This is a genomic window from Endozoicomonas sp. (assembly GCF_965196975.1).
GTDB lineage: Bacteria > Pseudomonadota > Gammaproteobacteria > Pseudomonadales > Endozoicomonadaceae > Endozoicomonas.
Genome location: NZ_OZ239981.1, coordinates 2617501 through 2732218, shown reverse-complemented (window position 1 = coordinate 2732218; position 114718 = coordinate 2617501). Strand labels below are relative to the sequence as shown.

The window sequence follows — 114718 nt, the reverse complement described above, 5'->3', positions numbered from 1 at the left end:
GCGGAACATTATTGCTGAGCGGGCACTGGAAATGCCCAAAGAGCCTAGGGCCTGTTGACGTTTCGCTGCGAGCTCAGCGGATCAGGGCGCGCTTATGACGAGGCGCGGCGTTGCAGTAAGGCTGGCTGCCTTTCAAAATGCCGCAACGAAGTCATAGGGGCACCCTGATCCGCCCGAAGGGTGACCCAGGAAAGCGCCATCTGCTTTGTCAGTCTTGCTGGATGTAGAATAACTACACGCTGCGCAAGCCTTCCGCGCATATGACGCTTTTCTGGGTCACTGAGCACGCAACGAAACGTCAACATGCCCTAGGGCCAAGTAGTTTTTTGAACCACAAAGAGCACGAAGAGCACAAAGGAAGAAAACGACAAGCTTTCCTTTGTGAGCTTTGCGATCTCTGTGGTTAACATTATTTGATAATAAGAATTAACGGGAGAAAGGCGATGTTGAACCCGGAATATGTACAGGGTCATAACCTGTTGGATGGTAAGTCAGTTCTGATTACCGCAGCGGCCGGTGCTGGTATTGGCTTTTCTGCTGCTGTGCGGGCGGCGGAAGAGGGCTGTCGTGCATTGATGATCAGCGATATTCACGAAGGTCGTCTGGTTGAAGCAGCAGAAAAAATCAAAGCGGAAACCGGGCTGAAGGCCATTTATACCCAGGTGTGTAATGTCACCAATGAAGAGCAGGTCCAGACTCTGGTGGCTGCTGCTGAGGAAAAACTCGGTGGTGTTGATGTATTGATCAACAATGCTGGACTGGGTGGCTCCAAACTGCTGGTAGAGATGGAGGACGCTGAGTGGAATCGGGTACTGGATGTGACCCTTACCGGCACCATGCGGATGACTCGAGCGATTCTGCCGAAAATGATGGAGCGCAAGTCCGGAGTGATTGTTAATAACGCCTCTGTACTGGGCTGGCGTGCACAAAAAGAGCAGGCACATTATGCTGCTGCCAAGGCGGGAGTGATGGCGCTGACCCGTTGCTCAGCTCTGGAAGCCGCTGAGCATGGTGTTCGTATCAATGCGGTGAGCCCGAGCATTGCCCTCCATGATTTCCTGCGTAAATCAGCGCCTCAGGAGCTGCTGCAACAGCTGGCTTCCAGAGAAGCCTTTGGCCGTGCAGCTGAGGTCTGGGAGATTGCCAATATCATGATGTTCCTGGCCAGTGGCTACAGTTCGTACATGACCGGTGAAATAATTTCTGCCAGCAGCCAGAGGGCCTGATGATGACTACGGTATTTAAAACACCCCATGAACTCCAGGATAAGGTTGGCTCTGTGCTGGGAGAAAGTCAGTGGCTGACCATTGACCAGGAAAGGATCAACCTGTTTGCTGAAGCGACCGGTGACCACCAGTGGATTCATGTTGACCCAGAACGTGCCAAGGACGGCCCTTTTGGTGCCTGTATCGCTCATGGTTACCTCACACTCTCTCTGGTCAGTCTGTTTCTGCCGGAGATTATGGACGTTCAGGGAATCAGTATGGGCGTCAATTATGGCACGGATAAAATACGCTTTCCGAACTCGGTGAAAGTCGGTGCCCGTATCCGTGGTGTGGGTGAGCTGATTAACGTTGAAGAAGTCAAAGGCGGGGTTCAGTCCACCGTTCGAGTGACTGTAGAAATTGAAGGTGAAGACCGGCCTGCCTGTGTGGTGGATACGATTTCCCGTTACTACCCAGAATAATCCGTTAACCCGGCAGGAAAGCCGGGTTGAAGCTTTCCAGCAAGCTCGAACAAGGAATAAGAACAATGAAAGACGCTGTTATTGTTTCAACCGCCCGTACGGCCATTGGTAAAGCGTTTCGCGGCGCATTTAATGATACTGAAGCACCGGCAATGGGTGGTCATGTAGTACGTGAAGCGGTTAAGCGTGCAGGCATCGAAGCGGGTGAAGTTGATGATGTGCTGATTGGTGCAGCGGCCCAGCAGGGTACTCAGTCGTACAATCTTGGTCGTTTATGTGCCATTGCCGGTGGTCTGCCGGAAACCGTTTCCGGTATGGCGATGGAACGCCAGTGTTCTTCTGGCCTGATGACCATTGCGACGGCTGCCAAAAGCATCATGTGCGATGAGATTGATATTGCTGTGGCGGGGGGGCTTGAGTCGATTTCTCTGGTGCAGAACAAGCACAAGAATACCTATCGCAACCTTTCCAAGGCGGCAATGGCCATGGATCCTGCGGCTTATATTCCCATGATTGAAACGGCTGAAATTGTTTCTGAGCGTTACGGGATCTCCCGTGAAGCGCAGGATGCCTATAGTCTGCAAAGTCAGCTGAGAACCACTGAAGCCCAGAAGGCTGGACTGTTTGCCGATGAAATTGTCCCAATGACGACAACCAAGAGCATCTTCAATAAGGAGACCAAAGAGGTGACTTATGAAGAGGTGACCCTGGCGCAGGATGAATGTAATCGTGCCAGCACCACACTGGAAAGTCTGGCAGGCCTGCAGCCGGTCTGGAACGACGGTCACTGGGTGAAAGAAGGCAACTTTATTACTGCAGGTAATGCTTCACAGTTGTCTGATGGTGCATCGGCTTCCGTTTTGATGAGCAGTAAGCTGGCTGAACAAAAAGGGCTTGAGCCTCTGGGGATTTATCGTGGTCTTGCTGTTGCTGGCTGTGCATCCGATGAAATGGGTATTGGTCCGGTGTTTGCCATTCCTAAACTGTTGAAGCGCCATGGGCTGAAAATGGACGACATTGGCCTGTGGGAGCTGAATGAAGCCTTTGCCTGTCAGGTTATTTACTGCCGTGATCAGCTGGGTATTCCCAATGAAAACCTGAACGTTAATGGTGGCGCTATTGCGATTGGTCACCCGTTTGGCATGTCCGGTGCCCGCATGGTGGGACATTCTCTGATTGAAGGTAAGCGCCGTGGAGCCAAATACGTGGTAGTGACCATGTGCATTGGTGGTGGTATGGGTGCTGCTGGTTTGTTCGAAGTGGCCTGATTTTTTTGTTGAACCACTAAGATCACAAAGCACACAAAGAAAAAGAAGGATTTAATATATTCTCATCTCAGCCATGAGAACGATGTAATATCTTCTCCTTGGTGGGCTTTGTGATCTTCGTGGTTAAAAAAACAGAGGATAATAATAACAATGGTCTCTACATCCACTATTCGTGAAAAGATGGAGCTCTATGTCCAACTGGTGAATCAGCGGGATATCGACGCCATTCTCGAACTCTATGACGACAATGCCACCGTTGAAGACCCTGTTGGTTCAGAGCCATTGGCGGGCATTGAAGCAATTTCCCGTTTCTATCGTGAAGGCCTGGGGCAGAGTGAAGCGTCTGCCGAGCAGACTGGTGAGGTAAGAACCACCACCAGTGGTGAAGGCGCTATTCCCTTTCAGGTAAAAGTAACTTTTGAAGGTCGACCCTGCGTGATTACTGTTATTGATGTTATGCAGTTTAACGATGCGGGCAAGATTACCTCCATGAAGGCCTACTGGAGTCAGGATAATCTGGAGGTGTTGGCATGACACTGGAAGAGCGCCTACAAAGGCTGGAAGCTCTGGAGGATATCCGTCAGCTGAAGCACCGTTACCTGAATGCCTGTGACTTAAAGGACGTTGAGAGTATCAGAGACTGCTTTGCTGAAGGTGAAATTCTGATTGATTATGGCCCTGTTGGTCTTTTTAACGACCGTGACAGTTTTGTCGGGTTATTTCAGGAGATGGCCTGCCATGATCATGTGATCGACCTTCATCACGGCGCCAACCCTGAAATCGAAGTGGAGGGCGACAAGGCTTTTGCAAGATGGGCGCTCTATTACTTCAATATTAATGGTGATACGGGGGCAACCCGGCAGCTTGGTGGCTTTTATCAGGATGAGTATCGTCGTACTGATGGCTCGTGGAAAATCGTTAAAACAACGTTTAAAGTTCACTCGGTTAAGGAGTGAATCATGTTCTGCCTGTTTAAGCTTTTTAAACAGGCAGCTGTCATTAATTATGTAAAATTATCTGTCCTTCTGGCTGTTCTCCTTCTTTGTTAATTGTAATAACCTTCTCGTTATACTTTATTTTTTAGGAAAGGCTATTCTATCCTGATAGGGTGCTCTCTCAATTTGATAACTGACTCATAGGTTAGCTTCAACCTTTCCAGTCATGAACTCAGACCAAAGTTGTTCCCAGCGCCCCTTACTCTGGATCAGTGCTCTTGTTGTCAAAAGCACTTCCGCTCCTGTTGCTTTCCACCTCATTCCAGAACCACATAATCGTTGCTTTACCAGAGTCTTACAAGCCGCTTCAGTAACTCCTGAACCTATTGGCCAATGGCGTTTAAGCGCCTGATGATAATTCATTAACTGGTGATTGTTTGTAAAATAGCTCACAGCTTTGTAGCGCTTCTCTGTCAGTGCGATTGTCTTTTTCGGGAGCTCGGCTGATTCAATTTCCTGAAGGATTTTTTTGGCTGCTCCACGCTTGTTTTTCAAACTATGTAGCCTGTCTTCAAGCCACTGGTGTCGCTTCGCCTTACTGGTTGGAAACAGTGCTTCCGCTGCTCCAGCTAAATATTCAGATGCATGATAAAAATCGAGTATCTGCCCAGAGGTATGTTGTTTCAAATAACTCCAGTTTTCTCTAGCCCCGTCAGCTACCCCGATGTATGTGGCATTTGGGTAGAGTCGTTTTAGATCTGCAATCTCCTCGTCGAGCTTGCTCATAAAGCTTTGTTTACCATACTCTGGCGAACTGGCTGTATATATCGTGTGGAGCCTGTCTCCATCTGCAGAATATAGGCTCAATGTCCCACACATGGCTTCCCTCCAGCCTTCTTCACAAAGCAGCATGCAGGTTCCATCCAGACCAATGGCTATTGTTTCAACAGGCTCTTTTAGTGGAGGAAGGTGGTAGTGAGTGTCTTGCTGGTCTTCAATTAATGCACCTACTCTGTCCGATAAATGCTTGATATAAGAATTTGAAAGCGTCCTTTGATGGTTGGTCTCAAAATCTTCTTTTACCGCAGGCGCTGGCATCTGGCTGTATTTCCAGGCGATAGACTTGGCAAATTTGGGGGTAGCTGAACCAATAATACCGGCACGAAGATCAAGTGCTGCCAGAGTACTGCCACCTCTGACACCCTGATATACGGAGCGCTCCAAAGGTATACGACCGTATAAGGTTTCATAGTGCTTAAGAACCTTTCCTTTGTAGTTCCACTTCTGCTGATTAACGACGATAGGTTCTTTATTGGGTGATTCAAATAGCCCCAATAACTCTTTTGTTCCAAGCTGCCCGGCTTCATTGAGTGCACGCTGTAAACTATCTTCAAGATTCAGCATGTTGCCTGAATCTATAGAAACTTCAATTTGCAAAACGATGCTTTTGGTAGAGCTGGAAATAACAGAAGCGGGCATGACAGTTAACTATTATGAGTGGTGTTCCCATAGTAGCTGTGAAAATAGAGCACTATTGTTTCAATCATTCAGAGAGAGCACCCTCCTGATAATTATAATTTTCTGGTAATGCAGAATGTATTTTTAATATTTCATTGCTGGATTATTTTGTGAGGTTATTAAATGGATATAATGTCAGGAATACAATCGGGAAATTTTGGAGGGATGTCAGAATCTAAAATTCAAACTGGAATTCCTCGATTCAAACACTATTTAGCCAGTTTGAGTGCCCCAAGAAAATGTCATGAAGTCAAGTGGCAGTGTGATAATTTGAGGCATCATCTAGTCCATGCAAACGCTGCTCTTGATACTTATCAAGTATCTGTGGCGGGTGTGGATGAAGTATTAATGGGTATTAGGTCAAAGTCTTCTGGAACATCTCATTGTGGTCTTCAACAGAATGACCTTGTTGAGCTAGAGAGAGTGAAATGCTGGTTACAGCAAAGTTTTGACTCAATAAACACCATTGAGAATGAACAGGGTGAATATCTTAATTATTTTGGTCAGGAGTGTGATCAATCAGAACCTTATCATTGTCATTAATCAAAAATAGCATCAAGTCAAATCATCTTAGAAAACAGGCTGAGCAAAAATCACAATAACTTTCAATCACTTTACGATACTAATGGAGAGCAGCAGGTTTTTTATGATGGTGGGAAAACCCAGTCTCCATCTGGCTATAAGCTGAGTGACTCAAATCAGCCTGAATTTGTCTATAGTCTCACCCATCCACAAGAGCGATGGAAAAATAAAAATAATTGCTTGCTGCAATCAATACTTCAGTCAATCTATGGGAGGTGCAATTCTTCATCTGAAATCGAGCAGATGGTTGCAAAACTAAGAGATGTATTGGTAAAAAATCGTATTGCTAAATATGGTGAACCATTGGATGCAACGAACCCTGAGACTGTAGAATGTATTTGTAATGCCATTGAAAAAGAGACTGGAGTTAAAATAGCGGTACTACAAATTCAACAATATTCAGAAGGCTTTATTTGTATGTTAAGCCATAACAATTACGACAAAGAAGGTCGCTATCTGATTGCTGTCTAATTATCTGTGCGTGATCGCTATGCACACTACAGTGCATTAATTTCAGCGTCAGAATAATTGTATATGGCTCAATAAAAGGTATCGGGTACTTTCATTTGGTATAGAGAGCCCATTTTTACTTGTTTATAGAAAGGTGTCTATAAATTGCTTAACCTTGGTGGACCTCAAGAATATATGCGGCGACGATGGAAACAAGCTTGGTCTACGTCTTCTGAAAAGGTCACGGGTTGCGTAATTGTCCAAAAATACTTTTGGAATAATTTCTCTATAGTTAATTAGCATCTTTACTATCGCAGCATGACCATTCATCAGTGCTGCCCCATACGAGCTAAATATAATGTCATTGCTTATATCTTTCTCAAGTAACTCCCGGACTGTGTATGAATGCCCAGCACATGAAGCTAGATGAAGTGCTGTCATGCCTTCCTTTGAAGTCCTGGCATTTGCATTTGCTCCAGCGCTAAGTAACTCCCTTACGATATCTGTTTGTCCATCAGCAGCAGCATAATGAAGGGCTGTTATGCCATTATTTTTAGGGCTGTTTACATCTGCTCCGGATTCAACAATACATCTGACCACTTTGATGTTTCTGGATTGGACAGCAGTATGTAATACTGATCTTCCGTCAGAAGATTTTGTATTAACATTAGCTCCTGCGCTAATCAGTTTGTTTATTAGATCAGTATTTTTCATTAAAGTGGCTCTATGTAATATCGATATACCAGTTTTTCCGTACTGTGAATTAATATCAGCTCCAGCATCAATCAGCGTATTTATTAGAGGGATATTTGTCATTGCAATGGCTAGATCTAATGGTGTCAGCATTGCTGTGTTTCGTACATTTATTTCAGCTCCAGCTTCAATCAGCGTATTTACTAAAGCGATATTTCCCTGTACAACGGCCATATGTAATGGTCTTATGCCACTTGTACTGAACTGGAAATTAATATCAGCTCCGGCTTCAGTCAGCTTATTTATCATAGGGATATTTCCTATTACAATAGCCATACCTAACGCGGTTGCACCATCTTCTTCGTACTGTGAATTAATATCAGCTCCAGCATCAACTAACATCATGGCAGCTACGAGGCTTTTATTTGCAATGGCAACGATGAGAGGAGAGGTAAGTTCGCCTCTTTTTAAGTCGTAAATTGGACCCTTTGCTAATAATGGTTCTTCATTCAGTATTTTCTGTATTTTGCTGATATCTTCATCTCGGCAGGCTTGTAAAAGTACATCACTCTCTTGCAGATTAGCTCCATCCTCTCGTGTTAAAGGAAGTGCGTCTCCTTGACAAATGCAGCATTTTCGCTGAGTGATGAGGGGAAGTCGACTAAACCACTTTGAAATACACTCAAGATGGAACTGATGCTTTGGCTTGCAGGCAGACACAGCTACAGAATGTCGACCGAAATTCTCCCTGCAAATAGGGCATGGCTCATCTTCTGAAATAGAGTGGGCAAGGTTTGTAAAAGAATTAGATAGGGGGGAGATTGATGAGCCAGTCATTATTAATTCCTTGTTGTTTCGAGAGAAGTGAGCTCTCTTATTATTGCTAGGTCGGTCAAGCTAATTTCTCGTTGATATGAGGCTAAGTAGCTGAACTATCTAGCTTAAAATATGGTTCTTTAGTGCCAGTTTTGATAATTAGACCTTAGTGCTTTAAAAAGGTTCATTGTGGTTCATTTAATTAGCTGGTGCTGACTCTATGCCTCTTTAGGTCACATCTTCCGCGCTGGAATGGTGTGTTGGGGCGGAACGTTTTCTATTGTATTGGGTGGGGGACTGGCGAGGGGTGGAGATAGTGAATGAGCCTTGCTAGTTGGGGAGTCTAGCAAGACTTAAGTTTCATTGAGAAGTTTTTCTATTACTGGGAACACCAGTCTCATAATAACTCTTCATATTCCGGGCAATTTTGTTGACGGCGCCATCCAGCGCTTTTTTGACAAACAGTTTGTCCAGCAATTTTCCCAGGAAGCCAAAGCGAACGGTGTAGCTCATGGTAGTGGTCAGTTGAGTCTTTTCACCTTTTGGCTGGATTTTGTAGATAAAACAGGCTTCCCGGAAAGGCGCTGGCGCTGGACCATCGCCTTCATGAAGCCGAATCACAAAGCCCTGCTTCTCTTGCCAGTGAGTAACGGTTTCATCCAGGAACTTGCCATTTTTCTGGAAGACCCGACGACTGGCGCCTTTTCCTTCAACAGGCCCGGGATGCAGTTCACAACCGGTGAGGTTTGGGACGTAATTGACCGCCTGGGTAAAGTCGCGAAGAATCTCCCAGGATTTCTCCAGCGGGAGATCAATATCGATGGTGCTGGTTGCTTCGGTAGTCATTGTTATTATCCTCCATCACCAAAAGCGTACATGGATTATACGAAAATACCGTCTGGTTTTCCTAAGGTTGTCCCTGCGAAACTAATGTGACGGAATTTTCATTGATCTGGCTTAGCTTAACTCACAGTATTTTCTGCTGCATCGAGAAATGCAGGCTTTTCACCGCCGCCATGAACGGTGACATCAGCACCACTGACATAGGAAGACAATGGTGATGCCAGATACAGACAAGTGTCACCAATATCCGATGGGTTGGCAAAACGCTGTAACGGTACGGTTTTGGCGACACTGGCGATGCCTTCTTCATCCCCATAATGCAGATGTGCCTGTTCGGTAAGAATTAACCCAGCGGTCACTGCATTGACTCTTACCTTGGGAGCCCACTCGACCGCCAGGGACTGGGTGAGGTTCAACAGACCTGCCTTGGCAGCGCCATAGGCAGCTGTACCTGGAGAAGGGCGTTTGGCGCTGACACTGCAGATATTAATAATCACACCGCCTTCAGTCTGCTCCTGCATAACCGCATTGGCTTTCTGGCAAAGGTTCAGTGGTGCTATCAGATTCAGACGGATAATGGACTCGGAGAATCGGGGGGAAACCGTAGCGGCATCGGCATTTGGGGCACCACCGGCATTGTTAACCAGAACATCAAGGCGGCCAAATTCTTTAATGGTGCTGCCGATTAACTGGTCAATCTGTTCCAGGTCACGAACATCGCAGGGGAAAAAGACGGCAGTGTTCTGATTGCCCTGTGCGCTGATGGCAGAAGGTAGCTGCTCAGGCTCCTGACGTCCACAGATCACCACATGAGCACCCTGTTGCAGAAAACGCTCACTGATGCCTTTGCCGGCACCTTTACCTCCACCGGTGACAAGTACCACTTTACCGGTAAAATCCAGAGGATTACTCATCGCTGCCTTCCCGTCTTCGTTTTTATTCGATTCGTTGAATTGTCTGTTCCTGATGTTACCGGCTGTGTCAGGGGCTGTATTAGTCTTGTTGGACGATGTTGCTCTTGCCCGCCATTGAAAAAATGCCTGACAGTGAAAAACCTTGAGCGAAGAGAAACACCCACCGCTGCTCAGCTGTCTGACAGCACCGGCTACATAGCGTGTTCACAATGGGTGTTGGGTGGAAATGCCGAGCGATCAGCGGCGCCCCTTTCGTATTGAGAAAAGGCATAATAACAAGAAGGAGAGCGGGTAATGAGTGCAATTCCAGAGGGACATTTTGTTCAATTGGAAGATGGTCTGTCACTTCACTACCACGAAGCCGGTCAGGGAGAGGCGGTACTTTTCCTGCATGGCAGTGGACCCGGTGCCAGTGGTTACAGCAATTTCAAGGGCAACTATCCGATTTTTGCCGAAGCGGGCGTGCGAGCGATTGTTCCTGACCTTCCGGGATACGGGTTGAGTGATAAACCGGAAACAGAATATACCCTCGATTTTTTTGTTGGCGCAGTGAAAGGCCTGATTGACCAGCTGGCAATTGATTCCGTTACCCTGGTGGGTAATTCGCTGGGCGGTGCCATTGCTATCAAGTTGACTCTGGATTATCCCGAGCTGGTCAGGAAGTTGATTCTTATGGCGCCAGGCGGCCTGATGGAAAAAGAGCAGTACTTTCAGGAGATGGAAGGTATCCAGAAGATGGCAGCAGCCTTTGCCTCCGGTGAGTTGAAAGACGCTTCTGGTATGCGCCGTCTGTTAGGGCTTCAACTGTTTGATGCCTCGCAGGTGACGGATGAAACCGTCAATGAGCGGGTAGCTGTTGTTCATGAACAGCCAGCCTGCGTATTGTCCACCATGCAGGTGCCGAATATGGCATCCCGCCTTCATGAGTTGAAATGCCCCATCTTTGGTATCTGGGGTGTCAACGACAAGTTCTGTCCTTCCCGCGGTGCGGACACCATGATGAATGCCTGCAGCAATATCCGCTTCACATTGTTAAGTGAATGCGGTCACTGGGTGATGGTTGAGCATGAAGCCTGGTTCAATCGCCAGTGCATTGATTTTATTCGGCATAACTAAGAAAACCTTTGTTACAGCATTTTCCAAATTAAAGAATAAATACAATGAATAACGAAAAAAGAGCGCAGTACGGTGATGAGCTTTATGAAGCTCTGAAATCAGGAAAAACCATCGAGCCGCTGACCAATCGTGAAAGTGATATCACCATTGAAGATGCCTACCACATCTCCCTGCATATGGTAGAACGCCGTGTGGCAGCTGGTGACCGCATTGTGGGCAAGAAAATTGGGGTTACCTCCAAAGCGGTTCAGGACATGCTGAATGTTCACCAGCCGGATTTTGGTTTCATCACTGACGAGATGTGGTTCAAAAATGGCGACACCATCTCCTGTTCAGAGAATAAATTGATTCAGCCTCGAGCAGAAGGTGAGATTGCTTTCAAGCTCAAGAAAGATCTGGTGGGGCCTGGTGTGACAGAGAAGGATGTTCTGGAAGCCACGGAGTGCGTCATGCCGTGTTTTGAAATTGTCGATTCCAGAATTCATAACTGGCAGATCAAAATTCAGGATACGGTTTCAGATAATGCTTCCTGCGGGGTTTTTGTGTTGGGCGAAGAACAGATTGATCCCAACACTATCGACCTGCCTTCAGCACAGATGAAAGTGTATAAAAATGGCCAGCTGATCAGTGAAGGGCTGGGTTCAGCGGTTCAGGGTGATCCACTGACCGCTGTCGCCTGGCTGGCAAACACGCTGGGAGAATTTGGTATTCCATTCAAGGCTGGAGAGATCATCCTGTCCGGCTCCCTGGTGCCATTGGAGCCGGTACAGCCCGGTGATGTGATGGAACTGGAGATTGAAGGTTTGGGCAAGGCCGCTGTGACATTTGGAGAATAACAAGATGAGTCAGAAACTGAAGGCAGTCATCATTGGGCCGGGTAATATCGGTACCGACCTGTTGATGAAAATGAAACGCTCCGAATGGATTGAGCCAGTCTGGATGGTGGGTATTGACCCGGAATCCGAGGGCTTGAAGCGTGCCCGTGAGATGGGCATCAAAACCTCTGCAGAAGGTGTGGATGGTGTTCTTCCTCATGTAATCAAGGACGATATCCGAGTCGCCTTTGATGCCACCTCCGCTTATGTACATGTAGAAAACAGCCGCAAACTGAATGAACTCGGCGTCATTATGATTGATTTGACGCCCGCGGCCATCGGCCCGTTCTGCGTTCCTCCGGTTAACCTGAGAGAACATACCGAACAGCTGAAGCTCAATGTCAACATGGTGACCTGTGGTGGACAGGCTACTATCCCCATGGTGGCTGCTGTCTCTCGAGTTCAGGAAGTTGAATACGGTGAGATTGTTGCCACCGTATCTTCACGCTCTGTAGGGCCTGGTACACGACAGAATATTGATGAGTTTACCCGCACAACTTCTGGTGCTGTTGAAAAGGTAGGTGGAGCGAAGAAGGGTAAGGCGATCATTATCATCAACCCTGCCGAGCCACCACTGATTATGCGGGACACCATTCATTGTCTGACCGCTGGAGAGCCGGATCAGGCGGCCATAACCCGGTCTGTTCACGATATGGTGGCTGAGGTTCAGAAATACGTTCCGGGCTATCGTCTGGTGAATGGGCCGATCTTTGACGGCAACCGGGTTTCTGTTTTTATGGAGGTTGAAGGCCTTGGCGACTTCCTGCCCAAGTATGCGGGTAACCTCGATATCATGACCGCTGCAGGCCTGAGAACGGCTGAGATGTTTGCTGAAGAAGCGGCAAAAGGCGCAATCACCTTACCGGCACGTGGAGAATAAACAATGAATCTGAAAGGTAAGAAAGTCACTCTCCATGACATGTGTCTGCGTGATGGTATGCATGCCAAGCGTCACCAGATCTCTCTGGACGAAATGGTGAACATTGCGACTGCCATGGACGAGGCAGGCATTCCTCTGATCGAAGTTACCCACGGTGATGGCCTGGGTGGTGCTTCCGTTAACTATGGTTTTCCGGCTCACACGGATGAAGAATACCTGGATGCCGTTATTCCCAAGATGAAAAATGCCAAGGTGTCTGCCTTGCAGTTACCCGGCATTGGCACCCTGGATCACCTGAGAATGGCGAAAGACCTGGGCGTTTCCACCATTCGTGTCGCAACTCACTGTACCGAAGCCGATGTATCGGAACAGCATATTGGCATGTCTGCCAAGATGGGGATGGATACGGTTGGCTTCTTGATGATGGCCCATATGGTCAGTGCCGAGAAAGTTCTGGAACAGGCCAAATTGATGGAGAGCTACGGAGCAAATTGTATTTACTGCACCGACTCTGCCGGTTATATGCTGCCGGATGAAGTGACAGAAAAGCTGGGTCTGTTACGTGCTGAGCTGAATCCTGAAACCGAAATCGGCTTCCACGGTCACCATAACCTGGCCATGGGAATTGCTAACTCTCTGTCTGCCATTGAGGCGGGTGCCACCCGTATTGATGGTTCCGTGGCAGGACTTGGTGCCGGTGCCGGTAATACGCCTCTGGAAGTCTTTGTTGCGGTGCTTAATCGCATGGGGGTTGAAACCGGCGTTGACCTTTACAAGATCAGCGATGTGGCAGAAGACCTTGTAGTGCCGCTGATGGATCAGCCGATTCGGATCGACCGTGATGCACTGACACTGGGTTATGCGGGTGTTTACTCTTCCTTCCTGCTGTTTGCCAAGCGCGCTGAAGCCAAGTATGGCGTTCAGGCCCGGGATATTCTGGCAGAGTTGGGTCGTCGTGGAACAGTGGGTGGCCAGGAAGACATGATCGAAGATCTGGCCCTGACCATGGCTAAAGAGCAGGGGCTCATCTAACTATCGTTCCTCAGGAGCCTGTCGGGCTTAACCGGCCGTAGCGAGAAAAAGCCCGGTTTGAGCCAGTTTTTATGCTGATTTGAGGCGAATAGTGGTTCTATTCAACGAAAAGCAGCATAAAAAATGGCCAAATCCGGTTTTTTCGCAGTAGGCCAGCGTTAAGTCCGACAGGCTCCTAGACCACAAAGGCCTGGTGCGCTTTGTGGTCTTCGTGGTTAAAAAACTTTTGAACAGCAGACTTCAGCCTATGAACAATTTTAATAATAAAGTGGCTGTTATCACCGGTGCAGGTGGTGGCATTGGACGGGAGATGGCGCTTCAGCTGGCGAAAGAAGGCTGTCATTTGGCCCTGGGTGATATCAGTCAGCAGGGGCTGGATGAAACGGCCAAGCTGCTTGAATCCTATGGCGTAAGAGTCAGCCGCCATATTGTTGATGTTACTGACCGCAAAAGGATGGAAGCTCTGCCTGCAGAAGTGATTGACGTGCATGGTGCTGTCAATCTGCTGGTCAATAATGCGGGGATTACCCTGCAGAGCAGTTTTGAAGACCTGAGTATTGAGCATTGGGAGCTGGTGATTGGCATCAATCTGTGGGGGGTGATCTATGGCACCAAAGCGTTTCTGCCTTACCTGAAAGAGCAGGGCAGGAAAGGCCCTGAGAATGCGCATATTATCAATATGTCCAGTCTGGCGGGCTTTATTGGTATGCCTAATCAGTCTTCTTACTGCGCAACAAAGTCAGCAGTGCGGGCGATCAGTGAAACACTGTGGGCTGAGCTGCATATGGATAATATTGGAGTGACCAGTGTTCATCCTGGGGCGATTAAAACCAATATACTTAAAGCGCATCTGGACAAGGCAGGCAATCCGGCAAATGCAGCAGCTATAAATAGAAAAGTCGATAAGTTTGCTATGGATACCGATAAGGCGGTTGCAAAAATGCTGAATGCGGTCAGGAAGAATAAACAGCGAGTGGTTATTGGTACTGATTCACATATGGTAGAAAAATTTAAAAGACTGCTTCCTTCAGCGATTCACAAGCCCTTTGCGAAGATGTTTGCGAAAGAGCAGCTGGCTCGGACGGGTTGATATTTCATTCAGCATCACCATTTTTATGAAATGGTGATGCTATTACTCGTCACCAGGTGATTCACTATCTTTCTCCTGCTCTTTAATTTCCTGCACCCAGCGGAAGACTTCTGCAACAGGTTCAATCAGTTCACCAGGGATGAAATCGGCAATGTTTAAATGAAACAGGGCATGAGCCAGTGGAACGTTTTCAAGGACAGGAATGCCTTCTTTTTCTGCAATTTTGATAATAAACCGGGCATGACCACCACGTCCTTTAACAGTAACAATAGGAAGGGGTGTTTTACCTTGACGGTACTGCAAGCCAATCGCCAGATGAGTTGGGTTTTTGATCACAACGTCTGACTTGCCAGTGTTTTCAGCCTGATTCAGTATTTCCTGATGGATTTCCTTACGTTTACCTTTGATTTCCGGGCTACCCTCACTTTCTTTATGCTCCCGCTTGACTTCGTCCTTACTCATTCGGTTCTGTTTCATAAAGTTATAGCGTTCAAACATATAGTCGAGAACTGCAATAATCACAAAAGCGACCATTGAGTAGAGCAGCAATTTTTTTATCAGATGGGCGGCGACTGGTAATATGCATGAACTACCGCAATATGGCATGTCAACCATATCACCAATACTTGAGTAGATAACGTAGTAAACAACAAAGGTCAGAAATAGTATTTTGATAATTGACTTGAAAAACTCCATCAAGTTTTTCATAGCAAAGATTTTCTTTAACCCTCCAACCGGACTGATCTTTTCGATATCAGGTTTGATTCCCTCTGGCGCAAACAGCAGACCAAACTGCATTATGTTTCCTGCAATAGCTGAAAGCATGGATACGGCAACCAGTGGAATCAATAAGTCCATGGTCATATTAAGAATACCCATGGTCACAACTTTAAATGAGACTTCAAACGGTTCGTTATAAACCTGGGCAGGAAATACAACCATTGCCTTAAAGGTCTCAATATAGGTTTCACTCATGAACCAGAGTGTTGCTAATACAGCGATGAGGTTAAAGGTACCTGACACCTCTTTGCTTTTGGCAACCTGCCCTTTTTCACGGGCGTCCCGGAGTTTTTTGGGGGTGGGTTCTTCGGTTTTTTCTGCACTCATTTCCAGATCACTCCCAATGATTCAAACAGATCGGGGATTCCCATCATGTATTTGCGGGACAGTTCCAGAATGGTTGCCATGTAAACCACAAGAATGGCACAGGCAACGGCAGACTTAATTGGCATGGCCAGAATAAACACATTCAACTGGGGAGCTGCCCGGCTGATCAGGGCAATGCCAAATTCGGTAATAAACATACAGATAATGACTGGCGCAGAGAGCCACATGGACAGTTGGATAATCAGGTCAAACTGTCCCAGGAAAAATGTCACTGCTTCCTGGTTGATGTTTGGAAAATAGCTGAATACTGGCCAGACTTTATAGGTGAGCATCAGGCTTTCTAATATCAATAGAAATAACCCACTGGTCATGACCAGAGCAATAAGTGCCTGGCTGAACAGGATACCCATAGGGGAGGTTTCCGCCCCCGAAAATGGATTCAGGGTGCTTGCCATTGAAGCCCCCCGCTGGTTATCAATAAAAAAACCGGCCGCTTCCAATGCCCAGAATGGTATGGCCAGAACAAAACCCATAATCGCGCCGATGAAGGCCTCCTTAATGACAATGCCACTAGTGTCATAGATTGACAGTGCCTCATCTGGTTTGGCTTCAGAGAGCATCGGATGCATGAAAAGCACCAGGCACATGCAAATGCCGTTACGTATCATGGCTCCACCCAGGTTGCGCTTATGCAGCATGGGAAGAACAGTAAACATGGCAACAATTCGGGGCATGCCCATTGAAAGTATGTAAAACCACTCTTTCAGATCATCAACGGGCAGGATCATTATCAGAGCCTTTCAAGCATATCCATGATTGCAATCGAGAAGTTATAGATCTCGATGCCCATCCAGCGGGATGTCAGGAAGATACTGATAATGACCGCTACCAGCTTAAATGCAAAAGGCAGGGTTTGTTCCTGAATTTGTGTCAGTGCCTGAATCAAACTGATTAACAGACCTACAACGGATGCAGCGATAATTGGAGGCATTGAAAGTAACAGTGTCAGCCACAGTGACTGAGCTGTGAGTGTCAGTATATGCGGGTCATGCATAACTCAGCACCAGTCCGTGGATCAAACGGGTCCAGCCATCCAGCAAAACAAACAGTAACAGTTTGAATGGCAATGATATGGTCATTGGTGACACCATCATCATACCCATGGCAAGAAGTATGTTAGAGACAATCAAATCGATAACAATGAACGGCAGGTATAAAAGGAAGCCTATTTCAAAGGCTTTGGTCAGTTCACTGATACAGTATGATGGCATCAGGATCACCAGGTCGTCAGCGGTCAATTGGGCCTGATATGCCTTTGGCCACAGTATTCTTGCGCTTTTCAGGAAGAAATTTCGTTCTCGTTCTGTTGTATTCTTTTTCAGGAAGTCTCTGTAGGGGGTTATTAACAGCTCGATATTATTCATCAGGACTTCGCTGTCGTCGGTCTGAAAGCTGATATTTTCCTCTTCAATAATATCCCATGCCTCAAAACCTACCGGTGCCATAATATACAGGGTCAGGATAATGGCCAGAGCATTCATGGCAATATTGGGAGGAATCTGCTGAAGACCGGTGGCATTTCGCAGGATGGAAAAAACGACAACCAGCTTAAGGAATGATGTCCCCATGACGGCCAGAAAAGGCACCAGCGCCATTAGCGCCAGTGGGATCATCAAATAAAATGGACTGGTTAGAGTAATAGCACCGCTTTCCATAGTCGCCCTTTATAAGTCTCACTGTTTGATCAGGAGGCTTCTTATTTAAGATGGCCCTAAAAGACATCAGTCGACAATTCTGGTAATGCGTGCACCCAGTCGATTATTGATCTGTACAAGTTGGCATTCGGCAATCAACTTACCACCGGCTCGAACACGAACCGGTTGCTCGATAGGACGATCCAGTTCAAACACATGCCCTGCCTGAAGACTCTGAACTTCCTGTGCGCTGAACTGTTGTCGTCCCACTTCAAATAAAAGGTCAATTTCAATATTGGACAGGTCTATGGAGCCCTGTTCATGATCGATTTGTTCCTCTTCCATTGTATCCATCCTGTGCTTGATGGTGATTTGCGAACCTTCAGCTTCACCGATGAAAGCAATTTCCTGACTGACTCTGATAATCAGTTGTTGCCCGGTGACGTGGTAATGGAAAAAAACAATGTCTCCAACACCCAGTTCACTGATTTCATCTTTGGACAGTTTTGCCCGTCCAAGTTCCAGACCCGTCCAGATAGGTATATCGGTGGTTTGATTCTGGATATGAGTGGGGAGTAGTTTGAGCAGCTCAAATACAATGGGGTTGCTTTCCAGATAAATAGGGTATTGTGTTCCCGCTATCCGGATGTTCATGGCCAGCTCTGCTCGTTTTGACTGATCAGCATTGGGCATCATGTCAGAAAACTTGATTGAAATTCCAAGGCCTTGCATCAGATACTCAAGAAGAACCTGCAGTCTGTTTTCCAAGGCAGCCAGCATCAACTCTCTGGGAAGCTTTAGTAGCACCTGACTACTGAGGTTGTCCGGCATGATACGGTCAATGAATGCACTGCCCGTATAGAACGAGACAGGTTGATGGTTTATTTCAAGTTGCATGCAGATGGCTGGCATGTTTTCTGCCGCAATACTGCTCAATGAAATATCCCACCTGTCCTCATTTACCGGCAGAGCAAGCTCTGTATGTCGACCACTGAGAATTTGGCTGAGCAGCAGCTGCGAGGGTGAGACAGAGGGTAGATCAAGAGTTTCTGCTGCCATGGTTCAGCCTATGCCCGATCGTTGCTGGAAGAGTTCTGGTCGTTATCTTCAGCGACATACTGGTTGCGGGAACGGCCATCAGTATCCTGATTGTCGCCACCTGACATGTTGATATTCACCTGAACCTTGTCATTTGAGAATCGCTCTGCCAGCATTTTCTGAAGGTTGGCTTCATGCTGTGCAAGAAAATTACCCGCTTCAGCGGATGACGTGTTCATGGTTACCGTCAGTTCACCACCCTGCCTTTGAATTCTTATCTCAGTGCCAGGAAGTACACTGTCTTTCAAGGAGATGCGGACTTCAGCTCCATTCACTGCATCTTTGGCAGAGACTTGAATCTGGTCGGCCAGTTTCTGCAGTACAGCATCTATCTCCTTAACACTACTGATTTGTTGGATTTCACGAAGCTGAGCATCCGCTTTTATCTGATTCTGGTGATTGTTGAGCATGGTATGCTCAGAACCATCCCGCATATGTTGAAACATATTTTCACCGCCCTGATCCTTTTCCTGACGGCCTTTGATCGCATCTTTAGAGCTTTTATTACGCTCCGCAAGCAGGCTTTCGAGGCTTTGTTCCTTATCCCCTCCTGCTTTTTTTTCTTTTTCCCGTTTCTCTTTTGCCATCCGATCAGCAAAGTCGCTGGCCTGTCTTTCAGACACTTTTCGACTTTGCTGATTGTAATCCTGCTGCTGAGGAGGCTGGGTTGACTGGGTATTGCCGTTTTGATTCACACCTTGTGTTGACATGATCTCTGATCCTATTCCTTGGATTTAACGGTAAACTCTTCCATTTCCAGGTCTTCAAGACGCTTGGCTTCTTTTTCAGCCTCTTCATCCTGCACTTTGCAGAATTCTTCAAACTTCTCTACTGCCAACTTTGCTTTGTAATGTTTCTGTTTTGCGGCTTCAAGAATCTGTTCAGCTTCGACAACCTTTTGTTCCGCTTCAACTACACGCTGTTCTGCTTCAGAAATTGCCTGCTCCATTGAGGCATCTTTTTCACGCAGCATGGCTACTTTCTGTTTTAGTCTGTCCAGGTCTTGCTGCTGAATACTGGTGTTCATAATATTATCGTATAGACGCTGTTCTTCTTGACTACGCCATGCAATATAATCCTGCAGTTCTTGTTTGCGTTGCTCGACTTCCTGTTGACGTCGCTCAACCTCTTGTTTAGCAAGTTCCACTTCCTGCTCGCGCTGTTTTACTTCACGCTCCGCTGCTTGCTCGCGAATATTCTTAACCTTCAGCAGCTCCTTAAGCATTTTCTCAGTAACCTACAATATGCTGAAGTTGCTGAATAGCGTGTTCAAGTGGAACGAGCTCATCCGTTCTCTGTTTTAAAAATGATCGGATGGTTTCAATTTTTTGCAGGGCTTCATCAGCGACAGGGTCTGCACCCTGTTTGTACTCACCAACTTTAACCAGAAGTTCAATTTCTTCGTATTTAGACATTAGCTCCCTGGCTTTGGCTGCTGCAGCCTGATGTTCAGGAGTCGTGATGGCATTCATAACACGGCTAGCACTGGCTAATACATCAATAGCAGGGAAGTGGCTTGCAGCTGCCAGCTTTCTGGAAAGAATGATATGACCATCGAGAATTGAGCGGGTTTCATCTGCTACCGGCTCCGTCATGTCGTCACCTTCTACCAGAACGGTATAGAGTGCAGTGATTGAGCCAACATCTGACATGCCTGTCCGTTCCATCAATTTAGGCAGTGTTGCAAAGACTGAAGGAGGGAAGCCTCGGCGAGTGGGAGGTTCTCCAGCAGCTAGTCCGATTTCACGCTGGGCACGAGCAAAACGGGTGACTGAGTCCATCAGTAAGAGAACTCGCTTGCCTTTGTCGCGGAAATACTCGGCAACGGCTGTTGCTGTATACGCGGCTTTGGATCGTTCCATCGAGGACTTGTCGGATGTTGCCACAATAATAACGGACTTTTTAACCCCTTCTGGCCCCAGGTCGTGCTCAATAAACTCCCGAAGTTCACGCCCCCGTTCACCGATTAGGGCGAGAACCGTAACATCAACTTCTGCCCCTTTTACCAGCATGGACAGCAGGGTACTCTTACCACCACCCGCTGCAGCAAAAATACCCATCCTCTGGCCTTCCCCACAGGTCAGAACGCCATCAATAGCCTTGACACCCAGCGGAATCGGGTGGTCAATAATTCGTCGAGTCATTGGGTCTGGTGCATCTGCGTAGACCGGATAGTGTGCTTCGGGTTCAATGCCGTTAAACGCTTCCGGATTTAAGGGGTTGCCCATACCATCCAGTACATGCCCTAGAAGGTGTGGTCCAACAGCGACATGATGCACTTTTCCTGTTGGGATCACTTCAGTAGTTGATGATATCCCCATGATTTCTCCCAGCGGGGATAAGACCGTTTCATGCCCCTGAAAACCAACAACTTCAGCATAGGAGTTACGGTCATTGTCATTAGGGTTATTTGGAGAGACCAGCTGACAGAGCTCGCCGATTTTAACACCGGGCACAGCCGCCTTAATGATCATGCCCTGTACTTCGGTGACCCGGCCACGAATATCAACCAGTCTGCTACTTTCAACCGTTCCCTGAAGTGCAGTGGTCAGGTAGTTAAACGCTTGAGCCAACTTGATGCCTCCATTATTTTTCTGATACTCAAAGTGCGGTTATGTAAGATCCTTCCCATTTCTATGGTTGGAGAGATTTGCACTTTGTATTCTTCACTGTTTGGAGTTATTACCAGACGCGACGGAGTATAGTTTGTCTGCTCGACGCTGAGCTGGAAATATGATTCTTGCTCACGGCATTAAGCCTTATAGGCTTCTATTTATATTCTCGGCTCAATAATTTAGAGCTGAAATGACCGTGATGAATTATGTGTAGATTGAGGGTGTGGGGAAGGGCGGAAAAGGAGGGGATAACCCTCCTTTAATATCTAACTCAAATAATTAAACCATCATTCCCATGTCACCAGGACCACCAGGGCCTCCAGGTCCACCTTGTTGTGGACGCGAAGGCGCTTTTGGAGAAGCAGGTTGATCCTGTTTGGACTTATCCAGCTCACTTACACACCATTCCAACGTGTTAACGAATTTTTCCAGTGTTGACTCAAACAAGCCGTAGTCACAGGAAGCCTGAAGAGAACGTATTAACAAAACTTCTGTTTTGTCATGGTTCAGTGCCAGAAATGCCCCCTGCATACTGTGATGCTGAAGGTTCAGAGAGAGCATTTTTTCAAAAAGTTCGGTTTTGGCTGAATCATGAGCATCCATTGGTCGAACAGAAGCAACAAACACCAGAGCTTCATCGTCTTCCAGGTATTCCATGTTAACGATTAAGGTATCGTCAAAACACAGACCACAGGCATCATGTTCATTTAATTTGAGTTCTCCCAGACCGATGCTCTGGGCAAAGTGTTGTAGATGTTGTTCTACATTCTGCTTGAAAGACATCAGGCCCTTCCCTCCACTGATTTATTTTTCATAATTGAGCAGTTTATTTTGATAATCTATTTATAGCTTAGACACTATATATAGCTCAGACATTCCGCATGGGAAAAAAATCCATAGATTTAATCGGCTGATTGACACATTTCATAAAAAGCTGGAAAAAATGACAGAATCAATGGATGAAAAGCCCGCTACTTTCCTTCATGATACGAAATCATTAAAAGCTATTAGTGTTATTTGGTAGATAGTTTGTGATTGATGACGCCATTTGGATGAAAGAAGCCCTGTTAGAAGCGGATAAAGGCCGTATCATAGGGGAGGTACCCGTGGGAGCAGTGGTCGTTAAGGATGGTCGCGTCATCGCTCGGGCCTGTAATCAACCCATTTCGTCCTGCAATCCGGTTGCTCATGCCGAAATTCTGGCACTTCAGTCAGCAGCTACCGCCATTGGGAACTACCGCCTGCTGGATTGTGACCTCTATGTCACGCTGGAGCCCTGCACCATGTGTGCAGGTGCCATTGTCCACAGCCGGATTCGTCGCCTGATATATGGAGCAATAGAACCCAAGGCAGGAGCCATTGTCAGTGCAGCAAGAGTTCTTGAGCAGCCTCAGATGAACCACCGGGTAGAGGTTACTGGTGGTGTTCTTCAGGCTGAATGCAGTGAGATGATCAGTGATTTTTTCCGTTTTCGGCGCCAGCAGATTCGTGAAGAGCGAAGAAAGCAGCCTTTTGTTGATAAATAGCATAAGAAATGGCCTATGATTGCTGGTTTCCGAAGGCTGGTTTCGATTATTATAGGCAGCCTTTGATCATCCCCCTGAGTTGAGAGGCTGTAGCATAAGGACTGGCTTGTAATCCAATCAGGAAGTGGCCATTCATGCGAGCTTCCTGATGCTCATTATTATTAGCTCATCCAGGCTGTAGCTCCTCATAGCTGTTAATTGGCCCGAGGACAGACCAGAACATGCTGATACTGCGTGGCGCCCCTGCACTTTCCCAGTTCCGCAGTCAAAAGCTGCTTGCTCAGTTGCAGAGCAAAGTGCCAGAGATCTCCTGTGTTGTTGCTGAATTCCAGCATTACGTCAAAATCCAGTCGTCCTGTGAAACAGGGCTAAGTGAAAGGCAGGCTGATATTCTGGCCAGGCTTTTGACCTATGGCCCAAAAATTCAACAGACAGAGCCAGAAAACTTTGCCTCTCAGGCAGAATTTCTGGTGGTTCCCCGTCCGGGCACGATTTCCCCCTGGTCCAGTAAGGCATCCGACATTGCTCACAATTGTGCCTTGGCATGGTTCAGCGAATCGAGCGAGGCGTTCGTTTTGTGGTGTTTGCAGATACCACCTTGTCTGGAGACCAGGAAGCACTGATTGCTGATCTACTGCATGACCGGATGACCCAGGCAGTCTTCCGTGATGAGCATGAGATTCCAACATTATTTGCTGTGTCCGGACCCTCCCCTATGACGACTGTACCCGTTCTGGAAGGCGGCAGAGAGGCATTGGCTGGGGCAAATCAGTCCCTCGGTCTGGCACTGGCAGATGATGAAATCGACTATCTGGTGGAAAGTTATCAGAAGCTCGAACGGGATCCTACTGATGTTGAGCTGATGATGTTTGCCCAGGCAAACTCAGAACACTGTCGACATAAAATTTTTAATGCTTCCTGGAGTATTGATGGTGAAGAGCAGGATCTTTCCCTGTTCAAGATGATCCGGAATACCCACGCCATGCACAGTGACGGGGTGTTATCGGCCTACAAAGATAATGCCTCTGTCATTGAAGGTTTCCACTCAAAGCGGTTTTACCCTGAAGCTGAGAGCCGTGAATATGGCTTCAATGAGGAAGACATTCATATCCTCATGAAGGTAGAAACCCACAACCACCCGACCGCCATCGCGCCATGGGCGGGTGCTGCAACCGGTTCTGGTGGTGAAATTCGCGATGAAGGAGCCACAGGCAAGGGATCCAAGCCCAAGGCAGGCCTGACGGGATTCACCGTGTCTAACCTGAACATTCCGGGATATGAGCAGCCCTGGGAACAGAATTATGGCAAGCCTGAGCGAATTGTCTCACCACTGGAAATCATGATTGATGGACCATTGGGTGGTGCCGGCTTTAATAATGAGTTTGGTCGTCCGAACCTCTGTGGCTATTTCCGTACCTTTGAAGCCAGTGTAAAGGGCGCTGCCGGTTATGAGGTGCGTGGGTATCACAAACCAATCATGCTGGCCGGTGGTCTTGGCAATATAAAAGCTGAACATGTTGAAAAAGGGGAGATTCCGGTCGGTGCCAAACTGATTGTTCTGGGTGGTCCTGCCATGCAGATTGGTCTGGGTGGTGGTGCGGCCTCTTCCATGACTTCGGGTGAAGGCCAGGAAGATCTGGACTTTGCCAGTGTGCAGCGAGACAACCCGGAAATGGAGCGTCGCTGTCAGGAAGTGATTGACCGTTGCTGGCAACAGGGCGACAGGAACCCCATTGCATTCATTCACGATGTAGGGGCTGGAGGGCTCTCCAACGCACTTCCTGAGCTGGTGAGTGATGGTGGCCGGGGAGGTCACTTCCAGTTGCGTGCCATTAATAATGATGAACCCGGCATGTCGCCGCTGGCGCTCTGGTGTAATGAGTCCCAGGAACGCTATGTCATGGCGGTGGCTGCAGAAGACCTTCCTCGATTCGAGGCGATCTGTCAGCAGGAGCGCTGTCCTTATGCGGTGGTCGGTGAAGCGACAGAAGAACCACGACTGTTGCTGGATGACAGCCACTTCAAGAACCACCCGGTGGATATGCCTCTGGATGTACTGCTGGGCAAACCGCCCAAGATGCATCGAGAGGTTCAGCGTCAATCATTTGAGCGTGATCCCCTCGACCTGACCGATGTCAAACTGCTTGAAGCGATGGAGCGGGTATTAAAACTGCCATCCGTCGCCAGCAAGAATTTCCTGATCACCATTGGTGACAGAACCATTACCGGCCTGGTTAATCGTGATCAGATGGTGGGGCCCTGGCAGGTCCCAGTGGCTGACTGCGCGGTAACCGCCTCGGCGTTTGAAGGGTATACCGGAGAAGCCATGTCGATGGGCGAACGTACACCACTCGCCCTGATCAACGCTCCGGCTTCCGGTCGTATGGCGATTGGTGAAGCGATCACCAATATTGCCGCTGCCCGTATTGGTAACATCGGAGATATCAAACTGTCCGCCAACTGGATGGCAGCAGCCGGTCATCCGGGTGAAGATGAAAACCTGTACGATACCGTTAAAACCGTGGGTATGGACCTTTGTCCGGCGCTGGGTATTGCTATTCCGGTGGGTAAAGACTCAATGTCCATGAGAACCCAGTGGCAGGAAAATGGTGAAGAGAAAAGTGTTACCTCACCACTGTCGCTGGTTATCTCGGCATTTGCTCCTGTCCAGGATATTCGCAAGACGGTGACGCCACAGCTGAGGACGGATCAGGGTGATACTGACCTGCTGTTGATTGACCTTGGCCGTGATCATAACCGGCTGGGTGGTTCAGCACTGGCTCAGGTGTATGGCCAGGTCGGTGACTCTGCGCCGGATGTTAACTCTTCGGAAGACCTGAAAGGGTTCTTTAATGCCATTCAGGAACTGATGGATAAGGATCTGTTACTAGCCTATCACGACCGCTCCGATGGTGGCCTGTTTACCACCCTGATTGAGATGGCGTTTGCCGGTCATACGGGTGTTTCCATTGATCTGGACAAGCTGGCGGGCAACAAATCGATGGTCCTGCCAGCACTGTTCAATGAAGAGCTGGGTGCTGTAATCCAGGTGCGCCACCGTGAGAAAGGAGTTGCCAAGGATATACTGGCTCAGCATGGTCTGGCTGCCTGCTCCCACACCATTGGTACCCTGGCTGCTGGTCAGCGGGTATCTTTCCGGTTCAATGGTTCTGAACTGGTGAGTGAAAGCCGGATCAAGTTCCAGCGCTGGTGGGCAGAAACCAGCTATCGCATTCAGGCGCTGCGGGACAACGCAGAGTGCGCACGACAGGAATACGATAACCTCCTGGATGATCGTGATGGCGGGCTGCACGCTTCATTGCCATACGATATCTCTCTGGATGTGGCAGCTCCCTATATCAACACCGGTGTTCGTCCCGCCATGGCAATTTTGCGGGAGCAGGGCGTCAATGGTCAGGTAGAGATGGCCGCTGCGTTTGACCGGGCTGGCTTCAAGACCGTTGATGTCCACATGAGCGATATCCTGTCGGGGCGTCGCACTCTGGAGGAGTTCAAAGGCCTGGTGGCCTGTGGTGGCTTCTCTTATGGGGATGTTCTGGGGGCCGGTGAAGGCTGGGCCAAATCCATCCTCTTTAATGAGCAGGCCCGTGATCAGTTTGCCCGTTTCTTTGATCGTCGGGATAGTTTTGCCCTGGGTGTGTGCAACGGCTGTCAGATGCTCTCCAATCTGCACGACCTGATTCCCGGTGCTGACTATTGGCCTCACTTTGTCCGCAACCAGTCTGAGCAGTTTGAGGCTCGGGTGGCGATGGTTGAGGTTCAGAAGAGCCGCTCAATCTTCTTCCAGGGGATGGACGGTGCCCGTATGCCAATTGCTGTCGCCCATGGAGAAGGTCATGCCGAGTTTGCCGACCCGGCTCATCTGGATCGACTGTCCATCAGTGGTCAGGTGTCTTTGAAGTTTGTGGATAATCAGGGTAAGCCAACCATTCGTTATCCATACAACCCCAACGGCTCGATTCAGGGAGTGACGGGCCTGACCTCTGCCGATGGCCGGGTGACCATTATGATGCCCCATCCTGAGCGGGTATTCCGTACAGTTCAAAACAGCTGGCATCCTGATCATTGGGATGAAGATGCTCCGTTGATGAGAATGTTCCGGAACGCAAGGGTCTGGGTAGGCTAACAGGAAGTACTCTCTTTGATTAGCAAAAAGCTGGCCTCTTATGTGAGAAGCCAGCTTTTTTTTGCTTTTCAATCAGGGTGAGAAGAAGTTCAGGTACATGGAAGTGAACTGTTTTGTAAGGAGATTGTCTATAAAGTATATGTGACTGGAGAGCTTGTATTATGGCATTCAATATTATTAGCGAAATAATTTCAGTCTGGAACTCAGGTAAGCAGGGAGGGTTCGGATACGAAGGGCGTGATGAATGGGAGGGAGTACCAGGTAAATGGGACCTAAGAAAATCAGCTCATCATCAACCCTCACAAAATGCTCTTATTTCCAGTGATGTTGATCCAGCTACTGAGGCAAAAAGCTTGATGGAAAGGCAGATCTGTCTGGCTTGCAAGAAAGAGCGCGAAGAGACTATGTCTCTAGTGAACATGTGGCGACCTTCGGGAGAGGGTTGTTGTAGCAGTATCTTAAGATGCTTTTACGATTGCATGGCTGTTGTTGGTGAAGAGCCGCAAATAATCCGATGGCCAGAATGTACTCACAATCAGATTGATGGCGAGATGTCATCTGTTATAACAGAGCCGGGAATGAGAGTAGATATTTCTGGCCGAGCTCCATTAAGTAGACATAACAGTGAAACGTTATCCTATGGAACGCCTGATATACCAGAGGAAAGTGTTCCGAGTGTCGAGAATCAACGTGCTGATATTCTTGTTCACCGTGAGATGCCGGATGGATTGCCATTATCTGGCTCTCAGGAGAGCTTGTATAAAAGTGCTTTAAACTTGCAGGATTCCAAAAGCCCAACCAGAGTTTCAGTATTTACAAGTCAATTTACCCCTAGTTCAGAGGAAACTATCGAACTTCAGAGGGGTGCTCTCTCTGAATGATTGAAACAATAGTGCTCTATTTTCACAGCTACTATGGGAACACCACTCATAATAGTTAACTGTCATGCCCGCTTCTGTTATTTCCAGCTCTACCAAAAGCATCGTTTTGCAAATTGAAGTTTCTATAGATTCAGGCAACATGCTGAATCTTGAAGATAGTTTACAGCGTGCACTCAATGAAGCCGGGCAGCTTGGAACAAAAGAGTTATTGGGGCTATTTGAATCACCCAATAAAGAACCTATCGTCGTTAATCAGCAGAAGTGGAACTACAAAGGAAAGGTTCTTAAGCACTATGAAACCTTATACGGTCGTATACCTTTGGAGCGCTCCGTATATCAGGGTGTCAGAGGTGGCAGTACTCTGGCAGCACTTGATCTTCGTGCCGGTATTATTGGTTCAGCTACCCCCAAATTTGCCAAGTCTATCGCCTGGAAATACAGCCAGATGCCAGCGCCTGCGGTAAAAGAAGATTTTGAGACCAACCATCAAAGGACGCTTTCAAATTCTTATATCAAGCATTTATCGGACAGAGTAGGTGCATTAATTGAAGACCAGCAAGACACTCACTACCACCTTCCTCCACTAAAAGAGCCTGTTGAAACAATAGCCATTGGTCTGGATGGAACCTGCATGCTGCTTTGTGAAGAAGGCTGGAGGGAAGCCATGTGTGGGACATTGAGCCTATATTCTGCAGATGGAGACAGGCTCCACACGATATATACAGCCAGTTCGCCAGAGTATGGTAAACAAAGCTTTATGAGCAAGCTCGACGAGGAGATTGCAGATCTAAAACGACTCTACCCAAATGCCACATACATCGGGGTAGCTGACGGGGCTAGAGAAAACTGGAGTTATTTGAAACAACATACCTCTGGGCAGATACTCGATTTTTATCATGCATCTGAATATTTAGCTGGAGCAGCGGAAGCACTGTTTCCAACCAGTAAGGCGAAGCGACACCAGTGGCTTGAAGACAGGCTACATAGTTTGAAAAACAAGCGTGGAGCAGCCAAAAAAATCCTTCAGGAAATTGAATCAGCCGAGCTCCCGAAAAAGACAATCGCACTGACAGAGAAGCGCTACAAAGCTGTGAGCTATTTTACAAACAATCACCAGTTAATGAATTATCATCAGGCGCTTAAACGCCATTGGCCAATAGGTTCAGGAGTTACTGAAGCGGCTTGTAAGACTCTGGTAAAGCAACGATTATGTGGTTCTGGAATGAGGTGGAAAGCAACAGGAGCGGAAGTGCTTTTGACAACAAGAGCACTGATCCAGAGTAAGGGGCGCTGGGAACAACTTTGGTCTGAGTTCATGACTGGAAAGGTTGAAGCTAACCTATGAGTCAGTTATCAAATTGAGAGAGCACCCCTTCAGAGTGTTGTGAAAAGTCGATGATAGTAGAAAAAATCTTCCGAAACCTACAGACCAACCAATAATCCGAAGTATAGGTTTTACATTCCATAAATATTTCTCGCATCACAAGTGTCTCTTCGATCATGTACTATAGTTTCTTAGATTTAAGGAGTTGAAGTCATGAATATGAGGCGCTTCTGGTACCTGTTACCTATTGTTTTTGCCGTATTGTTATCAGGCTGTATGACCGACAGCACAGGCACAACGTATTCAAGCAGTGAGGCTCGCCGAATTCAACAGGTCAGCTTTGGAACTATTTCCGAACTACAGCATGTAAAGCTGGAAGGTACTGAAGGTGCTGTGGGCACTGTTGCGGGTGCGGCAATCGGTGGTATTGCAGGCTCAAGCGTTGGCGGAGGTAAAGGAAGTGACATTGCCGCCATTCTTGGTGGTGTTGCTGGTGGTGTACTGGGTAACATGGCCGAGAAAGAGCTGACCACGCAACAGGGCATTGAAATGACCATCCGGCTCGACAGTGGCAAATATATATCCGTCGTTCAGGAAGCCGATCCAAAAGCCCCTTTGCAGGTCGGTGATACGGTTAAGATTCTGACCCAGAGTGGCACGACTCGTGTTGTAAGAATGCAATAATCCACTCAGACGGGGCTCAGGCCCCATCCTGATACCGTGGATTAGTTGAAATTACGTCTGGCCAAGCTATTCCTCCTACAATAACTAAACAATCACAAAAATCAGGACTCTAACCCTGTGAACATTGACTGTTTAGCGCCCACCTCGAAAGAACTGGCAGAATTATACCAACAGGCAGGTTGGACGAATCACGCCAGTTTAGAAGCTTTGCAGCATTCTATTTATGCCAGCAGTTGCTGGTTTCAGGTAAGCATTGAAGAAACGCTGGCTGGTGTTGTCAGGCTGCAGAGTGACTATGTTCGCTATTGCTGTATCTATGACCTGCTGGTGGATAAAAAACACCGCAGTAAAGGGGTCGGTTCAGCTTTAATGGAAGCTGCCGTTCAGTGGTGTGATCAGCGGCAGATCCAGATTGTCCATCTCTGGCCAGCAACGGGTCGGGTCCCTTTCTTTGAGCGCTTTGGCTTTCAGCCTCTCAGTGATAAACACCCGATGATGATCCGAAGTGCCAGCTACCCGGTCGATTAGTGTGTTAAGCCAGTCCCTCCTGATCAAGGCTATGTGTTAACGGAACACCCAGTATCTACTCAGAATGAAAATCACCAGTGTGACGATAGCCAACACAGCCCCGCTGGCCCATAAGTAGTCAAGGCTCGTGCGAGTGATGGCCATATAAAACAGCCACTGGTTCAGCATCCCTGCGACAATTTGAACAGCGACGAACCGGCTAAGGCTGCGCTGAAAGCTGTGCTTTTTGTGATTAAACGTCCAGAAGGTGTGGCCATAGTAGTTAACGACCATGGCCAATAGGAAGGCCGCAACATTGGCTCTGATAGGAAGAAAGACATCGTTTGTGACCAGAAGGTATAGAATATCTAGATGTATGGCACTTGCCAGAATGCTGACCAGGAAAAATTTAATAAGCAGTCCCACAGGTTTATTCCTTCTTTTGGGTTCTTTTATTCATATCGGTAGGTAGTGTCTTCGGGTAAAGACTTGAGCAATGTTCTGCAACTTTGTACATTGGCGGTCTGAACAGCTTTTGGTATTGTCCAGTGGGCTTTTATATGGCCTGGGGGCATGGTTGAGGATGGGTATGAGTAACAAGACAATTGCAATAGTAGTGGCGGTTCTTCTGATCCTCGGTGTGGCTGGTTGGTTTTTTCTGGCAAAAAATGATGGGCCTGAAGAAGTGCCCGTGACGGATGTGATTTCAATACAACAAGATGTAGTAGAAATGCCCGTAGAAGAAAACGCTTACTCTCCAGATATGGAGTTTGACGAATCCTCTGAGGAAACCCGAATTATCCTTGTTGAACCGGATAATGGGGAGTTAAGTGACCTTCTTTCAGAAAAAGTGATCCGTGATGGCAAGATTGTTGATAAGGCTCAGGTCGGCCAATAATTGCAGTGTGAGACATGTCTCACACTTTTCCGCGCGATTGCTGCTATTGCCGTAACAAGTGTGTTGATAACGTAAATCTTGCATGGATTGCACTTATCACATGGATGTGAGCCCACCAGCTCTGCTGGTGGGTTTTAAAACTCTTCTCAGTCTTTTCCTCTTGCCTTGATTAGCAGAACGTCTTGCAAAGCCCCCCTCATTTTTTTACTGTTTGAAAACAACGTAAAACCGTCACAAATCTTTCATGCTGGTGTGTTAGCTGCTGCAATACTTCCCCTTCGCCACTTTTGTATTGGATGAAGGGTGACAAAGGGGAGTTGGGAAGCTGCTAAACAGGGGTAAGTAGATGCCTTTATTAATTGAGCCGGAGATGCTGGCAACTCTGTTAAAGGATGAGCGCCTGGTTGTGCTGGATGCTCGATTCAGTCTTGCTGATGCTAAACAGGGGCGGGGGATGTATAACCAGGGACATATAGCTGGTGCGCTCTACGCTGACCTCGAAGAAGACCTTTCCGGATCGATTGTACCGGGCGTAACCGGCAGGCATCCGCTGCCAGGGCAGAAAGACTGGCAGGCAACGCTTCGTCGCTGGGGGATTGATAAGGACTCTCAGGTGGTTGTCTATGATGATGGTGGTCATGCCATGGCGGCAAGGGCCTGGTGGCTGATGCGCTGGGCCGGAATCTCTCAGTGCATGATTCTGCATGGAGGCATGAAGGCCTGGCAGGCTGGGCGTTACCCAGTGACTACCGATATTTCTGACGTTGTAGAAAGCCAAAGCGATTTCTCTACAGGTCATATGCCGACGGTATCCGCAGTGGATCTGCTGAAGGAAATGAAACCGGAAGGAAAGGGACTGTCACGAAAACTGATCGATGCCAGGGCTTATGAACGATTCCGTGGAGAAGAGGAAACCATGGATTCATTGGCTGGACATATACCTGGAGCGGTATGTCATCCATTCGCTGAAAACTTGGATGAAGATGGCCGCTTTCTTTCAGCGGATCACTTGCGAGAAATATTTACTTCACTGGTAGGTGAAGATTTCCGGCCAGTCTTCTACTGTGGTTCCGGTGTTACCGCCTGCCACAATATTTTTGCCATGGAACTCGCGGGTCTGTCTGGTGCAACACTATACCCCGGCTCATGGAGCGAATGGATAACAGACCCCCGGCATCCTGTTGCCAGAGGTCAATAGCCTTGCATCATTCATAGTAACCCACGGGATTTCATTGGGCTCAGTTCACGGATGTATTTCTGCTGAGCCAGTCTGCCAACAATCTGATGCTGACTGGCAAAGCCGGATACACACATCTTAATTTCGTACTGATCTTTCTGGGTGTTCAGTTCAGCTGCGAAACTTTTCAGATGGAGTCCGTTCTCGCTGCTGCACTGGAGAATCTGTTCAAGGCTACTCGGATCACTGGTGGTGATCAGTCGAAGGTTCAACTCGTTCACGCTCTCATTTCCTGTCAGTTGCAATGCTCATAAAAAAGCCCCCGGACCGGTTAGGGTGCGGGGGCTCGTTTCTGCTTTTCAGCTATCCACGATAACCCCCTCGGCGCATCATAATTTTGCCGAGTTTCATGGTAATCATGGAAAGCAGTAAAAAATTCATAGTGATGAGTATAGTTACGTATTCTTGTTAGGTCGAAACTTATAACAAACCAAATATACTATGTAAAGCCTTAACGTCGGCTAATGAGTGATAATTCTTAATATCTCTTACGTAATTATTCATGGGAAAACGTCAGAGCCTTGATGATTTTATTCAGGTAGAATGGCTGTTTTTAGCGAGTGTGAAAGAGCTGGTGACTTAATGAATTCATGGAATGTTGATAGCTGGAGACATATGCCGTTGCTCCAGCTGCCAGAATACCCCGACCAGGAAATGTTGAGCCGGGTTGAGCAAAAGCTTGCTGCGATGCCTCCGCTGGTTTTTGCGGGTGAAGTGAATGATTTGAGAAACCGTCTGGCTGAAGCGACTGAAGGCAAGGCATTTCTGTTGCAGGGTGGTGACTGTGCGGAGAGCTTCCTGGAATTCTCTGCCAATAACATCCGTGACACGTTTAAAGTCATGATGCAGATGGCGGTGGTACTCACCTTTGGTGCTGCCTGTCCGGTGATTAAAGTAGGGCGTTTAGCCGGACAATTTGCCAAGCCAAGAACTTCCGGTACCGAAACCATCAATGGCGTTGAGTTGCCCATTTATCGTGGTGATATCATTAATGGTACCGAGTTTACTCAAGCGGCTCGTAATCCAGACCCCCAGAGAATGCTGCAGGCCTATCATCAGGCTGCATCCACTCTGAATCTATTGCGTGCTTTTGCCCAGGGCGGTTTAGCCTCTCTGGAGCAGGTGCACGCATGGAACCTGGACTTTGTTTCAAACAGTCCGCAGTCTGACCAGTACAGCCACATGGCTGACCGAATAGATGAAACTCTGGACTTTATGAAAGCCTGCGGCATTTCTGCAGAGCATTCATCCACCATTCGTGAAACTGCGTTTTATACTTCTCATGAAGCCCTGCTATTGCCTTATGAACAGGCACTGACTCGTCGTGACAGCCTTTCCGGTGATTGGTATGACTGCTCAGCGCATATGTTGTGGGTGGGTGACCGTACTCGCCAAGTGGATGGTGGTCATGTTGAATTTGTTCGTGGTATTCAAAATCCCATTGGTCTGAAAGCGGGTCCAACCCTGCCACCGGATGACCTGATTCGATTGATCGACCTGATCAACCCGGACAACATTCCTGGCAAGCTGAACGTTATTGTTCGTATGGGAGCTGACAATGTTGAGAAAGGCCTTCCGCCATTGCTGAAAGCCGTTCAGCGTGAAGGGCGCAATGTGCTCTGGAGCTGTGACCCAATGCATGGGAATACCTACAAGGCTGGCAATGGCTATAAAACCCGTGAAGTGTCAAAAATCCTCTCGGAAGTAGAACAGTTCTTCGCAGTCCACCGTGGCGAGGGGACGTACGCCGGCGGTGTTCACTTTGAAATGACCGGACAGAATGTGACAGAGTGTGTTGGTGGTGCCCATGCTGTGACTGAAGATCATCTGGGCAATCGTTATCATACCCACTGTGATCCACGTCTGAACGCCGATCAGGCGCTGGAACTGGCATTTCTGATTGCTGAAACGTTGAAGAAGTGTCGTAAGTTGAGAGACGCAAGGTAGTCGAGGCTCAACCATGAACGATCGCATTGACATTATTCAGGATGATATTACGACATTATCTGTGGATGCCATTGTGAATGCGGCTAACAGTGGGCTCCTTGGTGGTGGCGGAGTTGATGGTGCCATCCATCGGGCTGCGGGGCCTGAGCTCCTTGCAGCCTGCCGGGAGATTGGAGGCTGTCCTACCGGTGAAGTGCGGGTAACACCTGCATTTCATCTCCCTGCACACTATGTTTTTCATGCGGTTGGCCCGATCTGGCAGGGAGGGGATGCTGGTGAGCCTGGCCTGCTACGTGCCTGTTATCGCAATGCTCTTACGGAAGCTTCAAACCGGCAGTTATCATCGGTAGCCTTTCCTGCCATTAGCTGCGGTGTTTATGGTTATCCTCATCAGGCCGCCTCAGAAATTGCTTTTAATGAGGTGCATGAGTGGCTGGCCGGGCATGAGTTCCCCCACAAGGTTATATTTGTCCTGTATAACCAGCTCATGGCAGATTTGTATGAGCAACTTCTAGCTGGCCAGTTTAAATAATAGACATTTTTTACAGATAGCTGTTGACTTATCGTTCAAAAACAATATGATATGCGTCGTCTAACGGGGTATAGCGCAGTCTGGTAGCGCGCCTGCTTTGGGAGCAGGATGTCGGGAGTTCGAATCTCTCTACCCCGACCATTTTTCTTTTCTTTTTCTCTTCGTAAAACTTCACTGAATTATTTCTACTGTCGTTGACAGGTTCGTCTGCATGTCTAGAATAGCAATGGCTTCGGCGTGTAGCGCAGCCTGGTAGCGCATTTCGTTCGGGACGAAAGGGTCGGAGGTTCAAATCCTCTCACGCCGACCAGAAGCTCCTCCAAGTATTTTCACACTCTTTTTTCATTATTCATCACACACTGTATTAAAGATCATTCTATTCGGTGTTTGATTCCGCCGGCATATAAGATCACTGTTCAAACGTGTTATTGTTTTCTATTGGATTTATAAAGATAAAGCGCTGGAAATCAGTAAGCCGTACTTTATGAAACAGCCTGCTAGTTTGGAACATTAAAAATAATAACAAACCGGAAGCCCTATCTAAGGCTACTCCGGATGAAGTGACAGGGGTATTGGTGATGGAAAGTCCCGAATGGACATGGGCATGGAGCTGGTGGAGCACATTGGTTCTGATTAATTCGATAAACGTTGTTTTAGCCGTATTATTTTTTCGACGTAGAAATACCGAAAACGATTCCTATCTGCGCTGGATGAAGTTGATGGGAATGGTTTTTGTATCCGTGGCTTTGTATCGATCCATTTTTGTTTCCAGTTATCTTGAGCAGTTGGCGTGGTTTGACAGTCTGGCTAACAGCTCATTGTTGATTCGCAATCTGGCATTTTTTGCAGAGTTGTCTTTTGCCGGTCTGTTTATGCTTGCCATGTTGCGCACAAGCCAGGATTTAGAACTCTATCCGTCAGGACAAGAACATGTCTTTGATGTACTTGTCAGTCGGGCACCCAAATTTCTCTTCCTTTGCATTTTCATCGCCCAGTTTTTTGCCACCACGGCATTAATTACCAAGTTCGAGGTTTTGTTTGCTATCGAAGAGACGCTCTGGGGAATGGCTTTTCTATCGATCTTCCCGTTAGCCATTAAGCAATTACGGGCCGTCATGAAAAGTGAGCACAGTACTACTGAGCTAAGGCTGTTGAAACCGTTTGTCTGGTTGAATGTTATCTGGCTGGTTGGTTATTGCAGTTATTCCGTATTTTACCATTTGCCGATCGAATACTGGCCGCATGTACTGGAAGACCTGCGACAGGGGAGTTATCAATTTAATGCCAGTCTTCAGGCTGTTAAAGATGCGTTGTTTGTGGTCAATGAAACGAAGAGTTTAAGCGAGTGGGGCGGTATTGGTTTTCTGATCTGGCATTCGGGGTATTTCAGTATCTGTGTCTGGATTGTGCTGTTCTTAATGAGAGGTCCAAGATTGCTGAGATCAAAGGATGCCCTTGATATCAATGATCAGCAGACAGGAGAGGCTGTCGGGGTTTAGGTTCTTGAACGGTTGATAGGCTGCATTCCCTGGTTGGGCACAGCCTTTTTTGTCGCTTTAGAACTCCGCCGGACTGTGTATTGGCTTCGCCTCAGAAACAGTCCTGCGAGTTCGCTGAAGTTTTGATTTTCTCAGCTCAATTTCCTGCTGTTCGATCTGCTGAGCCGTTAATCCTGCTTTACGACCTTTCAAATAACGCAGGTAAGCCGGGATATGGGTTTTGCCCAGGTATTCATCCAGGTAAGGCAGGAAACCAGCATAGTTGCCTTTGAACTTTGCATGGTGGAAATCGTGGTAAACGGGGCCTTTGTATACAGGGAAAAGGTGTGCGGGATTCCACGGTACATCATAGCCGATATGGCCATCAGCGCCTTCCATTTGACGGATAACAACCCAGATCCAGACAACATAAATATGAGCGCCTAACAGAATAGGGCCCACCAGGGTCAGGCCAGCGGTTAAAACATACTCCAGCCAGTTCATATAATTCCCGTTAATCCCACAGGTATTGCGAATACGGTGATGAACGCTGTGTACATGCTTTAACAGCCATTTGTTTTCATGCATGTAACGATGCATCCAGTAGTATAAAAAGTCATCAAGAAAAACAAAAAACAACAGCTGAGCGATGATGATATACCAGGCAGGCAGCTCACCATTATGCACCGCAGTCAGTTTTAACAGGGGCCAGGTTGCTACCAATAAACAGGCCAGAATGATATTATTGATGACGATACGGGCAATGGAGGGCCAGAAGTATTTTTTAAACTCAAAAGGTTTTTGCTGGATTTTATATTTTCGCATTGACTCTGGATCAAGCCAGGCGACGATGGTCCATGGAGTCGCGACGGTTAAAAATGATGCCATGCTGATGGCCAGTGTCGCCATGGGAAACTGCCAGAACCATGGATCGTTATAGAATCCCTGCCAGGGTGAGAGCACATCCATAAAGAAACCTTTTCTTATTGTTGTATGGTGAATGGATGATTACTTCTTAGTCAGTGCCCCAAAATGGAGATCGCCATAAGTCACGGTTGGCTTATAGCCAGGAAAACCCCAGTAGCCAGTGAGTTCGGATGAATTCGCCATATTGGGAAAATCTTGATAGACAGGGTGATTGCCGGCAATGGTTTTTTCGACAACCATGGATATGTATTGATCTATCCCTCCTTCCAGCGTATTGCCATTTAAAATCACTTCCATCCCGGTTTGCTGTGCGTACTTCTTCAAGCCTGGAATACGGGATTTCTCTGGGGCATAACAGTCAGGGCCAACACCGTTTTCACTGGTTACCTTTAACCCTTGTGGTGTATGAGCAACAAAGGAGTGGTTTCCTGCTGTATGTCCGGGCGTGCGAATTAGTGCAAGTCCATCGCCAATCATGACGTCACCGTCCAGCTGAATCACTTTGTCTTCAGGAACACCCGCGAGACCATTGGGGCAATACCAGTCGATTTGTGGTGGCAGCAGTGCTTTTGCCGACTGCCACTCGTCCTTCATGACTAACAGGCGGGCATTGGGAAACAGTCCGGGGCTATCGGCATTCCCAAGCCATTGACGTAAATCCTGCGTATGAAGATGGTCGTAGCTGATGAAGTCAATATCTTCGGGTGCCAGGCCTAACTGATCCAGACACCCATTTACGGTATTGCTTTGCGGGGCGATGAATTTTTTCAGAAGATCTTTCGCAGGTCCTGCTTTGTTGGTGATTCGCTTGAAATAGGGGGTTTCTGCATTGGCTTCAACATCTGAAGGGGACAGCAGAATGGTTTTCAATCCTTCCGCAGTATCAACCTGAACCACAAACAGACGGTTCAAAATATGAATAAACGGAGTGGGAATGATATTGCAGTTTAAAAAGGCGTATTTGGTGGGGTAGGGGACCCGGATCAGCTCCATACTGCGGTAAAACTTCACCCGAGGTTTACTGAGCATATCCATGCGAAATCGTTCTGCAGCCATTCGCATGGCTTCAAGTCGGGTGTGAGTCGCTCGATACCGGCGAGCTTCCTCAAAGTGCTCAATGGGACGGATAATACTGCTCAACCACTCTCTAGTTATTGAGGAATGGTGAGCCGCTGCTGGCTCCAGTGTGTCCGTTGTCATGCTAAGTTCCCTTTATTGTTATTTTTCTAGGCATTTATACGCTCAAAGCCTGCAGTGCCGGTAGAATGAGCCTCTGCAGAAGGCCATGGTTAGCCTACTTAATGTTTCGGGTAACCGGTAATCTCCCGAATCGATTTATAAAGCGGCTGCATGCGTTTGTAGATCTTTTTATAAACCTCGTTGTACAAACGATCATACAGCTGCATGGTTGGTAGATCCGGTTCAAACACATCGCCCACTCGGGTCATTTTATCAATGGCTTCGCTGTAGTCTTTATGAATGCCAAGTCCGACACAGCAGTTAATGGCTGCACCAAGGCCGGAAGCTTCAAAAGTGTGTGGTCGCTCTGCCTCCATACCAAAAATGTTCGCCGTCAGCTGCATGGCGGCATCACTTTGGGAACCACCACCAGAGACCCGCAACCGGGTGATGGGCGTACCACTGCGCTTTTCGATCTGCTCTTTACCGGAACGCAGTTCGTAAGCGAGTCCTTCCAGGATCGCGCGGTAAATATGTGCCCGTTTATGAACATCACCAAAGCCGATAAAGGCGCCTTTGCCTTCCGGGCCTGGCTGACGTACGCCAGGTGACCAGTACGGTTGCATCATCAAACCCATTGAGCCTGGAGGAACCTGGGTCAACAGGGCATCGAACAGCTGCTCGGGTTCTACACCCAGCTCTCTCGCCTTACGCTGCTCAGCCTGTGCCAGTTCATTTTTGAACCAGCTGACCATCCAGAAACCTCGATAAATCATCACTTCGGTGTTGTAGCGTTTTGGCATCGCCGCAGTGTAGGGAGGGATAAAGGGAATGGTTTCAACGTACCGGGGTGTTGTTGTACTGATGGTGGCTGTCGTACCAAAACTCAAACAGCCGATATGAGGATCAATGCCACCAGCGCCCAGTACCTCACAGGCCTTGTCGGATGAAGCTGCTATCATCGGCAACCCTGCGGGCAAACCGGTATGCTCTGCAGCCTTGGTTGTAATATGACCTAACAATTCTCCAGGCTGTAACAGTTCCGGCAACATATGTCGTCTGGTGGCCAGCAGTTTCCATTTCAAATCGTGTTTGCCAGCCCATTTCTGGCGGCGATAGTCATAAGGGAGGTAGCCGGCCACTGAACCACAGGCGTCTTTTATTTCGCCAGTCAGTTGATAGGTCAGGTAGCCGGATAAATTCACGTAGTAACGGGTCTTCTGCCATATATCGGGTTGATGCTGCATGATCCAGTTATCACGGGCTTTGGCCCGCAGATCTTCGATCAGACTGGTCAGTCCGATGGTCTTGATCAACAGTCCCCAGAGGCCGCCAACGGGCTTTTCCGGTTCGGCTTTGCGCTGGTCCATCCAGATAATGGCCGGTCTCAAGGGCTTTTTATGTTCATCCAGGTTAATCATGGTGTAGCGCTGTGTGGTCAGTGCCATCCCTTTGATCTGATCGGGAGATACAATGCCCTGGGCCCATAACGCTTTGCACGCTTCGCCAAGATGCTGCCAATAGTATTCGGGGTGCTGTTCTGCCCAGCCGGGGTGCTGTGAAAAATAGGCCTCCAGCTCAACTTTGCTTTTGGCGATCTCATTACCGGCACTGTCAAACACCAGAGCGCGAATGCTCTGTGTGCCATTATCGATAGCCAGTACGTATTCTGAATCACTCACTACACACTCACTTCTTGTTTCTTATTATCGAGTATCAGCGTTATTGAACGAGTTCGGAATACTGTAATAGGTATTCCAGATGGATTGATAACGGGTGACTTCCTGTTGCCATTTCTGCTCGCTCCAACCCAGTTCTTCCTGGCATATGGCCTTGATTCTGTCTTCAAACATCAGGCCTCCCTGCTCCAGCAGCAAGCCAAGGCGGGTACGTCGGAGCAGGAGATCATCCAGATGGACAATGGCTTCATTTCCAGCTGACCAGCGCAACTCGGCCCAGAGGGCACGGGCACCGGGAATAACATCCTGCTCGTCGGGCCGTGCCTGCGCCAGCAAGTGATCGGCATCCATACCGTAATGCCCCCGGATACGTTTCTTTAAATAGTCCGGCAGCTTTTTCAACAGTGGGCTGGCAGGCTCATATTGAGTAAACATATCTGCGCCAGTATCACTGCAATCAACACCGGGGAGGTACTCTTCAGCGGTTTTTAATACATCCAGGGCAATTAACCGGAAGGTGGTCAGCTTGCCACCACTGATGGTCACCAGGCCGTTATCGTTCCAGATACTGTGGTCACGTTTTTCTTTCGATGGGTTCATTGCACCTGAGCTGACCAGCGGGCGTACCCCCGCCCATGAAGAAATAATATCCTGCTCGGTTAACCCAGCTTTTGGGAACTGGGAACAGACGGCTTTCATCAGGTAGTCCAGCTCATCACGAGTCATGGCCACTTCATGATTGCCAATATCGCCGTTGTCCAGGTCGGTTGTCCCGACAACGGTTCTGCCTTCCCAGGGGAAAATAAATACAGGCCGTTTATCATCCGGGTGCATCGCGGTGTATGCCTGGGCTACTGGCAATCGCCAGCCGGGCACTACAATATGACTGCCACGGGCAGGGCGAATATGTTGTTCTGATGTCACCTCTCCCCGTAGTTCATCTCCCCAGGCTCCTGTGGCATTGATGACCACTTTTGCCTGAACTGGAATTAACTGGCCAGTCTCTGCATCCTTCAGTTGAGCGCCCGTTACTCGATCACGGTGTTTAATCAAAGCATCGACACCGAGATAATTTATGACCGTAGCGCCATCTTTCTGGGCTTCCCGCAGAACCCGGATAACCAGGCGTGAGTCATCGGTAATGGCATCCGCAAACTGGGTAGCACCGAGCAGGTTGTGCTCATTAATAAGCGGGCTCAGGTTTTCAATGTCGTGTAATTGATGAAACTTACGGTAACGCTTACCCGCAAAAAAATCATAAATACGCAGTAGAATATTAAAGACAAACGGTCCCGGAAACCCTCCCTTGTAATGGGCCATCAGATAACCCATCTGATCAACCAGCCCAGGGGCTTCTCTCATCAGGCGTTCCCGCTCGGAAACCGAGTGCATCGTGGTTTTGATATCGCCGGAAGCGATGTAACGAAGGCCACCATGAACCATTTTGGATGAACGGCTGGAGGTTCCCCAGGCGAAATCCTGACGATCGACCAGCAATACCTTCAAGCCCCGGCGTGCGGCTTCGCGTGCTATGCCTGCACCGGTGATGCCACCGCCGGCCACAACGATATCCCATTCAATATTATTTTTTAATGCGTCCAGTAACTGGTTCCGGTTACCTGCCTGCCAGGATTTCTGCCACATATATTGGATGCCTGATTGGTTCAATGAAGTGGCCAGTTATTCACTGTCCTCAAGTAATACACCCGGGTTCAGGCGTTTCTCCGGATCAAACTCATGCACCAGAGTTTTAATCATCCGCATCCCAAGCTCACCTTTTTCCGCTGGCATGTAAGGCGCATGGTCACGACCCGTGCCATGCTGGTGGGAAATGGTGGCATAGCCCTGGGCAATCACTTCAGAGGTTTTTGCCTTCAGTTTCTTCCAGCGCTCCAGAGTGGCTTCGTAGCTGTCAGCACACCGGAAAAAGTAGGTGGTATAGATGCTCGATCCCTGGCCATAGATATGCGAAAGGTGGGTAAACGCCATGACTTTTTCACCGTCGTCTTTTAAGGCGTTTTCCAGGCTCGCTTCCATCTGATGCATCAATTCATCCACATTGCCCCAGTCGGTAGAGGTTTCCAGCGTATCAACCGCTATGCCCTGAGCCCAGGTGGTTTCACGAAGATAGGGAAACTTGAACCGGCCATGGGCCCAGATGGTGCCCATAATGTTGGCCAGTGCACCACCAACGCCGCCATGCTTGTTCAGAATTTTTTTCAGTTGTTTCAGCGCTGCTTTATTCTGGTATTTTGAGCCGGTAACACCGAAGGTCAGCATGCATCGATTGTCGTCCAGTCCGCGAAAGCGCAGATAGCCATCCAGCAGTTTGAACTGGGTGAGTGAGGTTCCAAGATGAGCGTGGGCACGAGCCTCTTTGGCATTGCTGACACGCATCATGGACAGAGGGATCTTCTGCTGGGCAACCTCCCGGGCAACGGCTTTGCCTGCCTGCCAGTCAGGCATAAAGCAGACCATAAACTTCTCTTCTTCTGCGGCACGTTGTACGCGTACCTTCACTTCCGTAAAAATCCCCATACGGCCTTCGGTACCCATGGTGAGCTCCCGAATATCCGGTCCTGCCGAAGAGGCGGGAATCGAAGGAATATCCAGTGTGCCCTCTAGCGTTTCCATACGGCCACCGGCAAACATCTGCTCAATGCGGCCGTAGCGGAGTGACTGTTGGCCTGAAGAGCGGGAAGCGATCCAGCCACCAATGGTGGACAGCTCCCAGGACTGGGGGTAGTGCCCAAGGGTATAACCCCGAGCCTGTAACTGTGCTTCAATCTGTGGCCCGGGAGTCCCTGCACCAAAGGTGGCAATCTGGCTCTCTTCATTCAGGTCCATCAACTGGTTCATGTGGCCCATATCGATGGTTAAAATGGCTTTTGTACTTTCCTGGGGCGTGATGTGGCCAGCAACGGATGTTCCGCCGCCATAGGGAATTACAATAAAATCGTGCTCTACCGCAAGCACCAGAAGTTCGCGAACCTGTGCACTGGTTTCCGGGTAAGCAACACCGTCGGGGAAAACACCAAAGTCACCACTGCGCATGGCCAGCCAGTCGGGGAAACTCTGGCCGCGGGCGTGTCTTACCCGGTCTTCTGCAGCAGTCACAATGAGTGGATGTTCAGGCAGGCGTGATGCTGGCACCTTCGCCATCACGCTTTCAAGGGTGGCATCGTTTAACGGGGTCGGTTCACCGATAATGCTGCGAATCAACGCTCCCCCATGGTCGGATACTTCTTTAACGTAACTATCATCACCCCAGCCATTCCAACGACGCATGATCTACCTCTGTTCTTTTTATTCTTTTGGTACGCATAACTGCCATGGAGAGCCAGAAAGCAGTTAGTGCTTATAAACTGACGACAGTTTCTGTTTTTAGAGTTAAACGGTCGTTTGATTGGCTAATGTAGCAAGTAGAGTCATAGTATTTCAATGACCAGAGAAATCGAGCAAGCCATAAAGTAGCTTTACCACAAAGACACGAAGGCACAGAGAGAAGCTCTTTTCTGTGTTTTTGAGCCTTTGTGGTGAATATCACTGAGTATTCAGAGGTTTATCTTTTCCACCGTAAAACGCCCGCTATCCAGGGGAAGTTTGGTTTCCGTCTTTTGTTTGAAATTCACTGCATCAAGATCCAGCTCCTTGATACGGCTATCGTTCATGGTGGTGAAATACAGAATTCTTTTCTGCTGGTCGATCACGGATGTCCACTGGGTGGCACTGGGCAGGTGCGGTATATGCTGTCTGTGGTGAGGGCCAAACTCTGAGCCCAGGGGAATGTCGAAGTTATTCAGAATATGAAATGCCTGAGAAACTGCCTCTTTGCTGGTTTTCATGGGGGGGGCGGTGTGCAGGTAAAAAGACGCCCGAACAAAGCGGGAAGGTGGACTGATATCGCCGGGTAATCCGGCAAAGGCGGTGCCAACACCAAAGGATTTCGCCAGGTAGTTACCAATCTTTTTGGGAGCAGCGCTGCCGGGTTCCAGATGGATGTAATTGCTCAGATTGGTAACCTGCCAGGGGAAGTCTGGTGAATTGGTCAGTACACCCACTTCATTGTCATAGATATGAACCTCCCCATGGTTAACGATCTCAATCACAATGCTGGCACCGGTGCTATCGGTCACACGCCAGTGAGCAGTGGGGGATGGGTTGCCTTTGGCATCCATAAACACGGGCACAATTTTAATAGCGGTCATGGCTGACCTGACGTCTTTTACCGTTTTGAACTGGCTGAGCATCCAGCGGACGAAATCCATATCGGTGATATTATTTCGTGCTTTCCTGGGATCAAACTTTGCTAGTGAGCCATACCCTTTAAAGTAAAATAAGCCGGCGGTCAGGCCTTCCTCGTTAATCCCTTCGGCAATAAACCGGTCATCACTCACCGAAATACCCGCAAACCCGTATTTGCTTTTCCAGCTCAGGCCGTTTTTGCCATTGGGCAGGGTGGAGGTGTACTGATAATTCCGAGGTGCAAGAATCAGCTTGCTGTTCAGATTGCTCTCACCCCACTCAATGGTTCTGGCATGGACACTGGCATTGGATTCTGCCGTGATGGTGATGCCGGTACAGGCCTGCACTGATTGAATTAACGCTACGAAGAGCAGAGCCAGCAATAAAGGGTGTGATAAACATCTCACGAGCATTGAATGTCACCTCGTTTCTCGATTCCTGAATGTGGAACGAATTTGCTAGTGACAAGTATTGGCGGGATTGAAAACTCTGCCAGTTTTCTATGAGTGATGCTTTACTGGTGAGGGCAATGTAATGATCATTTCGCTTTTATAAGAACAATGACGGGTTCGACAATGCAGAGAGTATATGACTACATCATTATTGGTGGCGGTATTGTCGGTATCTCAACGGCCTGGCAGTTGCAGCAGCGTGAGCCGGGCAAATCTGTTCTGGTGCTGGAAAAGGAATCCGGTTTGGCCATGCATCAGACGGGTCACAACAGTGGAGTAATTCATGCCGGAGTCTATTATGCACCGGGTAGCCTGAAGGCTAGGCTCTGTAAGGCGGGAATTAAGGCTACGATTGGCTTCTGCTCCGAGCACAACATTCCGGTAGAGAACTGCGGCAAACTGCTGGTGGCGACCAGCCCGCTGGAAGTGGAGCGAATGCAGGCGCTATACCAGCGCTGTATCACCAACGGTATTAAGGTTGAGCTGCTGACAGCAGAGCAACTTAAAGCGGTGGAACCGAATATCAGTGGTCTGGGAGCGATACACGTCAGTGCCACCAGTATTGTTGATTATAAACGGGTCACCGAAAAAATGGCCGAGCTGTTTATCGCGACAGGTGGCGAGCTGCTCCTGAATACGGAAGTCACCGGACTGAAGGAGTCGGCAACTGGAATTACAGTTAACGCCTTGGAAAATGGTTGCGAGGTATTGGTTAAGGGGAATTTCCTGATCAGCTGTTCCGGGCTTATGGCAGATCGGGTCACCCGAATGCTGGGCATCAACACCGATTTTCAGATTATTCCCTATCGTGGTGAATATTACCGTTTGACTACCAGGCATAACCGGGGGGTGAATCACCTGATTTACCCCATCCCTGATCCGGAGCTGCCCTTTCTGGGCGTACATCTCACCCGCATGATTGATGGAACGGTCACGGTAGGCCCCAATGCGGTTCAGGGGTGGAAACGGGAAGGGTATGGTCGGGTCAATCTCAGCTGGAGAGACAGCTGGGAGATAATCCGCTTTCCAGGCTTCTGGAAGGTGACACTGGCCAATTTGAAAACCGGGCTGCAGGAGGTCAGAAACTCCTGGTGGAAGCCCGGCTATTTAAAGCAGGTGCAGAAATACTGCCCACAGATCCAGCTGGAGGATTTGGAGCCTTACCCCGCCGGTATTCGTGCCCAGGCTGTTATGAACGATGGCTCACTGGTGCATGACTTTCTGTTTGCTGAAAGCCCCCGAAGTCTTCATGTCTGTAATGCCCCTTCACCAGCGGCCACTTCGGCTATTCCTATTGGGAAGTTTATTTGTGAAAAAGTTCAAGAGAAACAGCAGGTAGTTTGATGAAACAAGTTTGTACAGCATCAACCCCCTGACCCATTGGCCGATGATTGTTTAGAACCAAAAACTCAGGGCCACCCAATGAATGAGCTGATAACAACACTTCAGGAAATCCCCCCAGCAACCTGGCGAATTCTGTTTTTCTGTGCCTTGGCCTTTGCTCTGTTTATGTCGCTGATACCGGGCAAATGGGATCCTACTCGCTTCATGAATGATAAGGTTAAACATGTGCTCACCTTTATGGTGTTGTTTCTGTTGATTGACCTGGCGTTCCCAGCGACAGGTATTGTCTGGTGGAAACCAGTGGGTTTGATGGCGTTTGGGGCGTTTATAGAAATCTGCCAGCAGATGACCCGCGACCGTCGTTTCAGTATCGGTGATATCGTCGCCAATGGGATTGGTATCGGGCTCTATATGGCGATCAGTCTTGGTGTTGGTTCATTGGAAGCCTCTGAAGGTAGCTGCCAGCCCTGGCCTGAGTGCATGACCGTATTGTTTAATCTCTGATGGCAACTTCCTTGTTAAACTCGAAGGCACAAAGGTCGAGTGATGCTTCTGAGCTCTCCTGTCTTTGTGCCTTTTCTGTCCTCGGGGTATTACTTATCCCATTCACAGATTGGCTTGTTGGTGCAGAAGTGAGACGCGCACACTTCATAGTCACATTGATGGCTTCCTTTTGGGCACTGATCCCAGGTGGTAAAAGCTGAGCACCGGAACGGGCTGCAGCCATCACCGTTGCACTGATGGCAATCAGGAGAGAATGTTTCACCCGTGCAGCCGTCGGTTACGGCTTCAGTTGCATTAAAGAACGGTGATGGGTAGGTCGCGCCGACAAAATTGCTGCAGGACTTCTGACCATCATCTGACATGGTCTCATAACCAAATTCGAACCCTTTTTGTGCCGTTGTCTGGACACAGATGGCTGGAGCGTGCTCTGGATTATGCTCATGGTGTCTTAAGACAAAGTAGGGTTTTCCATTATCGCTTTTCTCTACACTGGCAAATGAAGTCAGCCAGCTGGCCAGTTGCCCATGGTTTACATCAAGCCATTGGAAATCCGGAGTGGTAAATGGCACCGTGAGTATATCATTGGTGGGCAGTGTGTACTCACATAGATAGGTGCGGGCTCTATTACCCGGAATCACCTTGCCGATTACATCGCCCGAAACGCCTGATTCAGCGTTGTGAGGCAAAATACACAGTAATACATTGGGCTTGACTTTTTTATACACCTTCGCCGTCAACTTCGATGCATCTTTGAGATGGTCAGGAAAGTCAGTTGCATGAACCTGAAAGACCATTACAGCCAGTAACAGAAATAATGAGCAAACCTTACGCAAGCTATTCATTATTGATGAGCCTTTGTCGGGAAAATGATACTAAAAGGGGGGCACTTACACCATGAGCACGCCGCAGAGAGATGACCCTGTTTCTGGACTATTTATCCCATTCGCAAAGGCGCTTTTGTGTACACAGGTTGCCAACACAGGTTTCATATCCACAGACATGACTCCCTTTTGGGCACTGGTCCCAGGTGGTAAACGCAGAGCATCGGAAGGCGCTGCAACCATCACCATTGCAGCGGTGGCAGTCTGGCGAAAATGAGTCACCAGTGCATTCATTCCAACCGGCCAGTACGTCGTCAAAGAAAGGGGAGGTATAAACGGCTCCGACAAAGTGATCGCAGGATTTTTCTCCGCTGTCAGTAATGACTTCATAGCCAAATTCGAAGCCCTTACGAGCAGTATTCTGTGCACAAATAGCCGGAGGGTGGTCTGGATTATGATCTTTTTGTCTTAATACGTAGTAATGGCCATTACTGCTCTTTTCGAAATGAGCCAGCGATGTCAGCCAGCTGGCCAGTTGGTCATAGGTCACATCCAACCAGTGGAAGTCGGTCGTAAAATGGGGACCGGTGAACAGTCCATGGGAATACTGACTGTATTCACAGAGGAAAGAGCCAGATTCAAGACCTGGAATTACTTTACCAATGACATCGCCGACATTGTTGGGCGTGGTCGAGGATGGCAATACACAGAGTAATACGTTGGACTTCAGACCCTGAAACACGTTGCTGGTCAGTTCAGAGGCCTCTTTCATATGGTTTGGAAGAGAGTCAGCATGCACCGTAAACACGGCAGTGGTTAACAGCAGTAATGCGCAACAAATCTTATGCGTGATCTTCATCATAAGTTGCCTTTTGTATGGCTGAGATGGCGTGCTGTGATACTGGGTTGTGTCATACGGTAAATGTGCCAGTACCACAACAATAGAATCAGATGAAAACAGACGGCAATGAGTTATTTATCCCATTCGCAGAGGCGCTTCTGTGAGCAGAGATTACCAACACAGACTTGAAAGCCACACTCGTGGCTTCCGGAGGGGCACTGGTCCCAGGTAGTGAAGGCAGAGCATTGAAAGGCACCGCATCCATCACCGTTGCACTGGTGGCAGCTGGGAGAAAAGGTATCGCCTTTGCACTCATTCCATGCAAGGTTAAAGAATGGCGACGCATAAACTGCACCGACAAATTCACTACATGATTTCTGACCATTCTCCGCAGTGACTTCATAGCCAAACTCAAAACCTTTGCCGGAGGTAGCCTGTGCACAGATAGCAGGCGGGTGCTCTGGTTGATGGTCGCTGCACCTCAAAGCGAAGTAATGAGATCCATTATCGTTTTTTTCAACATGAGCCAGAGACGTTAACCAGCTAGCCAGTTGCTCATAGTTGACATCAAGCCAGCGAAAATCGCCGGTATAGAGTGGGCCGTTGAATGCACCATTAGAGTATTGGCTGTATTCACAGAGATAGGTGTCTTTTTCATTACCTTTAACGACCTTACCAATGATGTCATTCACATCCTCTGATCCAGCTGTGGTCGGTAAAACACAAAGTAAAACGTTTGGCTGGGTGCTCTGAAATATTTTGGGAGTCAGTTCAGAGGCATCTTTCATATGGTTGGGAAATGAATCTGAGTGAGCGTGGAGCGTAAATGCGACCAGTAATAGAAATGCGGAACAAATCTTATGTTTGAGGGACATCATCAGTAACCCTTTTCATTGTTCAGGGACAATGGGTATAGGCAAAGAGTAAACAAACGTCAAACGTCTTCTTACCGGTTGTTTACTGATCTGAATTGAGCCAAAAGAAACTATCGCGCGATGTTATAAAAATGCTTTATCTCTGATGACTATGTTGGTTTGGTAAACTACCAGGAGGGCGCTACCTGACTGGACTGAATTCACCATTGTGTTATTGGTGTAAAGTCTGCAGAATCAACGAATAAAAATAACAATAAACAAGAACAAGGATTTCATCCATGTATCAGGCTCTCGTCGGAATAGGGCTTCCTGTTGCTCTCATTCTTATTATGATCGGTGTTGGGTTAAGCCTTACCTTTAATGATTTTACCCGGGTTTTTATGCAGCCCCGTGCTTTTCTGGTGGGCATCACCTGTCAGATGCTGTTGTTGCCTATTGTTGCAGTGCTGATTATTGACCTGGCTGGATTGAGCGGCGAACTGGCCATTGGATTCTTCATACTGGCACTGTGCCCCGGGGGAACCACCTCAAACCTATACAGCCTTCTGGCCCGGGCGGACGTTGGTCTGTCCATTTCATTAACCACCATTGCCGGGTTTATTACCACGTTTACCATACCCCTGCTGGGTAACTGGGCGATTTATCACTACGCCGGTGAAAACTCTCAGTTTGAATTACCGGTGTTGATTACCTGGGTTAAGTTGATGGCAATTACCATTATTCCAACGTTGATTGGTATGGGGATTCGAATGCAATGGCATGGCTTTGCTGAGAGAGCAGAGCCCTATGTCAGCAAGCTCTCTGCCGCGATACTGGCACTGATGATTGTCAGTATCGGGCTGCAACTGGGTGAGAAAGTATTGACGTATCTGCTTCAGGCCGGCTTTGCTGCTTTGGCCCTGAATGTAGTGACCATGATACTGGGGTATCTGGTGGGCAAATGGCTGGTGGATAATGAGCAGCAGGCCAGAACCATCTGTCTGGAAGTTGGTCTGCAGAATGGAACGCTGGCTCTGCTGGTGACCGTTACCATTCTTGATAGTGCCACCATGTCCATTGGCCCGAGTGTGTACAGTCTCCTGATGTTTGTTACGGCCTCTCTGTTCACGATGGCGGTGTTAAGAAAAGATAAAACGGCCCAGTGCAAGGCAGTGACTTCCTGAGGGAAGTGCCTTCTGGTCTGGGCCGTATGTTTGCGTGAATCAACAATAAAAAGGAAAGGACATCATGGCCACGTTTCATCTTGCCCAGGTCAATATTGCCAAAGCAAAAGGCTCAATGGACAGCCCGGTCATGAAGGGGTTTGTCGACCAGCTTGACTACATCAATCAACTGGCGGAAAACAGCCCCGTTTTTGTCTGGCGGCTGCAGACGGAAGAAGGGGATGCCACGGATATTTCGGCTTTTGAAGATGAGCTGATCATTATCAATATGTCCGTGTGGCAAACCTATGATGATCTAAAGCAGTATGTGTATTCGGGCGAACACCTTAGTGCTCTTAAGCAGAAGAAAGACTGGTTCGATAAACTGGAGGGCTCTCACCTTGCCTTGTGGTGGATACCTGCTGGCTCCATACCTACGGTAGAAGACGCAAAGCAGGCACTTGCATTGCTGGATACCCAGGGGCCAACAGAAAAGTCATTTACCTTTGCCCGGCCATTCCCTGCACCTGAACTGCAGAGTGCATAACGGCTATCCTGATGTTTGAACTTATGGTTTTACTGGGTGCTCTCTCAATTTGATAACTGACTCATAGGTTAGCTTCAACCTTTCCAGTCATGAACTCAGACCAAAGTTGTTCCCAGCGCCCCTTACTCTGGATCAGTGCTCTTGTTGTCAAAAGCACTTCCGCTCCTGTTGCTTTCCACCTCATTCCAGAACCACATAATCGTTGCTTTACCAGAGTCTTACAAGCCGCTTCAGTAACTCCTGAACCTATTGGCCAATGGCGTTTAAGCGCCTGATGATAATTCATTAACTGGTGATTGTTTGTAAAATAGCTCACAGCTTTGTAGCGCTTCTCTGTCAGTGCGATTGTCTTTTTCGGGAGCTCGGCTGATTCAATTTCCTGAAGGATTTTTTTGGCTGCTCCACGCTTGTTTTTCAAACTATGTAGCCTGTCTTCAAGCCACTGGTGTCGCTTCGCCTTACTGGTTGGAAACAGTGCTTCCGCTGCTCCAGCTAAATATTCAGATGCATGATAAAAATCGAGTATCTGCCCAGAGGTATGTTGTTTCAAATAACTCCAGTTTTCTCTAGCCCCGTCAGCTACCCCGATGTATGTGGCATTTGGGTAGAGTCGTTTTAGATCTGCAATCTCCTCGTCGAGCTTGCTCATAAAGCTTTGTTTACCATACTCTGGCGAACTGGCTGTATATATCGTGTGGAGCCTGTCTCCATCTGCAGAATATAGGCTCAATGTCCCACACATGGCTTCCCTCCAGCCTTCTTCACAAAGCAGCATGCAGGTTCCATCCAGACCAATGGCTATTGTTTCAACAGGCTCTTTTAGTGGAGGAAGGTGGTAGTGAGTGTCTTGCTGGTCTTCAATTAATGCACCTACTCTGTCCGATAAATGCTTGATATAAGAATTTGAAAGCGTCCTTTGATGGTTGGTCTCAAAATCTTCTTTTACCGCAGGCGCTGGCATCTGGCTGTATTTCCAGGCGATAGACTTGGCAAATTTGGGGGTAGCTGAACCAATAATACCGGCACGAAGATCAAGTGCTGCCAGAGTACTGCCACCTCTGACACCCTGATATACGGAGCGCTCCAAAGGTATACGACCGTATAAGGTTTCATAGTGCTTAAGAACCTTTCCTTTGTAGTTCCACTTCTGCTGATTAACGACGATAGGTTCTTTATTGGGTGATTCAAATAGCCCCAATAACTCTTTTGTTCCAAGCTGCCCGGCTTCATTGAGTGCACGCTGTAAACTATCTTCAAGATTCAGCATGTTGCCTGAATCTATAGAAACTTCAATTTGCAAAACGATGCTTTTGGTAGAGCTGGAAATAACAGAAGCGGGCATGACAGTTAACTATTATGAGTGGTGTTCCCATAGTAGCTGTGAAAATAGAGCACTATTGTTTCAATCATTCAGAGAGAGCACCCGTTTTACTAAGCATTTTCTTATGTTGTCTGTTGCTTCTTTTTATCGCGCTTTACCAGGGAATTCATTTAAAAAGAAATGCACTTCGCCTGCCTGAGGCGAGAGGTAAACGGTTTCAAACCACTGGCTCGAAATATTCTATCCTTCATGTTGGTGAAAGCCCTGTTGCCGGGGTTGGTGTGGAAGAGATCCAACAGGGGCTGACTCATCAGATTATTGATACTCTGACTCAGGATCGAGAAGTGGCGTTTGACTGGGAAATACTGGCAAAAAATGGTGCCAGAGTTTTCGACTCACTCACCTTTGAGGCAACCATTAAAGAACCGGATATTTTGATCATCAGTTTTGGAGTCAATGATACGACGAAACTGACCCTGGGATGTATATTCAGTCAGACCATGAAGGCGTGTGTCCATCGCTTTGCTTCTGGTAATACCCAGGTATTTATGACCTCAATTCCAAAGATCAACCGGTTTCCTCTACTTCCGGCCCCGTTAAGCTGGTTACTGGGAATCAAGGCATTCCTTCTGGACAGGGAGTTGCAAACGCTCTGCCAGCAGGAGGGGTGGACCTATATCCACAGTGAAACGGATCCTGAGGACTCTTTGATGGCTGAGGACGGTTATCATCCCAATGCGTCTGGCTATCGGGCTTGGGCGGGTATTATTGCGAATAAAATAATGGATACCTGGAATTACAGGGTTTAATTGCTCTTATGATCCGGTTCAATGTTTTTGGAAGGCTGATGGTGGTGGAGCGTAAAAGTGGCGAGTGGTTGCTCTATAATGACTCTCCAACGGGGGCTCGAGCCAGAGTGTATGACATTGTGATACCGCCAGACTTGCCCGAATCAAGTCTGGGGCAGTATTTGGACGATATGTATCATGAGCTTGCAACGGAAAAGCACCCTAGTGTTGTTCGAATCATCTGACGGTATGTTCCAATTTTGCTTCTTTACGATGATGCATGAACTGAACCTCTGCTGTAAGGGAGTGACGTCATTATGATTAAGTCTGCGCTGTGGATGGTTGGCACATTAACCTCGTTTAGTCTGATGGCGGTTGGGGTCCGTGAGCTTAGCGGCCTGATAGACACTTTTCAGATTCTGTTTTTCCGAAGTGTCATTGGGCTGGTTATTATTTCTCTGGCGATTGCCTGCTCCGGAAAGGGTGAACGGTTTCGTACTCACCGGTTAGGTTTACATGGTATCCGAAACAGTATTCACTTTGCCGGATCCTATGGCTGGTTCCTGGGGATTGGGTTATTGCCGCTTGCGGAGGTGTTTGCCCTCGAGTTTACGGTGCCTCTGTGGACTGCTCTGATAGCCAGTACGTTCCTGAATGAGCAGCTTACTCTCAAGAAAGTTACCGCCATAGCTCTCGGGCTAATCGGTGTTTTTGTGATCGTTCAGCCTGGCCAGGGAGTGGTCAATTTCTCTTCATTTATCGTGCTTGGTGCGGCCATCTGTTATGCCATTGCCCACTCTTCTACCAAATCCCTCTCTGCAACTGAGCACCCGCTGACCATATTGTTTTTCATGTGTCTGGTGCAGCTTCCTATTGGCCTGTGCTTTTCTTTGCAGAACTGGCAAAACCCGGCTGGTATCCAGTGGTTTTGGATTGTCGTTATAGGCATTACGTTATTGACTGCTCATTTCTGTATGGCTAAAGCCATGCAGACAGCAGAAGCGACAGTGGTTGTTACCATGGACTTTCTGAGGTTGCCAGCCATTGCCATGGTTGGCGTTCTGTTTTACTCCGAGCCTCTGGAATTTACATTAATGGCTGGCGCATTGCTGATGTTACTGGGTAATTTATTGAATATCTACGTGCCTGAAAATAAGCACCAAGAGGCCATCGGTAAATCAAATTAAGGCTGTTATTTAAAAATAAAACCAATCATGGAGTAAGAAGATGTTATTGCATCAGGTTCTGGGTTTGGATTTTCCCGTTATTCAGGCCCCCATGGCCGGTGTTCAGAACTGGGAGCTGGCCGTTGCAGTTTCTGAGGCCGGGGGGCTTGGTTCAATTCCCTGTGGCATGCTGAATGCTGAACAGATTGTCGCTGAGATTAACGCCTTCAAACAGCATTCTAACAAGCTTTATAACCTCAATTTTTTCTGCCACGAAATGCCGGAATTTGATCACCATAAAATGGCGAAGTGGGAGCAGCGGCTGGCATCCTATTATGCAGAGATGAAGGTCAGTCCCCCAAAAGAGATGGGCAGTTTGAGAATGCCATTTGATGAAGCGACAGCAGAGGTTCTGGAAGCCCATAAGCCACCTGTGATCAGCTTCCACTTTGGATTACCTGCTGAGCACCTTGTCAGGCGCATCAAGTCCTGGGGGACGGTGATTATGTCTTCAGCTACTACTCTTGAGGAAGGGTTCTGGCTGGAAGCCAACGGGGTGGATATTGTGATTGCTCAGGGAATTGAGGCGGGTGGGCATCGAGGGATGTTTTTGACAACCGATGTTGCAAGTCAGATGGGTACCGCTTCCCTTGTCACTGAACTGATCGGCCATATACGTGTTCCAGTGGTTGCGGCCGGGGGCATTGCAGGCCATCAGCAGGTCAGGCATATGATGGAATTAGGTTCAGCGGGTGTTCAGGTAGGTACCAGCTATCTGCTTTGCGATGAAGCCAGGACCAGTCCGGTTCATCGAGCGGCTTTAAAAATTGAAGGGGCTTCGACCGCTTTAACCAACCTGTTTTCTGGCCGTCCTGCCCGTGGGCTGTGTAATCGCCTGATGAAAGAGGTTGATGTTATCTCGGATGCAGCGCCGGACTTTCCTTATGCGTCTATCGCGCTCAGTCCTTTGCGTGCAGCAGCTGAGTCCAGAGGCTTGGCTGACTTTTCGCCTTTATGGTCCGGTGAAAACCGGGCAGGCTGCAGAGAAATTTCAGCCTGTGAGCTGACCCGAAGTTTATGGTTGGGAGCTGAATGAGGTTATATTGCCAGAATCAATGAACAGGGGCAGTTTCACTATGAATTCACAACATTTGATCAAGTTGCTTGATGTTGCCAGGCAGAAAAACATGATTGATCAGGACAGTGAATGGTCAAACGGCAGCGAAACCTATCTCAGGGAGATCAGGCTGGAGTTGGATGAGGTTCAGGAGGAGCTGGATTCCGACAGAAACTGCTATCTGGAAGACGAGCTGGGGGATGTATTCTGGGATTACCTGAACCTGCTTCTGGCTCTTGAGCAGGAAGGTAAAATTTCCCTGTCCAGGGTCTTTGAGAGGGCATTGGTGAAGTACAGTGAGCGGATTGATGGCATTCAGCAGGGCAGCTTCTGGTCTGAGGTGAAGAGACAGCAGAAGCAAAGACTGGCAGAAGAACAGGCCGTTGAGAAGAACAAAGCAGAGCTTTTATAGATTTCCCAAGTTTTTCAGACTGGTTGCCAGGGAGGTGTTTTACTTTAGTCATAGAATTGAGTTCTCCCTGGGTGCCGGTTGTTTATATTGCTGGTTGGCTAAAGAGAATAACCAGCATGGATGCAGAATCCAGATTGGTGGAATCAGGCCTGTAACAATTGCATCCAAAGTGGTGTCTGCAAATTGATTGCTAAGTATTGATACGTATCAATATGCGTATTGATGATTTGTTTAATAATTATGCGGTTGATTGGTCACTGGTTGTCACGATTCTGTCATCCTTTCAATGTTAAGTTGTCCATGTTGATAGCATTAACAATACGAATAAAAGTGATCGTGTACAGTCAGAATAAAGAACGGAAACTATCATCCGCAATGTTGAGAATTGAGAAATATACGCTCAGAGATGGGCAGGCGGGCTGGCAGGCGCACCTGGTAAAACCTGACTGTTCCAAAATACACGAGACTCGTCGTTTCAGTTATTCAGACTATGGCGACCTTGCGTTTCAGAAAGCACTGGACTGGCTTGAGAGTCAGTACTACCAGCCCGCTGCAAATGATGCTGATGATCAATACACGGTGATGGCCATGAGTGATCAACATTGAGTGTATTTGTCTTCACATAATTAGGTCGTTGCTATGGATGGCAACTAGGCCCTCATACTTACTGTGTTTTTATATCCACTCTGGGAATTCGCTAAAGATTTTACCAGAGGGTCGGATAATTACTGTCTCCATAATCAGGTCGAGGTTGCCATGGACAGGTATCGCCAAAAGAAAATCATAGATAAGGTACAGGCTTTAATCGCCAGCCACTCACAACATCCAGATAAAGATATTTCATTAACCGGAGAGTTTACCGGTGCTGCTCTGTGTGAGTGTGACGCCATCATTTCAGGATTTGGAGCGTCTGGCATTCTGCTCACCGTTGAGCCTCCTTATCGAAGTGCAAGCTTTTTACCCGATGGAGGTGTGGATCTTTTGCAGCAATGTCATTTATGGTCGGCAAATACAATTAACAGCGCTTTGTTGTCAGCTTCTCCGGTGACGTCTTCGTTCTATGTGCTTTGTCAGAAGCAGTTTGGCCGTGCATGGCAGAACTGGCTGCTTTATGGGGAGTTAGGTGTTTTGGGTAAAGCGGCATCCTGCTTTTCTTTGTCAGAAAAAATGCGTTAAGGCAGGCCTGAATGGCTTGCCATTGTTAAAGTATGAGACTTGTGGATCAGGTTCCAAATGGAGAAAGGGATTATTTACTGATGTAGTTCAATCGTTTAATGAGTTCGTCTGTAGCTTCAACCGCTTTTTTTGCCAGTTTCTCTTCAGTCCAATCACTGAAACTGGGGTTTGCCAATAGCCCCTGCAGTGCCATTGCCGCGACCTGCTTTCTGGATGGAAAAATCAGGTTGGCTTTCTTCTGATTTCTTCTGTTGTTTTTATCTGCCATGCTGCTCTCCTGATTCAATTCTTTAAAGGCATGTTGGCTCGGTGTTTACCTGTCCCAATGGAAAGCATACACAGCCTGCGTATATTCGGGGTTTGGCTCCTTTTCAGTTACGATAGATATGTCTTCAGTATATACCAGAGACCATTATTGAAATCTAATATTGAAGGCTCTGTCCAGCGGAGAAAAGGGGCAGCTACAGGAGGCTGCAGCTGTTGTTAGCGGCGGGGGTATGGCCCCTCTTGATCGTTCAGGCAGCAACGTATCGTCTAATGACAGAACCATGATTTTCGTTTTCAACCAGCGTCTTGTGAAGTGCCTGAATCGCTTTCTCATAGTCGGCCTCAGCAACAATGCACTGCATTTCAACTTGCCGTATGGTCTGGTGCATGGCCATCACATTGATTCCTGCATTTGAAAGGGCGGATACGGTTCTTGCGAGAATGCCTTTTACTTTCAGGTCTGAGCCAATAGCGGAGACTATAGCTGTTTTATGAATAGCCACCTCAGCGGTTGGGTACTTTTGTTTGGTCAGGCGAACAAGCCGGTTAACCTTCTTGCGACTGCCCGTCAGGTAAAAGGTGATACTGTTCGCGTCGGACTCTTTATTTACCTGTTGCAGTTTCAACTCCTGAATGAGCTGACTGATCTCCATGTCATGGTTAATGGACCCCAGCATTTCCTGGTCAAATATCTCAATGGCAGCAACATCCTTACGTCCGGCAATGATCTCTACGCAGGGTCTTGGATTGCAGTAATTCTGATCAATAATGGTACCCAGGTGCTCGGGTTCAAAGGTGTTTTTGATTCGCAGCTTGATGCCACTTTTGCGAATTCCCTGCGCGGCTTTTGGATGGATAGCCTCCATACCGAGGTTGGATAACTTATCGGCAACGTCAAAGTTGGTCATTCCGATGGGAATCACATTGTCTTTGCCCGCAAGTTTAGGGTCAGCACTGCTGAGATGATATTCCTTATGGATAATGGCCTCTTTTGCTCCAGTAATCGATGCAATTCTGGCAAACGTCATTTCGCTATAGCCCCGGTCAAAGGTTTTCATCAGCTGTTCTTCGCAGTGGGTATAACCGGTTGCTATAAGTAGCTGTCTGGAGGGATCCAGAGAATCAAAAGCCTGACGAATCATGTCATCCATGGGGAGTGGGACACTGTTTTTCCAACCAGAAAGATCGACAAATTGGGCATTAACTCCATTGGCCTTAAGGAGTAGCGTTGAGTTGAACGCGCTGTGTGCTTCACCAATGGAAGCGAGCATTTCCCGTACCGTAACTAGGTGCTGTTGAAGCTGGAAATGTCCGTAGGAACATAGGCTGTGGAGGCTGGTCATGCAGGTTTGGGCATCGGTGATCCGCTGCCGTATGAATTGATTTGCCTGTGCCAGGTAGTGATCCGTAAACATGCGGCTGTTCATCTTCAGCAGGAGGCTTTCGACCTTGTTTAGCATGGCCTGCCAGGCATCCTCTTTTTCACCCTCGACAAAGGTTCGATAGACTCCGGCCTCACCGGTCTTTTTATGTTCAAGCAGAAGGTCAGTCACCCCGGCGTACGCTGAAACGACGAAGATTCGATTAAAAACCGTACCATTTTTTTCATTCAACCAGATGTTCTTCAGAACATCTTCGTAGCGGCTCATGGATGTGCCACCAATTTTCTCAACGGTATGAGTCATTGTTTCGGAATATTGCAGTATGAAATGATGAGGGGCTGAAGTGCAGGCAACCGACGCAGAACGCCGGTTACTGGTTTCTTCAAACGAAGAACCTGATAAATTCCAGGGGATTAATGCTTCATGGCTATCAAATACGCACATTTTCAGCGGTCATTCAGAATGGGATAAGCACCATTTTTGTCGTGAACTTCCTGGCCGCTCAGTGGTGGGTTGAAAACGCAGGCCAGTTTAAGTTCACTGTGGGCTCTCAGAAGGTGCTCATCGTTTTTATCAAGAATATAGATAGAGCCAGGCTTGATGGAGTGAACCTTGGAATCCGCCAGTGTTTCAACTTCACCTTCACCACTGATGCAGTAGACAGACTCCAGATGGTTCTGATACCAGATGTGAGTCTCGGTATTGGCATAAATGGTGGTAATGTGAAAAGAGAAGCCCATGTTGTCATTTTTTAGCAGCAGGCGCGTGCTCTCCCAATGCCCATCAGGGGAAACGACCCGGCGCTCTGACTGCTCTGCGTCTTCAAGTGTACGTACAATCATTATTATTTTCTCAGCTGGCTACACGAAACAGGGTGTTGAGTTTATTGTACCCATTGAGAGGCTTGGTATCCGGGATACAAACTTCAGCAAAGGCATTTTCAAGAATATCTAGACCTTTTTTCAGGTTCTGGTCACTGATAATCAGTGGGCATAGGAGTTTGACCACCTGATCCTCAGGACCGCTGGTTTCAATAACCAGTCCATTTTCAAAACAGTTTCGGGTGATTTTCCCTGCCAGCTCCCCATTAACGCAGTCAATCCCGCGGAACATGCCACGCCCACGGGTGCTAAGGGGTTCTGAGTGATGAGTTTCTGCAATGCCTTTCAAGCGGTTAGAGATATACAGTGATTTCGTTTTGATGTCTTCGGAAAACTGGTTATCTGACCAATAGTGGTCGATAGCGGCCTTAGCAGTAACAAAGGCCAAGTTGTTGCCACGGAATGTACCGTTGTGTTCACCCGGTTTCCACTGATCCAGCTCTGGACGGAACAATACAATGGCAAATGGTAGGCCATAGCCACTAAGGGATTTCGACAGGGTAACAATGTCTGGTTTTATGCCGGCTTCTTCAAAGCTGAAGAAAGTGCCTGTTCTGCCACAACCTGCCTGAATGTCATCAACAATCAGCAGTATGTCGTATTTTCTGCAGACTGCTTCGAGATTTTTCAGCCATTCAAAACTTGCTGTGTTAATGCCACCCTCGCCCTGTACCGTTTCAACAATAACGGCAGCTGGCAAATCTACACCGCTGCTGGCATCGCCCAGTACCTTATCGAGATACTCCGTTGTATCAACAGTGTCATTAAAGTAGCCGTCATAAGGTAGCCGGCTGACACCGCTCAGGCTGATTCCGGCGCCACTGCGGTGATGGCTATTACCGGTGGCGGCCAGTGAGCCAAGGCTGACACCGTGAAATCCATTGGTGAAGGCAATTACTTCGGTTCTGCCGGTGACTTTTCTTGCCAGTTTCAGTGCAGCTTCAACAGCATTAGTCCCAGTCGGGCCAGTAAACTGTACGACATAATCGAGGGCTCTTGGCTTTAGAATTTTTTCATTGAATGTGCTCAGAAAGGCCTCTTTGGCTTTTGTGTGCATATCCAGGCCATGAGTGATGCCGTCTGCCTGTATATATTCCAGCAACGCTTCCTTGAATACGGAATGATTGTGGCCGTAATTGAGTGTTCCAGCGCCAGCCAGAAAATCAAGGTATTCGTTACTGTTTTCGTCGTACAGGAACTCACCCTTAGCACGATGAAATGTCTGGGGGAAGGAGCGTGCATAACACTGCACGCCGGACTCCAGCTCGTCAAAGATACTCATTTATCCGGCTACCTCAGTAAAGTGATGGTGTTGTTCGTTGCTGCTTAAGGCCGTCGTTACCTCAGTGGCATCCATTCGAGTGCCGAGGTACAGGATTTCATCCTCGTGGTTACTGTCGAGATGAACGCCGGCTTTGAAATGCTCAGTGGCTTTAACGGTCATTCCGTGGTTTTCGAAAAAGGTCTGGAATAGTTTTTGAGAAGGGATGTTGCTGGGAGATATGGTGGTTTTCAGGCTCTGAAGGGTACCGTGCCGATTGAAAAGCCTGCTTAACATCTGGGATGCAATGCCTTTGCCACGATATTGCTGATCCAGAGCGACCTGCCAGATGAACAGTGTTTCCGGACTTTCTGGTGCAATATAGCCGGAAATAAAACCGATAACATCGCCATCATTGCTCTCAGCAATGATGGAGGTTCTGGAAAAGTCGGTGCATTGCAATAGATTGCAATACAAAGAATTTTTATCCAGAGGAGGGCAGTTATTTATCAGGTTATGTACGGCAATACCGTCTTTTTTCAGAGGTTCTCTATAAGAAATAAGCATAGTGTTTATATATGTTAGTTATACTAAAATTTAGTATTTCTATATATTTTAAAGCATTTGATTCGGGTTAAATCAAGGTTTTGGTTTTTTTTCTGCATTTTTTTGATTTTTTATTACTAATTATTCATCGTATTTCTATGTATTTTTTGCTTGAAATTGTTTAATAGGCATTGAATAGTAAGGCTGACTGAAAGTTTGCAGAGAGAAACTCTAAAAATGGGAAGAAGTCAGGATGCGCTGGTGCTTTTGCGTCAGATTATCAGGTCAACTGATATGCAGGATAAAGAGATTAGTCGTTGTACGGGGCTTACTCTGCCTCAGTTAATGACCATGCAAACCCTTAGGCTATCAACCCAGATTACAACAGGAGATCTGGCGAAAGCGATTGGTCTTACTCAGGCGACGGTGACCAGTATTCTGGATCGTCTGGAAAAGAAAGGTCTGGTGTGTCGTGAGCGTGGAGCAGAGGATAAGCGGAAGGTCTGGATTAGCCTGACTCCTGCTGGGTTGGAGCTGTTAAAGGGTGCACCTACCCCACAGCAGGATCTTTTTACACGACGATTTGAAGATATGCAGGACTGGGAGCAGTCCATGGTGATCTCTGCATTAGAGCGTGTTGCTTTCATGCTTGATGCTCAACATCTGGATGCTGCTCCTATGCTGGATATTGGTCAGATTGACAGAGATGATGCTGGATCAGGCGGTTGGAAGCAGTGAGAAATCAGTGCTATTGATCAAGGCTGGATTGATTCATGTTCTGTTCATTAATAATCTCTTGTCTTTTTACTCTTTGGCTTGGTCAAAGAAACTTATTTAGCTATAACCCGCTGGGTTTTGTGGTGCATTGCTTATTTTTGCCAGTTAGGTAGAGTTAGAAAGGCGTAAAAGCAAATGCACATTGCCTGAAAATAAAGGGGGTAGCGTAATGTCCCGGACAATAAAAGGCTTGATGGCTGCTACTATGGCAACAGCATCCTTACTGGTCAGTACTGCTGCAGCGGCTCAAAGTGATAACCATGTTTACGCTGGGTTGGGCTGGACTGTTAAGCATGGCTGGATACCTTCGGCGATTGCGGGGGTTCGCAGTGTCGATGTGGATGGCATTGGGGACGTAACCGGTGTTGATCTTTCACTCTCTTATCACTTCACCGATGGCTTTGATAAGTTCCTTCTGAAAGGTGTTCGAGGTGAGATTGACTGGCAGGCTGAGCTGGGTGGTGGTTATGATTTTCAGGAGCAGTCACTACTGATTACCGGCGGTGTTCAGGGTCGTCTGGTGAATTTTTCCATGGATGTTTCTCTGGATGGCGATATCGATGGTGGTTTGGCAATCAATAGCATCGATAAGTATGACTGGCAGCCATAGTTACAAAAGGCTCATTTTCTAACCCTTTTACTATTGAGTTAAATTGTATGATCCAGTGCTTTTCAGAGTCGTTTGCTCTGTAAAGCACTCGGTTTTTTCGGATTTATCCATCTGTTTGTTTCTTACGCTCGCATGGCGTGTCGCTCACTTTCTTTTTTCGTAACTATTCAGCACCCTTCATATAAATCTGGAATTTTCTGATTTTTCGACCATCATCTTATACTCAATTTTTCTAACAAATCTCCAGTATGGAACCAGACTTCCCAGCTACTCCGTTTACCGAAGCTCTCCTTAAAGAGAATGAAGAGCTTCGGACCGAGAATGCGCTTTTACGGGAACGTTGCAGCGAACTGGAAGAAAGGGTTAATAAAAACAGTCAAAACAGTAGTAAGCCACCATCGTCAGATGGTTATCAAAAGCCCAGTAAAAAAGGGAGTGATAAAGGTGATACATCTTCCAAAGAAGCCCCCTGCTCCTCACAGGAAACACCGAACCCCAAAAGCCTTAGACCATCTTCAGGCAATAAACCAGGTGGCCAGAAAGGTCATCAAGGCTCTTGTTTGAGACGTGTCGCCTTACCCGATTATGTCAGGCATCTGAAGGTTGAAAAATGTTGCTGTTGCCAGTCTTCGCTTATCGATATTAAACCCACCAAATACATTGAGCGACAGGTTTTTGATCCAGGTAGACCCGGAGAATTTGAAGTTACCGCGTACTGGGCAGACGTTAAAGTATGTCCTTGTGGTAAACGGAACACCGCTGAGTTTCCCCAAGGAGTGAAAGCCGCTGCTCAATACGGAGAAGTGACTCAGGCAATGGCTGTTCATTTAAACCAGTATCACTTCATCCCATATCACCGGGTGTCTGAGTATTTCAATACTATTTATTGCATGAGTGTCAGCGCAGGCTCTGTTGCCAATTTTGTTGCCTATACCCATGAGAACCTGGCCTCTACTGAGCAGAGTATCCGCGATGCTTTACAAGAAAGTCCGGTTGCAGGAGCGGATGAAACTGGCATGCGGGTTGACGGTTCACTGTGGTGGTTACACATTATGCGAGATGACCAATGGACGCTTTACTACCTCTCAGAAAGGCGAGGTTGTGAAGCAATGGATGCAATGGGCATCCTGCTGACTTTTGCAGGCATTCTGGTTCACGATCATTGGAAGTCCTACTTTGCCTATGCGGCAGTGCATGTGCTTTGTAATGCCCATCATCTGAGAGAGCTTCAGGGAGTTGTCGATAGGGATGCGAATAAGCTGGCTCTGCGGCTGATGAAATTGCTTACGCTCTCCTGGCACTTCTGCAAGAAATACAAAGCAGCCGGTCTGACTCAAATGCCTGGTGCAATACAGCTTCGCATTGAGACGATATACGACCAAATCCTTCAAAGGGCTCTCACGAAGGAAACCGCTTATATGGAAAAACAACGACAGGTGCTTGGACGTAAGAAGGTCAGGAATACCAAGGCCTACAACCTGTTCAAAAGGCTTATTGAGTTTAAGGTTGAAACGTTGCGCTTCATGTCGGACTTTTCAATTCCCTTCGATAACAATGGCAGTGAACGTGATGCCAGGATGGCCAAACTTAAGCAGAAGATCTCAGGCTGCTTCAGAAGCGAAGACGGAGGTACCATGTTTACCCGAATCCGAAGCTATTTATCATCTGCTAAAAAGCAGGGGTTGAACATATTTCAGGCGCTTCTTAAAGCGGTTCGAAATTACAACAATACGCCTTTGCTGGGTGCTGAATAGTTACCTTTTTTCATCTAATCCATTTTGGTTATTGCTGCCTGCTTTAGTTGGTATTATCGTACGTGTTTGTAATGTTGTGATGCAGTTCACAAAAAAATGATGAGTTCAATTGATTATCAGAAAGCGGTTATCTGGAGTTTGTCGCAATTCAGTCAGCAGAAAAGAGCTGCTGACTTTTTTGACTCTCTTAGAACCGGTCTGTGTGTTTATTCTCCCGGGGCGCAGAGCCTTTATGGTAAGTATGATGTGTATTGGGGGACTTCTCAGCGGGAAAAGCTGGTAGTGATGCCCGATTTTGAGCAGCATTTGTGGATGATACAACGTCTGGATCTCTCCGCTGCCCGGCAAACTGGTATTTATCTGGTGCCAGGAGAAGCCATTGGGCGGGAAGGGTTTTATCTGTCGGTTCGTGACAGTAACAAGAAACGGCTTCTTTTACCGGCCAAAAGCGGTTTCAGACAAATTACCCGATTGTTTGAGAAAAAATTTGGTCAGCCTTATTGTCCGATTGTCACCCGGGGCGATTTAAGGGAGTTTCGTCAGAGTCATCCGTATCTGCATCTTCATCATGTTGATATCACACGAATCCCAATCGTCAGTGACCTGACGAAGCGAGATGTGCTGGATATGTCCAGACAGAAGCTCTCAACGTTATTAAATTGAGAATAAAAGCCTTATTGGTAGTTGACGGCATTCGGAAAATAGGGATAATACGCCACCACTGGCTCGGCGCAACATTGGTTGCTGTAAGAGTGAGTTAACGGGGTATAGCGCAGTCTGGTAGCGCGCCTGCTTTGGGAGCAGGATGTCGGGAGTTCGAATCTCTCTACCCCGACCAAAATTAGAAAAGCCCATACTTTCGAGTATGGGCTTTTTTGATGTTTACCGATTTCTCACATCAGATTAATCCGACTTACTGCAGGTTATCTGATTGTCGAAGCAGGCGCCTTTTTTGCTGGTGCATTGACTCAATACTTTTCCTCTGGCTTCTGCTTCGGTTGCCGCATGGGAAAACAGGCCTCCTGCACGGATATCGTTCAGGTAGCAGCCCCACTGCATATTGCTGTTACCGGTATCGTCGATGCCTTCTAGCGCGATGACTCTTCTCTCCAGGTATCTTACCTTTTTGCTCAGTTGTTGAATTTCTTTCCGAAGCATTCCAATTTCGCTCTGGGTATCATAAGCGAAGGTGGTCGATGTAAACAGAATCAGGAGAAAAGCAATGAATGCGTTCATGGTGCTGTCCACTGTAATTGCTCTTCTGGACACTATAGCTTTGATCTCTGTATATTCCGTAGCCAGGTTGCGGTAATCAACGCTGTGAAAAGTATTTGGATTTGTTAAAGTATTAACCGTTCCGGTGTGGCGGCGTTTTAAGAAGTATCGCTGATCATGTTGTCCGGAACACTTTTTATTCATAAGTGATTATGAGTTTCGGGGTATAGCGCAGTCTGGTAGCGCGCCTGCTTTGGGAGCAGGATGTCGGGAGTTCGAATCTCTCTACCCCGACCAGATTGATTTTATAAGCCAGCACCATGCTGGCTTTTTTTTATGTACATGGGTCTACTGTACGCAGGCAATGCTGTAGCAATTGCCAGTATATGAGGGAAGTGTACTGTACACTGGTAATGCAGAATCAGCTCTCTGGTAGTGACTTAACTCCAGAAATAATATTTCAAACCATCATCTGCTCTATCAAAGTAACTTCCTCATTCGTCAATAGTGTTTGCAGACAATGCAGATCCTGCTGCATATGTTCAGTATCACTGGTTCCTGTTAAGACAATCATTCCCATTTTTAATGCTGCCTGGAAAATGACTTGTGGTCCGGTTAGTCCTGTTCTGGTCATAATGGCTTGAAACTCAGGCTTTTCAAACATTGGGGTATTGGCAGTCAGCAAAGAGAAGCCCTGGTAATGGATGTCATGCCGGTGGCAGAGTTCGCGTATATTTGCATCCCACCCGGTTCTGGCAAAACATCGATTTTGTACCAGCATGGGTTTGATGGCTGCATGGTGACTCAGGTATTCAAGCTGATCATGGTTTACATTACTGATACCGAGAAGTTTGATATGGCCAGATCGGTAGAAATTTTCCATTGCTTCCCAGACTTCAAAATCACGGTCACTAAGTCCATGGGACTGAGATGGACCATGCAGTAGATGAGCATCAAGATAATCCGTTTTTAAGTGCTCCAGTGATGAAAGAAAGGACTGCTCTACCTGTTCTTTGGTATCCACTTTGGGGTTGTATGGCAGACGGTTATCCTGACCTTCAGCGTAAGTGAATTTAGTCTGCAGATAGAGGTCTTCACGGCTAGTTCCACTGGTTTGATAGAAGTTCTGTAACGCTTCCCCAACCCCTTCTTCATAGTAATGTTTACGCTGGTTAGCGGTATCAATGGCTGTGAAACCGTTATTCAGGGCTTTCAACGTCAGCTCAGATGTCGCCTGTTCTTTCCAGGCCGTGCCATAGATAAAACGGGGAACTCTGGTGTCGTGAAGATTAAATGGATTAGTGTCAGGCTGTTCGCTCATCTCCTTGTCTCCCTTTGATATTATTGAGCACGTTTCGCTCTGTTGAGATTTACTTTAGTGTAGAGCAGGGCTCATGACATAATGTCGGCATGGGCAGAAAACTTTCCAAAAGACTTTTTTCGAGAGATGCTTACAAGAAACGTTGTTTATGAGGTTTTTTTGAAAAACAGGTCTTTGATTAATGAGCATGTTCACGACAGAGCTTTTTAAAAGCAAACCTTACCGGTTAGGTCTCACCCTGTCAGGCGGTGGTGCAAAATGCATGGCCCAGATTGGGCTATTGCAGTATCTGAAAGAGCAGGGAATTGAGCCAGATATTATTTCCGGTGCCAGCGGGGGGGCTATGGTGGGCGCTCTGCACAGTGCCGGGTATGCACCGGAAGAGATTCTGGACTTTTTTGTCTCTACCCGAATGTTTAGTTTTCGAAACCTTTCTTTTAATGCGCTCGGTTTGATTGACTCCGCCAAGATTGCAAAAAACTTTCAGACTTATTTCCCGGAGGACAGCTTCGAGTCATTGAAAAAGCCTCTGTATGTGGTTGCTACTGATTTGAACAGAGCCCGGCAAACAGTATTTAACAGCGGTCCATTGATTAATGCTTTGACCGCGTCGTCTGCTTATCCAGGCATGTTCACACCAGTTAAGTGGCAGGGGACTGTCTATGCCGATGGTGGGATTATCAATAACTATCCTTCTGATCTGATTCATGACCAGTGTCGTCACCATATCGGGATGTACCTTGCCCCTATCATGTCAAAACCCAGTGAACATTTTGCTAACACGTTTGATGTGCTGGATCGGGTTTTTCAGATTTACAGCTCTGCCAGGCAGTTCTCAAATATAAATTTGCCAGAGGTTTCGTTGGCTCCGGAAGGTATTGAGGAGTGTAGCGCTTTTATGGTGAAGCCTGATCAGCTCAAGTCTATTTATGAAATGGGGTATAACTCCAGCAGAAAATACTTTGAAAGCGAAGGTGTTGAATGGCTGAAAACCATGAAAGGAGGGGCTCTCAAACGATCTTCCTGGTTTAAATTGCCGATAGGCTCTGATACTCAGTAAGTACAAAGTGGTCTGTCATGCCACTCATATAGTCCAGAATCAGTCTTGCCCGATAATACCACTCAAGATCGTTTTCTTCAGCGGGTGTGTGCTTTTTCTGGCTCATTTGATGCACTGCCCGCAAATAGGCTGCTTTATACTTCCGAGACAAGCGGTGGTTCAGTCGATGCTCGATAAAGTGTTCACCATCCAGATTTTCGAGGTTTGAGAATGCGGTTCTGGGGAGTTCCAGAATTGGACGATAGATATCGAGTAATCCCATCAGGGCTGCATAGCCCCGAAGCTCTGGTGTTTCTTTCTCCTGACTGCTGAATACATGGCGTATGGCGACGGTTTTCAGTGTCTTAAGCGCCAGATGCTGGTCAGAACCTCCGTCAATTAATGGTTCATCCAGTGTTCCGTTAAACACTTCTGTATGCTTTTGCAGATATCGGTTGGCGGCATAACCGACCAGATCCCTGACCAGGTGTGAGCGTAAATGGCGAATAAAGTTCTGGGGGTTATCTTTGGCAACGTTTTCAGCAGTGTTAATAATATCTGGCAAATAACGGCTCTTTTCATTACTGAATTCTTTCCATACCTCTTTAAGCCAGAAGCTCAATCCTCTGAATGAAAGGATCCCCTTGTCGATTGCATCCTCCAGGTCGGCAATGCAGTAGGAAATGTCGTCCGCAGCTTCCATGATATAGACCAGAGGGTGGCGACAGTTGGCCTCCATATCAAGGTGCTTCCAGATATCCTGAATAAGGCGACGCTCCGAGTAATAAAACCCTGGTTTCTTTTGGCGGTAGTTGAATCCGGGATTCCTGTCCTGATATGGGGATCTGGTGTATTTGATGGTGGCTGCCAGTTGTGACCAGGTCAGATTGAGTGCCTGTAGGCTATGAATGATACGCAGCCCCTGGGCATTGCCTTCAAATACGGACAAATCCGGTAACAATATCTTGTTAAAAAGTTCTGAGTGCCCGGTTTGATTATTCATGGCTGTTTGTCTTTCCATCGCTTTGCGATGGCACGCTGCGCCATTTTCCTGAATCCAGCGACTGAAAGCGGCTTCACCAAAATGCCCGAAGGGGGGGTTGCCCACATCGTGCAGAAGACAGGACATTTCAACCAGGTTGGTAAAGGCCGTTTCGATACCTTCCAGACCGAGTTTTCCCAGCTCATCATTTTTTTTTAACTGATCAAGGATGGTCTTTGCCAGGTAGCGCCCTGTCTGCTGGACTTCCAGTGAGTGGGTAAGCCGACTGCGGACTGCAGCATTAGTCTCAAGTGGATAGACCTGAGTCTTCTGCTGAAGTCTGCGAACCGCAGCCGACTGAATGATGCACCCCCGGTTACTCTCAGTCTCCGTGATCAGGTCTCTGGGCTGTTCATTCACTCTTGGGTCAGGGCGATCACAGGTTAGTTTTTTGAGGTAATCCAGAGATGCCATAAGCTTGGTAACCAGCGGATAGATTAGTGTTCAGGTTACCATATCTTTCGGCTGCTCGGTGAGTCGCATGATTTGCCGCATTAAATAAATCAGGGACCACCTGCCTTCGTGAAACGGGTGGTTCTGTGCACAAATAAATACTTTTCTCAGCCTATATATACTTTTTGAACTCTGCCTTCACCTTATCCCAGAATGATGCTTGAAGGTTTCGGTTACAATACTCAAGAAGTGTGGGTCTAATGGTTTCAATGCCCTGCACATCGAAAGCGGTATCTTCAGGTTTCCCGGCTTTACTGTAGGCCGTGGCCCAGCCAATGGCGTAAGGTTGGTAGTCTTCCTGAAGGTCAAGGTAGTCTGCACAGGTCCACTCAGTAATGGGTTTTGTGGGCTTTGTGCTGTTAGTTGGGGTTTTGCTCTTGTCAGAGTTTGCAGCAACGGCTGTCAGGGATACTGTAGTCAGAACTATAGCCAGACCTAGAGCTTTCATTTCCATCGTGATCACCCTTTAACGGTTGTAAGCCTGAAAAATTCTAGTTCAATAAAAACGTTCCGCCAGAGAGATTAACGAAAGCTATAATTGGTCAGTTTGTTTATATTCAAGAGTAACTAAGGGCGAATAAGAAACATAACGGCGCCAGTGTATAAAGGGCGTAAGGGTAGTTGGTCAACAGGTTTATATCGATTGCTAAAGAATTAGGTTTACCTCTTTATATATTTTTTGAATATTGACACAGAGTTTGGAGTATAGCCCGTGGTACATAGGTTAATAGGGTTATTGACCACTGTAATGTTTTTCCTGATAGTGCCTTTTGTTTCGTTGATTGCAGAGGATAATGATTCAAACTCCTCAACAGATTTCTATGTTCCGGAGGGGTATGTCGGCGTGGTGAGACATGGAGGGGAGTTTTATAATGAAATATACGAAACAGGCCTCTACTCACTTTCTCCTTCTGAGGAAGGTTTTGTTATTAACATGACTCCACATCAGGAACATGTATCTGATATTGCCTGCATCACTGTAGATGGGGAATTTATTGCTTTCCCTAAAATAATCATTCACTTTCAAACCAGTGAGGAGTTTGCCCTCAGTCTGGTTACACACTATGGAGTTAACTTTCAGGTTCCATTGATTCGTCTTCCTGTGAGGCAGGGAGTCAGTGATTTTTGCTCGGTAATGACTGCTGAGGAAGTATACCTGGACAGATTTTCAATAATCCAGCATAGGTTAGCTACCTATTTAACAGACTTTCAACTAGAAAAAGAGTCTGGTCTGACTATTGATACAGTGGAAATTATTTCTCCTCTCCACTCACGCAAAGCCATTGATAATTTCATTGTTCCCAGTGAAATGCCTTATGAGATTTTTTATACGCTCGAAAGTGAAAGTGAGGCTCGCAAGCGGCTTTGCGCTCTTGATAACCAGTGCTCTGGACAAAAGAGTAACCTTTATTTAACGGAGTCTCAAAATAAGCAGGATAGCTATGTTTTACCCCTGAGTATTCGAGAGACCAAAGCACCCGTTGCTATCACTGAGAAAGTGCTGTGTGATAAGGATTCAGCTGAGACTTTATTGCTATTTCAAAACCAAAAAATACCCTGGCACTTGAAAGCACAGAAGCCTACAGGTTGCTGGAATTATCGTCATGGCAGGTTATACCTTACCTGGTAAACAGGCATTACATATTCTGAGCCTGAACTGCAGGAGTTTCAGTGCCAGCCGGAAACCCTGCTATCTATCTAAGTGGGTGAGAGCAACACTCATCTGGTGAGACTAAAAATAGAAGGCAGTCCTCGCTAATTGGTAAATTATGCTGTATAAAAAAACAGTATTTTAATCATTGTGAACCGGATTGTTTCTGAATGCGGTTATTTATCGCCGAAAAGCCCAGCCTCGGGCGTGCCATTGCCGATGTTTTAAAAAAGCCCCTGAAAAAGCAGGAGGGCTATATTGAATCTGCTTCCGGAGATGTGGTGACCTGGTGTATTGGTCATCTGTTGGAGCAGGAGGAGCCTGATGCTTATGACCCTGCTTACAAAGCATGGAAGCTTGAACACCTTCCTATCGTTCCACTGCAATGGAAGTTACGGCCTAGAAAGGGGGGGCGCTCACAGCTGTCCGTGATCAGTAAGCTGCTGAAACGGGCTGACATTATTATCAATGCGGGTGACCCTGATCGCGAAGGTCAGCTGCTGGTGGATGAAGTATTAGACTTTCTAAAGCTGTCTGCCCAGCGTAAAAGAGATGTTCGTCGTTTATTAATCAGTGACCTGAACCCTTCTGCGGTTTCACAGGCGCTAGGGCGGATGCGATCCAATCAGGAGTTTGTACCGCTGGCTGTTTCCGCGCTGGCCCGTTCCCGGGCAGACTGGCTATATGGAATTAACCTGACCCGCGCCTGCACGTTGCTGGGTCGGAAGGTTGGCTTTAATGGCCTGCTTTCTATCGGACGGGTTCAGACACCGATTCTTGGTCTTGTTGCTCGACGTGATGCTGAAATCGAGGACTTTCAGCCCAAGCCTTACTTTGAAGTGTTTGCCACAATGGTGACTGCTAAAGAAGAGGTCTTCAAAGCCAGATGGATTCCCAGTGAAGCCTGTCAGAACTGGATGGATGAAGAGGGGCGAGTTCTGGACCGACGCCTTGCCCAGAATGTGGTTGATCGGATTTCTGGCAAGCAGGGGACTGTGAAGCGTATAGAGGATAAGCGTGGGAAAGAGGCACCTCCCTTGCCTTACTCTTTGTCTGCTTTGCAGATTGATGCCGCCCGGCAGCTTCGAATGGATGCAAAGAAGGTGCTTGATAGTTGTCAGCGGCTTTATGAGCAGAAACTGATTACTTACCCACGTTCAGACTGCCGCTATCTGCCGGAAGAGCATTTCTCTCAGGCCCCTGAAGTGTTGGCCACTATCCGTCATAATGTGTTCTCACTGGCTAAGGCTGTAGATCAGGCACTGCCAGAAAGAAAAACCAGCGCCTGGAATGATAAAAAAGTTGGGGCTCATCACGCGATTATTCCTACATCATTGAGAACGGACCTTGAACGATTATCTGAATTGGATCAAAAGTTGTATGGATTAATTGCGAGGCAGTATGTTGCCCAGTTTTATCCTGATCATACGTTCAGAAAAAGAGTTGTTGATATTGAAATAGAAAATGGTCTTTTTCGAGCTGGAAGCCGTCAAACGGTAGAGGAAGGCTGGAAGGTTCTGATTAATTTGGGAAAAAGTCATCAGCGTTCTGTTAATGATGAAAGTAATGAAGAGAGTACTTTTTTGCCAGAGTTGGCCAAAGGGGGTGTTCTTGACTGCCCTGAAGCCGAGCTTAAGGAAAAAATGACCCAGCCTCCCAAACCATTTAATGATGCAACACTCCTTTCTGCCATGACGGGTATAGCCCGATTTGTTCAGGATAAAGAGATTCGAAAGATTCTCCGTGAAACCGATGGGCTGGGAACAGAAGCAACTCGGGCCAGCATTATTGAGCTTTTGTTCAAGCGGCAGTTTCTGGAGCGCAAGGGCCGTAATATTCATGCATCAGCCACGGGGCGGGCATTGATCAACGCTCTGCCGGAAAAAGTGACAACTCCTGATATGACAGCGCGCTGGGAGGCTTCTCTAAATGATATCGTTGAGCGGAAGGGCAGTTATAGGGCGTTTATGGGAGAGCTTGATCAGGAGTTAAGAGCGTTGCTGGTACAAACCATGAATGATGGATTGCCTTCTGTTGCCAGTTTACCTTCACCTTCCAGCCAGCCGTTTAAAAGGAAAAGTCGAGGAAAGGGGAGTCGTCGTAAGAAGCGAAGCTCTGCTTAAGCACCCGTTATAATCACTGGGTGCCTTCCTACAAAACGGTATTGTTCATAATAGGGGTTAGTAAAAGAGCTTGATGAAAAGCTGAGTAGTATATTCTTCTGAATTTCCTCGGTAGTTCATACCAAATCCCCAGTTCGTATCAACCTGGTACTCTGCCCCTGCTAAAAAGAACCCATTGTTCTGGGCCGAATCCTGATCAAAGTATTGCTGGGTATAGCCAGTATTTAGCCAGAGGCCTCTTTCAAGGTGATATCGGGCATTGATAGAGGCTGAATAAGCTGTAACTTCACCTTTCATGGTGGTTGTATCAATCGACAACCCACTTCTCAGGCGGCCATAGGTAAGTGAGGGAACAAAGTGAAGCTTTGCCGTAGGTCTTAACAGTAGGCTAGCACCAGCAAAATAAGAGCTATCATTTATGCCAATATTGCTGGCTATTTCATTTTTGTCGATACGCCCATGTGAGTAGCCTCCTGTCAAAATCAAGGGTGTTGATGGAATATGATAAGCACCATTTATGAACCAGGTAGTGCCATCAATTTTCTGGACTCCTTTGTTATGGCTGTTGTAACCAAATCCTGTGTTGAATGAGGAGTAGTTATAGCTTTCGCTTGAGTTAGCAAAAAAAGCAATAGCTGATAGTAGAAGTGTTACCCAGAGGCGTAAGATATTTTTTTGATTCATTTTCATTATTTACGTTGTATTTTTGGTAGATCGAATTTGGTTGTGAAAAATTATTATTTCGTATTTCAATGATCGTAAAAAAAACAAAAAGTTCATTTTGTTTTATTGCTCTCTCCTGTTTTTCATGTTGATGTATATTACTTCAGGTTATTCCTCTTTTGTTGGTAATGATAATAGAAAATTAATCCGGCTAAAGATGGTTTTTATTTACACTTTTTTTGTGGGTTTTTTTAATATTTTTATATTGGTTTGTAATATGAATGTACGGTGAAACTATAGTGGTTGTTTTTTGATGATATAATTGACTTTGCTTTTTTATCTGTTTGATTGTTAATTGGTTTTTGATCGTTTTTTAAAAGTGTTTTTGTTCTGGCAGATTATTGCGAATATTAATTTTATTTGATTACCGGGTTTGCTTTTTTAAAAAATTAATTGGATGGGTTGTCTTTTTTATATTGGAGGTGAACATATGCAAATCAAAAATAATTGGTAACTATTCAGCACCCTTCATATAAATCTGGAATTTTCTGATTTTTCGACCATCATCTTATACTCAATTTTTCTAACAAATCTCCAGTATGGAACCAGACTTCCCAGCTACTCCGTTTACCGAAGCTCTCCTTAAAGAGAATGAAGAGCTTCGGACCGAGAATGCGCTTTTACGGGAACGTTGCAGCGAACTGGAAGAAAGGGTTAATAAAAACAGTCAAAACAGTAGTAAGCCACCATCGTCAGATGGTTATCAAAAGCCCAGTAAAAAAGGGAGTGATAAAGGTGATACATCTTCCAAAGAAGCCCCCTGCTCCTCACAGGAAACACCGAACCCCAAAAGCCTTAGACCATCTTCAGGCAATAAACCAGGTGGCCAGAAAGGTCATCAAGGCTCTTGTTTGAGACGTGTCGCCTTACCCGATTATGTCAGGCATCTGAAGGTTGAAAAATGTTGCTGTTGCCAGTCTTCGCTTATCGATATTAAACCCACCAAATACATTGAGCGACAGGTTTTTGATCCAGGTAGACCCGGAGAATTTGAAGTTACCGCGTACTGGGCAGACGTTAAAGTATGTCCTTGTGGTAAACGGAACACCGCTGAGTTTCCCCAAGGAGTGAAAGCCGCTGCTCAATACGGAGAAGTGACTCAGGCAATGGCTGTTCATTTAAACCAGTATCACTTCATCCCATATCACCGGGTGTCTGAGTATTTCAATACTATTTATTGCATGAGTGTCAGCGCAGGCTCTGTTGCCAATTTTGTTGCCTATACCCATGAGAACCTGGCCTCTACTGAGCAGAGTATCCGCGATGCTTTACAAGAAAGTCCGGTTGCAGGAGCGGATGAAACTGGCATGCGGGTTGACGGTTCACTGTGGTGGTTACACATTATGCGAGATGACCAATGGACGCTTTACTACCTCTCAGAAAGGCGAGGTTGTGAAGCAATGGATGCAATGGGCATCCTGCTGACTTTTGCAGGCATTCTGGTTCACGATCATTGGAAGTCCTACTTTGCCTATGCGGCAGTGCATGTGCTTTGTAATGCCCATCATCTGAGAGAGCTTCAGGGAGTTGTCGATAGGGATGCGAATAAGCTGGCTCTGCGGCTGATGAAATTGCTTACGCTCTCCTGGCACTTCTGCAAGAAATACAAAGCAGCCGGTCTGACTCAAATGCCTGGTGCAATACAGCTTCGCATTGAGACGATATACGACCAAATCCTTCAAAGGGCTCTCACGAAGGAAACCGCTTATATGGAAAAACAACGACAGGTGCTTGGACGTAAGAAGGTCAGGAATACCAAGGCCTACAACCTGTTCAAAAGGCTTATTGAGTTTAAGGTTGAAACGTTGCGCTTCATGTCGGACTTTTCAATTCCCTTCGATAACAATGGCAGTGAACGTGATGCCAGGATGGCCAAACTTAAGCAGAAGATCTCAGGCTGCTTCAGAAGCGAAGACGGAGGTACCATGTTTACCCGAATCCGAAGCTATTTATCATCTGCTAAAAAGCAGGGGTTGAACATATTTCAGGCGCTTCTTAAAGCGGTTCGAAATTACAACAATACGCCTTTGCTGGGTGCTGAATAGTTACAATAATTGTTTTGCTCTATTAATATGCTTATTCATAGTATCAATACCTGTAAAATCAGATCCAAGATTTCAGGAAGAACCTTCTGGGGCAAGCGATGCAAGGACAGCTGTGGAACGGGTGGTGATTCGAGCTTACGAAGAAGTTCTTCACTCTGGAGTATATTCTGAAGAATTGTTGACTAACGCCCCAATTTCTGGAAAAAGCGAGAACAAGCGTGGTCGTCATTTACTGTCGTTTTCTGCCTTTAATGAATTTCCTAAATTAGCAAAATGGGGGGTTGAGCATGGTGCTGATATAAATCTCGGTGATAAAGATCATGCCAATATGCTAAGGATGGCGCTGGGCAATTATAATCTTGCAATGGCTCAATGGGCATTGAAAAGTGGAGCAAACCCAAATATTAAAATGGGAGCCGGTAATGACACCATGTTGAGTGGGTTGATGAAATGGAACTGGCCGTTGGGGTGCTCTCTCTGAATGATTGAAACAATAGTGCTCTATTTTCACAGCTACTATGGGAACACCACTCATAATAGTTAACTGTCATGCCCGCTTCTGTTATTTCCAGCTCTACCAAAAGCATCGTTTTGCAAATTGAAGTTTCTATAGATTCAGGCAACATGCTGAATCTTGAAGATAGTTTACAGCGTGCACTCAATGAAGCCGGGCAGCTTGGAACAAAAGAGTTATTGGGGCTATTTGAATCACCCAATAAAGAACCTATCGTCGTTAATCAGCAGAAGTGGAACTACAAAGGAAAGGTTCTTAAGCACTATGAAACCTTATACGGTCGTATACCTTTGGAGCGCTCCGTATATCAGGGTGTCAGAGGTGGCAGTACTCTGGCAGCACTTGATCTTCGTGCCGGTATTATTGGTTCAGCTACCCCCAAATTTGCCAAGTCTATCGCCTGGAAATACAGCCAGATGCCAGCGCCTGCGGTAAAAGAAGATTTTGAGACCAACCATCAAAGGACGCTTTCAAATTCTTATATCAAGCATTTATCGGACAGAGTAGGTGCATTAATTGAAGACCAGCAAGACACTCACTACCACCTTCCTCCACTAAAAGAGCCTGTTGAAACAATAGCCATTGGTCTGGATGGAACCTGCATGCTGCTTTGTGAAGAAGGCTGGAGGGAAGCCATGTGTGGGACATTGAGCCTATATTCTGCAGATGGAGACAGGCTCCACACGATATATACAGCCAGTTCGCCAGAGTATGGTAAACAAAGCTTTATGAGCAAGCTCGACGAGGAGATTGCAGATCTAAAACGACTCTACCCAAATGCCACATACATCGGGGTAGCTGACGGGGCTAGAGAAAACTGGAGTTATTTGAAACAACATACCTCTGGGCAGATACTCGATTTTTATCATGCATCTGAATATTTAGCTGGAGCAGCGGAAGCACTGTTTCCAACCAGTAAGGCGAAGCGACACCAGTGGCTTGAAGACAGGCTACATAGTTTGAAAAACAAGCGTGGAGCAGCCAAAAAAATCCTTCAGGAAATTGAATCAGCCGAGCTCCCGAAAAAGACAATCGCACTGACAGAGAAGCGCTACAAAGCTGTGAGCTATTTTACAAACAATCACCAGTTAATGAATTATCATCAGGCGCTTAAACGCCATTGGCCAATAGGTTCAGGAGTTACTGAAGCGGCTTGTAAGACTCTGGTAAAGCAACGATTATGTGGTTCTGGAATGAGGTGGAAAGCAACAGGAGCGGAAGTGCTTTTGACAACAAGAGCACTGATCCAGAGTAAGGGGCGCTGGGAACAACTTTGGTCTGAGTTCATGACTGGAAAGGTTGAAGCTAACCTATGAGTCAGTTATCAAATTGAGAGAGCACCCGGCCGTTGAGTGGATTCATACTAGCAAAGGAGTTTAAAGCACTTCCCAGTACTGAGAAAGAGCGGCAGGAGGTGTTGTTCTATCTGAAAAAACTACCCGAAATTGGTCTTGATCAAAATGCTGATGGTGGATTCTGGTCCTGGTTTTTTCCAGGACCAAGTGCTCGACAGGACGTGATTGACTACATCAAAAGTGTTCCACTCATCACAGGTGAAATCCCTTCAGCCGGTTCGGCTGAGTTGATTGCTATCAGCATGGTGGATGAGATCGATGGACACCTTCTTGCCGCTATGGACAGTCGTGAGTTAGGCGAAATCGATATGGATGAGTTCTGGGTTAAGGGGAGAGGCTTTGAAGCCTTTCTTACCTTTAATGGATTCACTAAAAGTGTTGTTAAACGTTTGAAAACCATGGACCAGGCTAAAGCTGTCAAGGTCGTGAAAACATTGGATGCCGAAGGAAATGATTTGCTGGCGGCGGCTATAAAGAGTTTGAATGATGACGTTGTAAAAGAAGTCCTCAAGGTGTCTTCTGATACGGTGAATAGCAAGGTACCGGATAGCCCTTATCACTATAGTAGTGGTCAGCTCCCTTTACATATGGCCATTCAATGGGGCGCGCCTTATCGTGTTTTTGAGCTGCTGGTAAGCCATGGTGCAAATCCAAAGCAGGTCAATTCATACGGTGTTTCGCCACATCAGCTGCTGGAGGATTACCGTAAAGATTGGAGTAGCCAGTCAGGAAAGTATGAACAGGTGAAAAGCCTGCTCGGAAACACAGTGAGTTCAGCGGCTAAACCTTCAACCGCGACTAAATCAGGTAATAAACCTTCAGCTCCTAAGTCAAGCAAGAAATCTTCAGAAAAGCTGAACAAAAAGCCTTTGGTAAATCAAGATAAGAAAACGTCAGCCCCTAAACCAGCTAAGAAACCTCCAGCGAAACCAGGTCAGAAGCAAAAGAAAAAAGGTTCTGAAATGGGCAAAAAATAAAAGAATAAGGGAGGAAAAACTTCCTCCCTTATTCTTTATTGGATAAATAACCCTTTTGGGTCAGATCTCTGCAGCGAGACGGCAACCCTGGTTGATTGCACGCTTGGCATCGAGTTCAGCGGCTACATCCGCTCCGCCAATCAGGTGAACCGTCTTGCCGCTGATGCTATCAGCAAGCTCGCGCATGGGCTCCTGGCCTGCGCAGATCACAACGGTATCGACATCAAGAAGTTGCTCCTCTCCAGCGATGGAAAGATGCAGCCCCTGATCGTCAACCTTATGATACTCACAGGCAGGCACCATACGAACGCCACGGTTAGCCAGTGATGAGCGGTGAATCCAGCCGGTGGTTTTGCCGAGGTTTTTCCCGGGCTTGCTCTTCTTCCGCTGCAGCAGAAAGACTTCCTTGGAAGGCTTCGGGTGCTCGCTTTCTGTCAGCAGGCCACCGCGGTTTTCCAGAGTCATATCCACGCCCCATTCCTTCATAAAGGCAGGAATATCAAGGCTGCTGGATGGGCCTTCCTGGGTAATCAGTTCGCACAAATCAAAACCGATACCGCCAGCACCGATGACGGCTACCTTGTTGCCGACAGGCGCTCCCTTGAACACATCCAGGTAGCTCAGGACCTTGGCGTGATCAACTCCTTGCAGCTCCAGTTTTCTCGGGGTGATGCCGGTGGCGATGATGACTTCGTCAAAGTCACTGCTTTCCAGTTCTTCTGCCGTCACTTTGTGGTTAAGCTTCAGCTCAACGCCAGTCAGCTCGATCTGTCGCTTGAAGTAACGCAGAGTTTCTTCAAATTCTTCCTTGCCAGGTACGGTTTTCGCGATATTAAACTGTCCGCCGATTTTGTCTGCAGCATCAAAGAGCGTCACGTTGTGACCACGATAGGCAGCTGTGGTGGCAAATGCCATGCCGGCAGGTCCTGCTCCCACGACTGCCAGCTTCTTGGGCTCACTGGTTGGCAGATAGTTCAGTTCTGTTTCATGACATGCCCTGGGGTTTACCAGACAGCTGACGGGTTTCAGATAAAATACATGGTCAAGGCAGGCCTGGTTGCAGCCAATGCAGGTATTGATTTCATCGGCTCGACCTTCAGCCGCTTTGTTCACCCACTCCGCATCAGCCAGCATCGGACGGGCCATGGACACCATGTCCGCATCACCCCGGGCCAGAACTTCTTCTGCGGTTTCCGGCATGTTGATCCGGTTGGAGGTAATGACCGGAATATTAATTTCGTTACGAATTTTTGCAGTTACCCAGGTAAAGGCCGCTCTTGGCACCATTGTCGCGATGGTGGGAACCCGGGCTTCATGCCAGCCAATGCCGGTATTAATTATGGTGGCACCTGCTTTTTCAATCTCTTTGGCCAGTTGAACGATCTCGTCCCAGCTACTGCCACCTTCAACCAGATCCAGCATGGAGAGGCGGTAAATAATGATGAAGTCTGGGCCCACTCTATCCCGGGTTTGTTTGACCATCTCTACCGGCAGGCGAATACGTTGGGTGTATTCACCACCCCAGTCATCCTGTCGCTGGTTGGTGCGGTTCACGATGAACTGGTTGATGAAATAACCTTCAGAACCCATGATCTCCACACCATCGTAGCCTGCTTCTTTTGCCAGAGCCGCGGAGTGCACAAAATTCTCGATCTGCTCGTCGATCTCATCAGAGGTCAGTTCTTTGGGCTTGAAAGGGTTGATAGGAGCCTGAATAGCACTGGGGGCGATGCTTTTCGGGTGATAGGCATAACGACCGGTATGAAGAATCTGCATACAGATTTTACCACCAGCCTCATGAACGGCGTCTGTGACCACCTGATGGTGCTTTACATCATCCATGGTTTCCATGGTGGCAGCACCTGGCATGCCACCGCTCTCCTGGTTAGGCGCAATACCACCTGTCACGATAAGTCCCACACCTCCAGCAGCGCGTTCGGCAAAATAAGCCGCCAGTCGTTCAAAACCGTTGGGCTGCTCTTCCAGATTGGTATGCATGGAGCCCATCAGAACCCGGTTTTTCAGCGTGGTGAAACCCAGATCCAGCGGTGCCAGAAGATGTGGGTAGGGAGTGGTCATTTTATAATCCTTCTTGTGATTCGACGCCTCATCTAGACGCTGTCAAGATAAAATGGTATTTTGACACTGTCAAGATAATTTGCGTTGACACTGGACTTCACCATCTTGCAGCAAATCACAGTAGGGCATTAAACGACTTATGACGGCCAGAAAACCCTATCACCATGGCAACCTTCACCAGAAGCTGCTTGAAGAGGCAACCCGTATGATTGGGGAGCAGGGGGTGGATGGTATTTCCATGCGCAGTCTGGCGGAGCGGGTAGGGGTCTCGAGAACCGCAGCCTATCATCACTTTAAAGATAAAAATGCATTGCTCTGTGCTATTGCCGAGCAGGGTTTTGAGAAGTGGCAGACACATTTTGCTCAACTGATGCGTGAGCAGTCAGGGGATATGAACGGCTGGTTAAAGGCTTTTGTCCGTTCCTACCTGGATCTATCCTGGGAGCACCCAGAGGAGTATGACCTGATGTTTGGTCGTCCGGTCTGGAAAAACGGTGAGCCAACGGAGAGTTTGAAGTCTGCCTCTTTTGCCTGCTTTCAGGATTATGTTGACCTTATCCGCAGCTGGCAGGGCAAGGGGAAGTTATCAAAAGACATCGATTGCCTGCGTCTTGCCCAGGTGAGCTGGAGCATGCTGCATGGCATGAGTCGTTTATTAAACGATGGAATTTACCTTGATAGAAACGCCATTGATGCGATGTCGGACAGTGCCGTGGAAATGATTCTGGCAGCAGCCACCACATGAAAAGAACATTCCCATGACGCTCATGGGAATGTGTTCAGGATGGGTTATTCTGCAGAAGTTACGCTGATTTCAGTACTCAATGACTGTTTTTCACCAGGCATTAACAACGATCCCGATGCAAGGTCTTTCGCATACCGGGTTGCTTCCACGCAAACCATGGTTTCGTATCCATCGTCACTCATATCGCCCATGCTTCTGCTCAGTTCTTTCCACGGATTCCAGATAACGGCTGAGTTATGTCCCTGGTTCCGAACATGGATAATGCGCTGGTTCCCCTGGTCATGGATGGCAATGGTTTCATCCGGGGCTGTATAGATCCGGTCAATGGACTGATTGATGATTAAGGCTTCTGATGTTTCGCAGGGACGATCATTTTTCAGGCTGTCAATGTAGGAAGCACCCGCACCGGTAATCCAGGTTTCGGTAGCCTCGGCAATGTTAAAGTAGGTGTGCAGCGCACCACTCCATTGCCAGGGGCTCTCACCCGTGTTGATCATTTCAAGACCAATGTGCAGTGTTTCTCCCATGGTAAAGGTCAGAATTGCGCTGAAGTCATGGGACCAGAGCGTTCGTGTTTCTTTAGAAGCACTGAGTTTCAGGCGAAGGGTAACTGCCTGTTCATTTTCTTCGTGATCCAGCACTTGCCATGAGCTGATTCGAGCAAACCCGTGTGATGGGCTGCTAACAGGCCCAAACCAGGGCCAGCAGACCGGCACACCACCACGTATCGCTTTTTCTTCTGAGAAGATGGCCTTGTTACTGAGCCAGATAACATCCTGATGCCCATTCGGTTTGAACTGAATCAGGTGGCCACCGTGAAGGGATATTGCCGCCTCGCACTTTGGACTTTGAATTTTCAGAATGGGCAGTCCATTCATGCTATGCCTTGCAATGGAAGGGGACAGTGTTTCTTCAAAAATCATGTCATTGGTCAGCATTGGGGAAACCATATTAGCTGTCGAGCTGTCAGGAATGGGAGATATGGATTAAACCACAGAGATCACAAAGAACACGAAGAAAAAGGAAAACCTCTTCTTTATACCCTTTGTGATCTGTGTGGTTCAAAGAAAATTAAGAGCGACTGAATGCTAAGGCCTTGTGTTCCATGAACCGAATCAGCAGCGTCAGAATGCCGGTCATGGCCAGATAGATCAGTCCTGCCATGGTGAACACGGTTAATGTGTCGTAGGTTTGTGCATTCAGTCTGGCAGCATAGCCCATCAAATCCATCAGGGTAATGGTGCTGGCCAGAGATGAACCTTTCATAACCAGAATGATCTCATTGCCATAAGCGGGCAGCGCGCGGCGGGCTGCATGGGGCAGGATAACTTTTAGCAATGCCTGTCTGTGGGTCATGCCCAGTGCCATACAGGCTTCCCAATCACTTTTTGGCACTGCATCGATGGCTCCCTTGAACAGCAGGGTGGAGTAGGCGGCTGAATTCAGTGCCAGTGCCAGCATGGCGCAGAACCAGGGTTGGCTTAACCAGGGCCAGAAAATGCTGTTTTTGATGACATCAAACTGAGCCGGGCCGTAATAAATCAGAAAGATCTGGATCAGCAACGGGGTGCCGGTAAACAGCAGAATCTGAAGTCTGACCAGCCAGGTCAGTGCTCTTACTTTCAGAGAAAGCACAATAGTGAACAGTATGGCCAGCACCAGTCCGGTAAACAGGCTGGCCAGGGTCAGTTCCAGTGTGGTGCCAAGGCCTTTCAGTAGCTCCGGTAAATATTCCATATTCATGCCGTGGCCTCACTGTGGCTTACTGCTTTTTCAACAGGCGGTTCAGTAGTGTTGTGACTGGACGTCAGATGTCGATTAGAACGGGATTTCATGCGCTCCAGTATGCTCTGACTGACCAGGGTAATCGCCAGGTAGATTAAGGCAGCAATACCATACCAGGTAAATGGCTCATAGGTGCTGGCAGCGGTCATCTTGGCCTGGAGCAGCAGGTCATGGACGCCAATCAGGGCAACCAGTGCCGTATCTTTTAGCAGTACCAGCCACTGATTTCCCAACCCGGGCAGGGCGTGACGCCAGGTTTGCGGCAGAATGATGCGGAAAAAACAATGGAAGCGGCTGATCCCCAGAGCCACTGCCGCTTCGGTCTGTCCTTTGGGAACAGCAATAAAAGCGCCGCGAAGTGTTTGCGAGGCGTAGGCCGAATAAATTAACGACAGAGCAATAGTACCAGCAACAAACGGGCTGACTTCAATAAACTCATCCGTTAACAGGAATATGGCATGGGTTGAGCCAAAGTAGATGAAAAAGACCACCAGGATTTCCGGAAGCCCACGCAATATGGCAACCACTGTACTAGTGGCGAGCGCAAGAGGTTTGAAACGGCTGAGTTCGGCAAGCGAAAACGCGATGGCCATGAACAGGCCAAGAGCCAGTGATGACAGGGCCAGCCCCAGGGTCATCACGGTCGCTTCGGCGAAGAGAGCGGTCAGGCCCACAGTTACCTCACTATATCAATCGGATCATCAAGTTCAGGCTTCCCTGTCTGTGGGAGCCCGCTTTCAGGATTTGTTTTAAAAACGGTCTGTTGAAAGAAGTTGAATCACAAAGGCATGAAGACACAAAGCTCTCTGCTTGTTATCAAACTGCGCATATCACCGTTTAATTTTTTCTTTGTGGTTCTATGCCTTAGTGATCCGAGTCTGAAAGTGCTTCTGTATATTCAGAGCGCCAGACATTTTCCTTATCAGATGGTTCGGTTATTTCTCGGAGTTGAAATACTTGGCGTGAAGCTGCTGGTAAACACCACTCTCTTTTACCTGAGCCAGCGCTGTGTTCAGCTTCTCAACCAGAGGGTCTCCCTTACGGGCCGCGATGCCCATACCAATACCAAAGTAATTGGCGTCTTTCACTTCTTCACCCACTGTCTGGTATTGGCCTTTGCTCTGCTGAACCAGCCACTCACGGGCGACCGCCGTATCGGCAAAAACGGCATCCACCCGACCATTGGTCATATCCAGCAGGGCATTCTGGTAGCTGTCGTATGGGCGGGTTTTCACGCCCTGTTTTTCCAGTTTGTCGATCAGGTAAGCCTGGTGGGTACTGCCATTCTGTACACCGACGGTTTTACCGATCAGATCTTTGGCTTCTTTGAACTCATTGTTGATGCCAGCAACAAAAATGGCTGAGTTTTCATAATAAGGCTGGGTAAAGGAAACCTGTTCCATCCGCTTTGGGGTGATGTCCATGCCGGAAATGACCGCATCAAACCGGCGGAATTTCAGGCCAGGGATCAAGCTGTCGAAAGGCTGGTTGTTGAACTCACAGGTGGCATCCAGTTCGGCGCAAATGGCGTTGGCCAGTTCAACGTCAAAACCTGTGAGTTCATTTTTTTCATTAAAGAACTCAAAAGGAGGGTAGGTCGCTTCCATACCAAAGCGAATGGTTTCCTGAGCCAGGGCAACAGAGGAGATGGCGGCACTGGCCAGGGCGACAGCGGCAACTATTTTTTTCATCGGGCTTTCCTTACTGACAGCTTGTTCTTGAAAGCAGTTGTTGTTGGTTGGTGCTTAATTAATGTTGAAGGTAACTTTTAAAGGCACTGGTTTGTGGGGTGGTGAATCGTTCGGCAGTCCCTTCCTCGACAATTTCCCCGTTTTCCAGATAGACTACGCGGCTTGCGATTTTCCTGGCAAAGTCGACTTCGTGGGTCACCACCACCATGGTAATGCCAGAGGCCTGCAGTTCGTTAATGATCTCCACAACCTGATTGGTAATGGCGGGGTCCAGTGCGGCAGTAGGCTCATCAAACAGTAATACTTCCGGAGAGAGCATCAGCGCCCGGGCAATAGCTACCCGCTGCTGCTGGCCACCCGAAAGGGAGGAAGGCCAGGCGTTGGCTTTATCGGGCAGTCCCATTCGTTCCAGCAGCCCCATGGCCTTGTCTCTGGCTTCTGCTTTGGGTATGCCCTGTTGTATGGGAGCTTCCATCAGGTTCGCCAGAACCGTCATGTGCGGCCACAGATGGTATTGCTGGAAGACCATGCCGACTTTGCGTCTCAGCTGACAGGCTTTTGCCGATGCATTGGAGGACGAGGGCTTTTGGCCTTTGTGGAAAGTAAATTCCATGTTGGCTATGTTGAGAGTGCCCTGATCCGGACTCTCAAGAAGGTTCAGCATGCGTAACAGCGTACTTTTGCCCGCACCACTGGAGCCCAGTAATACCGTTGTTTCACCTTTATTGATGCTGAAGCTGATATCCCTCAGTACCTGGTGGTCACCAAAGGATTTGCTTAGGCTCTGTACTGCGATGCCCATTGCCTGAATCTTCTTTTTGCCTGTTGATATTTATGGCTGAATTCTCCGGCATGGTTTGGATAAAATCAACAAAAAAGTGAATAAAAATTCATTTTTTTGTGGTTAGACTCTATAATTGCCACATACTTCAGAACTGTTTATTAAAGAAATGCTGCGCCACTGGACGCTTTCAGCTTATTTAACGATCAGTAAGCAGCATTTTCCTGAAAGGTTATTTGACGACTATGACTAGCCAAAAACAGGATGCCCTGGTTCGCTCTTTCCGTCAGTTGCTGAAAGAAGAGCGCTGCGGCTCCCAGAGCCAGATTGTCACGCTTCTGCAGGAGCAGGGGTTTGATAATATCAGTCAGTCCAAGGTTTCCCGCATGCTCAGTCGCTTTGGTGCGGTCCGGGCGCGCAATTCATTGAATGAGCTGGTCTATTGCCTTCCCCCTGAGCTGGGTAAGATGGATTCCAGTATTGCGGTAAAAGATCTGGTAGAAGAGGTTGATCACAACGAATCGATGATTGTGATCAAAACCAGCCCGGGCGCTGCCCAGATGATTGCCAGACTTCTTGATTCCATTGGAGTAAAAGGAGGGATTATGGGGTGTGTGGCGGGGGATGACACCATTCTTGTAGTGCCTGCCAGTGTTCAGGAGATCGAAGAGATTACATTGAGCATTTCAGAGATGTTTAACTGAGTTTTATGGGCGGTTACAGCTTGCCTGTAACTGCCTTATCTAATTGCCACTGGTATGTGATTTTTATGTTGTTAGCTTTACTGACATTGCTGTAAGTATTGCTGGCAGGAGGAACATTTTCTTGGAACTGTAATCAATATAAGCCATTACTCATATTCAATTAATGGCTAACAGCATGGATTCAACTTCTTTAATTACTTGCCGCGAACCGTTTGGCGGAAATCATCAAAGGCCTTCTTCTTTTTTTCAAGCTTCAGTGAATAATGTAAATACCAGAGGACGGGAAGAAAGCGTTAATTTCGCAAATACTACTTCAAGAAAAGTATATACCTGTGAAAGATGCAAAGCTTATTTTGGCTTTAATAAAGCTGGTTTTGATAAGCATAACCAATTAACCGACCCAAAATTAAGCTCTAATACAATCCAGTGTAAAACATGTACAGAAGTTTTCCTGAACGAGAGAGCTTTGAAGCTTCACGTTGACGCACGCCATCCTGCTGATAATGTGAAACAGGAGCATGTTTTGGTAGAGGGGAAGATATTTTCCAGCAATATACCTGTTTCTGATACACATCTGAATCCTGACAGAGGAGTCGTTTCCTTTAGCTAAAGGGAGATTAACCTATCCAAGGAAAATTATACGCAGGACGCAGATGTATTAACTGAACGAGTAGAAACAGAAGCTAGCCTGCTTGTAAGGGTCAATCCTCCTGACACTATCGATTCAGAAATTAACCTTCATTTAAAGCATAGTATCAAGGTGAAGTCTGAACCACAGTTAAATTCTTCAATACAATCTTTAGCTCCAGCAGATGTTATGCTGCCCAGCTTCTCTACTGAAGAAGTAACGTCACATGTAAGCTTAGATTGTGAGGTGGTAGTAAGAGAGATAGCACAGCCTTGGCCAGGAAGCAGTACAACAAGTCATATGAGGGAGAGACTGCTTCCTGTAAAATTTAAACCAGTTGTGACGTGGTCTAAGTTAGCAGAGCCAATTTGCAGTAATATACCATTTTCTCATGAAGCTGCTTTGACAGGTAATGTCCCCCTTATGGGCCATGGCAATGGTTCACCCGATGACTATTTGGAAGTATTCCCTGTTGTATCTTCACCTGATCCAAATATCCAGCCACTGGATTTATCCATGACAGTCAGTGGGGAGTCTACGAAGGGTAGAAGGCTATCTGAAAGTGATGATTCATTCTGGACGGTTTCAGGCAATGGGAATGAACCTGAGGCGTTCGATGTTCTCTTGCTCAAACCAGAAGAGGGAAATCATTTGGTATCACCGGGCAGTGTAAGTGGCGAGGCTGGCTTTGACATAACCCCTGTGCAGAGAGTTACTCAGAGTCCTCCCACAATTGAATGTAATGATTTACAGCAAAAAAATATCAATGAGGAATGGGGTGGTTCAGCGTTTTTTGATCTCAACCAAGGTGCAAAATGTGGCCAGCTGGAAGGGGGAGCCTCTCAAAAGCAAAACACGGTATACGAAGAACTGGAGAAGTCTTCAACTCCAAGCTGCGTTGATCAACAATTGGACACTGGGAGTCATTCTTGTTCTGGAAAGCGAGTCAAGCTTTTCGCGGATGCTGGGCTTGAAGTGTTTGAGGTCAGACGTTCCAGGGAAGGGGGCTCAGGCAAACGTAAGCCTCTAAGAATTCACCACCTTATTCCGGCTGAAAACTTAAATGGATTACAAAAACAGCAGACCACTCCTCTGGTTCTGGCAAATGACAGTTCATCCAAAGAATGCAATCATCACGATGTAGTTGTATCTACATCACCACTTGATGTTCGACAAAGTACGCTATCTTTGGATCAATACGTTGGCAAACAGCAGTCTGCAGCAGGCGAGCCTAAGCTCACTGAGGTGGTAAGTGATTCTGGTGAAGGCCAAGGCCTTGTGGATTCAGGCTGTGATGGAATAGCAGGAGAGGCTAATAGAACTCAGAATGAGAGTTTCAATAAAATGGTCTCCAGATTGAGAGATGTTCTGAAAAGTGCATCTGATAAGGTTATTGCTACAAGAAGGAATGGTTTTAAGGAAGGCGTTTGCGAGAAGGAAAATGTTCAAACGTCTAACAGTGAAACAGGCTTGTCTCTGATATCAGCTTCAGAAAGTTCTATAACTTCAGCAAAGAGCGTTGATGATGTTTGCGTCGGTTATTTAGCCCGGAAACGTCTGTATCCAAACATGGAGGGCAATGTTCAGATTTGTAATAAATTTCCCAGACTGATTCTGAATAAACTCTCAACGGAAGACATCATACGTTACAAAAAAACTGGGGACAAATACGAGAGTCGCTGATCCGAGATTACCAGAAAATAGAGTGATTCAGTGTCTCACTGCTCACGTCGCAGTGGAAAAGCTTTCTCCGCGGCAAATTACCAGAAATACCAAAGGCGAAGATTAGTTGGTCAATGCTTATGGTTTAGCCATTATAGATATTCAGGCTGAAAAAGCTGGCAAGGGTTTACCAGCTTTTTGTTTGTATCTTCTCCAGGCATTAACTTCTCTATACTCTGAATGATTTCTCAGAGGTGCCGCTATGCTTCGGACTATTTCTCTCATTGCTGCGTTGTCATTATGTCACAATGGTCTCTCTGCTGAACTATCTGCGCATCAGCTGGTCTTCTATCGTGAAAATGGCTATCTGGTTCAGCAAGGCTTTTTTCGGGGGGCAGAGCTGAGAGATCTGGAACAGCATATTCAGATAGCTCTGGACAGTGTGTCAGAACTCCCATGGGAAGGTAGTCACACTGAAGAAAAGCTGTTTTCCAAAGGAACCCTCTTTGTGCTTGGGCCTGTTGGGTCAAATGGCCTACCGGTTATTAAACGCATGGTCTGGGCCGGAGCCAGATTTCCTGAATTACTGGCTTATGGCAGGCATCCCAAGTTGAAAAAAAATGTGTCTTTTATTTTGGATAGTCCCAGAGCCAGCCATCTGATCAATCAGATTCACCCAAAGCAACCAGATGATGGTGTTGAGTATGATGTTCACCGTGATATTGATAACCGACGAAGCTTTGATAAAAACTGGCAGGATATCAAGGGCAATGGCAGCTTTGTTCAAACCATGGCCGCTATTGATCCCATGGGAGAATACAATGGCGGGCTTTATGTGGTTCCACGTTCTCACCATGACTGTTCTCCAATGAAAGGTAATACGACGCTTAGTGAAGAATACCGGCAGGAAAAACATGGAGAAGTAATCCCAGTAGTGATGAATGCGGGTGATATGCTTTATGTCCACCCCTGTCTGGTTCATTTTAGTGGACCGAATACCTCGGATAAGCCAAGAAGGCTCTTTATTAATGGCTATGCTTTTCCAGGAGCCAATAATGAACCCTACCCGGGAGATGGCAGTGGAGAAGAAGTGACTCTTATCGACTGAGTTACCATCAAAGCATTTCCTGTTTCATAAAATGAATTTATTCCTGCTATCATTGGCGCTTTTTCCAAGGCATCAACGAGCATGAACCAGGCGACACTGACCTTTGATAAAGTGTCTGACCCGAATGTTGTGATATCCCTGCAGGGAAGCTGGACGGTCGGTGGTACTCTGCCAGCTCTGGATCGGCTTTCTGCTTTACTGGATTATGGCCAATTAAAGACAGTTGTCTTTATTGCGGGTAATGATTTCTCGTGGGATTCGAGGCTACTTGCCTGGTTGATGGCCTGTCAGCGTATGTTTGAACCCTCCCGTTGCCAGTTTGACCTGAGCGGTTTACCTGAGGATGTGAGGGATTTGTTCAGGCTGGCCAATGCCGTACCCCCCAATAAGGCGCTGCCGGAAAGACACCCTTCTTTGTTTCATCGCCTGACAGACAGAGTTGCCCGGCTGGGTGACGAGGCAATGGCTTTAGTGGCTTTTGCGGGTGATCTTGCACTGACTCTTATTCGCTGGTGTTCTCGAAAAGGGTCAGCTCGATGGTCGGATATTATTAACTTTTGCCACCAGTCTGGCCCTTCTGCCTTGCCCATTATTACTCTTCAAAGTGTCTTGATTGGGATGATTCTTGCGTATCTCGGAATGGTTCAGCTTCGTCAGTTTGGTGCAGAGGTGTATGTTTCCAACCTGGTGGGTGTTGGCATGGTTCGGGAGATGGGGGCGTTGATGACGGCGGTCATTATGTCTGGCCGTACCGGGGCAGCCTATGCCGCTCAGCTGGGTACCATGCAGGTGAATGAAGAGATTGACGCATTGACGACGCTGGGCATAAAACCCATGGATTATCTGGTGTTACCCAGAACCCTGGCGCTGATTCTGACGATTCCTCTTCTTTGTCTGTACAGTAATATCCTGGGAATGTTTGGTGGTGGGCTGGTGGCCACCAGTATGGACGTTACCTGGTTGATGTACCTTTATCAGCTCAGGGATGCAATCTCCTTTGGAGATATCATGACCGGTGTGTTCAAGAGTTTTGTATTTGCGCTATTGATTGCCATGGCAGGGTGTCGAGCAGGCCTGGCCTGTGGTCGTTCATCCGCTGCTGTGGGTCAGGCCACTACCAATGCGGTGGTGACTGCCATTATTTATCTGGTGGTAGCTGATGCGGGCTTGAATATTCTCTTTTATCACCTTGGAATCTGAGCATGAGTCAGCAAAGACAGGAGCATCAGCAGGTGGTGATAGAAGCCCGCGGGCTCACTATGAAATATGGCAGTAACCTGATTCAGTCCAACCTGCACTTTCAAATCGGTAAAGGTGATGTATTTGTCATTATGGGTGGTAGTGGCTGTGGTAAAAGTACGCTACTGAAGCATATGATTGGGCTTTATGAACCAGCAGAGGGAGAAATCCTGTTTGGTGGTCAAAGCTATTTTATGGCATCAGCAGAGCAGCAGATGGAAATGCGCAAGCGCTGGGGTGTGACCTATCAGGGAGGAGCATTATTCAGTGATAAAACACTGGCTGAAAATGTTGCCTTGCCACTGGAACAGTATACGACACTGACGAATAAAGATATTCGGGATATGGTGCGCTATAAACTGGCGCTGGTTGGTTTGGCCGGATTTGAAGATTTTTACCCTTCCCAGATCAGTGGTGGTATGTGTAAGCGGGCTGGTCTTGCCAGAGCCATTGCTCTTGATCCAGATATCTTGTTTTTTGATGAGCCTTCAGCAGGTCTGGACCCACTCAGTGCCCGGCGGTTGGATGATCTGATTCTTCAGCTAAGAGATTCAACCGGGGCTACCGTAGTTATTGTTACCCATGAACTGGCCAGTATTTTTGCCATTGGCAGTAACAGTGTTTACCTTGATGCCAATACCAAAACCCAGCTGGATACCGGTTCTCCCCAGTATATGCTTAATCACAGTGAGCACGATTTGGTCAGGGAGTTCCTTTCCAGAGGCGAGTGTTGAGATGATGGAATGTATGGAACGGTTTAAAAGGATGAAGGCCAGCGAGGCTCGCTTTTTTGAGAGAAGTGTATGAATAGAAAATCCCTGTCGGTATCGGTTGGCCTTTTTGTCATTCTGATTATTACCATGACCATTTTGCTGGTGCTGTTTCTTAATGCGGAAGGTTTTTCGCGTAAGGATGTCCAGCGTTATCAAATCCTGTTTGACAGTTCTATTAAAGGTCTGAATGTCGGAGCTCCGGTGACGCTTCGTGGTGTGAAGATCGGTGAGGTCGTCAGTATCAAAACCAAGTTGTACCACAATCATCAGAAGGTCCTGAATGTGGTTACGGTCGATATGTATCCGGATGCGATCAGTGAGCAGGGCAAAAGCAGTGACCACAATGTACTTGGGCAATTGATGAAGCAGGGGCTCAGTGCCCAGATTGGCCTGCAAAGTGTATTGACCGGATTACTCTATATCGAAGTGGATTTTTTTGACAATGATCCGGATATGCAACCGGTGACGACTGAATATCCTCAGATTCCCACTGTACCCAATAATCTGGAGGAGTTTATAGAGAAATTTGAGAGCATTAACATGGCGGAAATGGCCAGTCGTTTAACAGAAGTTCTGGATAATCTGGCCAGGCTGACTGGTGATGATCGCCTGAACAAGCTGATTGACGATGTTGATAAGGCATTTGTCAGTATGGAAGCCATGTCTAATGAGATGAGTTCCAGTATGGCTGGTATTCGCAGAGAGTTTGCATCCATGTCCAGTGATGCCGGCGAAGTGACGGCGTTGTTAAAATCTGAATTACCCGAAGCAACACAGCAGTTGAACGAGACAATGATGCAGCTTCAGGAAACGATGTCAGCTGCAGAAAATACGCTGGCTCCTGACTCCCCATTGATGTATCAGATCATGCAGAGTTCGAAGGACATCAGTCGCGCATCCAGGGCGGTAGATGATCTGGCGGATATGCTTCAACGTCAACCCGATTCCATTATCTTTGGCAGAAAAGCAGGAGACTCCCGATGAGCCATTATCCTCGCTTATTGCACTTCTTTAAGCTTAACCGACTTGCTGCTTTGAAAGCGGTGACCGGTGCCTTGATACTTGGACTCACTGTGGGGTGCTCGACCAAGAATCCAACGTATCGCGATTATACGCTGGTAGCTTCACCGGCATCACCAGATACAATGGCTATAAGAGGTATGCCCGAAACATTGGGTGTTTTTCCAGTGAATGTTTCAGGTTGGCTGGATAAGAAAAATATTACCTGGAGTGATGGTGGGGTACGTTTACAGACGTCTGTTAATGATCACTGGGGTGAACCATTGCCGGAGCTGTTGACGCAGGCCATGGTACAAAACCTGCGCCGTCAGACTGGCACTCAAAGTTGGATAAGCTCGTGTCCATGGACCCTTGATAAGCGGCCAGAAGTTGTGGCTTTTATTAATGTTGACTCCATTTCAGTAGTGAATCATCAACTAAGGGTGAGTGTATCCTGGTCTCTGGAAGGGCTGGATAAAAAGGTGATAGCTCAGCGTGAAAAGGTTTATGCCTTATTATTGGAGAACGGTGATTCTACACAAGCTTATGTCCAGACTCTGAGCCGGGTTTGGGGGCTGGTTGCAAAAGATATGGTCCAGACATTACCTGTTGCTAAACCAAAAGACCAAAAAACGGCCTCCTGAGGGAGGCCGTTTCCTAGCTGTTGGAAAATTGAGAACAACATTTCCAAGGTTATTGTTTCAATAATAACCGTGCGGCTCCAATCACGGTATGAATAGCATTGGGTTCAACACTGGCGAGCTTTTCAGTGTCCGGTGTTTCGTTACATGTGCGGTTCACGATAACTCCCGCTACACAGCCCGCACTGAGACCCATGGTCGCGCACATGGTCAGAAGGGTTGCGGATTCCATCTCATAGTTAAGTACGCCCATGGATTGCCACTCTGCCATGGCTCCCTGCAGTTCTTTTCTCACCCTTTGGGTATACGTATCGTAACGTTCCTGCCCAGGATAGAAGGTGTCGCTGGAGGCGGTAATACCAGTCCAGTAATTAAGCCCGCTCTGCTTTGCTGCGTCTACCAGAGCCCGTGTGCACTGGAAGTTGGCAACGGCAGGGTAGCTAATTGGAGCAAAGTGCCGACTGGCGCCATCCAGGCGAACAGAGCCTGTAGTAACAATGACATCTCCAACATTGATATGAGGTTGAATGGCACCCGTGGTTCCAACTCTCAGGAAGGTACGTATTCCCAGTTGAGCCAGCTCTTCCACCGCAATAGACGTGGAAGGGCCACCGATTCCAGTAGAACAGACTACTACAGGCTTCCCCTCTAACTCGCCACGCCAGGTGGTGAACTCCCGCAAGCTGGCCAGCTTTTTGGGATTGTCCATCAGCTCCGCTATTCGCTCAACCCGTTCCGGGTCACCGGGAACAATGGCCAGCTCAGCGCCATTCAATGCTTCACGGGTCAAGCCAAGATGAAATACTTCACTGCTGCTCATAAATCCCTCCGGTAACTGTTGAAACACTGAATTTTCCGTTACTGCCTCCATCATAGACTGATCCATCGAGAGTATTGATCGACCTGAATCAATACTTGCTCTACTGACACTGCGAGAAGGTGATTTTTGATAGATGTTTTCAGGCAGTTACCCTGTTTTTACCTGCTGGTAGTGGAAACGAGTACTTTTTTTTATTATTCAGGCTATGGGGATGTTTTTTCGAACTCCTGCTCTCAAAGCACTAAAATTACCCTCATCAATTTACGTGTTAATTGATGATTGTTGTCATAAGAATAAAGAAGCAGAGCTTGTGCTTCTTTGCGTATTTTTAATACTCACCTATTGAGAATGAATATGAATGATAAATTGAAGTTTTTTGTTATTGCTCTGACTTTCTCAACTCCTGTTTCGACTTATGCTGCATCCATTAGTTTTAACCAGTCCCAGCCTCCTGAAGGAATACATACGCCTATTACAGTTAAAGGTGCTGGTATTAGTGGACTGGAGCAGGATGTAAAAGCAGAAGGTTCATTCCAGATTGAAAATGATGCTGAAGGTAGGGTTATTAACACCAATATTTCTGTTAATAACCTCAAGAACAGTATTCCACAGATTCCATCAGGATCGATTGGCTGGTCTTCAGAAGGTGGAGGAAGTTATACATTTACGATCTCAGCTGGAGGGAATCCTGGAGAGTGGGACCCAAAACAACGTTATTGCATCGAGGTATCAGTGGATGGTGGACAAATAGGTCGAAGCTGCACAAGCTCAAAGAGCTACTGGTCTCCCACATTAGTACACAATACTTCTCTCAGTCAGGAAACGAACATTAGTGTCTCCTTCACCTACGAGTAATTTTCTGGATAGGTCTGCTGGTTAGTACTGCCGTTTAATGGTACTGGCCTTCTGTGCAGGGTATTGAATGACCACCAAAGTCAGCTGGGAATAACATTCTTGGCTGATTCCTGAACCATTGAAAACCCAGTCAGATCTGGAGGCATTTAGCCTCTATCCGATGATATAACTATTGGTTTACGTCTATGCTGATATGAACCTGCTGACCAGTTAATACCTGTCCCATTCTATAAGGTATTTCGTTAAAAAAGTTAAAAACAGGAAGAATGGATCGTCCATGTCATCTGAGAACAGAATAACTTCTAATCGAGCGTTTATTTTTGCGATTGCCGGGGCTGCTATAGGCTTGGGAAATATCTGGCGATTTCCTTATGTGGCCGGTGAAAACGGAGGAAGTCTGTTTTTCCTCCTCTATATCATTTTTGTACTGCTACTGGGGTTGCCGGTAATGATTGCCGAGATCGTTGTTGGCCGGGCGGGGCGAGCTTCACCCGCCAGCAGTCTAAGGCAGCTGGCTGTCAGTGCCGGTCATAGCAAGCATTGGAGCAAGCTTGCCTGGCTGGGAACGCTGGCTGCTACGATGATTCTTTCTTTCTATAGTGTGGTGTCAGGCTGGGTACTCCACTTCTTTTTCAAGTCGGTTTCTGGTGAGTTTACCGCGAACAGTATTCAAGCTACATCGGAAGGCTTTCAGCAGTTATTGGAATCCCCATGGCAAGTTGTGTTGTATCACGGGCTATTTATCCTCATGACCGTTTCTATCAGTGGGCAAAGTGTTTCCAAAGGGATAGAGAAGCTGAATAACTGGCTAATGCCCCTTATGTATTTGATTCTGGTTCTTCTACTGATATACGCAAGCCAGTTCAGTGGCTTTACCGTTGCCCTGAATTACCTGTTTGCTTTTAAGTTCGAAGCTGTGAGCAGTGGGGTAGTGCTTGAGGCGATGGGGCATGCTTTTTTCACCCTGGCGATAGGTGCCTGCTGTTTGATGGCTTATGGCGCTTATATGCCGGATCGGCAGTCAGTCGTTAACGCGGTATTAATTGTTGCTTTGCTGGATGTTCTGGTGGCAGTGATGGTGGGCGTTGCAACCTTTGCAGTGGTTTTCAGCGAAGGGCTTTCAGTCGCTGGAGGCCCGGGGCTTATGTTTATTACATTACCGGTTGCTCTGGCTCAAATGCCTTTTGGCTCGCTGATCCTTCCTTTATTTTTTCTTCTTTTAGTGATGGCCGTCTGGACATCAGCTGTCAATCTTGCCGAGCCGCTGGTGGTGATGATGAGTCGTCTGTGTTCAGGCTTCCGTGCAGCAGGAGCTACAATAGCAGGTGTTATTATCTTTCTGGTTGGCTTAATTCCAGGGCTGTCTTTTAGTTTCTGGAAGAATGTATCCGTTGAGGGTAAAACCCTGTTTGATCTTTATACGGGCTTTGCAACTCAGGTTATGTTGCCGGTAGTTGGGCTTCTAGTCCTCTATTTTTGCGGTTATGTTATGGAGAAGAAGGTGCTGATTGAACAGTTGGGAATGGAAGGGAAACCCCTGCAAATCTGGCAGTTTTTGATCCGCTGGGTCAGCCCTTCATTGCTATTGATCGTCATTGCTGGCGAGCTGTTTCGATTCTAACCTGAGGCTATATCAGGCTTTTGATGAGCGCCGCAATTAACATGACAAAGATTAATACCATGGCAATTTTTGAAAGCTTGCTCTGTTGTTCAGCAGTGAGAGGCTTGCCATGACGTTCAGTCAGTTTAACCACAATAAACAGGGTGATGAACAGTAGTACTAAAATTGAGATAAGGTTCATAATTCACAAATAGAAACGGGCAGTAATACTGCCCGTCATTGTAACCAGTTAGAAGGTTTATTGCTTGGTTGGTTCGCTGTCAGCTTCTTTCTTGCTCTCTTCATTGCCTTCAATGCTGATTAGCTCAACATCAAAAACCAGAACGGAGCCTGCTGGAATGGTGCCTACTTCCTGATCACCATAGGCCAGCTCAGCAGGAATCGTCAGGCGATACTCTGAGCCAACAGGCATCAGGGCAACACCTTCAGTCCAACCCTTGATGACATTGGCCAGAGGGAATGTTGCTGGCTGACCTCTCTGCTTACTGCTGTCGAAGACAGTGCCATCCGTCAGAGTGCCAGTGTAATGAACGGTAACGGTATCAGCAGAGGTCGGCTTGGGTCCGTCACCCTGTTTGATTACTTCATACTGAAGACCGGAATCGGTAACAGAAACACCCTCTTTCTTGGCATTATCTTCCAGGAATTTAGTGCCAGTCTTCAAAGTTTCTTCTCGTTTTTCCTTGGCTTTTTCCTGAACAACGGTGTTCATTTTCTGCTCATGAGCGCGGAGGGCTGCACCCATCTCCTCATCGTTCATTTTGACCTGATCGGCGAGAGCGTCCAGCAAGCCCTGCTGGACCAGTGCGCGATCAAGCACAACACCGAGCTCATCCTGCTGCTTCAGGGTCTGGCTGGCAAAGTTGCCAACAGAAGCACCAATGGCGTAGGCGGCTTTCTGATCATCAGTGTTTAATTCAACTTCAGGAGCCTGGGGAGTTTTTTCCTGACAGCCTGCTGCTAAAAGTACAGCTGCTGCCAGAGCAGATATTTTAATAACCTTCTTCATATCAATTTCCGTTGTTTCTGGCCATAAAACTGCATATTGGCCAAGACGATCTTGCCTGTATCAGGAGTAAAGTTAAGAAAAACTGTATCAATAATGGCACAGCCTTTACGACAGTTGAACCAAATAGCAATAATTTTTCAAAAAAATAACATTATTTCCTTATGAAATATAATTATTCATTTAAACATCAGTTTTACTGTGCCAGTTAGACATGTGTTAAATATTTTCCCAGCTCATAAGTGTCAGTCTGATATTGCTTTCGCAGTTGGTCAAATAGCGCTCCTGAATATCGGTGCTCATGCTGGGAAAAGAAGTGTAAATTGATTGATGTAGTGGGAATAAAAGACTTGAGCGCCTAAATCTATAACCAAATTGCGCTATATTTTCATGGCATTTTTTATTTTGTTTCTAATTTATTTCCTTGATTTTAATCCAGAAATTTGAATCTATTCAGGCTAGCGGGAGAGCTTTAGCTTGTTATCTTCAATAATAATCATTGCGCTCAAAGAGCATCAATCGTTATTTGGTGTGTTATTTTCCCATGAATACAATCTTTTTAGAAAGTTTCTTATACTGGAGCATCTATTTTGGAGATGTCTCCGGCTTACGTCTGCCTTTGTATTTCCAATATGCTTTCTATGTGTTCATGAGGAGACCTTTGCTGCGGATACCTATACTACAGAGGCTCTAAAGCAAGTCGAAACCACTACCACTTATCGACCTGTATGTATTCATGACCCAAAAGATGGCTGGCAACCATTGAGGCATGGATTCCGCTTAATGGCACACTATCACAATGAAAAAGTGTTGGAACAAATCAGCGCATTTCCGCAGTATTATTTTAACCGCTTATCTGAGCGTATTCTTGCACATCAGTATTACTTAAATCAGAAAATTCAGGAGAAAGGGCTACCGTCAGAGCTGGCTCTCCTTCCGCTTATCGAGAGCGAATTAAATTTGAAGGCCAAGTCCTCAGCAAAAGCTATTGGGGTTTGGCAACTTATGCCCCGAACCGCCAGGGCTTATGGCCTTAATGTGTCTAAAAAGTGTGACGAAAGAACAGATTTAGAAAAAGCCACTGATGCAGCTCTTACTTACATTGAGTATTTATATCGCAAAACGAATGACTGGATCCTGACTATTGCTGCCTATAATGCAGGGCTTTATAGGGTAAGGCAGAGCATTGCAAAAGCTGAGGCTTCAGGAGAGTATCCCGAAGAAGGTTTCTGGAGTCTGGGTCTTCCTGCGGAAACTCGTAAGCACGTTGCCAAGTTTCTTGCTCTCAGCCATGTGGTGCTATTACCAGGAAAACATGGCATCAAGCTGCCATCGCTTGCTGCTATGGAGGGTGAAGGCTTTTCTAATGTTAAGTCCGGGTATCATTCCCCTGAATGCGTTATTCCCAGTGTTGGCTGTCTTTATTGTCGTCAGTTAGTGTTTATGGCGATCTATGTATACTTTCAATCACTGCAGGGAGGGGGAAGCTCCTTACTCACTTTCCAGAAGTGAGAAGACTTTAGCCATACTGTTCCAGTCTGCAGTAACCTGGGCAGTGCCTGCTCTGTTACGGCCGATTCTACCTAATGCGCCGGTGTGTGCCTGAGCAAAGATGGTGACCGCTATTGAGTTGGCAAAGTGATAGCGTAACGGATGCTCAATGGCTGTGGAAAGGTTCTTTGCAACAGTTAAGTCCAGAGCCCTTGCTATGGCATTGAAGACGCTAAGGCCAAGACATATTACTAGCTTAGGCTTGATGATATTAATTTGTGGTAAGGCATAATCTATTGCTGTTTTAACCAGAAGTTTGGTGGGAATCTGTGTCGACATCCCGCCTGGTTTTACGAATGGAAACAGGTTCGTTCCAAAAGTGTCTACCAGTGTGATACCAAGATGCTTTCGCAGGAGTCTGTCCAGATTCTGGCTGGTAGGGAGGCTATGATCAATTCCGTACTCAATCAGCTCCAAGTTGAGTGCTCGAGAAAGGAACGCATCAGAACACCAGTCCTGTAGAATAACCATGACTTCTGCATCAAGATTTCCGGCTGACTTAGTATAGGGCGATACCCACCGGCACTCATAAGCACCATTATGGTAGTCAGCAATGGAGTGATATCCCGGTAGTTTTTCCTGTTGACGCTTATGGCCAAGCAGCTCTAGCTGTGTCAGCTTATCCACGTGAGATTGAAGGGCTTTATTCGGTTTAATGCACAGCCTGAAGAGCTGTGTTTACCGTCAAACAACTGCCTACTGTGTAATGTCATTAAACCCATACCGGTCCAGTCCTTTTATCGTTAGAGGCCTGTTACGGCACTGTTGCACCCAGCGGTTGATGTGTTTGTACTTTGCCAGTTCAAGCTGTTCTGCAGCCTTGTAAAACATATCGAGCCAGATTACCCAGGGAAAGGTTGCAATGTCTGCAATACTGTAGTCATTATGCACAATGTACGTTTGTCTTGATAAACGTTGCTCCATGATATCCAGAAGCTTTTGTGTTTCCCTTGCAAAACGTTCTTCTGGGTAGGGGTGATCGCAGTTCTTTCGGCCATAAGTATGGAAATGACCAAATGCGCCAAACATTGGGCCCACAGCGCTGGCCTGAAAAAACAGCCATTGAATGGTGGTGAGTTTTTCTGCGGCATCTATTGATATCAGCTTGCCTGTTTTTTCTGCAAGATAAAGCAAGTAGAACTTACGCATTGACAGCTCTGATAAAAGATGGTCTCAGCCAGTCTTTACCATCAGAGAAGCTCTTAATGAAGTCCCAAATAGCATCCTTGAGCGCATCATTCTTAACGCGATAGATGCTACTGAGAGATTCAGATACTTTCTTGGCCTGAAGGCAGGCATACCCAAAGATAGAGGCAAAAATATGGTTCCTGACCTGCTGCTTTCCTCTCACCTGAAAGCGCTCAATACTGCAGAGTTGTTTCAGCGCCCGGTGATACTCTTCGATCGCCCAATGGTGCAGGTGAAGTTCATTAAAGCCTACCTGTGGTGATACCTCTGATCCAGCATGGGGTGTGTAGACGACGTAATGGCGCAGCTCGTTTTTTAGCCGCGTCCGGTACAAACGCACAGAACCAAAATTACGTAGCCAAACGGTTATTCCTTCTTCAGGAATCTCCAGGCTCTGCACTTGTTGGTAGTCACCCTTTTGGATAGAAACAGTACGGTTGCTTTTAACGGCAAACATAAAACCCAGACCGTTGTTTTTCACAGTCTTCAGGTTTGCGGCACTGCTATACCAGGAATCCCCCGTAACAAATGCAGGTCGTAAGCCCCATACAAGTACTTCTTTCAGCATCTCGAGAAAATAATCATTTTTGGACTTTCCGTCCGCAGAGTCATAGATACGGAAATTGACAGGAAGGCTATAGCCTTTGATATCGGTGTAATAGAGCGTTATGAGATTAATGCCCTTGACGGCTTTATGATGCTTGCCCGAGTAATGATAGCCGATGAATGCCGTGTAGTTACTGTACGGCTTATCCAGCACCGTATCATCAACCGATAGCGTGCCCCCATCAAGAATCAGCCTTGCGGCTACTTCCATGAAAAGGTCATTGGGAGCAAAGTCTTCACGTTGTAGAAAACGGTTAACGCTGTGGTGTGACATATCTCCGATCTCACTAAGGCGAGTACAGGTTGCTGATTTCGGCTCACACAATAGAAACCCTGTATATTTCGGCAAATCACACCCAGCTGTTGTAGGTCTTGTTATCTTTCTACGCACGACGACATCCGCTATTTTTTGCTGATCTAGCAATTTTTACAGCTGCCTGTCAATGCGAAAGTCCTAGCAAGATAGCGTTGGATTCAGCAAGTGTAACGGGCTTGCCGTCCGGGCCATCGGGGTCGGTCATGGCAGGAATTTTTCCGTGTGGGTTTATGGTTAAAAATGCTTTTGAATGCTGTTCTCCTTTAAGAATATCAACACTGTGAGCGTCGTAAGGAAGTTCCATCTCTTCCAGAGCGACAGAGATTTTAATGCCGTTTGGGGAGGCCAGTGAATAGAGTTGTATTTTACCCATAACGTGTTGCTGCCTCGCGGGTACTTATCCGCAATAAGTTGATAGCTCCGTTTGTGGCTTGCTGCTGATGTGATAAGTACTGGAACAGTTAGATTAGGAGAAAGTAAGTAGAAGCTCATAAGGGATAGTGGCAAGACCATCCCTTTAGCCAGTTAAGCATAGTATTCATTGGTAATTAGCGTTATTTATTACCACCCGCAAAGACGCCCTTTGTTCTGCTCATCCAGATATTCCTGAAGCGGTGCAAAATAATCCAGAATTGCTGACGCATCCATTTCCTGTTTACCAGTTAGCTCGGCAAATGTTTCCTGCCATCGGCGGCTGGAACCCGCTTCGAGCATCCTGTTAAGGTGTAGGCCAGCTTCTTTTGAGTTGTATAGAGAGCAACGGTGAATGGGGTCTTTGTTACCCGCTTTGTCGCAAAGTGTACGGTGGAATTCAAACTGTAGAATATGCGCCAGGAAATACCGGGAGTATGGGGTATTGTTGGGCACGTGATATTTGGCACCTGGATCAAAATGCTCTTCGGTTCGTATAGTAGGAGCTGTTATACCTTGATATTTCTCACGGAACTCCCACCACGTTTTGTTATAGTTTTCAGGCGTGACCTCTCCAGAGAATACTTTCCAGCGCCATTGATCAACTAGCAGACCAAATGGAATAAAAGCGACTTTATCAAGTGCCATTTTCATCAAAATAGCAATATCTTTGGACGTGTCAGGTATCTCATCCAATAGCCCAATTTCCTGCAAATAACCAGGAGTGACAGAGAGTGCAATGGTGTCACCAACGGCTTCATGAAACCCGTCATTGGCGCTTTGCTGAAAATACACTGGTTGTTTATTGTATGCCCGTTGATAGAAGTTGTGTCCTAACTCATGGTGAATGACAGAGAATCCTTTGCCGGTACGCTGGATACACATCTTTATACGCAGGTCGTCTTTATTATCCAGAATCCATGCAGATGCATGACACTGTACATCACGATCGGATGGCTTGGTGAACAGTGAGCGTTCGTAGAATGTGTCAGGTAGTGGGGGAAATCCCATGGATATGAAGAAGTTTTCAGCCGTTCGAACCATTTTGAGTTCGTCATAATTATGCAGTTTCAGCTGTTCAGTTACATTAAATTCGTTGTTGTCACCTTCGGGAGCAACCAGATTATAAATATTGTCCCAATTTTGTGCCCACATGTTCCCAAGTAAGTGGGCAGGAATAGGGCCGTTCTGAGGTACTTTATCTTCTCCGTACAGTTCACCCAGTTTGGCTCGGACATGACAATGGAGTGACTGGTAAAGGGGCTGTATCTGATTCCAGAGACGATCAATGTCTCTGGCAAAGTCGTCAGCTGGCATATCATACTTTGAACGCCACATGGCTCCGGTATCCGCATAACCCAGTTCTTTGGCCCCCTCATTGGCCAGTCCAACTTCTTGTTCGTATAGAGGTCGCATTGGTTTCGCAATATCATGCCAGCCAAGCCAGAGTTTCAGTAATTCATCATAATCCCGACTGGACGCCATGATGGTAGAGATTTCACCCAGACTCAGACAGCTGTTGTCATCCTGGCAGTATTTGCCTTTGCCATAGAGATTGCTCAGCTCTGTTGCTGTTTTTGAAAGTCTGCTGTTTTTTTCTGCATTCTGGGGCGCTGGTAATGTCAATGCCAATTTCAACTTGTCTAGCTTGCGACGTGTATCCTCACCTAGCTCAAGGTTATTAAACCTTGATGCTTCGTGGGCAAGACGGACGGCCGCCGCTGTTTTTTTTGCATCGGCTTCAGTGACCAGCTCTGAGGTGTCATAGGTGATAAAGTTAGCGTGAATCCACTTTGCCCGGCTGACTTTCTGATTTAACCTGATCAGGTAGGCTTCAGTACTTTCCAGGAATAATTGAGCATCTTGCTCTGAGGGAGGAGTGGTCTCTGCTGGTACGTTTAAAGGTTGTTTTTTCTGAATATCACCAGCAAATGTGATCAGTGAAGTGAGAGTAACCACGGAGAATATACATCTGGATGTTATGGTTTTCATGTCGTAACGTCATGCTACTCAGTTAAATGGGTAGGATAAGCATAGCTGAAGGTATGAATATCAACGCTTAACGTCATGAAGGCAGAGTTTTGTTCTGACCCAATCAGGCAGATGCTGAAAAGTAGCTTTCAGTCTCTGCCTGAAGAAATAAGTTATTGGTTGCTTGGCATCGCCAGTGAAATGATGGCGGTAGCCATAATAAAGAATGAGGAGATCCACAGGCAGGCTTCCAGTCCCCCCCATTGAAAAGCCCATCCCGAAAGCACTGTTCCGGTTAAACGTCCCATGGCGTTGGCCATGTAATAGAAGCCAACATCCATCGATGCCCCTTCTTCTCGTGCAAAAGAGACAATCAGATAAGAGTGCAAAGATGAGTTGATGGCAAATATCCCGCCAAAAATCAGCAATCCAACAATAAGACTCAACTGTGGATGCCATTGGAATGTGATAGCCAGTGCCAGCAGGACGGAAACCAGCAATAGAGCCGCTGACCACAATACAAGAGATAGGTGACTTTTGATGTGATGGCTCTCAGCACCGGTAATCTTTGGTGCAATAGCCTGAACCAGGCCATAACCAATCACCCATACCGCCATGAAGCTCCCCGTTTCAAAATGGCTCCAGCCAAAAACAGCGCTCAGGGAGATAGGCAGGGCGATAACAAACCAGACATCCCGGGAGGCAAAGAGAAACAGGCGGGCAGCGGAGAGAATGTTGATCGCCTTGCTCTTTGAAAATATCTGCGTAAATTTGGGTTTGTTTCGGGCTTTACCCAAATCTTTTTGCAGCCATATCAGGCTGCCCAGCAACACCAGGGCCAATATGGAAGCCATGGTGAACATGGCATTCTGAAACCCAATCAGGCTAAGCAAGGCTCCTCCAAGAAAAAAACCTGCACCTTTAAGTGCATTTTTGGAACCGGTCAAAATGGCTATCCAGCGATACAGCTTTCCGGATTGTTGACTGCTAACCAGTGTTTTTATGGAGGTTTTTGCGCTCATCTTATTCAAGTCTTTTGCGATACCTGAAATAGCCTGAGCAAACATAACCAGAGGCACTGAAAGGTAGTGGGAAGGCACTGACAGCATCAGCAGGGCGACGATCTGCATGAGCAGGCCGATATTCATGGTTCTGTTCAGGCCGATGCGGGCACCCAGCCAGCCGCCAATCAGGTTGGTGACTACCCCGAAGAACTCGTAAAAGAGAAACAGCATGGCAATATCCAGACCGGAATAGCCCAGCGAATAGAAGTGGAGAACCACCAGCATGCGCAGGGCACCATCGGTCAGGGTGAAGTTCCAGTAGTTAAATGTGATAAGTGCGTAATTTCTTATCTGCTGTTGCCGGAACTGCTTACTGTTTTCAACGTGGGTAGTCTCAGTCATCAGGCGTTCTCTCTGCCAACCTTCAGTGCTAACTCTGCAGTGCGACAGGCGTAGCCCATTTCATTATCGTACCACGCATAAATTTTGACCATGCGCTGATCAACCACCATGGTGGAAAGTGCATCAATAATTGAAGAGCGCTTGTCACCACGGTAATCGATGGAAACCAAAGGTCTCTCTTCATAGCCGAGGACACCATTCAGAGGCCCTTCAGCTGCTGATTTCAATAACTGATTAACTTCATCCACGGAGGTGTCTCTGGAAACGTCAAACACCATATCGGTGATTGACGCATTGGCCAGAGGAACCCGAATCGCATGGCCATTCAACCGGCCCTTCAGGTCTGGAAAGATCTGGGTAATGGCTGTAGCGGAACCCGTTGTTGTCGGAATCAGGGACATGCCACAGGCTCGAGCTCTTCTCAGGTCCTTATGGGGAGCATCCAGAATTGTCTGGGTATTGGTCAGGTCATGAACGGTGGTGATGGCACCACGGGTAATGCCAAGGTTTTCATGAATCACCTTAACGACAGGTGCTATGCAGTTGGTGGTGCAGGATGCTGCCGTGACAATGCGATGCTGGCTGGCATCATAGAGGCTTTCATTAACCCCCATAACTACATTCAGAACACCTTCTTCCTTAACGGGAGCAGTGACGACAACACGTTTCACTCCCTGCTCAAGGTATTGGTTGAGTTTGGCTGTTGCCCTGTGGACGCCCGTCGCATCAATAACCACATCACAGTCTGACCAGTCGACGGCACTGATCTCTTTCTCCTGAGAGCACTGAATGCTTTTACCATTAATGAGGATATGCTGGTCATCGGATGAAATGCTTTCCTGCCAGGTACCCTGTACAGAGTCAAATTCCAGCAGGTGAGCCAGTGTTGCGCTATTACCGGCAACGTCATTTATCCTTACAAATTCCATTTCCGGAGAGTGCCATGCTGCCCTGAGGGCTAGTCTGCCAATACGTCCAAAGCCATTGATACCTACTTTGATCATCACTTTTTTACTCCTTTAACAAGACGGGCGATTGTGCATTGATTGCAGTCGGTCAGTATCCTGCTGGTACTCACTCTTCAGACACTTTGAGTGGCGAAGGCCATCGACGATTTTGTTCATCCAACCGGGTAGATCTTCTGCTATAGAGTAGAAAATCCACTGGTCTTTACGACGGGTGTTTAACAAACCGTGGTTTCGCATTTGTGCCAGGTGTCGGGATATTTTTGGTTGGGGCTCATCAAGGGCCGATACCAGCTCACAGACACACAGTTCTCCTTGACGAGCTATGAGGAGTAGGCAGCGAAGTCGGGTTTCATCCGCCATCATTTTAAAGAAATCGTGAGGTAGCATAAAAACCTCTTTTACATTTGAATATGCGAATATTCGCATATTCAAGATAAAATACAATGTGCAGTTGCCGTTTTTTTGTAAATGAATAAGTGGCTGATGGTGGTTCAGCTACCTGTCTAGGGAATTTTCCGGAAAAATGTTGAATTGCAGCCATAATGAAGGGGTTCTGCTGATCGCGCGACTCTCTTTTGATTAAGCGCAATGGGCTTAGACTTACCTCAAACTACCTGAGAAAAACTATTCAGCTCGGTACAGAAAGCGAATTCATTATTCGGTGTATGGCAGAACTGTTTTAGTAACTGCGGATAGCTCCTATGATCAAAACATGGAACCAATACTCACTGACTACCAAGGTTCTGGTAGGAATGGTTGCTGGCCTGGTAACGGGGCTGATTATCCGTACATTTTTGGCAGATAACTTCTTTGTTTCGCAATACATCACCGATGGCCTGTTTCATGTTATTGGTCAGATTTTTATCTCTTCTCTGAAGATGTTGGTGGTGCCATTGATTTTTACATCCATTGTTTGTGGCACGAGCTCTTTGACGGACGCCTCGACTCTCGGGCGCTTAGGGGCGAAAACACTGCTTCTTTATCTTTTTACAACGGCGGTTGCGATCACTCTGGCCATTGTTGCCGGGCTTATTTTCAAGCCAGGAGACGGAGCTAATCTGGAAGCTGCATCTACATTCGTTCCTCAGGATGCGCCGGCCATCAGTGATATTTTGATTCATCTTTTTCCGGATAATCCGGTTGAAGCCATGGCCAGTGGCAACACCTTGCAGATTATTGTGTTTGCAGTGCTTTTTGGTATCGCCATTGGGGCTGCGGGGCAGCCAGGAGAACGTATTGCCCGCATCTTTGATTCAATGAATGAAGTAATGATGAAACTGGTGGCTTTGCTAATGAATATTGCTCCTTATGGCGTGTTCTGTTTGATGGCCAAGCTGTTTTCTACTATTGAGCTTTCTGCCATTGCCAGTCTTGCCAAATACTTCACGTTATTGATCTTTGTTTTGTTGCTTCATGTCCTCGTAACTTACTGCTTACTGCTTAAAGTTTTTACCGGCTTAAGTCCCATTACTTTTCTGAGAAAAATGGAAGATGCGGCAATGTTTGCCTTTAGTACTGCATCCAGTAATGCCACGATTCCAGTTTCCATGGAGACCGTAACTCATCGGTTTGGAGTAGATAATCGTGTGTCGTCTTTTACTATCCCACTGGGCAGTACGGTGAATATGGACGGTACGGCCATTATGCAGGGCGTGGCTACTGTCTTTATCTCCCAAGCATTTGGGATTGATCTGGGAATCAGCGATTATCTCTCGGTAATCCTGACCGCTACGCTTGCCTCTATAGGAACTGCTGGTGTTCCGGGGGTTGGGATGGTGATGTTGGCCATGGTGTTACAGCAAGTAGGGCTCCCCCTTGAAGGAATAGCTCTGGTGATGGGCGTTGATCGGCTGCTCGATATGGTGAGAAGTGCTGTCAATATTACTGGTGACTGCGCAGTAACCTGTATTGTTGCCAAGTCGGAAGGTGCAATGAATGTTTCAGTATTCAATGACCCTGAAGCTGGGGTAAAACAGGAGACAATTGATTTTCACCATATACGTTAATTAGGAGCTTTTTAATAATATAAGGCTGAAATATACAGGGTATTACCATTTAAGTTGTGTTTTTGGTGAGTCTTTTTGCTATGTCTTGGTATACGACGTTCGTTTCTTTTTATTCAATTTTTGACTATTGATCTTCCTGACGGCTTTCTAGCTGTGGCTATACTCTTACTAGCTGTTCATCGTCCTTTTGTGCTGACTCCTAAATAGGCGTTGAATTAGCAACTCCCCCCGAGGGGATATACCGGTAATTCAAGTCAACATTTCTGACTGCATCCCGCCTTATTTTCCGCGATCTCTTGAGAGCCCAACTATGGCCACAGCTGTTAATTCACCTACTAAACGATTATCGATTATGTCCATCGCACTGATGACATCAGCAGCTGTTATCAGCCTCCGGGGGCTGCCGATGATGGCCAAGGAAGAGATGACGATGTTCTTCTACATTGGCTTTGCAACGGTCCTTTTCCTGATCCCGGCAGCACTGGTTTCAGCTGAGCTGGGTAGTGCATTTTCAAACCTTGGTGGTGGCGTATATACCTGGGTGGAGCAGGCGTTTGGACCACGTGCTGGTTTCATAGCAATCTGGTTGCAGTGGATCCAGAATGTTGTCTGGTACCCAACAGTCATGTCGTTTGCAGCAGCTGGTATTGCCTACCTTGTCGCTAGGCCCGAACTTGCGAATGACCAGTATTATGTTGGCGTTTTCTGCATAGTCTTTTACTGGCTATCGACATGGATGACGTTTAAAGGCACCGATGTTATTGCCAAAGTGACCAGTAGTAGCTTTCTGATTGGTACCGTACTACCGGGTATTGTCGTGATTGTCCTCGCTCTACTCTGGGCGGATCAGGGGAATCCGGTTGCTTTTGAGCACCTGACCACTCAGGATGCTGGTCTGTTCGAGTTGGAAGGAGGAAAAGTTCATTCGCGCTTTTGGCCGGAGTTTAACAGCTTCGGTAATATTGCTTTTCTAGCAGGTATTATTCTGCTGTTTGCTGGTGTTGAAGTGCATGCAGTTCATGCCAATGAAATGGGCAACCCTAAAACTGAGTTCCCTCTGGCGATGTTAATCGCTGCGTTGATTATCTTTGTGCTGTTTACGTTGGGTTCGTTGGCTATTGCTGCAGTTATGCCTGCGGAAGAGATTGATCTTCAATCCGGTCTGATGGCGGCCAGTCAGATCATGTTGAATAAAATGGGTATTGGTGATTGGAACCGGTTGTTCTGTTTGTTGCTTGCGTTGGGTGCACTGGGTGGTGTGATGTCATGGATCAGTGGTCCCAGTAAAGGCCTTCTCTGGACTGCAAAACTGGGCCACCTGCCTCCGGCTCTGGCAAAAACCAATGACAATGGAATTCCAAAGAATATTTTGCTGGTTCAGGGGGGGCTGGTGACCTTGCTGTCCTGTATTTATTTTGTGTTCAAGAATGTCAGTGTGGCGTTCTTTCTGATCAGTGCGATGACCATTGCACTTTACTTAATGATGTATATGTTGATGTATGCAGCGGCAATACGGCTCCGTTTCACTAAGCCAGACCTGGAGCGGCCATACAAGGTGCCTGGTGGTGAAGGGGGGATGATTATCATCGCGAGTCTTGGTTTTCTGGGCGTGCTTTTTGCCTTTATCGTCTCATTCTTTCCACCCAGCAATCTACCGATTGGTAGCCCATCGACTTATGTGGGTATCGTTGTGGCTGGTACTGTTATCTTTCCGGGCATTGCTTTTGTTTTGGATATGATGAAAAAGCCATCATGGAAACAAACAGATAGCTAAAAATTGCTGGATTTCGGTGAGTTGAGGAGTCCCCAGGGAAAGGGGAGACTCAAAACTGATGCTTTACATCAAATACAGCATGGCCATAAAGATAAAACCTGGGACAAAAAAACCGACCAAAGCTCCTGACTCTCGATCTCCCCACCGTTTTTCTGTGAATACACCAGCGCAATGGATGATGATGATCCATAACAATAGGCAGGCTGAAGCAATGACCCATCCGGTCATGGTCATTTCTTCCAGTATCTTCATTAGATTAAACATAGGCCGATTCCTCTACTTCTAGCGTCTTTTTATTACTGATTAGCTCAGAGTTTGTTGACGTTTCGTTGCGTACTCAGCTATCAGGGCGCAGTGTTGTAGGAGTACCCTGAAGGGCATAAAGGCCAGTTAACTAGCAATATTCCGTAACAAAACATAGGATTTCCCTGATACGCCCGAAATTCGGGACGTATAGTCTGACTCAGAAAACGCCATCTGTTTTGTCGGACTTGCTTGACGCAGAACCGCTTCGCGCTGGACAAGCCTTTCATACATATATATGACAATTATTGAGCTACTGAGTTCACAGCAAAGCACTGACAGCCCCAAGGAAGTTGTAGGTAGCATAGACGCTTTGTCAGGAGTCTGCCGGTGATGGGGAGCGGTTTGAGGAAGCTTAAGCAGAGGTCTGCAGAGACAAAAAAAGGGGCAAAAGCCCCTTTTTTCTTTAGCTGATAAGACCTTACATAGCTGGGTAGGTGTAAGAAGCCTGAATGCCCAGTGGCAGACCCAGTGCCCAGTAGGTCAGCAGGAAGATAGTCCAGCCAATCAGCATGGCGATGGAGTACGGCATCATCATGGAAGCCAGAGAACCAATGCCGGAGCCTTTAACGTAACGCTGGCAGTAAACCACCACCAGTGGGAAGTAAACCATCAGCGGAGAAATGATGTTGGAAACAGAGTCACCAACACGGTAAGCCGCCTGAGACAGTTCTGGGGAAATTCCCACAGCCATCAGCATTGGGACCAGAATTGGTCCGATCAGGGCCCACTTGGCAGAAGAGGAACCGATGACCAGGTTTACAGTAGCGGTCAGCAGAATCATGCCAATCACGGTAATTTCACCTGGCAGGTTCATGGCTTGCAGAACCTCAGCACCACTCAGGGCCAGAACAGTACCCAGGTTGGACTGGGAAAACGCATACAGGAACTGGGCACAGAAGAAGGACATTACCAGGTAAGAGCCCATGGTAGACATGGTGCTGTTCATGGCGACCACAGTGTCCTTGGAGGTCTTGAAGGTACCGGATACCTTACCGTATACAATGCCCGGAATCAGGAACAGGATGAAGATCAGAGGCACGATGGACTGCATCAATGGTGCAGAGAACGCAGTGATCTCACCATTTGGAGAACGCAGTGGAGAGCTTTCCGGCATAACAGCAGCGACCAGCAGTGCAATACCTGCCAGCATAGCCAGGCCTGCCGCATTGAAAGCCTTGCTCTCTTCAGCAGTGAATGAACTCAGGTCAGGTGCCTTCTCAGCATCTTCATCCAGAGTGGTCGTGCTCTTCAGACGTGGTTCAATGATCTTGTCAGTCACGTACCAGCCAATAGCAACGATGATGAAGCTTGAAGCACCGGTAAAGAACAGGTTGGCCAGCGGGTTCATCTGGTAGCTGGGATCCAGAATCTGTGCGGCAGACTGAGTGAAGCCCTGCAGCAGAGGATCGATACCGGAAGGAATAAAGTTGGCAGAGAAACCTCCGGATACACCTGCGAACGCAGCAGCTATACCAGCTAATGGGTGACGGCCGGCAGCGTGGAAGATAATACCGCCCAGAGGAATAACCAGTACATAACCGGCGTCAGCTGCTGTGTGGCTGATAATGGCCACCAGGATCAGCATTGGGGTCAGCATTTTGGCTGGCGTTACGCTCAGCAACTTCTTCAGACCTGTGTTGATGAAGCCTGACTTTTCAGCCACACCGATACCCAGCATGGCAACCAGTACGATACCCATTGGGGCAAACCCGGCAAAGTTTTTCACCATGCTGGCCAGGAAGGTCGCAAGGGCAGAGCCTGTCAGCAGGTTATTCACCACCACCGCTTCACCACTGGCGGGGTGCACCATGTCCAGATTCATCTGTGCCATCAGGGCAGAAAGAACCCAGACGATGACGAGACCATAGACAAACAGTAATGTTGGATCGGGCAGCTTGTTACCTGCCTTTTCAACAGCATTAAGGAAGCGATTCATTAATTTTGAATCACTCGAATTTGCCTCAGGCATAGGAGGGGCTTTTGTCAGGCTCATGGAATGATCTTCTTGGTAATATGATGATTTCGCTAACGACTTTAAAAAAACCGTGGCTGGTTCTGAAATGATCTAAATCAACTAAATATAATAAAGAGATATTTGTTTATAGTATTTAGATATATTTTCTGTTCGAGGTGTGGTTTGCCGGAAAAATGTACTGGGCTACATCGAAGTGTCGTTTCGTTTTTCGAGACTGAACCCCATCCATTTATAGAGACTGTCGTTAATAACTTTGTCCGTATAGCCAGATTTCTGCCATTCTTTCAGCTGGGTGGAGATGGTATCGGTGGGGATGAGACAATCCATTTTTTTTGAAATGGCGGTATGAAGTTGAAAGGATGAAATCTCGACCGGCATCTTTTCAAATCGTTCTTCAAAATCCAGCAGAGACATAAACAGGTCTCCCTGAGTTTGTGGGTATATTGCATAGTCCACCCTGCCCACATTTAACATTTTCAGTCCTTGTTTGGCGTTGAATGTTCTCACCAGATTCAGGTGACTGTTAGCATAGTCATTGAAAGTGTTGCTGAACCTGAGATTTTTAGGAGCAACACCTTTGAGCTTTTGCAGATGTGACCACTGACTTATATTAAATTGCCGATCCTTTCGTGTGACTACGATATAGCTCTGGGTATAGATCGGTGGATCAATATAGAGGATATCGTTCAGGTATTTCTGCTGATAGGACATGGCCGGATTAACATGGATGATGCCTTGCTGGAGCTTATGATTGACCCTGTTTGCACCACCAAAGTAGTCATTTATGACGTTGATTCCCTGGCGCTCGAGTATTTCTGTAATTAACTCAGCGGCTGCACCACGGGTATTCTGGTAGTCACCCCAGGTTACAGGGGGAAGGTCGGGATGGCCGGTCAGCACCACCTCTTTACAGATGGGGAGCTGAGCCAGCAGGTGACTGGAAAAAATAAGTGCGAATAGCAGGGTTGTGACTTGCTGCAAATTATTGTCCTTTTTTGTTGCATGGGTATTTAATCTTAGTGCGCGTAAGGATTCAAGTTTCCCAGTACGAGCATTGTTGAGGTTTTGTATCCGTTTTGGCTGCATATATGTGGCAGGATGGTGTATGCGGAAGTGGTGATATGGTTGAAATTCGACAGTTAAAAGATGGCTGCAAGCTCGAAGATAAACAGTGTCATACCTCTGCTCGCTTGAATGGGGATGGATTATGGTGCTCGTTCAGGGAAGGTGAATCTTTTTATCGCCGATGCATGGATGGTTCGGTTGTGCTGGGTGCTGAAGCCATTCCCGTTTCCTGCGAAAAAGCGAATGCTGTGCACAGGCAGTTCCATCAATGGATCAATAGTGTTTCATTAACGGATCCGGTGATTGCAAAAAGTCAGTCACTGTCTATTGATGAATATAAAAAGCAGAAATTGCTGTATCAGCAGGCGTACCCTGAAGAAGTCTGCATTTTACCGCCAGACCGGTACGGCGATATCGTCATCCAGCCAGCTATTGGTTGTCCAAACCGGCAATGCTCCTTCTGTGCTTTCTATAAAGAAAAGCCATATCAGGTTCTTAATGAGCAGGCATTTATAGCTCACCTCCTGGCCGTACAGCAGATTTATGGAAAAAAGCTGGAGGCTTCACCGGGAGTGTTTCTTGGTTCAGCCAATGCCATGGCGCTATCCCAGCGACGACTGGTGTTTTGTTTGGATCAAATAGAAGAGCAGCTGGGTACTTTTAAAAGAGAGGTGGCAACGTTTGCAGATCCGGATTTCAGTGCCAGGCGCTCATCCCGGGATTGGGAAGAGCTGAGAAGCAAGGGCTTAAGGCATCTTGTCATTGGCCTTGAAAGTGGGTGGGGAGAGCTTAGAGCGTTACTAGGCAAATCTGGAGACCTGAGTAAAACCGCTGCAATGGTTCATGAGGCGCAGCAGGCAGGGTTAAGTATTGGACTGACTTTACTGACAGGAGCAGCGGTAGAGGATCAACGAGAAAAGAATCTGGAGTTTACCCTGCAGACAGTTGAAGGCTTTAATTTGTCTCCAGCTGAGACCATTTATCTTTCGCCACTCAGTAACGATGGATGTATAAAAGAAGAGGCAATTCTGGAACAGAAGATATTTGCAGATTCTCTACGGGATGTAACAAAAGCCCGGATTGTTCCTTATCAGATGCAGCGCTTTCAATATTTTGCCTGATCGAGATATTAGACAGGTGGTAAATATTTTTGGTGTTGACTTTTATCCCGACCTGCGTAGAATTCGCCGCT

114 protein-coding genes, 4 tRNA genes and 1 pseudogene (1 of these 119 cut by a window edge) are annotated in these 114718 nt (G+C 47.2%); 65 read left to right on the top strand and 54 right to left on the bottom strand.

The window, feature by feature from the left end:
- From ACOCLE_RS12335 to ACOCLE_RS12310, 6 genes are all read left to right on the top strand, one after another.
- Nucleotides 1–58: the 3' portion of an acyl-CoA dehydrogenase family protein gene (locus tag ACOCLE_RS12335; protein WP_419536921.1), read on the top strand. It extends 1133 nt beyond the left edge of the window; only the last 58 of its 1191 coding nucleotides appear in the window; its start codon lies off the left edge, out of view; it ends in the stop codon at nt 56–58.
- A gap of 385 nt (nt 59–443) precedes the next feature.
- Nucleotides 444–1226 (top strand): SDR family oxidoreductase, encoded by a 783-nt coding sequence (locus ACOCLE_RS12330; RefSeq protein ID WP_419536920.1) that lies wholly within the window; start codon nt 444–446, stop codon nt 1224–1226.
- A complete protein-coding gene (locus tag ACOCLE_RS12325) occupies nt 1226–1687 on the top strand; it encodes a MaoC family dehydratase (RefSeq protein ID WP_419536919.1) in 462 nt (153 codons plus the stop codon). Before ACOCLE_RS12330 ends, ACOCLE_RS12325 begins: the two co-directional genes overlap by 1 nt.
- Nucleotides 1688–1752: 65 nt before the next feature.
- Nucleotides 1753–2955, top strand: a complete 1203-nt coding sequence (locus ACOCLE_RS12320; RefSeq protein ID WP_419536918.1) for an acetyl-CoA C-acyltransferase — start codon at nt 1753–1755, stop codon at nt 2953–2955.
- A gap of 150 nt (nt 2956–3105) precedes the next feature.
- On the top strand, nt 3106–3489 hold the full coding sequence (locus ACOCLE_RS12315) for a nuclear transport factor 2 family protein (protein WP_419536917.1): 384 nt from the start codon (nt 3106–3108) through the stop codon (nt 3487–3489).
- The gene (locus ACOCLE_RS12310) at nt 3486–3911 is read left to right on the top strand and encodes a nuclear transport factor 2 family protein (RefSeq protein ID WP_419536916.1); all 426 of its coding nucleotides are present in this window, start codon (nt 3486–3488) and stop codon (nt 3909–3911) included. The genes ACOCLE_RS12315 and ACOCLE_RS12310 overlap by 4 nt, the downstream gene beginning before the upstream one ends.
- A 177-nt stretch (nt 3912–4088) precedes the next feature.
- Here ACOCLE_RS12310 and ACOCLE_RS12305 read toward each other — a convergent pair whose 3' ends face one another.
- A complete protein-coding gene (locus ACOCLE_RS12305) occupies nt 4089–5369 on the bottom strand; it encodes an ISKra4 family transposase (RefSeq protein WP_419532972.1) in 1281 nt (426 codons plus the stop codon).
- Nucleotides 5370–5531: 162 nt separating this feature from the next.
- On the opposite strand from ACOCLE_RS12305, the gene ACOCLE_RS12300 reads away from it, so the two are divergent.
- Both ACOCLE_RS12300 and ACOCLE_RS12295 read left to right on the top strand, forming a co-directional pair.
- Nucleotides 5532–5951: a hypothetical protein gene (locus ACOCLE_RS12300; RefSeq protein WP_419536915.1), complete on the top strand. Its 420-nt coding sequence runs from the start codon at nt 5532–5534 to the stop codon at nt 5949–5951.
- A 282-nt stretch (nt 5952–6233) separates the two neighbouring features.
- Entirely contained in the window at nt 6234–6461 is a 228-nt protein-coding gene (locus ACOCLE_RS12295; protein ID WP_419536914.1) for a hypothetical protein, read from the top strand.
- 123 nt (nt 6462–6584) lie between these two features.
- Here the strand turns inward: ACOCLE_RS12295 and ACOCLE_RS12290 are convergent, their stop codons facing one another.
- From ACOCLE_RS12290 to ACOCLE_RS12280, 3 genes are all read right to left on the bottom strand, one after another.
- A complete protein-coding gene (locus tag ACOCLE_RS12290; protein ID WP_419536913.1) occupies nt 6585–7970 on the bottom strand; it encodes an ankyrin repeat domain-containing protein in 1386 nt (461 codons plus the stop codon).
- A 339-nt stretch (nt 7971–8309) separates the two neighbouring features.
- On the bottom strand, nt 8310–8795 hold the full coding sequence (locus ACOCLE_RS12285) for an SRPBCC family protein (RefSeq protein WP_419536912.1): 486 nt from the start codon (nt 8793–8795) through the stop codon (nt 8310–8312).
- A 116-nt stretch (nt 8796–8911) separates the two neighbouring features.
- Nucleotides 8912–9706 carry an SDR family oxidoreductase gene (locus ACOCLE_RS12280; RefSeq protein ID WP_419536911.1) on the bottom strand — a complete coding sequence of 265 codons (795 nt, stop codon included), beginning with the start codon at nt 9704–9706 and terminating at the stop codon, nt 8912–8914.
- Nucleotides 9707–10000: 294 nt separating this feature from the next.
- Between ACOCLE_RS12280 and ACOCLE_RS12275 the strand changes: the two genes are divergently transcribed.
- From ACOCLE_RS12275 to ACOCLE_RS12255, 5 genes are all read left to right on the top strand, one after another.
- Nucleotides 10001–10822 carry an alpha/beta fold hydrolase gene (locus tag ACOCLE_RS12275; protein WP_419536910.1) on the top strand — a complete coding sequence of 274 codons (822 nt, stop codon included), beginning with the start codon at nt 10001–10003 and terminating at the stop codon, nt 10820–10822.
- Between the two features lie 44 nt (nt 10823–10866).
- Nucleotides 10867–11658: a fumarylacetoacetate hydrolase family protein gene (locus ACOCLE_RS12270; protein WP_419536909.1), complete on the top strand. Its 792-nt coding sequence runs from the start codon at nt 10867–10869 to the stop codon at nt 11656–11658.
- Between the two features lie 4 nt (nt 11659–11662).
- Nucleotides 11663–12577, top strand: a complete 915-nt coding sequence (locus ACOCLE_RS12265; RefSeq protein ID WP_419536908.1) for an acetaldehyde dehydrogenase (acetylating) — start codon at nt 11663–11665, stop codon at nt 12575–12577.
- 3 nt (nt 12578–12580) lie between these two features.
- Nucleotides 12581–13609, top strand: a complete 1029-nt coding sequence (gene dmpG, locus ACOCLE_RS12260; RefSeq protein WP_066014782.1) for a 4-hydroxy-2-oxovalerate aldolase — start codon at nt 12581–12583, stop codon at nt 13607–13609.
- Between the two features lie 247 nt (nt 13610–13856).
- Nucleotides 13857–14699 carry an SDR family NAD(P)-dependent oxidoreductase gene (locus tag ACOCLE_RS12255; RefSeq protein ID WP_419536907.1) on the top strand — a complete coding sequence of 281 codons (843 nt, stop codon included), beginning with the start codon at nt 13857–13859 and terminating at the stop codon, nt 14697–14699.
- A 42-nt stretch (nt 14700–14741) separates the two neighbouring features.
- Here the strand turns inward: ACOCLE_RS12255 and sctU are convergent, their stop codons facing one another.
- From sctU to ACOCLE_RS12210, 9 genes are all read right to left on the bottom strand, one after another.
- On the bottom strand, nt 14742–15806 hold the full coding sequence (gene sctU, locus ACOCLE_RS12250; protein ID WP_419536906.1) for a type III secretion system export apparatus subunit SctU: 1065 nt from the start codon (nt 15804–15806) through the stop codon (nt 14742–14744).
- Entirely contained in the window at nt 15803–16594 is a 792-nt protein-coding gene (gene sctT, locus ACOCLE_RS12245; protein WP_419536905.1) for a type III secretion system export apparatus subunit SctT, read from the bottom strand. The genes sctU and sctT overlap by 4 nt, the downstream gene beginning before the upstream one ends.
- A 2-nt stretch (nt 16595–16596) precedes the next feature.
- Entirely contained in the window at nt 16597–16860 is a 264-nt protein-coding gene (gene sctS, locus ACOCLE_RS12240; protein WP_419536904.1) for a type III secretion system export apparatus subunit SctS, read from the bottom strand.
- Entirely contained in the window at nt 16853–17521 is a 669-nt protein-coding gene (sctR, locus tag ACOCLE_RS12235) for a type III secretion system export apparatus subunit SctR (protein ID WP_419536903.1), read from the bottom strand. Before sctR ends, sctS begins: the two co-directional genes overlap by 8 nt.
- Before the next feature lie 66 nt (nt 17522–17587).
- Complete coding sequence (sctQ, locus tag ACOCLE_RS12230) at nt 17588–18559, bottom strand: type III secretion system cytoplasmic ring protein SctQ (protein ID WP_419536902.1); 972 nt, start codon at nt 18557–18559, stop codon at nt 17588–17590.
- Nucleotides 18560–18567: 8 nt separating this feature from the next.
- Nucleotides 18568–19308, bottom strand: coding sequence for a type III secretion HpaP family protein (locus tag ACOCLE_RS12225; protein ID WP_419536901.1), 741 nt, complete (start codon nt 19306–19308; stop codon nt 18568–18570).
- A gap of 11 nt (nt 19309–19319) precedes the next feature.
- Entirely contained in the window at nt 19320–19823 is a 504-nt protein-coding gene (sctO, locus tag ACOCLE_RS12220) for a type III secretion system stalk subunit SctO (RefSeq protein ID WP_419536900.1), read from the bottom strand.
- 4 nt (nt 19824–19827) lie between these two features.
- Nucleotides 19828–21171 carry a type III secretion system ATPase SctN gene (gene sctN, locus ACOCLE_RS12215; RefSeq protein WP_419536899.1) on the bottom strand — a complete coding sequence of 448 codons (1344 nt, stop codon included), beginning with the start codon at nt 21169–21171 and terminating at the stop codon, nt 19828–19830.
- Nucleotides 21172–21492: 321 nt separating this feature from the next.
- Nucleotides 21493–21996 carry a type III secretion system chaperone gene (locus ACOCLE_RS12210; protein ID WP_419536898.1) on the bottom strand — a complete coding sequence of 168 codons (504 nt, stop codon included), beginning with the start codon at nt 21994–21996 and terminating at the stop codon, nt 21493–21495.
- A gap of 269 nt (nt 21997–22265) precedes the next feature.
- Between ACOCLE_RS12210 and tadA the strand changes: the two genes are divergently transcribed.
- From tadA to ACOCLE_RS12180, 6 genes and pseudogenes are all read left to right on the top strand, one after another.
- The gene (gene tadA, locus ACOCLE_RS12205) at nt 22266–22739 is read left to right on the top strand and encodes a tRNA adenosine(34) deaminase TadA (protein WP_419537204.1); all 474 of its coding nucleotides are present in this window, start codon (nt 22266–22268) and stop codon (nt 22737–22739) included.
- Between the two features lie 221 nt (nt 22740–22960).
- Nucleotides 22961–26886, top strand: a pseudogene (purL, locus tag ACOCLE_RS12200) (phosphoribosylformylglycinamidine synthase).
- Between the two features lie 161 nt (nt 26887–27047).
- A complete protein-coding gene (locus tag ACOCLE_RS12195) occupies nt 27048–27767 on the top strand; it encodes a hypothetical protein (protein ID WP_419536897.1) in 720 nt (239 codons plus the stop codon).
- A 64-nt stretch (nt 27768–27831) separates the two neighbouring features.
- Nucleotides 27832–29112, top strand: a complete 1281-nt coding sequence (locus ACOCLE_RS12190) for an ISKra4 family transposase (RefSeq protein WP_419532972.1) — start codon at nt 27832–27834, stop codon at nt 29110–29112.
- 192 nt (nt 29113–29304) lie between these two features.
- Nucleotides 29305–29775, top strand: a complete 471-nt coding sequence (locus ACOCLE_RS12185; protein ID WP_419536896.1) for a glycine zipper 2TM domain-containing protein — start codon at nt 29305–29307, stop codon at nt 29773–29775.
- Nucleotides 29776–29982: 207 nt separating this feature from the next.
- A complete protein-coding gene (locus ACOCLE_RS12180) occupies nt 29983–30303 on the top strand; it encodes a GNAT family N-acetyltransferase (RefSeq protein WP_419536895.1) in 321 nt (106 codons plus the stop codon).
- Nucleotides 30304–30339: 36 nt separating this feature from the next.
- Here ACOCLE_RS12180 and ACOCLE_RS12175 read toward each other — a convergent pair whose 3' ends face one another.
- Nucleotides 30340–30708, bottom strand: coding sequence for a GtrA family protein (locus tag ACOCLE_RS12175; protein WP_419536894.1), 369 nt, complete (start codon nt 30706–30708; stop codon nt 30340–30342).
- 163 nt (nt 30709–30871) lie between these two features.
- Here ACOCLE_RS12175 and ACOCLE_RS12170 point away from each other — a divergent pair, with 163 nt between their 5' ends.
- On the top strand, nt 30872–31180 hold the full coding sequence (locus tag ACOCLE_RS12170) for a hypothetical protein (protein ID WP_419536893.1): 309 nt from the start codon (nt 30872–30874) through the stop codon (nt 31178–31180).
- Nucleotides 31181–31526: 346 nt separating this feature from the next.
- Nucleotides 31527–32378 carry a sulfurtransferase gene (locus tag ACOCLE_RS12165; protein ID WP_419536892.1) on the top strand — a complete coding sequence of 284 codons (852 nt, stop codon included), beginning with the start codon at nt 31527–31529 and terminating at the stop codon, nt 32376–32378.
- Between the two features lie 11 nt (nt 32379–32389).
- Here the strand turns inward: ACOCLE_RS12165 and ACOCLE_RS12160 are convergent, their stop codons facing one another.
- A complete protein-coding gene (locus ACOCLE_RS12160) occupies nt 32390–32638 on the bottom strand; it encodes a hypothetical protein (RefSeq protein ID WP_419536891.1) in 249 nt (82 codons plus the stop codon).
- A 361-nt stretch (nt 32639–32999) separates the two neighbouring features.
- Between ACOCLE_RS12160 and ACOCLE_RS12155 the strand changes: the two genes are divergently transcribed.
- The 5 genes from ACOCLE_RS12155 (at nt 33000) to ACOCLE_RS12135 (ending at nt 36395) form a co-directional block, all read left to right on the top strand.
- Complete coding sequence (locus ACOCLE_RS12155; RefSeq protein WP_419536890.1) at nt 33000–34364, top strand: class II 3-deoxy-7-phosphoheptulonate synthase; 1365 nt, start codon at nt 33000–33002, stop codon at nt 34362–34364.
- A gap of 13 nt (nt 34365–34377) precedes the next feature.
- Nucleotides 34378–34896, top strand: coding sequence for an O-acetyl-ADP-ribose deacetylase (locus ACOCLE_RS12150; protein WP_419536889.1), 519 nt, complete (start codon nt 34378–34380; stop codon nt 34894–34896).
- A 64-nt stretch (nt 34897–34960) separates the two neighbouring features.
- Nucleotides 34961–35037 (top strand) — tRNA-Pro (locus ACOCLE_RS12145).
- 92 nt (nt 35038–35129) lie between these two features.
- Nucleotides 35130–35206, top strand: a tRNA-Pro gene (locus tag ACOCLE_RS12140).
- Nucleotides 35207–35468: 262 nt separating this feature from the next.
- Nucleotides 35469–36395: a hypothetical protein gene (locus ACOCLE_RS12135; protein ID WP_419536888.1), complete on the top strand. Its 927-nt coding sequence runs from the start codon at nt 35469–35471 to the stop codon at nt 36393–36395.
- Between the two features lie 57 nt (nt 36396–36452).
- On the opposite strand, the gene ACOCLE_RS12130 is transcribed toward ACOCLE_RS12135, so the two are convergent.
- The 6 genes from ACOCLE_RS12130 to ACOCLE_RS12105 all read right to left on the bottom strand — a co-directional run bounded on the left by ACOCLE_RS12130 (nt 36453) and on the right by ACOCLE_RS12105 (nt 44817).
- Nucleotides 36453–37283, bottom strand: a complete 831-nt coding sequence (locus ACOCLE_RS12130) for a sterol desaturase family protein (protein ID WP_419536887.1) — start codon at nt 37281–37283, stop codon at nt 36453–36455.
- A 99-nt stretch (nt 37284–37382) separates the two neighbouring features.
- On the bottom strand, nt 37383–38501 hold the full coding sequence (locus tag ACOCLE_RS12125; RefSeq protein ID WP_419536886.1) for a hypothetical protein: 1119 nt from the start codon (nt 38499–38501) through the stop codon (nt 37383–37385).
- Nucleotides 38502–38599: 98 nt separating this feature from the next.
- Nucleotides 38600–40162, bottom strand: a complete 1563-nt coding sequence (locus tag ACOCLE_RS12120) for an FGGY-family carbohydrate kinase (protein WP_419536885.1) — start codon at nt 40160–40162, stop codon at nt 38600–38602.
- A gap of 24 nt (nt 40163–40186) precedes the next feature.
- Nucleotides 40187–41803, bottom strand: a complete 1617-nt coding sequence (locus ACOCLE_RS12115) for a glycerol-3-phosphate dehydrogenase/oxidase (RefSeq protein ID WP_419536884.1) — start codon at nt 41801–41803, stop codon at nt 40187–40189.
- Nucleotides 41804–41839: 36 nt separating this feature from the next.
- On the bottom strand, nt 41840–43447 hold the full coding sequence (locus ACOCLE_RS12110) for an FAD-binding oxidoreductase (protein ID WP_419536883.1): 1608 nt from the start codon (nt 43445–43447) through the stop codon (nt 41840–41842).
- Between the two features lie 266 nt (nt 43448–43713).
- Nucleotides 43714–44817, bottom strand: a complete 1104-nt coding sequence (locus ACOCLE_RS12105) for a linear amide C-N hydrolase (RefSeq protein WP_419536882.1) — start codon at nt 44815–44817, stop codon at nt 43714–43716.
- 162 nt (nt 44818–44979) lie between these two features.
- Here ACOCLE_RS12105 and lhgO point away from each other — a divergent pair, with 162 nt between their 5' ends.
- Together lhgO and ACOCLE_RS12095 are read left to right on the top strand one after the other, a co-directional pair.
- Nucleotides 44980–46200 (top strand): L-2-hydroxyglutarate oxidase, encoded by a 1221-nt coding sequence (gene lhgO, locus ACOCLE_RS12100; RefSeq protein WP_419536881.1) that lies wholly within the window; start codon nt 44980–44982, stop codon nt 46198–46200.
- 78 nt (nt 46201–46278) lie between these two features.
- Nucleotides 46279–46704 (top strand): VanZ family protein, encoded by a 426-nt coding sequence (locus ACOCLE_RS12095; protein ID WP_419536880.1) that lies wholly within the window; start codon nt 46279–46281, stop codon nt 46702–46704.
- Between the two features lie 89 nt (nt 46705–46793).
- Here the strand turns inward: ACOCLE_RS12095 and ACOCLE_RS12090 are convergent, their stop codons facing one another.
- From ACOCLE_RS12090 to ACOCLE_RS12080, 3 genes are all read right to left on the bottom strand, one after another.
- Nucleotides 46794–47546, bottom strand: a complete 753-nt coding sequence (locus tag ACOCLE_RS12090; protein WP_419536879.1) for a hypothetical protein — start codon at nt 47544–47546, stop codon at nt 46794–46796.
- Nucleotides 47547–47634: 88 nt separating this feature from the next.
- Entirely contained in the window at nt 47635–48387 is a 753-nt protein-coding gene (locus ACOCLE_RS12085; RefSeq protein ID WP_419536878.1) for a hypothetical protein, read from the bottom strand.
- Between the two features lie 110 nt (nt 48388–48497).
- Complete coding sequence (locus ACOCLE_RS12080; RefSeq protein WP_419536877.1) at nt 48498–49058, bottom strand: hypothetical protein; 561 nt, start codon at nt 49056–49058, stop codon at nt 48498–48500.
- Nucleotides 49059–49519: 461 nt separating this feature from the next.
- On the opposite strand from ACOCLE_RS12080, the gene ACOCLE_RS12075 reads away from it, so the two are divergent.
- Together ACOCLE_RS12075 and ACOCLE_RS12070 are read left to right on the top strand one after the other, a co-directional pair.
- The gene (locus ACOCLE_RS12075; protein WP_419536876.1) at nt 49520–50404 is read left to right on the top strand and encodes a bile acid:sodium symporter family protein; all 885 of its coding nucleotides are present in this window, start codon (nt 49520–49522) and stop codon (nt 50402–50404) included.
- A 64-nt stretch (nt 50405–50468) separates the two neighbouring features.
- A complete protein-coding gene (locus ACOCLE_RS12070; protein WP_419536875.1) occupies nt 50469–50930 on the top strand; it encodes a DUF3291 domain-containing protein in 462 nt (153 codons plus the stop codon).
- 61 nt (nt 50931–50991) lie between these two features.
- On the opposite strand, the gene ACOCLE_RS12065 is transcribed toward ACOCLE_RS12070, so the two are convergent.
- A complete protein-coding gene (locus ACOCLE_RS12065) occupies nt 50992–52272 on the bottom strand; it encodes an ISKra4 family transposase (protein ID WP_419532972.1) in 1281 nt (426 codons plus the stop codon).
- 113 nt (nt 52273–52385) lie between these two features.
- Here ACOCLE_RS12065 and ACOCLE_RS12060 point away from each other — a divergent pair, with 113 nt between their 5' ends.
- The 7 genes from ACOCLE_RS12060 (at nt 52386) to ACOCLE_RS12030 (ending at nt 56910) form a co-directional block, all read left to right on the top strand.
- On the top strand, nt 52386–53060 hold the full coding sequence (locus tag ACOCLE_RS12060) for an SGNH/GDSL hydrolase family protein (protein WP_419536874.1): 675 nt from the start codon (nt 52386–52388) through the stop codon (nt 53058–53060).
- Nucleotides 53061–53068: 8 nt separating this feature from the next.
- Nucleotides 53069–53284, top strand: coding sequence for a DUF7661 family protein (locus ACOCLE_RS12055; RefSeq protein ID WP_419536873.1), 216 nt, complete (start codon nt 53069–53071; stop codon nt 53282–53284).
- Nucleotides 53285–53356: 72 nt separating this feature from the next.
- On the top strand, nt 53357–54226 hold the full coding sequence (locus tag ACOCLE_RS12050; protein ID WP_419536872.1) for a DMT family transporter: 870 nt from the start codon (nt 53357–53359) through the stop codon (nt 54224–54226).
- A 40-nt stretch (nt 54227–54266) separates the two neighbouring features.
- On the top strand, nt 54267–55301 hold the full coding sequence (locus ACOCLE_RS12045) for an NAD(P)H-dependent flavin oxidoreductase (protein WP_419536871.1): 1035 nt from the start codon (nt 54267–54269) through the stop codon (nt 55299–55301).
- Between the two features lie 40 nt (nt 55302–55341).
- The gene (locus tag ACOCLE_RS12040; RefSeq protein ID WP_419536870.1) at nt 55342–55734 is read left to right on the top strand and encodes a MazG nucleotide pyrophosphohydrolase domain-containing protein; all 393 of its coding nucleotides are present in this window, start codon (nt 55342–55344) and stop codon (nt 55732–55734) included.
- Between the two features lie 375 nt (nt 55735–56109).
- The gene (locus ACOCLE_RS12035) at nt 56110–56340 is read left to right on the top strand and encodes a hypothetical protein (protein WP_419536869.1); all 231 of its coding nucleotides are present in this window, start codon (nt 56110–56112) and stop codon (nt 56338–56340) included.
- A 150-nt stretch (nt 56341–56490) separates the two neighbouring features.
- Nucleotides 56491–56910 (top strand): hypothetical protein, encoded by a 420-nt coding sequence (locus ACOCLE_RS12030; RefSeq protein ID WP_419536868.1) that lies wholly within the window; start codon nt 56491–56493, stop codon nt 56908–56910.
- Between the two features lie 70 nt (nt 56911–56980).
- Here ACOCLE_RS12030 and ACOCLE_RS12025 read toward each other — a convergent pair whose 3' ends face one another.
- The 5 genes from ACOCLE_RS12025 to ectA all read right to left on the bottom strand — a co-directional run bounded on the left by ACOCLE_RS12025 (nt 56981) and on the right by ectA (nt 61268).
- Nucleotides 56981–57178 carry a hypothetical protein gene (locus ACOCLE_RS12025; RefSeq protein WP_419536867.1) on the bottom strand — a complete coding sequence of 66 codons (198 nt, stop codon included), beginning with the start codon at nt 57176–57178 and terminating at the stop codon, nt 56981–56983.
- A 247-nt stretch (nt 57179–57425) separates the two neighbouring features.
- On the bottom strand, nt 57426–58862 hold the full coding sequence (locus ACOCLE_RS12020) for an aspartate kinase (RefSeq protein ID WP_419537203.1): 1437 nt from the start codon (nt 58860–58862) through the stop codon (nt 57426–57428).
- A 143-nt stretch (nt 58863–59005) separates the two neighbouring features.
- Nucleotides 59006–59401 (bottom strand): ectoine synthase, encoded by a 396-nt coding sequence (locus ACOCLE_RS12015; protein WP_419536866.1) that lies wholly within the window; start codon nt 59399–59401, stop codon nt 59006–59008.
- A 10-nt stretch (nt 59402–59411) separates the two neighbouring features.
- Complete coding sequence (gene ectB, locus ACOCLE_RS12010) at nt 59412–60722, bottom strand: diaminobutyrate--2-oxoglutarate transaminase (protein WP_419536865.1); 1311 nt, start codon at nt 60720–60722, stop codon at nt 59412–59414.
- Nucleotides 60723–61268 (bottom strand): diaminobutyrate acetyltransferase, encoded by a 546-nt coding sequence (gene ectA, locus ACOCLE_RS12005; RefSeq protein ID WP_419536864.1) that lies wholly within the window; start codon nt 61266–61268, stop codon nt 60723–60725.
- A 216-nt stretch (nt 61269–61484) separates the two neighbouring features.
- Here ectA and ACOCLE_RS12000 point away from each other — a divergent pair, with 216 nt between their 5' ends.
- The 5 genes from ACOCLE_RS12000 (at nt 61485) to ACOCLE_RS11980 (ending at nt 65226) form a co-directional block, all read left to right on the top strand.
- Nucleotides 61485–61985: a MarR family winged helix-turn-helix transcriptional regulator gene (locus ACOCLE_RS12000; protein WP_419536863.1), complete on the top strand. Its 501-nt coding sequence runs from the start codon at nt 61485–61487 to the stop codon at nt 61983–61985.
- Between the two features lie 208 nt (nt 61986–62193).
- Entirely contained in the window at nt 62194–62634 is a 441-nt protein-coding gene (locus ACOCLE_RS11995; protein ID WP_419536862.1) for a hypothetical protein, read from the top strand.
- Between the two features lie 248 nt (nt 62635–62882).
- Complete coding sequence (gene tnpC, locus ACOCLE_RS11990; RefSeq protein ID WP_419532963.1) at nt 62883–64388, top strand: IS66 family transposase; 1506 nt, start codon at nt 62883–62885, stop codon at nt 64386–64388.
- Nucleotides 64389–64484: 96 nt separating this feature from the next.
- Nucleotides 64485–65051: a hypothetical protein gene (locus ACOCLE_RS11985; protein ID WP_419536861.1), complete on the top strand. Its 567-nt coding sequence runs from the start codon at nt 64485–64487 to the stop codon at nt 65049–65051.
- Between the two features lie 98 nt (nt 65052–65149).
- Nucleotides 65150–65226: transfer RNA gene (locus ACOCLE_RS11980), tRNA-Pro, on the top strand.
- A gap of 65 nt (nt 65227–65291) precedes the next feature.
- On the opposite strand, the gene ACOCLE_RS11975 is transcribed toward ACOCLE_RS11980, so the two are convergent.
- Nucleotides 65292–65624: a hypothetical protein gene (locus ACOCLE_RS11975; protein ID WP_419536860.1), complete on the bottom strand. Its 333-nt coding sequence runs from the start codon at nt 65622–65624 to the stop codon at nt 65292–65294.
- Nucleotides 65625–65823: 199 nt separating this feature from the next.
- Between ACOCLE_RS11975 and ACOCLE_RS11970 the strand changes: the two genes are divergently transcribed.
- Nucleotides 65824–65900 (top strand) — tRNA-Pro (locus tag ACOCLE_RS11970).
- Nucleotides 65901–66063: 163 nt separating this feature from the next.
- Here the strand turns inward: ACOCLE_RS11970 and ACOCLE_RS11965 are convergent.
- Entirely contained in the window at nt 66064–66924 is an 861-nt protein-coding gene (locus tag ACOCLE_RS11965) for an aldo/keto reductase family protein (RefSeq protein WP_419536859.1), read from the bottom strand.
- Between the two features lie 181 nt (nt 66925–67105).
- Between ACOCLE_RS11965 and ACOCLE_RS11960 the strand changes: the two genes are divergently transcribed.
- Nucleotides 67106–67984 (top strand): patatin-like phospholipase family protein, encoded by an 879-nt coding sequence (locus ACOCLE_RS11960; protein ID WP_419536858.1) that lies wholly within the window; start codon nt 67106–67108, stop codon nt 67982–67984.
- Here ACOCLE_RS11960 and dgt read toward each other — a convergent pair.
- Both dgt and hdeA read right to left on the bottom strand, forming a co-directional pair.
- Entirely contained in the window at nt 67953–69419 is a 1467-nt protein-coding gene (dgt, locus tag ACOCLE_RS11955) for a dGTPase (protein WP_419536857.1), read from the bottom strand. The genes ACOCLE_RS11960 and dgt overlap by 32 nt on opposite strands.
- Nucleotides 69420–69570: 151 nt before the next feature.
- Nucleotides 69571–69912, bottom strand: a complete 342-nt coding sequence (gene hdeA / locus ACOCLE_RS11950; RefSeq protein WP_419536856.1) for an acid-activated periplasmic chaperone HdeA — start codon at nt 69910–69912, stop codon at nt 69571–69573.
- A 294-nt stretch (nt 69913–70206) separates the two neighbouring features.
- Between hdeA and ACOCLE_RS11945 the strand changes: the two genes are divergently transcribed.
- Complete coding sequence (locus ACOCLE_RS11945; protein ID WP_419536855.1) at nt 70207–71088, top strand: hypothetical protein; 882 nt, start codon at nt 70207–70209, stop codon at nt 71086–71088.
- Between the two features lie 191 nt (nt 71089–71279).
- Nucleotides 71280–73232 (top strand): DNA topoisomerase III, encoded by a 1953-nt coding sequence (locus tag ACOCLE_RS11940; protein ID WP_419536854.1) that lies wholly within the window; start codon nt 71280–71282, stop codon nt 73230–73232.
- Between the two features lie 57 nt (nt 73233–73289).
- On the opposite strand, the gene ACOCLE_RS11935 is transcribed toward ACOCLE_RS11940, so the two are convergent.
- Nucleotides 73290–73922 carry an autotransporter outer membrane beta-barrel domain-containing protein gene (locus ACOCLE_RS11935; protein WP_419536853.1) on the bottom strand — a complete coding sequence of 211 codons (633 nt, stop codon included), beginning with the start codon at nt 73920–73922 and terminating at the stop codon, nt 73290–73292.
- Between the two features lie 572 nt (nt 73923–74494).
- Here ACOCLE_RS11935 and tnpC (ACOCLE_RS11930) point away from each other — a divergent pair.
- The 4 genes from tnpC (ACOCLE_RS11930) to ACOCLE_RS11915 all read left to right on the top strand — a co-directional run bounded on the left by tnpC (ACOCLE_RS11930) (nt 74495) and on the right by ACOCLE_RS11915 (nt 78846).
- Nucleotides 74495–76000: an IS66 family transposase gene (gene tnpC, locus ACOCLE_RS11930; RefSeq protein WP_419532963.1), complete on the top strand. Its 1506-nt coding sequence runs from the start codon at nt 74495–74497 to the stop codon at nt 75998–76000.
- Nucleotides 75990–76481 (top strand): hypothetical protein, encoded by a 492-nt coding sequence (locus tag ACOCLE_RS11925; protein ID WP_419536852.1) that lies wholly within the window; start codon nt 75990–75992, stop codon nt 76479–76481. Before tnpC (ACOCLE_RS11930) ends, ACOCLE_RS11925 begins: the two co-directional genes overlap by 11 nt.
- Nucleotides 76482–76549: 68 nt before the next feature.
- Nucleotides 76550–77830 (top strand): ISKra4 family transposase, encoded by a 1281-nt coding sequence (locus tag ACOCLE_RS11920; protein ID WP_419532972.1) that lies wholly within the window; start codon nt 76550–76552, stop codon nt 77828–77830.
- A gap of 32 nt (nt 77831–77862) precedes the next feature.
- The gene (locus tag ACOCLE_RS11915) at nt 77863–78846 is read left to right on the top strand and encodes a hypothetical protein (protein WP_419536851.1); all 984 of its coding nucleotides are present in this window, start codon (nt 77863–77865) and stop codon (nt 78844–78846) included.
- A 60-nt stretch (nt 78847–78906) separates the two neighbouring features.
- Here ACOCLE_RS11915 and ACOCLE_RS11910 read toward each other — a convergent pair whose 3' ends face one another.
- Nucleotides 78907–80925, bottom strand: a complete 2019-nt coding sequence (locus ACOCLE_RS11910) for an FAD-dependent oxidoreductase (RefSeq protein WP_419536850.1) — start codon at nt 80923–80925, stop codon at nt 78907–78909.
- Between the two features lie 139 nt (nt 80926–81064).
- Here ACOCLE_RS11910 and ACOCLE_RS11905 point away from each other — a divergent pair, with 139 nt between their 5' ends.
- Complete coding sequence (locus ACOCLE_RS11905; protein WP_419536849.1) at nt 81065–81670, top strand: TetR/AcrR family transcriptional regulator; 606 nt, start codon at nt 81065–81067, stop codon at nt 81668–81670.
- A 44-nt stretch (nt 81671–81714) separates the two neighbouring features.
- Here ACOCLE_RS11905 and ACOCLE_RS11900 read toward each other — a convergent pair whose 3' ends face one another.
- The 5 genes from ACOCLE_RS11900 to ACOCLE_RS11880 all read right to left on the bottom strand — a co-directional run bounded on the left by ACOCLE_RS11900 (nt 81715) and on the right by ACOCLE_RS11880 (nt 85948).
- A complete protein-coding gene (locus tag ACOCLE_RS11900; protein ID WP_419536848.1) occupies nt 81715–82608 on the bottom strand; it encodes a D-hexose-6-phosphate mutarotase in 894 nt (297 codons plus the stop codon).
- A 133-nt stretch (nt 82609–82741) separates the two neighbouring features.
- A complete protein-coding gene (gene artM, locus ACOCLE_RS11895; RefSeq protein WP_419536847.1) occupies nt 82742–83413 on the bottom strand; it encodes an arginine ABC transporter permease ArtM in 672 nt (223 codons plus the stop codon).
- Nucleotides 83410–84129 (bottom strand): arginine ABC transporter permease ArtQ, encoded by a 720-nt coding sequence (gene artQ, locus ACOCLE_RS11890; RefSeq protein WP_419536846.1) that lies wholly within the window; start codon nt 84127–84129, stop codon nt 83410–83412. Before artQ ends, artM begins: the two co-directional genes overlap by 4 nt.
- A gap of 261 nt (nt 84130–84390) precedes the next feature.
- Complete coding sequence (locus ACOCLE_RS11885; protein ID WP_419536845.1) at nt 84391–85146, bottom strand: transporter substrate-binding domain-containing protein; 756 nt, start codon at nt 85144–85146, stop codon at nt 84391–84393.
- Between the two features lie 58 nt (nt 85147–85204).
- Nucleotides 85205–85948, bottom strand: coding sequence for an ATP-binding cassette domain-containing protein (locus ACOCLE_RS11880; protein WP_419536844.1), 744 nt, complete (start codon nt 85946–85948; stop codon nt 85205–85207).
- Between the two features lie 224 nt (nt 85949–86172).
- Between ACOCLE_RS11880 and argR the strand changes: the two genes are divergently transcribed.
- From argR to ACOCLE_RS11840, 8 genes are all read left to right on the top strand, one after another.
- Nucleotides 86173–86631, top strand: coding sequence for a transcriptional regulator ArgR (gene argR / locus ACOCLE_RS11875; RefSeq protein WP_419536843.1), 459 nt, complete (start codon nt 86173–86175; stop codon nt 86629–86631).
- A gap of 175 nt (nt 86632–86806) precedes the next feature.
- A complete protein-coding gene (locus ACOCLE_RS11870) occupies nt 86807–87241 on the top strand; it encodes a hypothetical protein (protein ID WP_419536842.1) in 435 nt (144 codons plus the stop codon).
- 150 nt (nt 87242–87391) lie between these two features.
- Complete coding sequence (locus ACOCLE_RS11865) at nt 87392–88942, top strand: hypothetical protein (RefSeq protein WP_419536841.1); 1551 nt, start codon at nt 87392–87394, stop codon at nt 88940–88942.
- Between the two features lie 241 nt (nt 88943–89183).
- Entirely contained in the window at nt 89184–90029 is an 846-nt protein-coding gene (locus ACOCLE_RS11860; protein ID WP_419536840.1) for a phytanoyl-CoA dioxygenase family protein, read from the top strand.
- Between the two features lie 81 nt (nt 90030–90110).
- On the top strand, nt 90111–91229 hold the full coding sequence (locus ACOCLE_RS11855) for an ABC transporter permease (RefSeq protein ID WP_419536839.1): 1119 nt from the start codon (nt 90111–90113) through the stop codon (nt 91227–91229).
- A gap of 2 nt (nt 91230–91231) precedes the next feature.
- Entirely contained in the window at nt 91232–92002 is a 771-nt protein-coding gene (locus ACOCLE_RS11850) for an ABC transporter ATP-binding protein (protein WP_419536838.1), read from the top strand.
- A gap of 69 nt (nt 92003–92071) precedes the next feature.
- On the top strand, nt 92072–93025 hold the full coding sequence (locus ACOCLE_RS11845) for an MlaD family protein (protein WP_419536837.1): 954 nt from the start codon (nt 92072–92074) through the stop codon (nt 93023–93025).
- On the top strand, nt 93022–93684 hold the full coding sequence (locus ACOCLE_RS11840) for a PqiC family protein (RefSeq protein ID WP_419536836.1): 663 nt from the start codon (nt 93022–93024) through the stop codon (nt 93682–93684). Before ACOCLE_RS11845 ends, ACOCLE_RS11840 begins: the two co-directional genes overlap by 4 nt.
- A gap of 49 nt (nt 93685–93733) precedes the next feature.
- On the opposite strand, the gene udp is transcribed toward ACOCLE_RS11840, so the two are convergent.
- The gene (gene udp / locus ACOCLE_RS11835; protein WP_419536835.1) at nt 93734–94501 is read right to left on the bottom strand and encodes a uridine phosphorylase; all 768 of its coding nucleotides are present in this window, start codon (nt 94499–94501) and stop codon (nt 93734–93736) included.
- Nucleotides 94502–94855: 354 nt separating this feature from the next.
- On the opposite strand from udp, the gene ACOCLE_RS11830 reads away from it, so the two are divergent.
- The gene (locus tag ACOCLE_RS11830) at nt 94856–95356 is read left to right on the top strand and encodes a hypothetical protein (protein WP_419536834.1); all 501 of its coding nucleotides are present in this window, start codon (nt 94856–94858) and stop codon (nt 95354–95356) included.
- 277 nt (nt 95357–95633) lie between these two features.
- Nucleotides 95634–96977: a sodium-dependent transporter gene (locus ACOCLE_RS11825; RefSeq protein ID WP_419536833.1), complete on the top strand. Its 1344-nt coding sequence runs from the start codon at nt 95634–95636 to the stop codon at nt 96975–96977.
- 238 nt (nt 96978–97215) lie between these two features.
- On the opposite strand, the gene fkpA is transcribed toward ACOCLE_RS11825, so the two are convergent.
- Nucleotides 97216–97986, bottom strand: a complete 771-nt coding sequence (fkpA, locus tag ACOCLE_RS11820; RefSeq protein WP_419536832.1) for an FKBP-type peptidyl-prolyl cis-trans isomerase — start codon at nt 97984–97986, stop codon at nt 97216–97218.
- A gap of 474 nt (nt 97987–98460) precedes the next feature.
- Between fkpA and ACOCLE_RS11815 the strand changes: the two genes are divergently transcribed.
- Nucleotides 98461–99495 (top strand): lytic transglycosylase domain-containing protein, encoded by a 1035-nt coding sequence (locus ACOCLE_RS11815; RefSeq protein ID WP_419536831.1) that lies wholly within the window; start codon nt 98461–98463, stop codon nt 99493–99495.
- Here ACOCLE_RS11815 and ACOCLE_RS11810 read toward each other — a convergent pair.
- The 8 genes from ACOCLE_RS11810 to ACOCLE_RS11775 all read right to left on the bottom strand — a co-directional run bounded on the left by ACOCLE_RS11810 (nt 99475) and on the right by ACOCLE_RS11775 (nt 106760).
- Entirely contained in the window at nt 99475–100161 is a 687-nt protein-coding gene (locus ACOCLE_RS11810; protein ID WP_419536830.1) for a hypothetical protein, read from the bottom strand. The two genes, ACOCLE_RS11815 and ACOCLE_RS11810, sit on opposite strands and share 21 nt — an antisense overlap.
- Before the next feature lie 69 nt (nt 100162–100230).
- A complete protein-coding gene (locus ACOCLE_RS11805) occupies nt 100231–100683 on the bottom strand; it encodes a glutathione binding-like protein (RefSeq protein ID WP_419536829.1) in 453 nt (150 codons plus the stop codon).
- Entirely contained in the window at nt 100676–101719 is a 1044-nt protein-coding gene (locus ACOCLE_RS11800) for a transposase (protein ID WP_419533005.1), read from the bottom strand. The genes ACOCLE_RS11805 and ACOCLE_RS11800 overlap by 8 nt, the downstream gene beginning before the upstream one ends.
- 49 nt (nt 101720–101768) lie before the next feature.
- Entirely contained in the window at nt 101769–102017 is a 249-nt protein-coding gene (locus tag ACOCLE_RS11795) for a glutathione S-transferase N-terminal domain-containing protein (RefSeq protein ID WP_419536828.1), read from the bottom strand.
- 188 nt (nt 102018–102205) lie between these two features.
- Nucleotides 102206–104047, bottom strand: a complete 1842-nt coding sequence (locus ACOCLE_RS11790; protein WP_419536827.1) for a M2 family metallopeptidase — start codon at nt 104045–104047, stop codon at nt 102206–102208.
- A 152-nt stretch (nt 104048–104199) separates the two neighbouring features.
- On the bottom strand, nt 104200–105432 hold the full coding sequence (gene arsJ, locus ACOCLE_RS11785; RefSeq protein WP_419536826.1) for an organoarsenical effux MFS transporter ArsJ: 1233 nt from the start codon (nt 105430–105432) through the stop codon (nt 104200–104202).
- On the bottom strand, nt 105432–106439 hold the full coding sequence (locus ACOCLE_RS11780; protein WP_419536825.1) for an ArsJ-associated glyceraldehyde-3-phosphate dehydrogenase: 1008 nt from the start codon (nt 106437–106439) through the stop codon (nt 105432–105434). The genes arsJ and ACOCLE_RS11780 overlap by 1 nt, the downstream gene beginning before the upstream one ends.
- 12 nt (nt 106440–106451) lie before the next feature.
- Nucleotides 106452–106760 (bottom strand): metalloregulator ArsR/SmtB family transcription factor, encoded by a 309-nt coding sequence (locus ACOCLE_RS11775; protein ID WP_419537202.1) that lies wholly within the window; start codon nt 106758–106760, stop codon nt 106452–106454.
- Nucleotides 106761–107101: 341 nt separating this feature from the next.
- Here ACOCLE_RS11775 and ACOCLE_RS11770 point away from each other — a divergent pair, with 341 nt between their 5' ends.
- Together ACOCLE_RS11770 and ACOCLE_RS11765 are read left to right on the top strand one after the other, a co-directional pair.
- Nucleotides 107102–108406 (top strand): dicarboxylate/amino acid:cation symporter, encoded by a 1305-nt coding sequence (locus ACOCLE_RS11770; RefSeq protein WP_419536824.1) that lies wholly within the window; start codon nt 107102–107104, stop codon nt 108404–108406.
- Nucleotides 108407–108758: 352 nt separating this feature from the next.
- A complete protein-coding gene (locus tag ACOCLE_RS11765; protein WP_419536823.1) occupies nt 108759–110180 on the top strand; it encodes an amino acid permease in 1422 nt (473 codons plus the stop codon).
- Nucleotides 110181–110243: 63 nt separating this feature from the next.
- Here ACOCLE_RS11765 and ACOCLE_RS11760 read toward each other — a convergent pair whose 3' ends face one another.
- The 3 genes from ACOCLE_RS11760 to ACOCLE_RS11750 form a co-directional block, all read right to left on the bottom strand.
- On the bottom strand, nt 110244–110444 hold the full coding sequence (locus ACOCLE_RS11760; RefSeq protein ID WP_419536822.1) for a hypothetical protein: 201 nt from the start codon (nt 110442–110444) through the stop codon (nt 110244–110246).
- A gap of 460 nt (nt 110445–110904) precedes the next feature.
- The gene (locus ACOCLE_RS11755; RefSeq protein ID WP_419536821.1) at nt 110905–112479 is read right to left on the bottom strand and encodes an AbgT family transporter; all 1575 of its coding nucleotides are present in this window, start codon (nt 112477–112479) and stop codon (nt 110905–110907) included.
- A 165-nt stretch (nt 112480–112644) separates the two neighbouring features.
- Nucleotides 112645–113547 (bottom strand): hypothetical protein, encoded by a 903-nt coding sequence (locus ACOCLE_RS11750; protein WP_419536820.1) that lies wholly within the window; start codon nt 113545–113547, stop codon nt 112645–112647.
- Nucleotides 113548–113582: 35 nt separating this feature from the next.
- Between ACOCLE_RS11750 and ACOCLE_RS11745 the strand changes: the two genes are divergently transcribed.
- A complete protein-coding gene (locus tag ACOCLE_RS11745; RefSeq protein WP_419536819.1) occupies nt 113583–114647 on the top strand; it encodes a hypothetical protein in 1065 nt (354 codons plus the stop codon).
- Nucleotides 114648–114718 lie beyond the last annotated feature (71 nt).

Bases quoted from the DNA above. Each gene is read 5' to 3' on its own strand.
- ACOCLE_RS12255 (WP_419536907.1), top strand. From the start codon at position 13,857: ATGAACAATTTTAATAATAAAGTGGCTGTTATCACCGGTGCAGGTGGT.
- ACOCLE_RS11905 (WP_419536849.1), top strand. From the start codon at position 81,065: ATGACGGCCAGAAAACCCTATCACCATGGCAACCTTCACCAGAAGCTG.
- ACOCLE_RS11870 (WP_419536842.1), top strand. From the start codon at position 86,807: ATGGATTCAACTTCTTTAATTACTTGCCGCGAACCGTTTGGCGGAAAT.
- tnpC (WP_419532963.1), top strand. From the start codon at position 62,883: ATGGAACCAGACTTCCCAGCTACTCCGTTTACCGAAGCTCTCCTTAAA.
- ACOCLE_RS11745 (WP_419536819.1), top strand. From the start codon at position 113,583: ATGGTTGAAATTCGACAGTTAAAAGATGGCTGCAAGCTCGAAGATAAA.
- ACOCLE_RS11985 (WP_419536861.1), top strand. From the start codon at position 64,485: ATGATGAGTTCAATTGATTATCAGAAAGCGGTTATCTGGAGTTTGTCG.
- ACOCLE_RS12285 (WP_419536912.1), bottom strand. From the start codon at position 8,795: ATGACTACCGAAGCAACCAGCACCATCGATATTGATCTCCCGCTGGAG.
- ACOCLE_RS11765 (WP_419536823.1), top strand. From the start codon at position 108,759: ATGTCCATCGCACTGATGACATCAGCAGCTGTTATCAGCCTCCGGGGG.
- artM (WP_419536847.1), bottom strand. From the start codon at position 83,413: ATGAATATGGAATATTTACCGGAGCTACTGAAAGGCCTTGGCACCACA.
- ACOCLE_RS11975 (WP_419536860.1), bottom strand. From the start codon at position 65,624: ATGAACGCATTCATTGCTTTTCTCCTGATTCTGTTTACATCGACCACC.
- lhgO (WP_419536881.1), top strand. From the start codon at position 44,980: ATGCAGAGAGTATATGACTACATCATTATTGGTGGCGGTATTGTCGGT.
- ACOCLE_RS12130 (WP_419536887.1), bottom strand. From the start codon at position 37,283: ATGGCGACACTGGCCATCAGCATGGCATCATTTTTAACCGTCGCGACT.
- udp (WP_419536835.1), bottom strand. From the start codon at position 94,501: ATGAGCAGCAGTGAAGTATTTCATCTTGGCTTGACCCGTGAAGCATTG.
- ACOCLE_RS12300 (WP_419536915.1), top strand. From the start codon at position 5,532: ATGGATATAATGTCAGGAATACAATCGGGAAATTTTGGAGGGATGTCA.
- ACOCLE_RS11830 (WP_419536834.1), top strand. From the start codon at position 94,856: ATGAATGATAAATTGAAGTTTTTTGTTATTGCTCTGACTTTCTCAACT.
- ACOCLE_RS12265 (WP_419536908.1), top strand. From the start codon at position 11,663: ATGAGTCAGAAACTGAAGGCAGTCATCATTGGGCCGGGTAATATCGGT.
- ACOCLE_RS12325 (WP_419536919.1), top strand. From the start codon at position 1,226: ATGATGACTACGGTATTTAAAACACCCCATGAACTCCAGGATAAGGTT.
- sctR (WP_419536903.1), bottom strand. From the start codon at position 17,521: ATGGAAAGCGGTGCTATTACTCTAACCAGTCCATTTTATTTGATGATC.
- ectA (WP_419536864.1), bottom strand. From the start codon at position 61,268: ATGCTTATTTCTTATAGAGAACCTCTGAAAAAAGACGGTATTGCCGTA.
- ACOCLE_RS12320 (WP_419536918.1), top strand. From the start codon at position 1,753: ATGAAAGACGCTGTTATTGTTTCAACCGCCCGTACGGCCATTGGTAAA.
- ACOCLE_RS12210 (WP_419536898.1), bottom strand. From the start codon at position 21,996: ATGTCTTTCAAGCAGAATGTAGAACAACATCTACAACACTTTGCCCAG.
- ACOCLE_RS11855 (WP_419536839.1), top strand. From the start codon at position 90,111: ATGAACCAGGCGACACTGACCTTTGATAAAGTGTCTGACCCGAATGTT.
- ACOCLE_RS12085 (WP_419536878.1), bottom strand. From the start codon at position 48,387: ATGATGAAGATCACGCATAAGATTTGTTGCGCATTACTGCTGTTAACC.
- ACOCLE_RS11965 (WP_419536859.1), bottom strand. From the start codon at position 66,924: ATGAGCGAACAGCCTGACACTAATCCATTTAATCTTCACGACACCAGA.
- ACOCLE_RS12295 (WP_419536914.1), top strand. From the start codon at position 6,234: ATGGTTGCAAAACTAAGAGATGTATTGGTAAAAAATCGTATTGCTAAA.
- ACOCLE_RS12195 (WP_419536897.1), top strand. From the start codon at position 27,048: ATGGCATTCAATATTATTAGCGAAATAATTTCAGTCTGGAACTCAGGT.
- ACOCLE_RS12030 (WP_419536868.1), top strand. From the start codon at position 56,491: ATGGACAGGTATCGCCAAAAGAAAATCATAGATAAGGTACAGGCTTTA.
- ACOCLE_RS12125 (WP_419536886.1), bottom strand. From the start codon at position 38,501: ATGACAACGGACACACTGGAGCCAGCAGCGGCTCACCATTCCTCAATA.
- ACOCLE_RS11900 (WP_419536848.1), bottom strand. From the start codon at position 82,608: ATGCTGACCAATGACATGATTTTTGAAGAAACACTGTCCCCTTCCATT.
- ACOCLE_RS12105 (WP_419536882.1), bottom strand. From the start codon at position 44,817: ATGCTCGTGAGATGTTTATCACACCCTTTATTGCTGGCTCTGCTCTTC.
- ACOCLE_RS11880 (WP_419536844.1), bottom strand. From the start codon at position 85,948: ATGGGCATCGCAGTACAGAGCCTAAGCAAATCCTTTGGTGACCACCAG.
- ACOCLE_RS11940 (WP_419536854.1), top strand. From the start codon at position 71,280: ATGCGGTTATTTATCGCCGAAAAGCCCAGCCTCGGGCGTGCCATTGCC.
- ACOCLE_RS11945 (WP_419536855.1), top strand. From the start codon at position 70,207: ATGTTTTTCCTGATAGTGCCTTTTGTTTCGTTGATTGCAGAGGATAAT.
- ACOCLE_RS12000 (WP_419536863.1), top strand. From the start codon at position 61,485: ATGGGAAGAAGTCAGGATGCGCTGGTGCTTTTGCGTCAGATTATCAGG.
- dmpG (WP_066014782.1), top strand. From the start codon at position 12,581: ATGAATCTGAAAGGTAAGAAAGTCACTCTCCATGACATGTGTCTGCGT.
- dgt (WP_419536857.1), bottom strand. From the start codon at position 69,419: ATGGCATCTCTGGATTACCTCAAAAAACTAACCTGTGATCGCCCTGAC.
- ACOCLE_RS11920 (WP_419532972.1), top strand. From the start codon at position 76,550: ATGCCCGCTTCTGTTATTTCCAGCTCTACCAAAAGCATCGTTTTGCAA.
- sctQ (WP_419536902.1), bottom strand. From the start codon at position 18,559: ATGGCAGCAGAAACTCTTGATCTACCCTCTGTCTCACCCTCGCAGCTG.
- sctO (WP_419536900.1), bottom strand. From the start codon at position 19,823: ATGCTTAAGGAGCTGCTGAAGGTTAAGAATATTCGCGAGCAAGCAGCG.
- ACOCLE_RS12095 (WP_419536880.1), top strand. From the start codon at position 46,279: ATGAATGAGCTGATAACAACACTTCAGGAAATCCCCCCAGCAACCTGG.
- sctT (WP_419536905.1), bottom strand. From the start codon at position 16,594: ATGATCCTGCCCGTTGATGATCTGAAAGAGTGGTTTTACATACTTTCA.
- ACOCLE_RS12020 (WP_419537203.1), bottom strand. From the start codon at position 58,862: ATGACTCATACCGTTGAGAAAATTGGTGGCACATCCATGAGCCGCTAC.
- ACOCLE_RS12330 (WP_419536920.1), top strand. From the start codon at position 444: ATGTTGAACCCGGAATATGTACAGGGTCATAACCTGTTGGATGGTAAG.
- ACOCLE_RS11960 (WP_419536858.1), top strand. From the start codon at position 67,106: ATGAGCATGTTCACGACAGAGCTTTTTAAAAGCAAACCTTACCGGTTA.
- ACOCLE_RS12015 (WP_419536866.1), bottom strand. From the start codon at position 59,401: ATGATTGTACGTACACTTGAAGACGCAGAGCAGTCAGAGCGCCGGGTC.
- sctS (WP_419536904.1), bottom strand. From the start codon at position 16,860: ATGCATGACCCGCATATACTGACACTCACAGCTCAGTCACTGTGGCTG.
- ACOCLE_RS11860 (WP_419536840.1), top strand. From the start codon at position 89,184: ATGCTTCGGACTATTTCTCTCATTGCTGCGTTGTCATTATGTCACAAT.
- ACOCLE_RS12310 (WP_419536916.1), top strand. From the start codon at position 3,486: ATGACACTGGAAGAGCGCCTACAAAGGCTGGAAGCTCTGGAGGATATC.
- ACOCLE_RS11845 (WP_419536837.1), top strand. From the start codon at position 92,072: ATGAATAGAAAATCCCTGTCGGTATCGGTTGGCCTTTTTGTCATTCTG.
- ACOCLE_RS12165 (WP_419536892.1), top strand. From the start codon at position 31,527: ATGCCTTTATTAATTGAGCCGGAGATGCTGGCAACTCTGTTAAAGGAT.
- ACOCLE_RS12315 (WP_419536917.1), top strand. From the start codon at position 3,106: ATGGTCTCTACATCCACTATTCGTGAAAAGATGGAGCTCTATGTCCAA.
- ACOCLE_RS12190 (WP_419532972.1), top strand. From the start codon at position 27,832: ATGCCCGCTTCTGTTATTTCCAGCTCTACCAAAAGCATCGTTTTGCAA.
- ACOCLE_RS11850 (WP_419536838.1), top strand. From the start codon at position 91,232: ATGAGTCAGCAAAGACAGGAGCATCAGCAGGTGGTGATAGAAGCCCGC.
- ACOCLE_RS12270 (WP_419536909.1), top strand. From the start codon at position 10,867: ATGAATAACGAAAAAAGAGCGCAGTACGGTGATGAGCTTTATGAAGCT.
- ACOCLE_RS11755 (WP_419536821.1), bottom strand. From the start codon at position 112,479: ATGAGCCTGACAAAAGCCCCTCCTATGCCTGAGGCAAATTCGAGTGAT.
- ACOCLE_RS12045 (WP_419536871.1), top strand. From the start codon at position 54,267: ATGTTATTGCATCAGGTTCTGGGTTTGGATTTTCCCGTTATTCAGGCC.
- ACOCLE_RS12115 (WP_419536884.1), bottom strand. From the start codon at position 41,803: ATGTGGCAGAAATCCTGGCAGGCAGGTAACCGGAACCAGTTACTGGAC.
- ACOCLE_RS12090 (WP_419536879.1), bottom strand. From the start codon at position 47,546: ATGAATAGCTTGCGTAAGGTTTGCTCATTATTTCTGTTACTGGCTGTA.
- ACOCLE_RS11795 (WP_419536828.1), bottom strand. From the start codon at position 102,017: ATGGGTAAAATACAACTCTATTCACTGGCCTCCCCAAACGGCATTAAA.
- ACOCLE_RS11885 (WP_419536845.1), bottom strand. From the start codon at position 85,146: ATGAAAAAAATAGTTGCCGCTGTCGCCCTGGCCAGTGCCGCCATCTCC.
- ACOCLE_RS11840 (WP_419536836.1), top strand. From the start codon at position 93,022: ATGAGCCATTATCCTCGCTTATTGCACTTCTTTAAGCTTAACCGACTT.
- arsJ (WP_419536826.1), bottom strand. From the start codon at position 105,432: ATGACTGAGACTACCCACGTTGAAAACAGTAAGCAGTTCCGGCAACAG.
- ACOCLE_RS12305 (WP_419532972.1), bottom strand. From the start codon at position 5,369: ATGCCCGCTTCTGTTATTTCCAGCTCTACCAAAAGCATCGTTTTGCAA.
- ACOCLE_RS12050 (WP_419536872.1), top strand. From the start codon at position 53,357: ATGATTAAGTCTGCGCTGTGGATGGTTGGCACATTAACCTCGTTTAGT.
- ACOCLE_RS12280 (WP_419536911.1), bottom strand. From the start codon at position 9,706: ATGAGTAATCCTCTGGATTTTACCGGTAAAGTGGTACTTGTCACCGGT.
- ACOCLE_RS12040 (WP_419536870.1), top strand. From the start codon at position 55,342: ATGAATTCACAACATTTGATCAAGTTGCTTGATGTTGCCAGGCAGAAA.
- sctU (WP_419536906.1), bottom strand. From the start codon at position 15,806: ATGAGTGCAGAAAAAACCGAAGAACCCACCCCCAAAAAACTCCGGGAC.
- ACOCLE_RS12035 (WP_419536869.1), top strand. From the start codon at position 56,110: ATGTTGAGAATTGAGAAATATACGCTCAGAGATGGGCAGGCGGGCTGG.
- ACOCLE_RS11790 (WP_419536827.1), bottom strand. From the start codon at position 104,047: ATGAAAACCATAACATCCAGATGTATATTCTCCGTGGTTACTCTCACT.
- ACOCLE_RS12110 (WP_419536883.1), bottom strand. From the start codon at position 43,447: ATGCGTCGTTGGAATGGCTGGGGTGATGATAGTTACGTTAAAGAAGTA.
- fkpA (WP_419536832.1), bottom strand. From the start codon at position 97,986: ATGAAGAAGGTTATTAAAATATCTGCTCTGGCAGCAGCTGTACTTTTA.
- ACOCLE_RS11935 (WP_419536853.1), bottom strand. From the start codon at position 73,922: ATGAAAATGAATCAAAAAAATATCTTACGCCTCTGGGTAACACTTCTA.
- ACOCLE_RS11995 (WP_419536862.1), top strand. From the start codon at position 62,194: ATGTCCCGGACAATAAAAGGCTTGATGGCTGCTACTATGGCAACAGCA.
- ACOCLE_RS12275 (WP_419536910.1), top strand. From the start codon at position 10,001: ATGAGTGCAATTCCAGAGGGACATTTTGTTCAATTGGAAGATGGTCTG.
- ACOCLE_RS12185 (WP_419536896.1), top strand. From the start codon at position 29,305: ATGAATATGAGGCGCTTCTGGTACCTGTTACCTATTGTTTTTGCCGTA.
- ACOCLE_RS12075 (WP_419536876.1), top strand. From the start codon at position 49,520: ATGTATCAGGCTCTCGTCGGAATAGGGCTTCCTGTTGCTCTCATTCTT.
- tnpC (WP_419532963.1), top strand. From the start codon at position 74,495: ATGGAACCAGACTTCCCAGCTACTCCGTTTACCGAAGCTCTCCTTAAA.
- hdeA (WP_419536856.1), bottom strand. From the start codon at position 69,912: ATGGAAATGAAAGCTCTAGGTCTGGCTATAGTTCTGACTACAGTATCC.
- ACOCLE_RS12225 (WP_419536901.1), bottom strand. From the start codon at position 19,308: ATGTCAACACAAGGTGTGAATCAAAACGGCAATACCCAGTCAACCCAG.
- ACOCLE_RS12055 (WP_419536873.1), top strand. From the start codon at position 53,069: ATGATCCGGTTCAATGTTTTTGGAAGGCTGATGGTGGTGGAGCGTAAA.
- ACOCLE_RS12290 (WP_419536913.1), bottom strand. From the start codon at position 7,970: ATGACTGGCTCATCAATCTCCCCCCTATCTAATTCTTTTACAAACCTT.
- ACOCLE_RS12170 (WP_419536893.1), top strand. From the start codon at position 30,872: ATGAGTAACAAGACAATTGCAATAGTAGTGGCGGTTCTTCTGATCCTC.
- ACOCLE_RS11825 (WP_419536833.1), top strand. From the start codon at position 95,634: ATGTCATCTGAGAACAGAATAACTTCTAATCGAGCGTTTATTTTTGCG.
- ACOCLE_RS12065 (WP_419532972.1), bottom strand. From the start codon at position 52,272: ATGCCCGCTTCTGTTATTTCCAGCTCTACCAAAAGCATCGTTTTGCAA.
- ACOCLE_RS11805 (WP_419536829.1), bottom strand. From the start codon at position 100,683: ATGCGTAAGTTCTACTTGCTTTATCTTGCAGAAAAAACAGGCAAGCTG.
- ACOCLE_RS11910 (WP_419536850.1), bottom strand. From the start codon at position 80,925: ATGACCACTCCCTACCCACATCTTCTGGCACCGCTGGATCTGGGTTTC.
- ACOCLE_RS12025 (WP_419536867.1), bottom strand. From the start codon at position 57,178: ATGGCAGATAAAAACAACAGAAGAAATCAGAAGAAAGCCAACCTGATT.
- ACOCLE_RS12150 (WP_419536889.1), top strand. From the start codon at position 34,378: ATGAACGATCGCATTGACATTATTCAGGATGATATTACGACATTATCT.
- ACOCLE_RS11760 (WP_419536822.1), bottom strand. From the start codon at position 110,444: ATGTTTAATCTAATGAAGATACTGGAAGAAATGACCATGACCGGATGG.
- ACOCLE_RS12155 (WP_419536890.1), top strand. From the start codon at position 33,000: ATGAATTCATGGAATGTTGATAGCTGGAGACATATGCCGTTGCTCCAG.
- ACOCLE_RS11750 (WP_419536820.1), bottom strand. From the start codon at position 113,547: ATGCAGCCAAAACGGATACAAAACCTCAACAATGCTCGTACTGGGAAA.
- ectB (WP_419536865.1), bottom strand. From the start codon at position 60,722: ATGAGTATCTTTGACGAGCTGGAGTCCGGCGTGCAGTGTTATGCACGC.
- ACOCLE_RS11775 (WP_419537202.1), bottom strand. From the start codon at position 106,760: ATGGCGGATGAAACCCGACTTCGCTGCCTACTCCTCATAGCTCGTCAA.
- ACOCLE_RS11770 (WP_419536824.1), top strand. From the start codon at position 107,102: ATGATCAAAACATGGAACCAATACTCACTGACTACCAAGGTTCTGGTA.
- tadA (WP_419537204.1), top strand. From the start codon at position 22,266: ATGAAAGAAGCCCTGTTAGAAGCGGATAAAGGCCGTATCATAGGGGAG.
- ACOCLE_RS12070 (WP_419536875.1), top strand. From the start codon at position 50,469: ATGGCCACGTTTCATCTTGCCCAGGTCAATATTGCCAAAGCAAAAGGC.
- argR (WP_419536843.1), top strand. From the start codon at position 86,173: ATGACTAGCCAAAAACAGGATGCCCTGGTTCGCTCTTTCCGTCAGTTG.